Annotated in this window: 70 protein-coding genes and 2 pseudogenes (2 of these 72 cut by a window edge); 28 read left to right on the forward strand and 44 right to left on the reverse strand. The window is 38.7% G+C overall.

Features of this window, described 5'->3' with window-relative positions:
* From F580_RS0116550 to F580_RS0116560, 3 genes are all read right to left on the reverse strand, one after another.
* On the reverse strand, positions 1–95 hold the 5' end (the start) of the coding sequence (locus F580_RS0116550; RefSeq protein ID WP_019028867.1) for a sodium/sugar symporter. 1,480 nt of this gene lie to the left of the window's left edge; 95 of the gene's 1,575 nt are visible here — the first part of the coding sequence; its start codon is at positions 93–95; the stop codon falls past the left edge of the window.
* 117 nt (positions 96–212) lie between these two features.
* Positions 213–1,385, reverse strand: a complete 1,173-nt coding sequence (gene galK / locus F580_RS0116555; protein WP_019028868.1) for a galactokinase — start codon at positions 1,383–1,385, stop codon at positions 213–215.
* Positions 1,385–2,428 carry a UDP-glucose--hexose-1-phosphate uridylyltransferase gene (locus F580_RS0116560; protein ID WP_019028869.1) on the reverse strand — a complete coding sequence of 348 codons (1,044 nt, stop codon included), beginning with the start codon at positions 2,426–2,428 and terminating at the stop codon, positions 1,385–1,387. Before F580_RS0116560 ends, galK begins: the two co-directional genes overlap by 1 nt.
* A 163-nt stretch (positions 2,429–2,591) precedes the next feature.
* Here F580_RS0116560 and F580_RS0116565 point away from each other — a divergent pair, with 163 nt between their 5' ends.
* The 9 genes and pseudogenes from F580_RS0116565 to F580_RS24760 all read left to right on the forward strand — a co-directional run bounded on the left by F580_RS0116565 (position 2,592) and on the right by F580_RS24760 (position 16,190).
* Complete coding sequence (locus F580_RS0116565) at positions 2,592–3,602, forward strand: LacI family DNA-binding transcriptional regulator (protein WP_019028870.1); 1,011 nt, start codon at positions 2,592–2,594, stop codon at positions 3,600–3,602.
* Between the two features lie 649 nt (positions 3,603–4,251).
* Complete coding sequence (locus F580_RS0116575; RefSeq protein ID WP_019028872.1) at positions 4,252–5,829, forward strand: sulfatase; 1,578 nt, start codon at positions 4,252–4,254, stop codon at positions 5,827–5,829.
* Between the two features lie 41 nt (positions 5,830–5,870).
* Positions 5,871–8,138, forward strand: a complete 2,268-nt coding sequence (locus F580_RS25605) for an alpha/beta hydrolase fold domain-containing protein (RefSeq protein WP_019028873.1) — start codon at positions 5,871–5,873, stop codon at positions 8,136–8,138.
* A complete protein-coding gene (gene lacZ / locus F580_RS24755; protein ID WP_019028874.1) occupies positions 8,131–11,415 on the forward strand; it encodes a beta-galactosidase, LacZ type in 3,285 nt (1,094 codons plus the stop codon). Before F580_RS25605 ends, lacZ begins: the two co-directional genes overlap by 8 nt.
* A 65-nt stretch (positions 11,416–11,480) precedes the next feature.
* On the forward strand, positions 11,481–12,029 hold the full coding sequence (locus tag F580_RS0116595) for a CC0125/CC1285 family lipoprotein (protein WP_019028875.1): 549 nt from the start codon (positions 11,481–11,483) through the stop codon (positions 12,027–12,029).
* A 37-nt stretch (positions 12,030–12,066) separates the two neighbouring features.
* Entirely contained in the window at positions 12,067–13,260 is a 1,194-nt protein-coding gene (locus F580_RS0116600; protein ID WP_019028876.1) for a DUF418 domain-containing protein, read from the forward strand.
* Positions 13,247–13,423, forward strand: a complete 177-nt coding sequence (locus F580_RS26430) for a hypothetical protein (RefSeq protein WP_157443151.1) — start codon at positions 13,247–13,249, stop codon at positions 13,421–13,423. Before F580_RS0116600 ends, F580_RS26430 begins: the two co-directional genes overlap by 14 nt.
* 24 nt (positions 13,424–13,447) lie before the next feature.
* Positions 13,448–14,536 carry a lactonase family protein gene (locus tag F580_RS0116605; protein WP_019028877.1) on the forward strand — a complete coding sequence of 363 codons (1,089 nt, stop codon included), beginning with the start codon at positions 13,448–13,450 and terminating at the stop codon, positions 14,534–14,536.
* Between the two features lie 398 nt (positions 14,537–14,934).
* Positions 14,935–16,190, forward strand: a pseudogene (locus F580_RS24760) (IS110 family RNA-guided transposase).
* Between the two features lie 205 nt (positions 16,191–16,395).
* Here the strand turns inward: F580_RS24760 and F580_RS0116615 are convergent.
* The 23 genes and pseudogenes from F580_RS0116615 to F580_RS25610 form a co-directional block, all read right to left on the reverse strand.
* Positions 16,396–16,614, reverse strand: a complete 219-nt coding sequence (locus tag F580_RS0116615) for a TIGR02922 family protein (RefSeq protein ID WP_019028878.1) — start codon at positions 16,612–16,614, stop codon at positions 16,396–16,398.
* Positions 16,615–17,014: 400 nt separating this feature from the next.
* Complete coding sequence (locus tag F580_RS0116620; protein WP_211215633.1) at positions 17,015–18,787, reverse strand: right-handed parallel beta-helix repeat-containing protein; 1,773 nt, start codon at positions 18,785–18,787, stop codon at positions 17,015–17,017.
* Between the two features lie 28 nt (positions 18,788–18,815).
* Positions 18,816–20,363: a sulfatase family protein gene (locus F580_RS0116625; protein WP_019028880.1), complete on the reverse strand. Its 1,548-nt coding sequence runs from the start codon at positions 20,361–20,363 to the stop codon at positions 18,816–18,818.
* Between the two features lie 151 nt (positions 20,364–20,514).
* Positions 20,515–21,216: a substrate-binding periplasmic protein gene (locus F580_RS0116630; RefSeq protein WP_019028881.1), complete on the reverse strand. Its 702-nt coding sequence runs from the start codon at positions 21,214–21,216 to the stop codon at positions 20,515–20,517.
* A 5-nt stretch (positions 21,217–21,221) separates the two neighbouring features.
* Positions 21,222–22,202, reverse strand: a complete 981-nt coding sequence (locus tag F580_RS0116635) for a family 43 glycosylhydrolase (RefSeq protein ID WP_019028882.1) — start codon at positions 22,200–22,202, stop codon at positions 21,222–21,224.
* Positions 22,199–24,082 carry a right-handed parallel beta-helix repeat-containing protein gene (locus F580_RS24765; protein ID WP_169338319.1) on the reverse strand — a complete coding sequence of 628 codons (1,884 nt, stop codon included), beginning with the start codon at positions 24,080–24,082 and terminating at the stop codon, positions 22,199–22,201. The genes F580_RS0116635 and F580_RS24765 overlap by 4 nt, the downstream gene beginning before the upstream one ends.
* 34 nt (positions 24,083–24,116) lie before the next feature.
* A complete protein-coding gene (locus F580_RS0116645; RefSeq protein WP_019028884.1) occupies positions 24,117–24,359 on the reverse strand; it encodes a hypothetical protein in 243 nt (80 codons plus the stop codon).
* A gap of 1 nt (position 24,360) precedes the next feature.
* Entirely contained in the window at positions 24,361–25,080 is a 720-nt protein-coding gene (locus F580_RS0116650; protein ID WP_019028885.1) for a GDSL-type esterase/lipase family protein, read from the reverse strand.
* A 58-nt stretch (positions 25,081–25,138) separates the two neighbouring features.
* A complete protein-coding gene (locus tag F580_RS0116655; RefSeq protein ID WP_019028886.1) occupies positions 25,139–26,653 on the reverse strand; it encodes a sulfatase in 1,515 nt (504 codons plus the stop codon).
* 63 nt (positions 26,654–26,716) lie between these two features.
* The gene (locus F580_RS0116660; RefSeq protein WP_211215634.1) at positions 26,717–28,138 is read right to left on the reverse strand and encodes a sulfatase; all 1,422 of its coding nucleotides are present in this window, start codon (positions 28,136–28,138) and stop codon (positions 26,717–26,719) included.
* Positions 28,139–28,144: 6 nt separating this feature from the next.
* Positions 28,145–29,698, reverse strand: a complete 1,554-nt coding sequence (locus F580_RS0116665; RefSeq protein WP_019028888.1) for a sulfatase family protein — start codon at positions 29,696–29,698, stop codon at positions 28,145–28,147.
* On the reverse strand, positions 29,695–31,143 hold the full coding sequence (locus F580_RS0116670; RefSeq protein ID WP_019028889.1) for a sulfatase: 1,449 nt from the start codon (positions 31,141–31,143) through the stop codon (positions 29,695–29,697). Before F580_RS0116670 ends, F580_RS0116665 begins: the two co-directional genes overlap by 4 nt.
* A 534-nt stretch (positions 31,144–31,677) precedes the next feature.
* Complete coding sequence (locus tag F580_RS26435) at positions 31,678–31,815, reverse strand: hypothetical protein (RefSeq protein WP_019028890.1); 138 nt, start codon at positions 31,813–31,815, stop codon at positions 31,678–31,680.
* A gap of 132 nt (positions 31,816–31,947) precedes the next feature.
* Positions 31,948–32,094 (reverse strand): annotated as a pseudogene (locus F580_RS26035) (UxaA family hydrolase); the annotation flags it as partial.
* A 27-nt stretch (positions 32,095–32,121) separates the two neighbouring features.
* Entirely contained in the window at positions 32,122–33,570 is a 1,449-nt protein-coding gene (locus F580_RS0116685) for a sulfatase (protein ID WP_019028892.1), read from the reverse strand.
* A 3-nt stretch (positions 33,571–33,573) separates the two neighbouring features.
* On the reverse strand, positions 33,574–35,070 hold the full coding sequence (locus tag F580_RS0116690; RefSeq protein ID WP_019028893.1) for a tetratricopeptide repeat protein: 1,497 nt from the start codon (positions 35,068–35,070) through the stop codon (positions 33,574–33,576).
* A 385-nt stretch (positions 35,071–35,455) separates the two neighbouring features.
* Positions 35,456–37,918, reverse strand: coding sequence for a PKD domain-containing protein (locus tag F580_RS0116695; RefSeq protein WP_019028894.1), 2,463 nt, complete (start codon positions 37,916–37,918; stop codon positions 35,456–35,458).
* A 491-nt stretch (positions 37,919–38,409) separates the two neighbouring features.
* The gene (locus tag F580_RS24770; RefSeq protein ID WP_019028895.1) at positions 38,410–41,661 is read right to left on the reverse strand and encodes a glycoside hydrolase family 2 TIM barrel-domain containing protein; all 3,252 of its coding nucleotides are present in this window, start codon (positions 41,659–41,661) and stop codon (positions 38,410–38,412) included.
* Between the two features lie 507 nt (positions 41,662–42,168).
* A complete protein-coding gene (locus tag F580_RS0116705; RefSeq protein ID WP_019028896.1) occupies positions 42,169–43,173 on the reverse strand; it encodes a LacI family DNA-binding transcriptional regulator in 1,005 nt (334 codons plus the stop codon).
* A 175-nt stretch (positions 43,174–43,348) separates the two neighbouring features.
* Complete coding sequence (locus F580_RS0116710; RefSeq protein ID WP_019028897.1) at positions 43,349–45,727, reverse strand: glycoside hydrolase family 2 protein; 2,379 nt, start codon at positions 45,725–45,727, stop codon at positions 43,349–43,351.
* 239 nt (positions 45,728–45,966) lie between these two features.
* Positions 45,967–47,514, reverse strand: a complete 1,548-nt coding sequence (locus F580_RS0116715; protein WP_019028898.1) for a tryptophan halogenase family protein — start codon at positions 47,512–47,514, stop codon at positions 45,967–45,969.
* Between the two features lie 99 nt (positions 47,515–47,613).
* Positions 47,614–50,517, reverse strand: coding sequence for a TonB-dependent receptor (locus tag F580_RS0116720; RefSeq protein WP_019028899.1), 2,904 nt, complete (start codon positions 50,515–50,517; stop codon positions 47,614–47,616).
* A gap of 528 nt (positions 50,518–51,045) precedes the next feature.
* A complete protein-coding gene (locus tag F580_RS25610; protein WP_019028900.1) occupies positions 51,046–53,475 on the reverse strand; it encodes a carbohydrate binding domain-containing protein in 2,430 nt (809 codons plus the stop codon).
* A 382-nt stretch (positions 53,476–53,857) separates the two neighbouring features.
* On the opposite strand from F580_RS25610, the gene F580_RS0116730 reads away from it, so the two are divergent.
* From F580_RS0116730 to F580_RS0116780, 11 genes are all read left to right on the forward strand, one after another.
* On the forward strand, positions 53,858–55,303 hold the full coding sequence (locus F580_RS0116730; protein ID WP_040357569.1) for a sulfatase-like hydrolase/transferase: 1,446 nt from the start codon (positions 53,858–53,860) through the stop codon (positions 55,301–55,303).
* Between the two features lie 12 nt (positions 55,304–55,315).
* A complete protein-coding gene (locus tag F580_RS25615; protein ID WP_019028902.1) occupies positions 55,316–58,120 on the forward strand; it encodes a GH116 family glycosyl-hydrolase in 2,805 nt (934 codons plus the stop codon).
* A 26-nt stretch (positions 58,121–58,146) separates the two neighbouring features.
* The gene (locus F580_RS25620; RefSeq protein WP_019028903.1) at positions 58,147–60,909 is read left to right on the forward strand and encodes a GH116 family glycosyl-hydrolase; all 2,763 of its coding nucleotides are present in this window, start codon (positions 58,147–58,149) and stop codon (positions 60,907–60,909) included.
* Positions 60,910–60,919: 10 nt separating this feature from the next.
* On the forward strand, positions 60,920–62,788 hold the full coding sequence (locus F580_RS0116745) for a LamG domain-containing protein (protein WP_019028904.1): 1,869 nt from the start codon (positions 60,920–60,922) through the stop codon (positions 62,786–62,788).
* A 91-nt stretch (positions 62,789–62,879) separates the two neighbouring features.
* Positions 62,880–63,452 carry an RbsD/FucU domain-containing protein gene (locus F580_RS0116750; RefSeq protein ID WP_026301503.1) on the forward strand — a complete coding sequence of 191 codons (573 nt, stop codon included), beginning with the start codon at positions 62,880–62,882 and terminating at the stop codon, positions 63,450–63,452.
* A 66-nt stretch (positions 63,453–63,518) separates the two neighbouring features.
* The gene (locus F580_RS0116755; protein WP_019028906.1) at positions 63,519–65,501 is read left to right on the forward strand and encodes an alpha/beta hydrolase family protein; all 1,983 of its coding nucleotides are present in this window, start codon (positions 63,519–63,521) and stop codon (positions 65,499–65,501) included.
* Between the two features lie 123 nt (positions 65,502–65,624).
* Positions 65,625–67,475, forward strand: a complete 1,851-nt coding sequence (locus F580_RS0116760) for a hypothetical protein (RefSeq protein ID WP_019028907.1) — start codon at positions 65,625–65,627, stop codon at positions 67,473–67,475.
* A gap of 55 nt (positions 67,476–67,530) precedes the next feature.
* Positions 67,531–68,241 carry a sialate O-acetylesterase gene (locus tag F580_RS0116765; protein WP_019028908.1) on the forward strand — a complete coding sequence of 237 codons (711 nt, stop codon included), beginning with the start codon at positions 67,531–67,533 and terminating at the stop codon, positions 68,239–68,241.
* 210 nt (positions 68,242–68,451) lie between these two features.
* Positions 68,452–68,628: a hypothetical protein gene (locus tag F580_RS26440; RefSeq protein WP_019028909.1), complete on the forward strand. Its 177-nt coding sequence runs from the start codon at positions 68,452–68,454 to the stop codon at positions 68,626–68,628.
* Between the two features lie 170 nt (positions 68,629–68,798).
* A complete protein-coding gene (locus F580_RS0116775; RefSeq protein ID WP_019028910.1) occupies positions 68,799–68,999 on the forward strand; it encodes a hypothetical protein in 201 nt (66 codons plus the stop codon).
* Positions 69,000–69,088: 89 nt separating this feature from the next.
* Positions 69,089–69,559 (forward strand): nucleoside deaminase, encoded by a 471-nt coding sequence (locus F580_RS0116780; protein ID WP_019028911.1) that lies wholly within the window; start codon positions 69,089–69,091, stop codon positions 69,557–69,559.
* 283 nt (positions 69,560–69,842) lie between these two features.
* Here the strand turns inward: F580_RS0116780 and F580_RS0116785 are convergent, their stop codons facing one another.
* The 8 genes from F580_RS0116785 to F580_RS0116820 all read right to left on the reverse strand — a co-directional run bounded on the left by F580_RS0116785 (position 69,843) and on the right by F580_RS0116820 (position 83,365).
* A complete protein-coding gene (locus tag F580_RS0116785) occupies positions 69,843–70,823 on the reverse strand; it encodes a hypothetical protein (RefSeq protein WP_019028912.1) in 981 nt (326 codons plus the stop codon).
* Positions 70,824–70,924: 101 nt separating this feature from the next.
* Positions 70,925–71,989, reverse strand: a complete 1,065-nt coding sequence (locus F580_RS0116790) for a prolyl oligopeptidase family serine peptidase (RefSeq protein WP_019028913.1) — start codon at positions 71,987–71,989, stop codon at positions 70,925–70,927.
* A gap of 21 nt (positions 71,990–72,010) precedes the next feature.
* Complete coding sequence (locus F580_RS0116795) at positions 72,011–73,483, reverse strand: sulfatase (protein WP_019028914.1); 1,473 nt, start codon at positions 73,481–73,483, stop codon at positions 72,011–72,013.
* A gap of 60 nt (positions 73,484–73,543) precedes the next feature.
* Positions 73,544–76,645, reverse strand: a complete 3,102-nt coding sequence (locus F580_RS0116800) for an immunoglobulin-like domain-containing protein (RefSeq protein ID WP_019028915.1) — start codon at positions 76,643–76,645, stop codon at positions 73,544–73,546.
* Between the two features lie 86 nt (positions 76,646–76,731).
* Positions 76,732–79,236: a glycoside hydrolase family 2 TIM barrel-domain containing protein gene (locus tag F580_RS0116805; protein WP_019028916.1), complete on the reverse strand. Its 2,505-nt coding sequence runs from the start codon at positions 79,234–79,236 to the stop codon at positions 76,732–76,734.
* Complete coding sequence (locus tag F580_RS0116810) at positions 79,233–80,744, reverse strand: arylsulfatase (RefSeq protein ID WP_019028917.1); 1,512 nt, start codon at positions 80,742–80,744, stop codon at positions 79,233–79,235. The genes F580_RS0116805 and F580_RS0116810 overlap by 4 nt, the downstream gene beginning before the upstream one ends.
* A gap of 232 nt (positions 80,745–80,976) precedes the next feature.
* Positions 80,977–82,347, reverse strand: coding sequence for an MFS transporter (locus F580_RS0116815; RefSeq protein WP_051092102.1), 1,371 nt, complete (start codon positions 82,345–82,347; stop codon positions 80,977–80,979).
* A gap of 7 nt (positions 82,348–82,354) precedes the next feature.
* Complete coding sequence (locus F580_RS0116820) at positions 82,355–83,365, reverse strand: LacI family DNA-binding transcriptional regulator (RefSeq protein WP_019028919.1); 1,011 nt, start codon at positions 83,363–83,365, stop codon at positions 82,355–82,357.
* Between the two features lie 256 nt (positions 83,366–83,621).
* Between F580_RS0116820 and F580_RS26445 the strand changes: the two genes are divergently transcribed.
* A complete protein-coding gene (locus F580_RS26445; protein WP_019028920.1) occupies positions 83,622–83,780 on the forward strand; it encodes a hypothetical protein in 159 nt (52 codons plus the stop codon).
* Between the two features lie 266 nt (positions 83,781–84,046).
* Here F580_RS26445 and F580_RS0116830 read toward each other — a convergent pair whose 3' ends face one another.
* The 4 genes from F580_RS0116830 to F580_RS0116845 form a co-directional block, all read right to left on the reverse strand.
* Complete coding sequence (locus F580_RS0116830) at positions 84,047–84,880, reverse strand: redoxin domain-containing protein (protein WP_169338320.1); 834 nt, start codon at positions 84,878–84,880, stop codon at positions 84,047–84,049.
* A gap of 52 nt (positions 84,881–84,932) precedes the next feature.
* Positions 84,933–86,522, reverse strand: a complete 1,590-nt coding sequence (locus F580_RS0116835; protein ID WP_019028922.1) for an arylsulfatase — start codon at positions 86,520–86,522, stop codon at positions 84,933–84,935.
* Between the two features lie 69 nt (positions 86,523–86,591).
* Positions 86,592–89,120 carry a glycoside hydrolase family 2 TIM barrel-domain containing protein gene (locus tag F580_RS0116840; protein WP_019028923.1) on the reverse strand — a complete coding sequence of 843 codons (2,529 nt, stop codon included), beginning with the start codon at positions 89,118–89,120 and terminating at the stop codon, positions 86,592–86,594.
* 146 nt (positions 89,121–89,266) lie between these two features.
* Entirely contained in the window at positions 89,267–92,308 is a 3,042-nt protein-coding gene (locus tag F580_RS0116845) for a TonB-dependent receptor (protein ID WP_019028924.1), read from the reverse strand.
* A 549-nt stretch (positions 92,309–92,857) separates the two neighbouring features.
* Between F580_RS0116845 and F580_RS0116850 the strand changes: the two genes are divergently transcribed.
* From F580_RS0116850 to F580_RS0116880, 7 genes are all read left to right on the forward strand, one after another.
* Positions 92,858–94,684: a sulfatase family protein gene (locus F580_RS0116850; protein ID WP_019028925.1), complete on the forward strand. Its 1,827-nt coding sequence runs from the start codon at positions 92,858–92,860 to the stop codon at positions 94,682–94,684.
* 250 nt (positions 94,685–94,934) lie between these two features.
* Entirely contained in the window at positions 94,935–96,617 is a 1,683-nt protein-coding gene (locus tag F580_RS0116855) for a right-handed parallel beta-helix repeat-containing protein (RefSeq protein ID WP_019028926.1), read from the forward strand.
* A gap of 98 nt (positions 96,618–96,715) precedes the next feature.
* Positions 96,716–98,344 carry a sulfatase-like hydrolase/transferase gene (locus F580_RS24790; protein ID WP_019028927.1) on the forward strand — a complete coding sequence of 543 codons (1,629 nt, stop codon included), beginning with the start codon at positions 96,716–96,718 and terminating at the stop codon, positions 98,342–98,344.
* 10 nt (positions 98,345–98,354) lie between these two features.
* Entirely contained in the window at positions 98,355–100,061 is a 1,707-nt protein-coding gene (locus tag F580_RS24795) for a sulfatase (RefSeq protein WP_019028928.1), read from the forward strand.
* Between the two features lie 202 nt (positions 100,062–100,263).
* The gene (locus tag F580_RS0116870) at positions 100,264–100,890 is read left to right on the forward strand and encodes an RNA polymerase sigma factor (protein WP_019028929.1); all 627 of its coding nucleotides are present in this window, start codon (positions 100,264–100,266) and stop codon (positions 100,888–100,890) included.
* Entirely contained in the window at positions 100,890–102,065 is a 1,176-nt protein-coding gene (locus tag F580_RS0116875) for a FecR family protein (RefSeq protein ID WP_019028930.1), read from the forward strand. Before F580_RS0116870 ends, F580_RS0116875 begins: the two co-directional genes overlap by 1 nt.
* Positions 102,066–102,532: 467 nt before the next feature.
* Positions 102,533–105,613, forward strand: coding sequence for a TonB-dependent receptor (locus tag F580_RS0116880; RefSeq protein WP_019028931.1), 3,081 nt, complete (start codon positions 102,533–102,535; stop codon positions 105,611–105,613).
* 805 nt (positions 105,614–106,418) lie between these two features.
* On the opposite strand, the gene F580_RS25625 is transcribed toward F580_RS0116880, so the two are convergent.
* The 6 genes from F580_RS25625 to F580_RS0116910 form a co-directional block, all read right to left on the reverse strand.
* The gene (locus tag F580_RS25625; RefSeq protein ID WP_019028932.1) at positions 106,419–109,076 is read right to left on the reverse strand and encodes a DUF1800 family protein; all 2,658 of its coding nucleotides are present in this window, start codon (positions 109,074–109,076) and stop codon (positions 106,419–106,421) included.
* Positions 109,073–110,545 (reverse strand): DUF1501 domain-containing protein, encoded by a 1,473-nt coding sequence (locus F580_RS25630; RefSeq protein WP_019028933.1) that lies wholly within the window; start codon positions 110,543–110,545, stop codon positions 109,073–109,075. Before F580_RS25630 ends, F580_RS25625 begins: the two co-directional genes overlap by 4 nt.
* A 207-nt stretch (positions 110,546–110,752) precedes the next feature.
* Positions 110,753–111,742 (reverse strand): ThuA domain-containing protein, encoded by a 990-nt coding sequence (locus F580_RS24810; RefSeq protein WP_019028934.1) that lies wholly within the window; start codon positions 111,740–111,742, stop codon positions 110,753–110,755.
* 74 nt (positions 111,743–111,816) lie between these two features.
* Positions 111,817–112,707: an alpha/beta hydrolase gene (locus tag F580_RS0116900; RefSeq protein ID WP_019028935.1), complete on the reverse strand. Its 891-nt coding sequence runs from the start codon at positions 112,705–112,707 to the stop codon at positions 111,817–111,819.
* Positions 112,708–112,754: 47 nt separating this feature from the next.
* Positions 112,755–114,353, reverse strand: coding sequence for an arylsulfatase (locus F580_RS0116905; protein ID WP_019028936.1), 1,599 nt, complete (start codon positions 114,351–114,353; stop codon positions 112,755–112,757).
* An 11-nt stretch (positions 114,354–114,364) separates the two neighbouring features.
* Positions 114,365–115,343: the end of an alpha/beta hydrolase fold domain-containing protein gene (locus tag F580_RS0116910; protein ID WP_019028937.1), read on the reverse strand. Its footprint extends 2,243 nt past the window's final position; the window shows 979 of its 3,222 coding nt (coding positions 2,244–3,222); its start codon lies off the right edge, out of view; the stop codon is at positions 114,365–114,367.

Below are 115,343 nucleotides of genomic sequence, written 5' to 3' on the forward strand. Positions count from 1 at the left end.
TTTCGAGAAACCCACAAGGCAAGACAAAGCAGCCCTATGACATAGACAATAAAAATTGTGCTATCTATGGTCCCCAATTTATTTGTAAATTCCATCGTTTGTAACCCTTACTTTTTAGTTATTGTTTTAGTTATAATAATTTTTTACGCTAGTTTTATTTTTATTCATTTAAATTTTATTTGATTCACTTTAGCCAATTACACCTCAGCTAGTTATCTAAATGCACCTTGTGATGCAGTACAATGATAAATACTTGCTGTTAAGCCAAATTCTTGCTCATATTTACGGTTGACAATATCCGTTACCTCGGTCACTAAGTTATTAGGCACTAGAGCGACGACACAACCACCAAAACCACCGCCGGTCATGCGAACGCCGCCTTTTGTACCCAAGACACTATCAATCATTTCGACTAAGCCATCCATTTCCTTGGTAGTCACTTCAAAGTCATCACGCAAAGAAATATGAGACGCCTTCATCTCGGCACTAATGGTTGCCATATCATTGGCTTTTAACGCCTTTAAGGTATTCACGGCACGAGTATTTTCACTCACAACGTGACGGGCGCGTTTGAACAGCTCTGGCTCAATTTCCTTTTCGGCAGCATTAAGCTGTGCCATGGTCACATCCCGCAGAGCAGAAACACCAAAGTACTTGGCCACCGCTTCACATTGTTGACGTCTTAAGTTATAGGCACTATCAACCAAGCCACGTTTTACATTGGAATTAACAATAAACAGCGTTAAGTCATCTGGAATAGGCGCATCTTCAAAAGATAAGTCTTTGCAATCAAGTAACATAGCATGACCTTGCTGCCCCATGGCCGAGATAAGTTGGTCCATAATGCCGCAGTTACAACCAACAAAATCATTCTCGGCTTGCTGTCCAATAAGCGCGGCATTAATACCATTTAACTCTAATTGATAAAGCTGAGTAAAGGTTTTTAAGATAGCTATTTCAAAACTGGCCGATGAACTTAAACCGGCACCTTGTGGTACATTACCGGTAACCACTAAGTTTGCACCGTTAATTTCAGGATGCTTTTTCAGCAATGCTTGTAATGTTCCTCTAACATAATTACTCCACATCATCTGTTGATCAAACACTATCTCAGTCAAACTAAATTCATTAGTTTGTTGGTCACAATCGTGGGCATAAACTTTAATGATCTTATCGTCGCGCACAGAGGCTGCAATAGTAGTACCGTAATTAATCGCTGCCGGCAGGACAAAACCGTCATTGTAATCAGTATGGTCACCAATGATATTAACTCTGCCAGGTGCATGACAAACGAGCTCAGCCGAGTGTTGAAATTGTTGCTCAAATAAAATTTGCACAAGTGCTTGTTGTTCAAGTTCTTTTTGTTCCAGTGCTACTGAAATCATTAACTTTTTTCCTTATAGTGAGTAGCAGGTAAATCATGCAGTCTTTTTGCTGCTTGCTCTGCAGTAAGATCTCGTTGCGCTTCAGCCATCATTTCATATCCGACCATAAATTTACGCACCGTGGCCGATCTTAATAGTGGCGGGAAGAAGCTGGCATGCAGAGTCCATTCATCATGTTGTTGGCCATCAAAAGGCGCACCGTGCCAACCCATGGAATAAGGGAAAGAACACTCAAATAAATTGTCATACTTGATGGTAATTTGTTTAAGAATATCTGCGAGGGATAATTTTTGCGCTGCATTCAGCTCAGTTATACGTGACACGGTAAAGCGTGGTAGTAATAAAGTTTCAAACGGCCATGCTGCCCAGTAAGGTACTACAACTAACCAATCATCATTTAGCACCACAATGCGTTCTCTATTATCGACTTCTCTATTTACATAGTCTTCTAATAAATTGCTGCCATGTTGCTTAAGGTAAGCCAACTGAGCTTTTTGTTTTTTCATCACCAAGGTTGGTAATTGCTGTTGCGCCCAAATTTGTCCATGAGGATGTGGGTTAGAGCAACCCATAATACTGCCTTTATTTTCAAAGACCTGTACGCTGGTATAGGTTTTACCTAATTCTTCACATTGACTTTGCCATGTATCAACAAGTCGAGAAATCTCCTTTACTGATAGCTCTGGTAAGGTTTTACTATGATCCGCTGAAAAACAGATTACACGACTCTCACCCTGCTCTGTGGCCATTTTAAAAAGTGGATCATCACTGCTCACAATAGGAGTATCTTGTTTTATTGCGGCAAAATCATTGGTAAAAACAAAGGTATCTTTATAATCATCGTTAACTTCACCATTTATACGAGTATTGCCCGCACATAAAAAACATTCTTTGTCGTAGGCCGGTCTTTGCTGTTCATCAAGCTTTTCTACCTGCCCTTGCCATGGCCTTTTTGCTCGGTGAGGAGAAACCAACACCCACTCATCAATCAGTGGGTTATATCTTCTGTGAGGGTGTTCCGTGGGATCAAAATCTACAGTCATAATATTTTAAATAGTTATAATTGAAAGCATGAAACAAAGGGTAATCGTTTACCCTTTGTTGTGCAAGTACTAATTTAAAGTTTCAGGTATCTTGATGTATCACCTATATTTAGTGTATATTCAACCAACTCAATAAGAAATAAACAATGTAAACATTTACCCTATGGCAACAATAAAAGACGTAGCTCGTATTGCTGGTGTATCCGTGGCATCCGTATCACGGGTATTAAATAATGGCCCTAAAGTCAGTCAAAAAACCATTGCGAATGTCACAAAGGTAATGAAAGACTTGAACTATACCCCTAATGCCAATGCTCGTGCCTTAGTCACACAAAAAAGTACCACCCTAGGTGTTGTTATTCCTGATCTAGTTGATCCATTCTTTGCATCATTAGCTCATGGTGTTGAGCAAGTGGCCCGCAAAAAGAAAATGCAACTACTATTAAGTACGGGGTTGGTGAGCGCAGAAACAGAAATGCAAGCCATCACTTTACTTATTGAAAGGCAATGCGATGTGATGGTGGTACATAGTAAAAAACTATCCGATCAAGTATTAATTGAATTAGCGGGTAAAGTCCCTGGCCTAGTGTTGATTGATCGCTATATTGAAGAAATAGCACACCGTTGTGTTTGGTTAGATAACCTTGAGGGTGGAAAAATTGCCGCTCGCCATTTATTGGCATTAAATCATCAAAGTTTTGCCTGTATCTCGAGTAAACATCAAATAGATGATCCTCGTTTAAGAATTGAAGGTTTTCAGCAAGAGTTAAAGTCTGCCAACGTAAATCTTGCTTCAGAATTAATTGAGTTTGGAGAACCAACGCTTCAAGGGGGAGAAATTGCTACTCAGAACCTGTTAGCATCTGGTAAAAAATTTACAGCTATATTTGTCTACAACGATGCCATGGCTATTGGCGCCATTTCTACCCTTGAAGATAACGGTTTTAAAGTACCTTCAGATATCTCTGTTCTAGGCTTCGATGATGTTCTACTGTCAAGGTATTCTAGACCAAAGTTAAGTACCCTCAATTACCCTGTAGAAGAAATGGCCATGCAAGCAGCTAACATCGCACTAGAGCTAACCGCTAAGCATGCAGAAATTAATGAAAGCAAAAACTATAAACACATTCCTAGGCTTGTTAAACGAGAATCTACAAGTTTCAAACCAAGTTAATCACGGACTTTGATCTATCTTTGTTTTAATCGATTGTTTAAACAAACCCTTCTGTAAAATAATTTTGAGACGTTTTAAAAACTATCAAAACCTTAGTAGTAAACTAAGGTTTTCTATCTAAGGCTATTGAAGCTTAAAAGTCCCAACTAAGATATTTTACCAGTGAGCTTACTCAAAATACCTGCCCTTATGTCCAAAAAACCCAAAACAGGACAACGTTACCATTAATACCAAAAAAAAATGAGATAATGCTTGCGAAGTATCGCTTAAATAGCATACCTTATACTAAGTTTGTGATTGGGCAACGTTCCCACGCATGGTGTATTATCGTTTTGTAAGGTTAAAAATAACAATGCTTTTTTATCCACACTTATTATTGCCGCTTGCCAGTCAACACAAAACAATAATAAAAATCAATCAAATTTAAATAGGACTGATTGGCAACAACTTCGTTTTTCTCAAGATGATATTGATAAAAGTAGTTAGTTGAATTTGTATGAATTTCGCCTGACGGCTGACAATTAGATGTCCAAATCAGGCTATGTTCAGCATAAATAATTGAGTATTTGGCAAACTAACAAGGCTCGTCAAATTTCGATTGAAGAGTTTGCAGCAGGTCGAGAAAATTAAAACAATACAAAGGTCAGCAATGAAAACAATTCTACTATTAATTACACTAGCAGTATCAAGCCTACAAATAAGCTTGGCTCAAGGCACTGTCGCAAAAGCGACCCAGCCTAATATCGTTGTGTTTCTAGTTGATGATATGGGGTTAATGGATACTTCAGTGCCCTTTATAACGGACGGAAAGGGTCAGCCGATAAGTCAGCCTTTAAATAACTGGTACCATACACCAAATATGGAAAACCTTGCCACTAAAGGGATTCGCTTTAGTCAATTTTATGCGCAAAGTGTTTGCTCCCCAACGAGAGCGTCTTTACTTACTGGACAAAATGCTACACGACACCATACCACTACGTGGATCAAGCCTGACGAAAATAATGGCGGAAAATTTGGACCAAAACAATGGAATTGGCAAGGGCTAACAAGCTCATCAGTAACCTTCCCTCAGCTGCTAAAAAATGCAGGCTACAAAACTATTCACATTGGTAAGGGACATTTTGGTCCATTAAAAAGTGAAGGCGCTGATCCTAAAAATATCGGCTTTGATGTTAATATCGCTGGCGCGCCATGGGGACGTCCAAAAAGTTACTATAGTCACAATCACTATGGTAATCACCCAAAATATAAACAAAAAAACAAACCGTTAACGCATAATATTCCTCATTTAGAGGCTTACTATGACAAAGATATCTTCTTAACTGAAGCGCTGACGCTTGAGGCTAATAAACAAATAGCTCAAGCCACATCCGAGAATAAACCTTTTCTGCTTTATATGTCGCACTATGCAGTTCATGCGCCATTTGATAGTGACCCTAGATTTGCCAAGCGTTATCAAAATAGAGGGAAATCTAAGCAAGCTCAAGCGTATGCCACCTTGATGGAAGGAATGGACAAATCTTTAGGAGATATAACCAGTAAACTCGAACAATTAGGTATCGCAGAAAATACCTTAATACTCTTTTTAGGTGATAACGGCTCGGATGCTCCGTTAGGGAAAAATGATGCCATTGCTAGCTCAGCGCCACTTAAAGGAAGAAAAGGCACCAGTTGGGAAGGCGGCATGCGCGCACCATTTATTGCGGCTTGGGCTAAACCAAATAAAAATATGGCGATACAAAAACGCTTCCCTATTGCTCAAAATAAGATAAATACGCAAATTGCCACGGTATTAGATATATACCCAACAATACTCTCTGTGGCCTCTGTGCAAAATCCATCATCACAAGTAATTGATGGGATTAATTTAACCAAACAACTGTCTGGTCAAATAAACACCAATCGTAAAAATAGCTTTTTGATGCATTTTCCTCATGAACATAGGCATTCTTATTTTACTAGTTATCGTTTAGATAACTGGAAAGTTATCTATAACTATTTACCAGAAGTGAAAACCAAGCATAGAAAAAAACAAGTAAAGCGCTATCAACTTTATAACTTAAAAAATGATCCTACAGAATCTAATGATCTCGCCTCATCTCAGCCAAAAAAACTCAAAGAAATAATGACATCAATGATTACTGAATTGAGAAGACAAAATGCACAATATCCTATAGATAAACAAGGTAAAACGATCAAGCCGATACTCCCTAAATCGAGTATTTAACTAAAGTCCAAATAAAAGAACTAAGAGAGCAAAAAATCACTATGAGATACTGCTTAAAATTAATAATACTCTTTATTCTAGCCTGCAATTTAATTGCTTGCTCTAACAATACTGATAAGCAGAATAGCGCTTCAATTACAGAAAGTAAGTCTATTGATGATGCAACGCCAAGTAAGCTTATTCAATACAAGAAAATTGATGGTATCTCACTGTCTTTACATATTTTCAATCCTAAAGACCACAAAGCAAGTGATAACCGCCCAGCGATTGTTTTCTTTCATGGTGGTGGCTGGAATGGCGGCTCACCTCATCATTTTTATCGTCACAGTCAACACTTAGCTAATAAAGGCATGGTTGCCATTAGTGCTCAATATCGTGTATTAAAACAACATGGCACCGAGCCTAAAATGAGTGTTATGGATGGTAAATCTGCGATGCGATGGGTTCGCTCTCACGCTAAAGAGCTCGGTATAAATCCTAACATGATCGCCGCAGGCGGTGGTTCAGCTGGCGGACAAGTTGCAGCGGCTACAGGAACAGCAACAACCATTGAAGATCCTAATGATGATTCATCTGTCAGTTATCGACCTAACGCATTAGTGTTATTTAATCCTGTATTTGATAATGGTCCTGGCGGCTACGGCCATGGACGAGTGAAAACCTACTGGCAACAGTTCTCTCCTCTGCACAATATTACTGAAAATACGCCTCCTACTATTGGTTTTTTTGGTGAGTTAGATACTGCCATTAAAGTTCCTTCTGTGCTGAAATTCAAAAAACGTATGAAGGAAGTTGGTGTTCCTTTTGAAATGCATATGTATAAAAATCAACCTCACGGTTTTTTTAACGAGGTTAAATTCGAAGAAACCTTATTAGAAATGGAAGTCTTTCTGACTAAGTTAGGCTTCATCTCTCCCGTTAAGTCAACGAACAGCAACACTTATTACATTGATAGTAAAAATGGCAACGATCAAAATTCAGCGCTAACGCCAAATAAACCATGGAAAAGCCTTACAAAAGTCAATCAGCAAACTTTTCAACCGGGTGACCGACTCTTATTTAAGGCTGGTTCTCGCTATAATGGCGTACTAGAACCAAAAGGTAGTGGCACAAAAGGTAAGTCAATTGTCATAAGCTCCTACGGTGTTGGCAATAAACCACTCATTAATGGTTGGGGACAAAAGCTTCATACCTTGTTATTACACAATGTCGAATATTGGGAGGTTAACAACCTTTCTATAACCAATAAAGGTAAAAGACCTCAAGCCAGACGTCGCGGTGTCATTATTAGCGCTAAAGACATTGGAGAACTACACCATATTGTTTTAAACAACCTAGAAGTTCATCAAGTAAATGGCAATTTAAAGAAAAAAGAAGGGGCTGGTGGTGGTATTGTAGTTATAAACCGTGGCAACAAAATACCTACTAGATTCATTGATTTACAAATTTTAAACTCTCACATTCATCATGTAACACGCAATGGCATAAATTTTCATGGTAACTCACGAAGAGATAAATGGTTTCCCAACTTAGGTGTACTCGTTAAGGGTAACTTAATTGAACAAGTTCCAGGTGATGGCATTGTTATCATTGCTAGTGATGGCGCCATTATTGAACATAATATTCTACGAGATTTTCCCGATACTTTACCTAAAGGTGATGCGGCAGCAGGTATTTGGCCTTGGAGTGCCGACAATACCATCATTCAATTTAATGAAGTAAGCGGTCATAAAGCTAAATGGGATGGTCAAGGCTTCGATTCTGATTTCAACTCATTTGGCACTGTCATTCAATATAACTATAGCCACGATAATTATGGTGGTTTTTTATTAGTGTGTAATAAAGGCCAATCACTTGGTCAAAACAATAATAAAGGTACTGTTGATACCATCATTAGAGGCAATGTCAGTATTAATGATGGCATACGTCCCTACCCGACCCATGCAGGCATTTTTTCACCCACATTTCACATCACAGGGCCTGTAGAAAACACCCAAATTTACGACAACATTATCATAGTACCGAAAAAGCCAAAGCATGTTGATAATACCTTAATCGATATGGATAACTGGGGTGGCCCTTGGCCAGTTAATACCCTGTTTGAAAACAACCAATTCTATTTTGAAGATGAAATAGCGATAAAACACAAAGATGTTAAAAGCTTTGTGTTCAAGAAAAACCATTTATCTAAAGCGATTCACGGCATAGCAAATAACGAGAACTACATCTCAACAGATAATCAATTTAACTTGAAAGAATTAAAGCGCATGGCGTTAAATACACTTAAAGAGTATAAAGATAATGAATAAAAATAAACTTACCCTTGCTATTTTAACCGGCTTATTGACATTATCCGGATGTAACAGCAATCAAGATAGCGCAAAAACAACAAATACAGCTCAAGCAAAAAATGTGACCGAAAAAGCTGATTATTGGCAGGATTTAAGTATTTTTAAAGTAAATACCGAAGCGCCTAGAGCTACTTTTGTTGCTTATGATTCTGCAGAGAAATTATCTGCTGACGACTATGCAAGCTCACCTTTTTACAAATTACTCAACGGTAACTGGAAATTTAATTGGTCAGCTAACCCATCATCAGTACCAATAGATTTTTTCAAACCTGAATATGATGTTTCAACGTGGGATGAACTACCTGTACCTGCTAACTGGCAAATGCACGGTTACGACTACCCTATTTATACCAATATCACTTATCCCTTTCCATTAAACCCTCCGTTTATGCCTGAAGATGACAACCCAACGGGTGCTTATCGTACTAATTTTACCATACCTAGCGATTGGGATGGTCAGCAAGTTTTCATCCACTTTGGTGGGGTAAACTCTGGGTTTTACCTATACATCAATGGCGAAGAAGTGGGTTACAGCGAAGGCTCTAAAACTGCTGCTGAATTTAACATCACTCAATATCTAAAAGCAGGTGACAATGTATTAGGGGCTAAAGTTATTCGTCATACCGATGGAAGTTACTTAGAAGATCAAGATTTTTGGCGTGTGTCAGGTATTGAACGTGATGTTTACTTACATACTGCCCCTAATGCCCATGTAAGAGATTTTTTCGCTAAAACGTCTCTTAAAAATAACTACAAAGACGGTATATTAAACCTAGCCATAGACGTAGCAAACAAAGACGATGCAGCACAGTCGGTAAAAGTGAAAGTTACCTTAAGTGATGCTAATGGTAAAGTGGTCGCTTCACAAAATAGCTCAGTGATTGTTATGGCCGGTAAAGAACAAACAATTAATCAAGAATTCAATGTTAAAGATGTATCTGCTTGGTCTGCAGAACTACCAAGCCTCTATCAATTAACGATTGAAACTCAATATAGTGATGATACACCAACACAATATATCGGTGAGCAAATAGGCTTTAAATCAGTTGAGCTTAAAGGCGGCCAATTCCTTGTTAACGGCAAAGCGATATTACTAAAAGGTGTTAATCGTCATGAACATGATGAGCGTACCGGCCATGTTGTTAGCCGTGAATCGATGTTAGCCGATGTTAAATTATTAAAAGAAAATAATTTCAATGCAGTTCGCACCTCACACTACCCTAACGACCCATACTTTTATCACTTAGCCGATAAATACGGTTTATATATCGTTGATGAAGCAAATATCGAATCTCATGGTTTCTATTATGAACCTAAAAATACGCCAGCGAACAAACCTGAATTTGAAGGTATGCATTTAGATCGCATTGAACGTATGGTTGAACGTGACAAAAACCACCCTTCAATTACCTTCTGGTCTATGGGTAATGAAGCAGGTGATGGCGTTAACTATTTAAAAGCTTACGACTGGATTAAACAACGTGACGATTCACGTTTGACCATCTATGAAAGAGCTAATCACGTAGACAACAAAAAACAATACCGTAACCATCAAGATGCAGAAACATGGATGTACGCAAAGGTTGATAAACTCAAAAAGAAATACATAGGTAAATACCCTGACCGACCGTTTTTTTGGGTTGAGTATGCTCATGCCATGGGGAACTCTAGCGGTAACTTTAAAGAGTATTGGGACTTTGTTCGAAGTGAAGACCAGGTGCAAGGTGGCTTTATCTGGGACTGGATGGATCAAGGTTTAATCAAAAAAGATAAAAATGGCAACGAGTATTGGGGTTACGGAGGCGACTTTGAGCCTGAAGGTGTATTTAACGATAATAACTTTGTCTTAAATGGCTTAATTAACCCAGATAGAACTCCACATCCTGGGTTAATTGAAGTTAAAAAAGTCTACCAAAACTTACACTTCTCTAAAGTAGGTAATACGCAATACGAGCTTTATAATGAAAACTTCTTTGTTGATTCTTCAAGCAACGATATCGCTTGGCGTTTAATTGAAGATGGCATTGTAGTAGAAACAGGAGAAGTTAACGTTGTTGCTCAGCCACAAAGTAAAGCTTCTTTTGATTTAGCAAAACCGCTGCCAAGCTTAACAGCAGGTAAAGAATACTTTATTAACTTTTACGCAACAGCAAAAGGCCAACATCCTTTAGTTGATAAAGGCCACTTACTTGCCAGTGAGCAAATATTATTACAAAAAGGTGCTGTAACTAAATTTGATAAACAAGCTGCTGGAGAAGTGACTGTTGTTCAAAACGCCGATAGTACTGTTGTTAACGCTGGTTCGGCAAGCCTTCGCTTTGATAAAGCGGGCTACTTAACTTCTTATCAATTTAATCAAACAGAGTTATTAAAAGAACCGCTTAAATTTAACTTATGGCGCGCCCCAACAGATAACGATTTTGGCGGTGACAAGAAAGCTTACGTTATACAAGCAAAACTGTGGAAAGACGCAACATTGAACCAAGTGAGTAAAGGCATAAAGATTGTTTCTGAGCAACCTAATTCAATAGTGCTTGAACAAACAGTAACACTTGCTGAAGCGGAGTCTACAGTGACTTACCAGTACTCCATTAATGGCCAAGGTAAAGTGAAAGTGGATGTGGCGTTCCATTTTTCCGGCAATAATAAGGCTAAAGTAAAAATCAAAGACGTAAAAGGCAAGGTCAACAAGTTTAGTGCAATCCCACGCATTGGTTCAAATTTCCAAATGCCAGTGGATTTTGATCAAGTCACTTATTACGGTCGTGGTCCACATGAAAACTACTGGGATCGTAAAACCTCTGCTTTTGTTGGTATATATCAAGGTGAAGTAAAAGATATCGCTTTCGACTACATTCGTCCGCAAGAAAATGGCAACCGCTCAGATTTACGTTGGGTAACGTTAACTAATAAAGCAGGCGTTGGCTTAAAAATATCTGGTTCACCTTCATTTGATTTTAGTGCGCACCACCAACCTATGAGTGACTTTGATCCAGGCTTTGAAAAAGCGCAACGTCACTATACTGACATCGTTAAACAAGACTTGGTGAGTGTAAATGTCGACTTTAAACAAACAGGTATAGCTGGCGATAACAGTTGGGGCGCACATGCATGGGATAAGTATCAGTTAAAAGCGAAAGACTATAGTTACTCTTTCACCTTAACACCTATTGATTCTGCTCCTTCGTATACGACTAAGCAGACGATAAAAATAGGTACACATAACGACTTATAAAAAATATAAAGCCCAATTGATTAAATTGGGCTTTATATCACACTAATAAAAATAGGAAAATAGAAATGGATTTAAAGAAAGTCATAATACTGATTTGCATAATGTTTTTGTCAGGATGTGCTTATCAACCTACTCCTTATAAAGTTGTTCAATCTGTAGAATATGTCAAAGGAGGGCTAGCAGGCCAATATAAACTCGGCGTAACCGAGCAACGTATATCAGATAATAGATATGTGCTCACCGTTAAATTAGATAGTGGTAGCTCTGTAGTAAGAGCGCAAAAAATGTTAATGCTACATGCTGCAACTATGGCAATCAATAATGGTTACGATTCGTTCACCGGAGGTAAAAATAAAACAGGAAAATGGTGTCAAGGCAGCTCGAATAGATCCACGGGTCAAAGGTCTATCAATGACGGTGGACCAACTGTAACAGTAACGGTAACTTTTGTTGACTCTAAAGGTCAAACGAATAAAAAGAAAAAGCGAAAAATTAAGAATGCTGCAAAAGTAATTGAAAAATTTAGCTCAGAAGTTAATCAAATTATCTCTTCTGAACAAGCAAATTCAAATACTGACACTATGTTGAAATCATGTTGGGATAGTCGATATTAATTTTAGTGGGACCGGTTAACTAACTTCGGTAGTTTTAATGACTATAAAAGTAAATGAAAAAGAAAACAATCGCATAGTGATGATTGATGCCCTCAGGGGCTTTGCCCTAGCCGGCATTTTTTTATTGCACCATATTCAGCATTTTAATTTTTTTGTAAAACCAGAGTTTTCACCTGATTGGTTAATGCCGATAGATTTATGGCTCAAAGATACCATGTACTTTTTCATCGCCGGAAAAGCCTTTGCCTTATTTAGTTTACTGTTTGGTTTTAGTTATTGGCTTATTTATGAAAATGGGGTAAAACGAGGTGAGCAATATCTCTTTCGCCACTTTTGGCGCATGACACTGTTAATTGGCTTTGGTTTATTTCACCTGATGTTTTTTGCCGGCGATATCTTGATCATGTATGCGGTACTGGGCTTACCCTTAGTTTTAACTCGTTACATGAGTAGTAAAATGATTTTGTTGACAGCAATAGTGTTGATAATTAACCCTATCAGTGTTTATACCATTGGCAGCTACTTTTTTACTGACACTATTTATAACTCTCACCTTGCCTATCCAGTTAGCAATTTAAAACCATTATTGATGGAAAATTCGTTTTGGCAATTGCTGCAAGGCCATTTTGAATTCTCTTATTTTAGCTCTGTTATCTGGAGTTGGAATGTAGGTAGAATCATGGCGATTTCAGGTTTGTTTTTTCTTGGGGTCTATTTGGCTAAAAGCAAAAGTATGACCGAACGCCCACTCCAATTTTGGTATTATTTATTACTATTTAGCTTGGGTTCATGGCTATGCCTAGATTTATTAAATGATGCAGGCTTGAAGGCGATTGAAGACAAATCTGCACGTAAATTACTGTGGCAAATAACACAACGTTATATGAAAATTTCTATGCTGCTCAGTATCTTATCAAGCTTCATTCTGGTTTGGCGCCACAACCAAGGTAGTGTATTTGTCGCAAAGTTTATCAACTTTGGCCGTATGGGACTAAGTAATTATTTATTGATGTCCATTACTGGAACTTTTATCTATTACGGTTGGGGGCTTGCTTTATACAAGTATTGCGGAACAAGCATCTCATTATTTATTGGCATAACCTTATTGATGTTGCAAATGAAGTTATCAACATATTGGTTAAGGCGATATGGGCAAGGACCATTGGAAAAACTGTGGCGCAAACTAACGTGGATCCCCATCAAAAAAAACACAGCTATTGCTCAAAATTAATAAAATAAAAATACGATTTGATACCGTATTAAACAATCAGGTAACGGTTTTTCATGACAGTATAAAAACACCTAAATATGTGCGTTATGCGTGGGAAAACAATCCCGAGAACGCGAGTTTATATAACGACCAAGGCTTACCTGCAACGCCATTTCCCGTTTAACTACCTAATTAAAGGAGAAGTTTCATGATTTCAAGAGTATTAACTGCTTTATTTTTCTTACTTAACTCTTCGTCATTAGTAGCACAAGAGTTTTTATATCTGTCGTCGGGAGAAGCTTTATCCGTTAAGAAAATTAACGAAAAAACAGGTAAGTTGATTGATTTTCAAAGAATTGAACACAAAGGAATGTCAGTTTTTACTTTTTCACGAAACAAAAGATTCCTTTATATTGTGGCAACTGTAGATAATGACAAAAAAAAATTATCAATAGCTACCTATAAAATATTAACGGATGGTAAATTGGTTTTAATTAACAACGCGCCAATAAGTGGTAGAACCACGGAGCTTAAAACAGATCATTCTGACAAGTTTCTAGCGGGGGCTAATTACGGTAAAGGCACAGCGTCTATTTGGAAACTTGAAAATGGCGTATACAAGGGAGAACTTGTTCAAGAAATAATATTGGATAAAAAGGCACATGCGGTTCGTTTTTCTCCAGATAATAAAACCCTGTTTATTCCCGCCACAGGCCCTAATAAAATTTTTCAATTAGCTTTTGATGAAAATACCGGAAAAGTAACAAAAACTAAATCGGCCATAGGTCCAACCGAAGGAGCCGCTCAACCTAGACATTTGGTATTTCATCCTAAGTTTAACATCGCCTACTCCACCCAAGAAAGGGTTAAACCTGGCGTAGCTGTATGGCAATGGCATCCTGAAATAGGTACGTTGGGATTAACACAAACATTGACTAACTCTGATGATAGCCGCGGGCGGATTACCAACGCCGATTTGCACATTTCACCAGATCAAAAATTCCTCTATATCTCTAGTCGAGATAATCAAAAAGAACTAGACCAGATCATTTCATATAAAATCAACGCGATAGATGGCAGCCTGACCTTAGTTAATAAATTTCCTACTGAGCACTTTCCACGGTCGTTCACTCTAAATAAAACCGGCGAATTTGCTTATGTCGCCGGGCAAAGAGACAATAAACTTGGTGTTTATAAAATTAATAAAAAAACCGGTGATTTAGTCAAAGTAATGCAATATGAAACAGGAAACAATCCTATTTGGGTGGAAACCTTGCTACTTAACGTAGAGCACTAGGAAACAAAAATAAGGCTCTATTAGCGTTAACTGTTGGTAACTGAGTTTTTAGTCACCTCAATAAAAGAATTGGCTTACTTTGCAGCAAACCCATTGTTCTTCATCCGTCTATAATGTGCCATGAACCGTCATTCTCTGATAGATATGAAACGATCACTTTTACCACTTTATAGTCTTTTACTCCTGATTCAGACCATACTTAATTGGTTCAGGTTAGTGCTATTAGTTTACGAATAATTACCACATAACATTTAATGTTTACCGCATTGCTTTCGAGACTAATGGTACGCTCAAGCTCACTAACGAATACTCAGGGCTCGTATTTAACACTACTGTCTATATTGCTTTCGAAGAGCTTAGCATTCTAACTGAATACATATAAGTTTTGGAGGTGATTGATGGTTTCTCAAGTGACTAAATATAGTGCTCATATCGGAATTGATTGGGCTGACAAAAAGCATGACTATTGTATTCAAGGTGGAAAACAATCAAATCGAGAGTTCGGTATTTTAACCCATTCTCCTGATAAAATTAATGATTGGGTTCAATCGTTACACAAGCGATTTGGTGGTCAATTAGCGATTTCAATTGAGTTAACTAAAGGCCCAATTGTTTATGCTTTACAAAAATATAACTTCATAACATTGTTTCCGATTAATCCGTTGATGCTTGCTAGGTATCGAGAGGCCTTTACTCCGAGTAAGGCCAAGGATGATCCTACGGATGCCGAGTTAGCGTTAGATTTAATGCTCAACTACCCTAACAAGATTAAACCACTTTCTATGCAGGGTGAGAAGATCCGTAAACTTATGTATCTGGTTGAGCAACGCCGAAGGTTAGTTGAAGATAGAAGAAGGTTTAGTAATCGATTAATCTACACCCTAAAGCAGTACTTCCCTCAACTATTAGAGTGGTTTAGCCATAGAGATTCAGAACTGTTTTGTCAGTTCATTAATCGTTGGCCTAGCTTACAAAAGCTAAAGCGAGCAAGAGCAGATACGATAAGGAATTTTTTTAAAAAAGCTAGTGCGCGCTCTGTCCCTCTTATTGAACAACGCATTACTGCGATTAAAGATGCTCAATATATCACCGAAGATCCTGCCATTATTGAGTCACATCAATTATTTGCCACTTCCGTTACAGCACAAATAATCACTACAGTGGAGCTATTAAGGTCTTTGATGATGAAATAAGTAAATTGTTTCATACACTACCTGACGCCAACCTTTTTGAATCTTTGCCAAGTGCAGGGCCTTGTATGGCACCCAGGTTACTTGTTGCCTTTGGTGAAAATAGAGACCGATTTGATAATGCGTCTCAAGTTCAAATGTATGCAGGTGTTGCTCCAGTTACTGTTAGAAGTGGTCAAAAGGAGTGGGTTCACTGGCGATGGCAGTGCTCTAAATTCCTTCGCCAGTCTTTCATTGAATGGACATCAAAAACTGTTTACTCATCGTATTGGGCTGGGTTGTATTACGCGCAACAACGTAAAAAAGGAAACACGCATCAATCAACAATTAGATCCTTAGCCTTTAAATGGATCAGAATACTGTTTCGATGCTGGAAGACAAGAAAGCCCTATAGTGAAGCTAAATATCTGAAGTCACTGAGAGATAGAAAATCACCATTATTATTGCTAAAAACTGTTGACTAAAAGACTCAGGGCGTGATGCGGACATTAGTTATTACAGATATTGAACAGGTTGGATTAGATTTTGTATCGACGCCCCAGCCAGAGACCTTTAATCGTTAGGCATACCTTAACCCAAAACACACCTATTTCCTTTAAATTGGATATTAAGTTGATTAGTAAGGATGGTTGCCTGATGAGCCTTTAAGGTTCAGACTATATAAATTTTTTAAGCTAGTTTTCCTACAGACAAAATACGATCGCCCACTTTATTTAAAATTTTAATTTCACCTTCGCATACCGCAATAATAGATTTACCTTTTTTAAACAATTCAGGTATGACTACTCTCCCTTGTTGATTCTTTGGAAAGGACTTTACTTCATGTAGTAATTCAAGCGATTCATCATGATAATAAATGATAGTGATTTGGGTCAAATTTAACTGCATATTAGACTCTTTTATATTGTTCTACATTGGTTTTTTATCGATAACATCACATTAAACGGCTAAGTAATGTCTCATAGTAGCTACAGCCTTACCTTAGTTATTTCAAATAAAAGGTATGCATAGAATATTTCAAGCTGATTCATTGATGTATCACAGGTACCTAACTAAAATAATTCATTAGAAAATATATAGCAAATATTTTAAGGCTAACGTCCGGAATGCGCACTAAGTGAGCCTTCTTTATCAACGTTTGAGCGGCTATTTCGCTCAAAGCGGAAGTTCCCATCCGCTGACTTATGCTTATCCTACTGATATTCATGCCGTTGTTAATTAAACAGGAGAAGGAGGAGTCAGCACAGATGGAGATCCACACTTCACGCTAATATAACGTTTATCACTGTTATTCTTTCGCTTTAGGTACTATAGCGCCCAAATGAACTTTCCCATTGAGCTTATTGCCCAAAATATCTTTTGTTACGGTTAAACCACCACTGCGACTGTTTCCTTGCAAACCGTTACTATTCGGTAATGGGAGTACAAGCACACCTTTATTGGCGATTAAAGCATTATTAGTGGGCCGGTAATCGGCAATAGTATCGCCACCGTTTTCAACAAATAACGGGTCGCCGATAATAGCTGCATTGTTTTTCATCACCCCTACCTCTGGCCAATCTTTAGCGGTTAAAAATAGGTTATTGGTCATAATTAGGTTTTTGCTTGGATTTTTCCCCTTAACTAACTGATACCTTTTTTGAGGTAAATAATAACTACCCTGCTTAAAATAAAAGATATTGTTGGCTATAACGGCCCCATTAGTTTCTTGATGTACGGCAAGTTGCGCAACATGATCGACATAGACGGTATTGTTGTAGATGTAGTTGTTTACTGGCGCTATATTAGGATTAACCTTCCTACCTTTCATGCCAACAAAACCACTCAGCCATAAGGTTTTACCATCGTGAGTCGCTTTGCCGTAAGCACGATTTTTATCACCTTTAACACGATAACCATCGTTTATACTGACATTGTAGCGGTAGCTGTTATTTCGGTTATTACCCAAAATCTCAATAAACGCTCCCTCATTATTCAAACTTAAGTTGTACTGAATAATGATATTTGAGCAATGAAAGTCTATATGAAAACCAGCTGAATCTGCGGGGCCTACTGCATTTTTAAACTCATTATATTCAACCAGCACATCGTTAGTATTCCATGTCCACATACCACTACCACGCCCCCATTTACGGGCATCGTACTTACCCGTATCAAAATCTAGACTACTACCCGTGCGATCGATTTTATTATGGCTAACTAAACTGCCATCAACGCCGCCAAACATAATGCCGGGGCCGCCAATATCATGCAGAAGGTTATTTTCTAGTGTTATGTTTTTAATAAGTTTCTTTAAAATAGGATAAGGAGTACTCTGAATTCTAGGGTTATTCGCCGTTGCTTTGATGCCAGTATGGGCAATGTCATATATTTCACTGTTAGTAATACTAATGTCAGTTAAAAGAGTGTTCGCGCCACTACTGCGGTTAAACAGATGAATACCATAACCATAAGCTTGTGTACCATTTTGTGTATTGACATCGCCAGCACGGTCAATATCACCAAAACTATAATGAAAAATGTCATGGATTTTTAAATTATCTAATGAAATATGACCATATGTTTGGTTATATTTTTTATCGATATAAATTAAAACCCCAACTCTTATTGCTTGAGCTGCTTTTCTATCAGTTATTTGCTGCGGTTTTCCACCATCTGCTTCAATATCGATATTACTGACATTAATATAACGACTGTTTTTAATTTCAATACCAGCGAGCTCTCCTGCGGCATTGATATATGCTCGCTGATTATTGTCTTCTAACTTGCCACCAAACGTTGAGATAGTAATGGGCTGTAACGCACTACCTGATTTATTCAATAGTCGTAAACTACCGTTAAATTTATCCCCAGCCTTCAAGAAGATATTATCTCCAGGTTTAAGAGCAAGGGTGTTTATCTTACTAAGAGAGGCGAATGGTTTCGCCTCTGTGCCCTTATTTTCATCTGATCCAAAATGACTAGCAACATAATAATCTTGTGCTAAGACCACAGGTGAAAAAATGAGAATACTTAAAAGTGGTAATTTAACCATTTTGCGCCAATCTTTTAAGTACATCATTTTATTCATTTATTTAAGGCTCTATTACTTAATGCATTTTTTTGATTGTTTCAATACGCTGTTGTAAGCGCTCGACAACTTCGGGGTATTCAGCAGCCAAATTCACTTGCTCCTGCCTATCAGTGCTTATATCAAACAACTGAGGACTAGTTTTTAAGCCATTTTCAATCGCAGTTTTATTGGCTAGCCAATTAGGTGTTGTCCCTGTAAACGGAGCAATATATTTCCATTTGCCGCTGCGTAAAGACAGTGTAAAAGACTCCTCTAACATGTCTTGCCTGCCCTTAGCTTTTGCATCCAATAAGGCTGGCAGCATATTCTCGCTGTCTATCGCTTCGCCTTGAGCAAGCTCTACTCCGATAAACTGAGCCAACGACTTGTACAAGTCAATATGGCTAATTAGCGCCGAACTATCGCCCTTGTTTTTTATACCGTTTGGATAAGTGACAATCATAGGTACACGAGTTCCGGCTTCATAGGCACTGTATTTTCCGCCGCGATATCCACCCGCGGGATCATGATCACCACGCATTTCTTCTGCCATATCAGCGTAACCATCGTCCATTACCGGGCCATTATCACTAGAAAATATAATCAGGGTATTTTCATATAGACCTTGTTTTTTCAACTCATCAACAATGCGACCTGTCATCCAATCCATCTGTAAAATGGCATCACCTCTTGGTCCCATACCAGATTTTCCAGCAAACAATTTGTGTGGTACTCGTGGTACATGAATGTCATGGAATGGAAAAAACAGCATGAATGGTTGACCTTTTACAGACTGAATAAAATCAATGGCTTTGTTAGTAAATACAAAGGGGAAATCTTCGTCTTTCCACTCAGCCTTTTTACCGCCAGCCATCCAACCAATACGGCTAATACCATTTACTATGGTGGCACTATGCTGTAAATCGGCCTTTTGCTTTAATAACTCTGGGCTTTCAGTGCCTACAGGTCGCTCTCCAATACGCTTTTCATAACTAATAGTTATGGGATCATTTGGATTTAAATTAACCACATGATGATTTTCCAAATAAACCGTTGGCACCCTATCGCCAGTTGCAGGCATTAGGAAGCTGTAATCAAAGCCTAATTCCAGCGGCCCAGGTTTTACGGCTTTATTCCAATCAACAAAACCATCACCTAAACCTAAATGCCATTTACCAACCACAGCAGTTTTATAGCCCGCTCGTTTAAACATTTTTGGCAAGGTTGGTTTAGTGTGGTCAATGATTAAAGGTGCATCTCCCGGTAAAATTGCGGCATTATTTCTAAAGGCATATTGCCCTGTTAATAAAGAATAACGTGATGGTGTACAGGTTGCTGCTGAACTATGCGCATCAGTGAAGCGTATTCCTTCTTTTGCCAAAGCATCAACATTAGGGGTTTTAGCTGCAGTCATGCCATAACTGCTTAAATCGCCATAACCCAGATCATCAACGTAGAATATAACCACGTTAGGCTTTTTTTCTTTAAGTGCGGTGTCTTGAATATTGACTTGATTAGTCTTTTCTACGCCACATGCGCTCAACAGCATAGTGATCAAGCCACTAATTAGTAGTTTATTAGTCATTGTTATTTCCTTTATTCTTTTATTTTTATTTTTATTTTTATTTTGTCGAACAATTTGCAGCTTCCTATGCCAAAGAAGAATGGCTCATTATCAAAGTGAGGCAAACTAAAGAAATTTGTTTAATTTATTCATCTATTGATTCTTCTTCTCCCTAATCTATTAAAAGCGTTCTTATCGCACTTTTCCTAATAACAGCAATTCGACCTTCGGCCTCCATTTCTTTAAGTACATTGGTTATCTCCGGAATAAGGTAGGCATTTTTTTTATGTACATAATGAAATAAATTTACCTGAGTAATTGCAGGCTCGTGCACCTTTATACCTTTTATGCCAAGTATTTTAAGTTGACTTAATCCTGTAACTTTAGCTAATACCACAACATCAGTACGTTCTTTAATTAACATTTTAAATAGTTGATTACTATCAGCAACTGGTACAACTTGCATGCCTTTGGTGCCCTTTTCGATAAAAATATCGCCACGCTTAATTCCGATGATATACGCTTTTAAGGCTTGCCAATTGGGAAAGTAATTAATGTCGTTTTTCGAAAAGACCATGCCTTCAACAACATTAATAGCAACAGGTATTCTTATTAAATTAGGGTAGACACTTTCAATCCCTGCAATGCGGCCCACTTCACCATCAACTGTACCTTTATTTGCCATTGCAAGAGACCGTGCAGACGGAAATTGTTCAATTTTAGCTTCAATACCAATACGTTTATAAGCTTCAATTATTACCTTGCTAGAAATGTCTGTAACCGGATCTTTTGCGCCTGAAAACAGCAGCAATTGTTGAGCGTATACCGGTGATACAAGCAAAAGTAGTATTAACATAAATGAAATTCTGTTCATAAAAATCAACGCCTGTATTGCAACGGTATAATTTTTCCATCTTTACCAAAATAGATTTCATCAAAATGTACGGAACGTTGTTTACCCTGCTCTGATAGCACTTTGCTGTGATAAAACACGTACCATTTATCATTAAACTCAGTAATAGAACCATGACTGGTGCCAGCTCCAACCGGAGTCATCACTTCACCGACATAGTCAAAAGGCCCCATTGGGTTAGTCGCCATGGCGTAAACAAGTGTTGTGTCTTTTTCCCAACCATTTGAATACATGTAATAGTAATAATCACCACGTTTAAATACCCAGGGACCTTCACCATACCAACCACCGCCACTTTTCTCTGTGTACTGTTCAATGCCATTAATTTTAACTGGTTGAATATCACCATCGAGTTCAATCATATTTTCTTTGAGCTTAACGACTCTAGCGTCACGACAACCAAAATACATATAAGCTTGTCCGTCGTCATCAATCAATAAAGCGGGGTCTATCGGCTCTGTGCCAACGACTTGTTCATTCCCCGTTTTATCAATGAGTGGTTTACCTAAAGGGTCGACAAAGCCAGAGGTTGGAGAATCACTTACCGCAACACCAATTTTTGTTTGTTCCACCGGGTAATAAAAATAATACTTACCGTTACGTGTTACTGCATCGGGTGCCCACGCTTGTTTTGTCGCCCATGAAATATCATCAAGACCAAAAAACGCCCCGTGATCTGTCCAATTATTTAAATCTTTTGTTGAAAACACATGCCAATCGGTCATATCAAAGTGAGCATCTAGATCACTGTCATCCCTGTCATGCGAGGTATATAAATAGAGCTTGTCGCCAAATACTCGTGCTGAAGGATCTGCGGTATAGATGTGACGAATGAGCGGATTCCCTTGGTTTTCAAACGCTATCGTTGGGTTTGCTGAGCAAGCAGATATCGTTGTCATAGCAGCACCGAGTAAAATTAGTTTTGCTAATTTACCAGTATGATTCATCTATCATCCTTGCTCATTTTTTGACGTTTAAATGCTAATAACAAAATTAGAAAGGCAAAGCCAAATAATGACATTGAACCACCATTACTTGATTCAACTGGCTCTGGCTTTGATTCTGCCACCGGTTGTGCCTCTGATACAGGCTCAGATTCCTCTTCAGCCTCAGGTTCCTGTTCTGGTTCTGGTTCTGGCTCTAGTTGTGGTTCTGCAGGTTGTACTTCTTCAGTTTCATAAAACACTGCGCCGATATGGGCATGGTTACCTATGGTGTTTCCTAATATATCTTTTTCCAGTTGCATACCGCCTGTTAAGCCATAACTGTCATTTGGCAAGCGGGTGATATCTATACCACTAGCTAAAATGGTGTGATCACTTGTTATTTGATAATCTGCTATGGAGTTACCCCCTTTATTAGCAAAAGTAACTGCTTCATATATTGGATTTGAATCAGTAACGAACATTTCATCAGGCCAAATTTGATCATGTATGAAAAGGTTATTGGTGATGATTAAATCTTTGTAACTATCAGTTCCACTTGAGTCTGCTATATATTCTGAGCCAGGGGCGATTTCAGCTTGCCCTTCAATCGCAAAAATATTGTTGGCTATTACAACACCTTGAGTTTCATTGTGAATGCCAAAATGAATAGTTTGCTCTGATTTTACAAAAATGGTGTTGTTATAAATGTAGTTATTTTTTGGCGCAACTTTAGGCCTGTCCTTGCCGACAAAACCACTTAGCCAAATAACTTTGCCATCTTGAGCGCCATCGATTCCCTTTTGGCGATAACCATCATTAATACTGATATTATATCGATAGGTATTGTTTTCGTTGTTGCCAAGGATCTCAATAAACCCTCCTGCATTGTTACGACTTAAATTGTACTGGACAATAACGTTGGTACAGTTGAAATCAATATGAAAACCTGCTGAATCGGCCGGTCCACTTGCATCAGTAAATTCATTATGTTCAATTAATAAATCTCGTGCACCCCAAGGCCACATACCACTGCCTCGTGCCCACATACGTTCATCAATTTGGCTGCCAGTCCTGTGAACTCTGTTATGAGCAACATAGCCGCCATTGATGCCGCCAAACTGTATGCCCGGTCCGCCAATATCATGAAAATAATTGTCAATTAACTCAACATTATAGATATTACCCCAGCGACGTTCTTCCGGTTTTCGGTTGGTGTTTGAGGTGGTTTTAAATGCCGTATGGCCAATGTGGTGAATTTCTGAATTTTTAAAAGAAACATCTGTTAATACGGTATTGTCGTGGTTGTTACTGTTATACAACCTAACACCATAGCCGTACGCTTGAGTTCCATTGGCAGTCGCCACATCATCACCTCGGTCTACCCCCGGATTTTCACTAAAGATATGGTGAATGAAGATGTTATCAAAATTAAGGTAACCATAGGTATTTCCGATAGCGTCATTAATGTCGACTAAAACACCTAGCCTCATAGCGTTTTTCGCACGGTATTTTTGTTTTGTCCCCCCGTCAGCAGTGATTTCGATGTTACTTACATTGATGTACTTTGGGTTTACTAACTCAATAGCCGCTAACATGTTTTTTGCATCGATAATCGCTTTACTGCCGCCATCGCCATAGGAGGAAATAGTTATTGGACTTTCCTCACTTCCCGATGCCCCTGCCAGCTTTAATGAACCATAAAACGTTTCACCTGCTGCTAAATAAATATTATCTCCTGGCTCTAAACTTAAACTAGACAGACTTTGTAATGTTTTAAGTGCACTGTTTTTGTTAGTTCCTACCGCATTATCATCACCATTTGGGTGGACATAATAATCAGTAGCAAAAGTAACCTTACATACCAGTAACAGTAATACTGTTGATAACTTTGCTATTTTCATTGTTATTTTTAAACTCGACTCATTAGTAAATAGTTTAATGTTCATTGTTTTTTAACAAGTAACTAAAGGGGAATAGCGGTAGGTTATTACTATTGTAAACAGAAAATTTATCCAAAGGCGCCGACCAACCCCACAGTTTTATCGGTTCAAGCCGTTGCAATACCATATTATCCGCAAATATTTTTGGCATACTGATTGCGGCATAAACTGACCTTTGCCACAATATTGCGAGTAAGGCTATGACATGACGAAGTAGTGTTGGTTTAATAGACTTCATGTTATTGCATCAACGCTACTATTTGGGGTTCGATGGCCTCTGCCCAAGACTTGTATTGGTCTTTATTCGGATGTAATAAGTCCTTCATCACTGTCTTACTCAATGCGCCATTGTCATCAAGAAAAATATGATTAATATCTAAGTAGTGAATACGCTCACCATCGCCATAGCTCTTGATGATATTGTTAATATCGTCGTTTATTTTTCTAAGTGGATCATCTTTTGTCGCTGCTCTTGGGAAAATAGCTAACAGTAATACTTTGGTATTCGGCAATTTATCTTCTAGCACTGATAATATAGTTTTTATTCCTAGCGCCGTTTCTTCAGGTTTATCTTGTCGATGACCAGTATTATTAGTACCGATCATCATTACCAATAACTTAGGGTTGATATCGTCTACTGCGCCATGCTCTAGACGCCATAAAACATTTTCCGTACGATCGCCACTAAAGCCGATGTTCAAGGCATTACGTGGGGCATAATACTGTTGCCAAATCGCTTTGCCCTTGTTGTCAAAAGCATGAGTGATAGAGTCACCCAGAAAAACTAAATCAACCGATGACATCTGCTCTTTTATCGCCAGTTTTTCTTTATGTCTTGGCATCCACCAGTTTTTAGACCACTCGGCGGTTTGCACGTTGGCTTGTACAGACAAGGGCTGCTCTTTAATAACTGCACAGCTAGTAAACAGCAGTGTCAAACATAACATTAAGTATTTCATTTTCAATCCCAAATTAAGTAATTTTTGAATAGATAATCCACTAATTGTTTAGCTATTATTAATGATTTTGTTTGTTATTTTTCTTAGCTTTCTTGTCCTTTTCATTCGATTTTGGTTTTACTTTTTTTAAGCGTTTGGTATCGGCACCAAAAATACTCCATGGTGAAATATACTCTTCCACCGTAGGCGCTTCATTTTTTGGTAATAAAGCCGATAATTCTTCAACCTTGCTTTTATACTCAGGATGGTTTGCAAGGTTATGCCATTCGTTATTATCTTTTTGATGATTATAAAGCTCTTGTTCACCATCGAAATATTGAATAAATCGCCAGTTTTCAGTACGAACGGCATAGTTGCCACGCCCCCAACTAGCAATAGCTGGCGCTAAAACAGGCGCTGATTGATCTAACAACTGAGGCACTAAACTATTGCCATCCACATAGTCAGGCGCTTTTATGCCGGCCATTTCTGCTAAAGTTCTATAAACATTTATTAGCGTTACTGCTTGGGTAACCTTACGCCCTTTTTTAGTTTCTTTTTCTCTTCTATCGTGAATGATAAAAGGCACTCGATTTGCTTCTTCCCATAAGGTGAACTTTTTGAATGATTTCTTTTCACCTAAATGATAACCATGATCAGACCATAAGATAACGATGGTATTGTCTGCTTCAGGGCTTTGTTCAACTGCAGCTAATATTCTACCGACATTATAATCAGCCCAAGCAATGCAGGATAAATAGGCTTTTCTCACATCGCCCCACTGGTTGTTAGCTTTAAATTTTTTATCATCGCCTGCGCGGCGCATGCTATTACCTTCTTTACCTATATCATTTAGATCACTTTCTAATAACGCTGGTGGAGTAATATTTTCAGGTAAAGCATCATAAAATTCTACCGGACAATCAAAAGGTAAATGGGGTTTTACCAAGCCAATCGCAGCAAAGTATGGCTTATCATTTTTTTGTTTATTTTTAATGACATCAATACCGTATGACGCAACTTGATGATCAAACATCTCTTTGTATGGGTTAGTTGTTGGCCTGAATGAATTTTTTTTGTTGGTAGAAAAACCTTTATCTTTGGCAAACGCTCTAGGTTGGTGGTCAGCATCTAAATAATCAGTCCATTCAACCTCACCATATTCTTTTCCATGGTGAATCTTACCTGAACCATAAGTGTTATAGCCGTTGTTCTTTAATAACGTCGGTAAACTGGTGTACTTTTGTTTAAGCTGTTTATGTATTGCATGTTCATAAAAAGGATATAAGCCAGAGTTGTATGGCTCTACCCCATAAAGTAAGGCATTACGACTTGGTGAACAACCTGGTGCAACACTGTGAGCATTCATAAATGCTACACCTTCATTTGCCAACTTATCCATATTAGGTGTCATCGCTTGAGGATGCCCGCCCATATAACCGACCCAGTCGTTCATGTCGTCAATGGCGATAAAGACGATATTGGGTTTTTTAGCTTTCTCATCACCCATCGGCTCAGCAAACAGGTGTGCAGAAAAAGCCATAGCAATAAATACACCTACCAGTTTTGCTTTTAATAATGTTGATTTATTCACTTTTATACTCTTCTTTAATTATTCTTTTATTTATAGCAAACGGGTTAATGAGTCCGATTGGTATTAGTGAGCTATTGGTTGTGTTATACGATATTGAGCGTCATAACTTTTTAGCTGTATTTTTTTATATTTAGCGCCTTCCATATACAGGTGTTGAGGCGTTGATACATCCCACTGACCAAGTGTTTTTAACATTTTAACAACACGTTCGGGGTGTTCATCTGCAACATTATTTAGTTCAGCGACATCTTCTATCACGTTATAAAGTAATGGTAGGCGATCTGGCAGACGGATTAACTTCCAATCACCATCGCGAATTGATGCACTAACGGTAAAGCGCCACTTCATCTCTTGGTTTGGATTTCCCACTTTTTTGCCGGTAATGTAAGGCAAGATGTTATGACCATCAATTTTGTCTTTCTTGGTTATTTTGCCACCCGCTAAGTCAACAAACGTAGGGGTTAAATCCAACGTTGTCACTGGCTTTGCATAACGAGTATTTGATTTAATAACGTTTGGCCAAGACATAATAAAGGGCACGTGAATACCCCCTTCTAATAAAATCCCCTTTGAACCACGAAAAGGTGCATTAACTGTTCTAGAATTTTTCCCTGTGCCGGGTCCGCCATTATCACTTAAAAAAACCACCACTGTATTTTCATAAAGGTTATTGGCTTTTAATTCAGCAATAATTTTACCGACATTAATATCTAAGCGATGGATCATAGCCGCGTAGATACGGCGATTTTCGTTTTTGATATGTTTATATAGGTCAATATCTTCTTGCGGAGCTTGTAATGGTGCATGTGGAGCATTAAACGATGCATATAAAAAGAACGGTTTATCTTTATGACGACGAATAAAGTCAACACTCTCATTTCCTGTATCGTCAGTGATATAGGTAATTGGCTCAGGGGTTTTATAATTACTGATTAATGGCTGTAAATATTTTTCATTGCTACTAAGATCAACTCGAAAATAATCGTGGCCACCATGTGGGTAAGTCCAAACATCATCAAAACCGCGTTTTTGAGCTTGAAAATGGCTCTCATCACCTAAGTGCCACTTACCCACTAAACCATTAACGTAACCTTGCTCGGCTAAACGATCGGCAATGGTTTTTTCGGTAATAGGTAAGCCAAAATACTCACGGTTAAACTGAGGACCAGGATTGACATTATTGTTATCAAAACCAAAGTTAACCTGATTACGGCCGGTGATTAAACCGGCACGTGAAGGGCCACAAACAGGTGCTGAGACATAACCTTGCTCAAAAATAACACCACTTTTTGCCAAAGCATCAATATGGGGTGTTTTTATTTCAGTACTGCCAGTAAAACCAACATCACCATAACCTAGATCATCAGCTAAGATAATAACGAAGTTTGGCTTTTGATGCTCTGCAGCAAATACTGAAGTTAAGCCTAGAGTCACAGAAAGCAGGCTGAAAACAGCCCCTTTAACAAGTGGTTTTAATATCATCATATGACCCTAGTATCTGCCTGCAACAATTTCTTTAGTGCGCGCTTTAAGCTGCTTAACTAAATCAGGATTTTGCTTGGCAATATTCTTGTTTTCACCCGGATCTGTTGATAAATCGTAAAGTTGATCGAAACTTTGATAACCACCACGAATTCCCTTAGATTTTATAAAATTCGGCTTGTTCTTACTTTTAGCAATAAATTTATAATTATTATGGCGTAATGCAACATTACCTAAAGACTCTTCAAGTAAATCAACTCGGCCTTGGTCCGTTTCACCTAACCAAACAGATAACTGTTCAAGACTATCAACCGCTTCATTCTCGCTAACTTCAACACCAATCAACTTAGCAAGTGACTTATAAATATCCATTTGAGAAACAAGGGCATCATTGACTTGAGGTTTAATAGTACCAGGCCAATAAGCAATAGTGGGTACACGAGTACCGGCTTCTAAACGACTGTATTTTCCACCACTAAATGGACCACCGGGTTTATGCTCACCCAGTAATTCAACAGCACTATCGAAATAACCATCAAATAATACTGGGCCATTATCACTAGTGAAGATAATCAGAGTATTTTCAGCTAAACCAAGCTTTTCAATTTCTTTAATTATACGTCCGGTCATCCAATCCATTTGGGCGATAGCTTGTCCACGAACGCCCATAGTGCTTTTATCTTTAAATCTATCGTTAGGCAATCTAGGTACATGAATATCGTGGTAAGACTTAAATAAGAAAAATGGCTTGTTTTGGTTTTCTCTTATAAAATCAATTGCTTTATCAGAAAACACTTGAGCAAAATCTTCATCAACCCAATGAGCTGCTTTACCACCTGACATATGACCAATACGGCTAACACCGTTGACTATGGTTTCATTGTGTTGTTTGTCTGCAACAACGCGTAATAATTCTGGGTTTTCATAACCCGTTGGCATATTGCCAATTTTACCTTTGTAACTGACGGTGATAGGGTCGTTTTTATCTAAGTTAACAATGTTGTGGTTTTCAACATAAACCGTTGGCACACGATCGCCGGTGGCTGGTAATAAAAAACTGTAATCAAAACCTATTTCTAAAGGGCCTGGTTTAATATCGGCATTCCAGTCTACATTGCCATTACCTAACCCTAAATGCCATTTACCGACAACACCTGTGGTGTAGCCGGCTTTTTTAAACATAGACGCAAGTGTCGGTTTACCTGGTTGTATTAACGCGGGTGCATCACCCTTCAAAATTTTGGCATTATTTCTAAAACCGTGCTCTCCGGTTAATAGCGAATAACGCGAAGGCGTACACGTTGCTGCGGAAGAATGTCCATCGGTAAAACGAATACCATTATTGGCAATACGGTCTATTTCAGGGGTTTCAACACCTGTTGCACCATAACTACCTAGGTCACCATAACCAAGATCATCAATATAAAAAATAACGACATTAGGTGTCGTAGAACGATTAACCTCACCGATTTGACTTTCATTTTCTGTAACAGACGATTGACCACAAGCAGAAAGTGCGGAGACTAACGCTATGGAAGTTACTAGTTTTTTTGTTTTAATCATTTATCTACACCTTTTGATTTATTCTTTTTTTTGGCTTTCTTGTTGCTATTTGGCCTATTCTTTTTCCAACTACCAAGATAAGGAAATGCTTGATCTTGTAATTCAGATTCCCATTGCTGGTAAGCCTTCTGCATGACGGCGTCTTTCTCTGCATGTTTTTCTACAATGTTGTTATTTTCTTGGTGATCATCATCAAGGTTAAACAACATAGTTTCTTGTTTAACTTGTACTAATTTATCTGCCCCACTACGTACCGCATGAGACTTAGCTTTTACATGACGCCAGAATAAAATATCATGCGGACTGCCAGTTTTTTCATTGGTGATATATGGAATTAAATCAACACCATCAAGTGGTTTGTTTTTACTGATATCCACATTCGCTTGACTTACGATCGTTGCCAAAATATCCAATGAACTAACAGGTTGGTGATAATCTACACCTGCAGGTATTTTTTTAGGCCAACGAGCAGCAAAAGGAACACGAACACCGCCTTCAAACAGGTTGTTTTTATAGCCTCTTAAGTCACCATTATCAGAGGCGTTGTTTCTTGCGCCGCCATTATCTGATAAGAAAACCACAAGCGTGTTATCGTCAATCCCTTGTTCTTTCAAGGTCGCTAATATTTGACCAACGCCATCATCTACTGCGGTTATCATCGCTGCATAGGTTCTACGTTTACCTTTAGGAATGTGTTTATTACGATCTAAGTATTCTTTACTTGCCTGTAATGGTGTATGTGGGGCGTTATAAGCGACATATAAGAAGAAAGGTTTATCACTTTCTCTTTTGATAAACTCGACCGCTTCATGTGATAACTCATCGGTTAAGTATTCGTCGGTATCAACGCGTTGTTCATTGCGTAATAAACGCGTGCGGTACCAATCATATTTATATTTAACATCATCTAAACTGTTTAGCGTTAAATCTTTGGCAAAATATTGATGTCCACCAGATAAGAAGCCATAAAAATAATCAAAACCACGTTTATTTGGACGCAATTCAGGATGTGTTCCCATATGCCATTTACCAATAATGCCACTGGTATATCCGGCGGGTTTTAATACTTCAGCAATATTTTTTTCAGAGGTGGGTATACCATTTTGTTTGACCGTTGGATCCATGGTTGGATTAGAAGTAAAACCAAATCTATCTTGATATCTACCCGTTAAAAGCCCTGCTCGGCTTGGACCACAAACAGGATACGAGACATAACCATTGGTAAATCGAGTACCTTCGCTGGCAATTCGATCGATATTTGGCGTTTTTATATCGGTACTGCCATTAAAGCCGACATCTTTATAGCCTTGATCATCGGTTAGGATAATAATCAAATTTGGCTTTTGTTCAGATTTATTATTGGCCTCACTAAGAGCGGTAGCTTTGGTATTTGTGCTAGTTATAATCAGCAAAGAGAGAGCGATTTTTAATAGTGGAGATTGCATTATCTAAAATTCTAAATATATATCGTATTAACATACTAATATTTTTCATCGACCAAAACAACAAATAAATGAAAACGTTCTCCCTTTTATTGTAGGCCATAAATAAACCTAAACAGACAGATAAAAAAGATAAGAAGATAAAGGTTAGCTGTTGATAATAAACCACAAAGACTAGATCAAAGAGAATATGTTTACGAGCTAAGGTAGCTGTGAAAAAAAGGGAAATATAGAAATCACCCTGTGTTTTCATACTCGACAGGCTTTGTTTCGCCAGATAATTTATTGTGTTTATTGAAATGAGTTATATTATTTTCTGATTGGGCTTGTAGCAACAAATCGTTTATGAATAGTCGCCTATTCATCTACATTGTATAGCTGAGACCTGGGTAATGGGTAATGGGTAATGGGGGATATTAAGCAAGTGCCGCTTATCCAGAGCCCCAGTTATCTATCTAGCTTTGGATAAAATTACTGATAACACCATTACCCAAATGAAAATAATTAAATGAAAATAATTAAATGAAAAACTATTAATTAATTTGTTAAGTATTGAGTGAAGGAAAGGATTAACAGAGTAGCTATAACCCAAGGAACTGCTAACTCACGTTCATTTTGTATTCTAACATCCTTGTTTAATTGATTTTTATTTTTATTTTTATTTTTATTTAACATATATTCCTACCAATTAAAATAGTTAGTAGGCAAACGTTACCCTACTAGATGAGGACTTACAAGCCCAAACTAAAAGAAATTAATTTATCACTGTAAAAGTGGCTATTAACAAGCTCATAAGCTCATAATCTGCTAGATTTCGTCACCAATATTTTTTTCGGTCGCTTCACCACAGATCACCTTACCGGCATTCATATCCATATAATCCGAGATATTTCGGTAGGTTTCAAAGGTTGAAAAAATGTTAATCACAGGAGCTATCGCTGAGTCGACAACAGCGCCACGACCAGATAAAGCGTTTAACTATCACTTGTTCCCCCTCCTTGATTGCTCAAGTTGCTGTCTCATGTCTTGTAATAATTTATCACTTGCCCATTGAATTAAATTTTTTCTTTCTAAGGGATCTTTTTCACTGTGATACAACTCTTCAGCGATTACTTGCTTATTTTTTATGTTCTCCCAGCGGGTATATCGGTATTGATTTGTTCTAATGGTATATGCCATATTTTTTATTGGTTTATTACTAGGCCAAGGCCGAGCGGTTTGTGATAGCGCTGCTCTTTTGTGTCTATAATTAGGTTCATTAAATATCTGATTAAAACTACGACCATCAATATTCAATGGCACCGGTAAATTAGCGAGCTCAGCGAGTGTTGGATAAATATCGATGTATTCTGTTATTGCACTGGTGGTAAATGGCTTTTGACCCGGAATACGAAAAATTAACGGCACGCGAGTATCTAGCTCTCTCACGGTTGCTTTAGTCCAATGACTATTTTCCCCTAAGTGATAGCCATGATCAGACCAGAAAACAATAATGGTGTTATCGTAAAGCCCATTATCTTTAAGTGCGTTAATTATCCGTCCAACGTTATCATCAACATAGCTAGTGGCGGCATAATAGCCATGGCGCAGTTTTTGTGCTGTTTCTTTGGTGAATTGTCCTTTTTTAGGTAAATCAGTAAGGCTTCTTATTTCCTTGAAATTAAACCAATTCAAATCAGAAATGTTACTAGGTCTACTTTCTAAGCCTAGTGCTTGCATATCTTCACGCTGATAAAGATCCCAGTATTTTTTCGGTGCGTTATAAGGTGCATGAGGTTTCATAAACCCGACAGCTAGAAAGAAAGGGCTTTTACTGTTTTTTAATCTTTTAATCGTTTGAACAGCATCAACCGTAATGTGGTCATCAACATACTTGTTGCCAATATATTCTGCGGATTCAGTAGCAACACCTTTTTTAGCTCCCTTTTTGATACTCGATTCAAGTACATAATCATCAAAGTGTGGCTCTTGCGCTAAACGAGCAGGCACAGACCAAGATTTAGCATCTCGGATATTGGCATAATTATGATAAATCTTACCTATAGACTCAGTATGGTAGCCATTATTTTTGAAATGTTGCGGTAAAGTCACCACATCAGGGGCTGTTTTTCTAAAATGTGTATTGAGCCGCCAAACTTTTATTGAATCTGGGTACATACCCGTTAGCATAGATGCACGAGAAGCATTACAACTAGCAAATTGCACATAAGCCTTAGTGAAGTTAACACCTTCTGCAGCAAGCGTATCGATATTTGGCGTAACCGCTTTATTTTCACCATAAATACCGATATTCATCCTTAGATCATCAGCGCCAATAAACAATATATTGAACTTTTTTTGCCCTACCTCCTCTTCAATAGCCCCCCTTGTTTCAGCAAAGAATAAAAACAATAACAAGCTGGGCACCAACCAAAGTAAGCTTTTCTTCATCGGTTAAAGCTCCTGAATAGTCACATTGCCACCCGAAGTCCATGTTTTCAATTGTGCTTGCCATGCCGTCACGTCCCAATTTAAGCCGCTCCCTGATTTAATCGCTGAGCGAATATACTTTACTGCTGTCGCAAGCTCTCTATTTTTCTTTTTAGCATGAGCTATTGCTTGTAAGTATTGGTACTCAGGGTTTTCACTTTGTTGCTCAGCAATTTCAGACAAATACCGCATGGCGCCTTCCACATCTTGTAAATCGTCATCGTTGGTCAGTAACTTAACCTCGGCTGATTTAAGTTTCGCAGTAATATGGTCTTGCTTTGCCGCTTGTTCTAACCAAAACAATGCCTTTTTTTCATCGCTAATCGTCCACGGACTATCAAGAAGTAAACTAGCTACACGATATTGTGCTTGGCTAAGCTCTCCTTTTGCCGCTTCAAAAAGCCAATAAATAGCTTGTTCAATATTCTTTTGCTCTCGATATAATTTCAAACCATATTCATACTTTGCCAACATAAAGCCATTTTCTGCTGCGTTTTTAAGTAATTTTTCAACTTCATCATCTTCTTGTTTTAACCAGGGGAAATTCATCAAAGTCATACCATAACCGTATTGATCTTTCGCGGTATTACTAGCACTTAACGTTGCAGCTAAACGCTTAATACTTTTGTAAAAAGAGCTATAGTTTCTTCTCATTCGTAGTTTGTTATAGCTAGCAATACCCAGATAGCTTCGATTAATAAAAGCAACCTGTTGTTCATTAAAGGTCGGCTTTGGTAAGTTATTTAAAGACAAGCCATAGTTTGCCGATTCAACAATGCCACTGGTTTTAACATGAATAATATTTCTAATAGAGCCGTCTGGAGCTATATCGTAATCCGCTATCAAAAAATAGGCCGTGGCATTAGAGAATTCGTCCGGTCCAGTTAGTGTATCCTGCTCCACAAACCCTTCCTCATTAGGCATATTCGATGACATCGTCATGAACATGGAAAGGGAATCTTCAATGCCCGAATCTGAATAAATTTCAACATCGCTAATATCGTCAAACTCGTCGAATGTTACTCTTTTAGTTAAGTTGTTTTTATTTACCAAAGGTTGGTACTTTCGATACAGAATTTCTTTTCTAAACGCCGCTTGTGACGTTTTAATTAGCGCTGCAACTTGCTGTGTACTCTCATCAAGTTGAACATTGGCAATTAATTTATCAACAATAGCTTGAGAGTTATCATAGTTATGTTCAGCTGCCATCGAAAACCAAATCAATGCTTTAAAGCTATCAGAGGTTGTGCCTAAGCCTTTATAATACATCATACCTAGCTGGTAAAAAGCTTTAGGGTTTTTAGTATCTGCTGCTGATAAGTACTCATCGATTGCTGATGGGTACTGGTGATTGAGGAAATATTTATCTGCTTGGTCGGTATTGTTTGCAAACACTAAACAAGGACAAATAAACAACAAAAATAATACCATAATACATATGCGGTTTTTTATGGTTTCCATGGACAAATCCTATAATTATTTGAAAGAACTCTCTTGTTGCTAATAAATTTTTGAGTATGTTTTATATTTTTTTATACATGTTCAACTACTAGCTGTTTTCTAGCCGTTGTTTGTTATACCAGTTTGATTAAGTTTGTGATCTTGTTGTGCTGTGGAAAAATACATCAGGGCAAGGCGCTCGATTGAGTAATATCTGGCTATTGGGATTGAGAGCAACGCTGACATGGAGTATTTTAACCCGCACAAGTTAGTAATAATTTAATCAAATTGGTATTAATGATGTTTTACCGAAAGAGCTTATAAAAAAAGGCTTCTCATCCTTGAGAAGCCTTTTCAGGGGAGTTCACCGTTAATGCTAGTTACTACTGCTAGCAATTAACGTTACTTACTTTTTCAAAAACCGTCTGAACCCTGCTAAACCACCTAGCAATATCATACCGATGAAACCAAATGAACCACTATCAGGTTTTTCTTGTTCATGCTTTTTAACCATTGCTGTAATGGTGAAAGTAGAAACAGAAGTTTCAAATTGCTCATCGCTGTCTGGCTTAGTTTCATCATTCTTCACCTTAACTGTAAAAGTCATCAGTGTGTCAATGTTAAACTCAGGCACAATCATGGTTGCTGCAGCGGTAGTAGTATCAGATAAAGTGTACCAGCTTGCATTTACTGATTTACCGTTCGAAGTGTTTACCCCTGAACTGTTCCAAGAGTATGTTAGTGGACGACCTTCATTATCCATTGAAGCACTTGCATCAAATACAATGGTTTCTCCTGAAGCCATGTATGGATACTCTACACCGTCAAATACGGCATAACCATTTGCTTCGTTTCTGCCAAGCATTTCTGCGCTAGCGGTTACTATAGCGGGAGTTTTAAACACAGTGATAGTGTAAGGTAAACTTTGAGTTTCGCCTGAACCCTCTATCATTAGTTCAATTACGATATCTTCAGCTTCAGTCATATCTGGCGCTGTAAAGGAAGCTGTTTGGCCATCTGCAGTTAAGGTTACGGTTGGTCCTGAAAGTTGGCTCCAACTATAGGTGCCAACTTCAGCGTTTGGTAAAGATGCAGTCGCATCAATAGTTACTTCATCTGCAGGATAAGCTTCTGCGCTATCATCGGAAAACATAATACTTACATTTTTAGTATTATCTAAAGGATGACCATCGTTAACATCTAAAACGCTATCACCGTCATCATCATTATCTAACAATAAGCCAGAATTATCCTGACAGGTTTGGTCACACGTCGCTAAGAAATCATCAGGCATGCCATCACTATCGGTATCAGTAACTGCTGCCGCATTATTTGGAAAATCATCAGCATCATTAATTACGCCATCGCCATCAGTGTCGCCACCAATAGGTTGTTCAATTAATGAGAAGTCATCTGCCCATATTTGAGATAAAGCCGTATCCTTAACAATATCGGTTTCTTCACCTACAGTTCTTATAAATATTTTAAAGGCTTCAGTAACATCAATATCTGTTGGCGCAGTAAAGGTATCTTCAACCAGTACCCAAGCGCCATCAGATGGAACTTCATTTGTTAAGGCTATGGAAGTAACGACAAGTTCTCCGGTAGCAACACCATCGTCATCTACTTTTTCTTCACCTGCTTTGTCATGACCATCAGGATAAACTGCAAGCGGTGCGTCGATTTTGGTATAACTATATCCCCAAAGTAACGGACTTATTGCGGCAGCATTAGCTGATACATTATATAAACCACCTGGGTTAATACTGGCAATTTGGCGAGAAAGGCCTGATTCATGACTATTACGAGCATGGTTCATGTAAAGATAAATACCGTCATACCCTTCTGGGGCAAGGGTACTTAAATTCTTCTCTATATTGGTTCGAGTATGATCCATATACCTTACCCAACCGTCTATGTGGTTGCCATATGTTTCTACAGTAGCAACAACGTTACCATCGGCATCAGTTCGGTCGGTGTAAAGTCCGTCGTAAGCTCCAGTATTTTTATTTGGTGTAGTACTAATTGCACCAAGCGTCCAACCACTGGTACCAAAATCCGTTAGCGTATCGATTTCACCTGCTGGAATATTTGGAAGCGGTTCGGTAATGCCGGTATCATCTTCAACTGGGTCAACAGTGTCACCCGGGGCATCAACCATAGTCATAGCTAAATTATCAACCCACATCGGTGCACGGGCATCATTTTTAAAAATATCATCGCCAGTTAATGGGAAGGCTTCACTTGGAGGTGTTTGAATAAAGACACGAAATGGTTGTGTTAGATCAATATCCATTGGTGCGACAAAGGTATCGGTAACGGGTTGCCATGTGTAGTCAGATAAAACAATATTAGTAAGAGGAACAGTGGTAACTTCTGAAATACCATCCGTTACTGGTGCGCCTGTCTTGATATATGAATATGCCCAACGTAAGCTACCTTTATTAGCACCATCTCCAGACAAATTATAAGTTTTGCCGCCCTCAATATTATCAACTTGTCTACCTAAGCCATCAGCATCATTTTTACGCTTTTTATTATTACCTAATATATTTGTGTCATTACCTGCAGGAGGGAGCATCACTCCGCTAGCAACAATAGAATTTTGAAAACGTCCCCAACCGCTTGTATTAAAATACGCTCTCATATTTTTAGCTACGCCGTCAGTCAGGATTTCATTCCAAGCTAAAATAGGATCAGGCATAGGCGCTGAATCAGCGTGCATATCAAGAAATCCCGTGTCAGAAAAACCAGTTAAGCCTTCTAAGTCATCAGAAAAAATAACGGTATCGGCGAATGCCGAAACGCTGGTAAAAAGTAGTGTTGCTGCAACAGCTGCTGCGACTTTATTTTTTGAATATATTGTCATAGTGTCTCTCTTTATTCAGTTCTTATGTTGAATTCAACTCGCTGATATTTTTATTATGTAGATACTTTATTATTATTTTGCATCCCTAACATTTACACCCTCAAAAAACTAGGGAAAACGTTTTACCTAATCTACACGGAAACAAACATTTGTAAATGGTTTTATGAAAATATTGCTAAAAAAACGACAACTCATATCAAGCGTTGATATGCTACAGCGTACACACATACTCTAAAGCCCTTAATTAAAGGGGGTTTAGATATGATTTACTACTTATATTTAGGTTGGTCATATTTTCTTAAAACCAATGAACAATACAGAACAACGTTATCCCTTTCAAAGGATTGGTTGAATAATTTCATTCATTTGAAGAGGCAAAAGACCTGCTGTTGTGGCTTAGTAGATAAGGGGATTAATTCAATAAGTATAGGGTCAACAATTGATTAAGAAGTAGTGTCTATCGCCACTACTTCTTATTGAAAACTAACGCTTTAGTTAACTGATTTGGCTTTTAGAATAAAAGCAAAACTAAGCGGTTTATCAGCACGTACAAAGTATTTCTTCATTGTTTTACCTCCCCAGCTATTATCTCCGCCAACGCCATGAATTTTCAAGTCTAAATTAACGTTGATATAGCCACGCTCTGGTAAGTCATAATAATGCTTTCTACGTATTCTATCTGTCTCATCATTTTTTACTGTTGATTGGCTGGTAGAATATAAATCTGACTCATTGTAAGGCCATGCTCTAAAATTAAAGGGTTGTAGGCCTTGAATGTTTAATTTAACTTTATCATTTGAAAAGCTGACGTTTCTCACATCACTGCGATTGGTACTGTCTGTTGCAGAAACATAAGCAACTTGAAATGTTGCCAAGGTCTTTTGATAATTGCCAACTTTGGCGGCGGTTTTTCTGTCAGGATAATTCTCAAATGGTCCTCTACCGTACCAATTAATATTTGATAGTGATTTATCAAGCGCCAACCGCATACCAAATTTTGGCATAAATTTATGCTGAATGCGCGCTGGATCAGGTGTGTAATTACCCGTCACTTGCACTTCTCCTTCACCATTTATACGGTAAGTTAATTGATAAAGCGCATTATTTACCACCAAACGCGCAAGTACGTTAACTTCAACCAAGCTTGAACTTATCTGCTTTACCTTTACTGAGCTAACTTGACGATAAGCAGCTGCATTTAGCCATGGAGCCATGCGCTCAATAAATTTATTACGTGCTTGGTTATTGTTTACCGGTTTCCAGAAATAAGGCGCAAGTGGCTCAACCAACAACTCCTGCCCGGCAACTTGATAGCTGGTTAACTCACCCGTAATGCTATCAATACTTAAGGTAGTATTATTTGTTGTTATGGCTATAGCATCGTCGGTTTGCTTTACCTTAACCTTTTTTCCTGTTGAAGCGACAGACACAGGATATTGATACGCAGCAAGTACAAATTGCTCAAAAGCGAGTTCAAAACCTTTGTTAGACCACACGTTATCTTCTTTAGTATGAGCTGATAATTCTAATAACAATTCATTGGCTGAAGTGTTGCCACCATAAGTAAACGGCACCTTAACAAGTGTTGACTTCCCAGGCGCTAACGAAAAAGTTAACTTTCCTTTCGCGATTACTTTTGATTGGCCTTTTTCTTGACTTTTAACCTGCCATACATAGTCATAAACATTGAGATCAGTAAAGTCAAAACGGTTAGATACTTTAATGATTAACGGATCACTAGTTTGTTCAAACCAAACATTTTGATGAACTTTTTTTGCTTCATAGTAACTTGGAAAAGGCTTTCTGTCGGAAGAGACAATGCCATTTAGCAAAAACTCTGCATCAGTTGGACTATCGCCAAAATCTCCACCATAAGACCATACTTCACGTTTAGGATTTAAGCTAAGTTTTGTTGGATCTTTACCATAGCTAACCATCGCGGTATTTTTCAGCCGAGCTAGCCCTTGATCTACCCAATCCCAAATTGCACCACCAACATAATTATCATGAGCATAAATTTTATCCCAATGCTCCTGAAAATTACCTAATGAATTGCCCATTGCATGGGCATATTCACGTTGAATGAAAGGTTTTTGTGTTTTATCCGATATTTTAATAAATTCATCAACGCTATTTTTTCCTTCCAGGGTACGATAGCTTCTTTCGACAAAATCAGAAGCAGATGGATCCGTATCTGAAAGGATAGGCCTTGTTTTATCAATAGCTAAAATGGCATCTCGCATCGCGGTGAAATTACGCCCTGCGCCACCTTCATTACCCAGAGACCAAATAACAATAGCGGAGTAGTTTTTATTGGTGTGCACCATCGAAGTGGCCCTATCAACATGGGCAATAGTCCAGTCTGGGTTATCACCTAATATTTTATTACGCGTTTTATAACCATGACTTTCCTGGTTAGCATCATCAAGAACATATAACCCGTACTCATTCGCTAATTGATACCAACGATGATCATTAGGATAGTGACTGGTTCGAACAAGGTTAAAGTTACCTTGTTTCATCAACTTTATATCAAGTTCCATGGTTTTTAAGTCAACAGTACGCCCCATTCTAGGGTGATGTTCGTGACGATTAACGCCTTTAATTTTAATTGATTTGCCATTGACCCAAAACTGATTATCTTCAACTTTGCTTTCTTTAAAGCCAAATGACCAAGGAATATATTCTAGCGTTTTGCCATTCTCATCTAACACGGCCAACATCATTGAATACAAAACAGGTGACTCTGCGCTCCAAAGACTGACATCTTTCAATGCTAAAGATAGTTTACCGAGTTGTTTATTATTCGAGACTTTACTATTAGCTTTCTGCTTAGCGAGCAACTTACCCTCAGGAGAAAACAAGCTCATTTGCAGTGTATAACCTTTGAAATCTGTGTTTGTAACTGCGCTATCAAGTTCAAAATCAACTGTTAATTGTGCGTCTTGGTAATCATTTTTTAGATCGGTTGTGATCAAAAAGTCCTGCAAATAAACCTGTGGACGCGCAATTAAACTAACCCCTCTAAATATGCCACTAAAGCGCCACATATCTTGCCCTTCAAGGTAACTACCATCTGACCATCGATAGACTTCAACTGCTAAATCATTTTCACCATTGACTAAGTATTTTGTAATATCAAACTCAGCTGGAGTCATACTGCCTTGGCTGTAGCCTACTTTCTTACCGTTAACCCAAAGATAGAATGCTGATTTTACCCCCTGGAACTCTATAAAAACTTGTTTATCTAGTAGCCCATTTTCAACTATAAACTTACGCTTGTAACTGCCGACAGGGTTGCGATCATAAAAGTTAGTATAATTAGCAGGAGGCTCAGTCATTACCCTTGGTTGATCTTTAGCAAAAGGGTAAGGATGGTTAGTGTAAATTGGCCGACCATAACCTTGAGTTTGCCAATTACCTGGTACATCGATTTTAGCCCATTGGCTAACATCATAATCGCTTTTGTAAAAATCAGTTGGACGCTTATCTGGATGCCCTACCCAATTAAACTGCCATTTACCATTAAGGGATTGAATTCGGTTAGATGAATTTTTATTGGTAGCATTTGCTTTATTTGCAAAAGGACGAATAAAAGCATGGCCATCAACTTTGTTGCGACTAATAATTTGAGGATTTTCCCAATCGGGTACTGTTGAATTATTATCTGATGCCAGACTGTTTTCTACACTGCTTACTATCAGTAAAACAGTTATCAAGCACCTAACTTTAATACCTATCATTTATATCTATCCTGTCATTACTACTGCTGATTTCTAAATAGAGTACTTAAAAAACAAAGAAAGGACAACGTTTTCCTTCTTCTACAGATATAAATAATATTGTCTGAATTAATTATGCTTACAGAGTTCAATGGGAGTTACTATTCAAGAGCCAACCCGTTGATATAGCCGTGCCTGGCTATCTGAATTGCAAGAAATTAAGTTATTAGAAATATGATAGGTGAATAAATACTGGTAATACCATTTTGATTAAGTTTGTGATCTTGTTGTACGAAGGAAAAATAAATCATGGTAAGGCGCTTGATTGAGCAATAGCTGGCTATTGGGATTGAGAGCAACGCAATCTTGGATTATTTTAACCAGTACAAGTGAGCAGTAATTTAATTAAATTGGTATAAGTATTTAAGAGAAAGCCTAACTTATGCAATGGTTAGGCTTGAGAAAAATTGAATATGTATTTTAAAACGATGTTCGAGCAATATTGAAAACCTTAACAACAAAGCTTCATCATGATTTATCTTTTACTGAATCACGTATGACTAAATCAGCAATAAATAAATGAGTTTGTTTACTTGGTATTGCATCGGGTTCACTGAGCTTAATGGCTAAATTGGTCGCATAAATCGCCATTTCTTCAATGGGGTAATGCATAGTCGTTAAACGAGGTCGACAGGCAATACCAATAGACAAATCATCAAATCCAATCACCGATACATCTTCTGGCACACGTAAACCCGCATCAAACAAAGCATGTATAGCGCCTATAGCCATCAGGTCATTGTATGCTAACAAGGCATCAAACTTACACCCTTTAGCCAGTAATGCTTTAACAGCCTGCTCACCACCGTCCATATTAGAACTCGCTTCTTCAATATTGTTTTCTAGTAGCTTAATTCCATTTTTATCTAGAGTGCTCTTAATACCGTCAACCCGGTGACTAGGGTCTCTATTTTGATAAATACTCGTTATTACGGCAAAGTTTTTATGCCCTGAATCAAGCAAATACTTGGTCGCAATTTGTGAACCAGATGTATTATCTAACCAGACACAACGATTAGCTATTTCAGGAATAAAACGATTAATTAATACTAAGCCCGGTATTTCACCGGCCAATTTTATTAGTATTTTCTCGTCTGAGTATTCACTGTGTAAAATAATGGCTTTGCAGTTGTTATCTCGAAGTGAGTCGATAGCTCTTAATTCAGACTCAGTCTCATATAAAGAATTTGCCATCAGTAACTTTAAGTTATTTTCTCGGGCTCCTTTTTCAACACCACTCGCTAAAGAGCCAAAAAATGACATCGATATTGACGGGGTAACCACGCCAATAGTATTTGAGGTATTGCCCGCTAAGGAACTCGCATTATTATTAGGTCGATAACCCAATTCTTCAATGATCTTTTTAACACGAGCTCGACACGCATCTCCGACTTTTCCCTTGTTATGGATCACTCTGGAAACCGTCGCAATAGAAACACCGGAAACTTTTGCAACATCATTGATTGTAGTCATAGTAAAATATCTGTTCTTGTTCAGTCGAGTGTAGAAATGTTGAATAACATTCAGATAAAAATAGTATATCTGACAAATAAGCTACAAGCATCAAGAATATATGGGTATATAGTAATAATCATAGGTTAACCCAAATATCTTAAATGTATCTGGGTTAATTTATTAACATAGTTTATTAATTACCTGCCATTGCCATAGAAGATATACTCAAAGTTTTACTTTCAAATTTCAATCCTGAGGCTGTTGCTTTGATTGTTGCACCACTTAATGACTGGCCGATACGGATAAGTACTGCCGCTTTACCTTGCTCAGTTAATGAAGCACTAGTATGTAAAATTTCAATATCGCCCTGCACTTCAAAATCAATATTTACACCATTGACTGGTACGCTATTACCTTGAGCATCAAGTAACTCAGCATAAACAAAGACTACATCATTAACCCCAGCAGCAGGCTCTTTACCACTTTCATCAAGTGTTAACTTTATGCTGGTAGCACTTTGAGGTGTTGTCACTTGATGCATTGCAACGAGATCTCCATTAATATAGGCCTTGGCCACTAACTGGCCCGGTTTAAACGATTTCATATCAAACTCAAAAGGTGCATGGGATAAATGGCTAGAAAATTTATCTTGGCTTGGTTTGTTTTTCGAAATCAACTGACCATTTAGCCATAATTCAACTTCATCAGCATTACTAAATACCCGTACTAAAGCAGATGACTTTGCTTGCCATTCACTGGCTATAAATACCATAGGCCCTGAATCAAACTGAGGTGAATATTCACTGGCATCACGCTGGCTCTGATAAAAATAATAGCTGTACTTAGGTAAACGATGAATACTCATAATGCCTGAAGCTTCAAGGTCGTCACTATAACCACGGTTATAATCAAACATTACCCAATAACTATCGGAAAATGCAGGGGTTTTAAAATTGTCATTGTGGGCTTCTTGCAAGTTGCGCGCTTGTTGTAACAAACGTGCTTCACCTGAGTTCAACAATTGACGACTGGTGCGCTCTTCTTCTTTCAGGTCGCTCCATGCATCTTGATTTAAACCGGCATTTTGCGCGTAATATTCCCAATCACCATATTCTGAAACGCTATAAGGTTTAGTCGGCGTTTCATAGTGTTTTTGTCTATGCTGACGCGCTTGTAAATAAATATCATACTCTGGTAACCAACCTGCTGACAAACGTGTAGAGTCTTCTTGATGAACAATAGTTTTTAACTGCTCAACAAAAGCTGCTGGCATTGCAGATTCATTTAATGAGCACTCCCATGCAAGCACACTGGCGTGATTTCGATCTCGTCGAATAAGATCGCGACAAGTCTGTTGTATTTGTGCTTGAAACTCTGGCGTATCAGCATAATATTGCCAGCCTAATATTGCATCTAACAGTACTAGACCTAACTCATCTGCAGCGTCCATAAAGGCTTTTGAATGGGGATAGTGAGATAACCTAACATAATCAAATCCCGCTGATTTTATTTTTACCGCATCACGATAATCCGCTTGATGCGATGTTGCATAACCGACGTGAGGGTATTCTTGATGACGATTAACACCACGTAATAAAGTGACTTCGCCGTTTATCAATAACTGATGCTGCTCATTGAACGCAAACTGTCGTAAACCAATGCGCGTTTTCTTTTGTTCAATGAGTTCATTATCTAAGTAAACTTCACTAACCAGTTGGTATAAGTTAGGGCTTTTAGGGCTCCATAACTGCGCGTCATTAACCGTTAATTGTTGGCTGTATTGTTTATCGGACCCAGCAGTTAAAGTGATGAGTTCATCGTCAGTTTGAGCAACTAAGACACCTTCAAAGAGTAATTTTTGTTTTAACATAAAGTCTTTATTGTCAGCATACTCATTGCTGATGTGGGTTTTAACCTCAACAACAGATTTGGCTACATTTATTTGTGGAAAAGTAACAAACACCCCGCCACTGGCAACTTTATCGGCGTGAATTTCATCGGTGATATGTAATGGATTTTTGATGATTAAATTAACATCGCGATATAAACCGCCGTAAGTATTAAAATCTAATGTTGCTAGCGGCTTTGGCCCGATAGTAGGATTGTCAATATTAGCGAGCTTTACCTTAAGCAGGTTTTCACCTTCAAAATTTATATCATCGGTTAAATCAATAGTAAAAGGTAAGTAACCGCCTAAATGCTCAGCCACTTTTTTGTCGTTTAGCCACACTTCTGCATGATTCATAGCCCCTTCAAAGCGAATGAAAACTTTATTGTTTTTCCATTTTTGATCAAGCATTAATTCTTTTTGATACCAAGCGGCTCCTTGCCATTGTTCATTCACCACTAGCGGTTCAATTTTTGGCGTGTGCGGCAAATTAACTAATTGCCATGGAGCATCAACTTGTTCGGCGTCAAGACGCTTAAATTGCCAGCCTTTATTAATATTAACAGTAGTTGATATTTGTGTCGTTCCTAACGGACTAACTGCAACCTGACTGCAAGCTAATAGCGAAGTTAATAGCACCGTTAACAACACAATACTAACTATATTTGAAAATGATTTTAACACTAGGAATCCTTATTATTTTACTTTAAGTTCTTTTATAACTTACTTATTACTTTGTAACACTAATGGGAACGTTATACTAGAAGTTAGGCTATTAAAAATAACCAACTAATCAGTCGAAAACACCAAAAATAGGAACGTTGGACCAATAAGGCATGTAACTAAATTACTATAAAGCTATTATATTTATATACGGCCTATTAACAGGAGATTGTTCTTAATATATGAAACATCACCGCTATTTAAAGTTTTAGCCGTTCAAGATATTCACTATGAGTTAATAATTGATTAACCGAATAAATAAGTGATGCACGAACACCCTTAATATACTTGTGGCTTTCAGCTACGATAGTGGCATCTACAACAGGATCATAAGCCTCTGGAAAAACCCCCATACCCGACAACACTGAATGCCAACTGATAGGACCAAACAAATCAAGATCATTTCGAATTAAACGGCCTTGGCTTTTATAAAATGCCAATTTATTTTGTAAGCTCGGAGGGATATCTCTTTTCTGCCAGTCTTGCCAAAAAGCAGTATCTGTTCGTCGGCTAGTACAATAATGAGTTACGATAAAATCACGCAGATTTTCGTATTCACTATCCATTAAACGATTATATTCACTCTCAGTCTCTTTTGCTAAACTCATATTCGGTAACATGGTTATAAACAACATAGCAGCACGGCTAACAAGGTAAATACTGGTTGATTCTAAGGGCTCTAAAAAGCCTGATGATAAGCCGATAGCAACACAGTTTTTATGCCACATCTTTTTACGTTTACCGGTAGTAAAACGAATAGTACGTGGCTCTGTTATCGGTTTACCCTGTATATTCTTAAGCAATAGTTCTGTGGCCTCTTCCTCACTGCAATAATCACTGGCATAAACATAACCATTACCGATGCGATTTTGTAGTGGAATTTGCCAACGCCAACCATGTTCATGAGCAAAGGCTTCAGTATAAGGCGGTAAAGAACCCTGAACTTTTGATTGAGCTGTTTTTGATTTTTTTGTTTCTGATGGAGCTATTTCTGATTGAACTACCACAGCGCGATTAACAGGTAAGTAATGACTCCAATCTTCATATTCAACATCTAAGGCTTCGCCAATTAACAAAGCACGTTGGCCAGTACAGTCAATAAAAAAATCACCTTTAACGCTACTACCGTCTTTCATGACTAGGCTTTTTAATCGTCCATCTTCATGCTTGCTAACTGTCTCTACATGGCCTTGCTTGTGCACAACACCTCGAGATTGAGCATAGTTTGATAAATAGGCAGCAGCTAGACTGGCATCAAAATGTAATGCATAACCCATAGTAGATAAATTATTTGGTTTTTTGGGATTTGGAATGTAAAACTTTCCGGCGTCAGCCATAACTGCGCAGGGTGAAAAGTCAGTATAATTACTGGTGTCACCATTAAAGTTTGCTTTTAACCAGTGTTGATAAAATTCCCAACCATTAATTTTTGAACCGACATCACCAAATGGATGCCAATAAGATTCACCAGGGTTTTGCCAATCGGTGAGTTTAATGCCTAATTTGAAGGTGGCATTGGTTTTGAGTATAAAATCTGTTTCTGGAATATCTAAAAATTTTAGGTTATCAATTAAAAATGGAACTGTAGCTTCACCTACTCCTACGGTACTAACCTCAGGTGATTCTATAAGCGTTATTGTTGCATTAGTATTCTCTAAAACACGTATCAGTATTGCAGCAGTTAACCAACCCGCGGTACCACCACCAACAATAACATAAGAATTTATAGGCAAGGTTGAACTGTTCATTAAATGCTCCACTAAAAAAGACAAGGTCAAGGGTGTCCATCTTAAAATACTGAAGGTTCAAATGAACCTCCAGTATTTGAAGTTAACACGAGTAATAACTTAGAAAGTGGCGTGCACTCCTAAATTATAACGAACACCTGACAACTCAACTAAACCAACTCGTTCACGTATACCATGATATTTAACAATTGTTTCGTCTGTTAAGTTAGTAGCCTCGAACATTATCTTTATATTTTCATTAATGTCATAAGACGTACTTAAGTCGAGTTGCCCATAAGCAACATTATATCGAGGGCCATCACCGTCATAGCGACTCTCTAAGAACTCATCACGATAATTGTAGGCAAGTCGCACCTGAACACCATCTTTGTCGTAAAAGCCAACAACATTATAACTTGTATCGGCAAAGCCTTCTAAGCCACTACTTGGCTCAGGAACACCAGGACGAACCACAGAGACCGTATCTTCATCTTCACTGTCTGCAAGCGTAATATTTGCCTGTACACCAAAACCACTCCAAAAGCCGGACATATAATCAAAAGTATGCATAAACGCTAGTTCGACACCTTTAACAGTACCACCTGTGCGGTTAGTCGGACGACTCGATGAGTAGCTGACACCACCTGAATAGCCTTCAGAATCCCAGGCATCTTGTAAGTCCTGATCAACGGGGACGTCAAATGGTCCTGTGGTGGTAAATACAGAGATAAAACTCGTGATATCTTTATAATAAAAACCAGCAGAGTAAGAAGTGTGCTCACCATAATGTTCATAAGATAAGTCAAACTGAGTGACTTCATAAGGCTTCAAATTAGGATCGCCACCACCTATATAAACAACATTTCCGCTCCAACTACTCTCAGTAAAATTAGCAGACTTGTCTCTCATGTTTGGACGGGTGATGGTTTTTGCTGAACCAAAGCGAACATAATTTTCGTCACTCAACTCTAACGTCAAGTTTATACTGGGTAAAAAGTAATCATCGCTGCTAGAGAAAGTGGTATATTCTGTTGTTAATACAGGAGCATTTTGACTTGGGATTGCACCTCCTGCTTTAAGGCTTAATCTGTCTATCGTGGTTGATGTGCCAGATGCATCAGTATCAGTTTTTATATAACGGCCACCAACATTACCTCGCCAATAATAATCCCCTATCTCGCCTTCTAGATTTACTTGTAAATAAAGCGATGTTGATGTTTCATCAGTGTTAACTGCGCCAGCTGTACCTTCATACAAGGTATTCCAACCTGCAACAACTTTAGGATGATCTTTGACGTCATCCAAAGTATCCAGATAGTCTTGAGAAGCATCAACATAAGCTTGATAACTTGATACGGATAACCATTGACGCGGGAAATCACCACTTACCCCTTCCATGTAATTACCTTCACCTGGAACAAAGATTGAAGTATCTATTGCACCCGCATTAATATCACTGTGCCAGCCACTGCCTGTAGAACCACTGCCCATCCACATTGCTGGGTGACTCCAATCTGCCGCACCAGTCGTAGGATCATTAATCATGTGTAATGGTGTTGTGGCTAGTTCACGGTTAGAGTAACTAACCCCGGTTTCTATTGAAGTAATAACGCCGATCTCGATTTCGTATTTAGCGTCTAATCTCACTTCTGTAACCGTATCTTGAGCTTCAGAACCAGAATAATCTTGCCAAGATGCAAGCACTGTTGAAGGATCATTAAGATCCATACCGGTGTAAGACAAAGCAGGAATATCACCCTGACTAAAGTCAAGTGTTGTGGTACTGGCGTGATCAGTTCCATCTGCGTTAAACCTTGTCCAGTGCATAACTGTGTTGTTATCACCCTTAAAGCTTTCTTTTGCTGTAGAATAAGATAAATCTGCGCTTAACGTCAGCCTATCCCCTGTATATACAAAGTTGTAACCATAAGCTTCCGTTGTGCTTTCATTCATGCCATTTGTTAACATAAATTCTAAATCGGTGTTTTTTAGTGTCGCTGTTCTTATGGTTCCACTATCAGTAACTGAGGCAGCAGTATATTCATTAGTTTGCATGGCCACCTGTATACCAGTACCTAACTGATCGCGATCTAATTGACTATAAAGCGCATCAAAAGTGGAAATCATGTTGTCGTTATGTGCCCATTGAACAGATAAGTTACCGCCGATACGTTTACGATTTTCGTTATTCATTATATAACGAGCTCGCCCAGGACCACGGCTGCCTTCCAAAGTAGTCGGTTGACCGTCTTCACCTAAAACCTGTTCTTTGGCTAGTGGAAAACCATAACCTTTTTCTTCTGGATCAGTAAGATTGTATTCGCTGTATGCACCCCACAAATTTCCTTTGTAGGTATCAATGCGAGATTCAGTTTCTTTATATGAGAAGCCTGCCAATACACCAATGGTATCATTAGCAAAGGTATTACTGATAATCCCTGAAAATTCCGGAGTAACCTCACCAGCTAAATCTTGATACTTTGCTTTAACGGAACCTGCCGCATGAAAGCCCACGTTATCAAAAGGACGAGCAGAATGTAGATTAACAAAACCACCAATACTACCAGCGTCTAAATTTGCAGTTGGTGACTTAATAACATCGGCACCTGAGATTAATTCTGCGGGCAACACTTGAAAGTCAAAATCTCGACTTGTACCTGTAGTCGCAAGCGTTCGGTTATTCATTTTAACCACGTTAAACTGTGGTCCAAATCCACGAATAGTAAGCTTAGACCCCTCACCATTTGAACGAGAGATTGTAACACCGGTAATACGCTGCAATGACTCGGCAACGTTTTGGTCTGGCATTTTCCCCATATCTTCGGCGACAATGCTGTCTTGAATACTGTCAGCAAACTGTTTCGTTTGTAAAGCTCTTGCTAAACTACTGGCAAGCCCTGTAACTTTAATAACTTCGATTTCCTGTCTTTCTGTTTTTTCTGCTGCAAAAGCACTGGTACTGATAAGTGCTGTGGATGATAGCGCGGCAATAATTGCCAATGTTAGTTTGTTTTTTTTAATCATGATATTTCCCTTTTAACTACATGTTTTGTTTTTATAAAATATGAGAAAACTTATGCATTTTTATTATTCTTTATTCTCAAAAGCATAAAGGTTGCAGATACTGACCAACGCCAGCTTTTAGGAAATACACTGTTAATAATCAGTATATTTCTAAAAGAAAGTTCAAGATAACTAACTATTGAACATTAAATCCACATCACAAAGGGTAAGCGCTTTCCCTTAAAAGATCAATACAATTAGACAGATAAGATCATACAGATATAAGACCTTGTTTTACAAGTAGAATACTCAGCGAATAAAAAGTTAAACGCTTTACCGATTAAGTAGGGTTTAATCATATTTTATTTTAAATGGGATAACGAATTTAAAGAGAAGGGATTCATTGGTACTTGTGTAGAATATCTACTTTGCACTTCTTTCAAAGGTAGGAATTGAAGTTGCTCATCAATGAAAAATACTCCGGCCTGTTAAGAGCAAGAGTATTTTTATTAATTTAACGTGTTGTTTAATTTAAACAATTACTTTTCATTAGTCTTCTACGAGTACGGCATTGTCCATATAAGCGTTATTTACACCATTATTTGGACGCCATAGAAATACTTTTACCGATGTTGTATTAGCACTGGTGGTAAAGCTGATCTCATGATAGGTGTATTGCGTATCATATATCTGAACGCCGCCTATACTCGAATTACCGTTACTCATGTCATTAACGCCCATGACAACACGCTCGTTTTGCGGATCTTCCACTTTAACATAAGCAGAATAGGTATAACTTGTATTGGGCTGTACTGTTATTGTCTGGTTGACCGATGCTTTTCCGCTCAACGCGACAGCCGCAGCACCATCATAGGCATTGCTGTTGGTATTAACCGTATTCCAAGTACTCCAACCGTTTAAGCTATTTTCAAAGTCGCCATTAGTAACAAGCGAGTTAATTGGCGCTGCTACTTCAGCAATGGTGATATCATCGACTCGCACCCAAGTATCTGAATTGCTGGGGCTGCTCATGTAAATATCAGCACTGGTATTGCTTGCGCCTGTGGTGAAGCTCAGTTCAACCAGTGTCCAGTCGGTGTAACCAAAAGACTGGCTGACCCATACGCCGCCACTGTTGTCTACGCCCACTGTGCCTGAGCCGCCATCTGAGTTCCAGTTATAGACGTAAGCAGAAACGTCATAAGTGGTACTTGGTTGTAAATTAGTGATGGTTTGTCTGAGCTCGGCACTACCGCCGCCTGCCCAGCCAGAAAAAGTGCCCGAGTGTTTACCGTCAGAGGTTACACCCGCCCAGCCAGAGGTTTCAGTTGATTGCCAACCATCAAGCGCGCCGGTTTCAAATCCAGGGTTAGTGATAATTGGCACGGTAATAACGTCGACGGTAATTTCCGCCGTATCCGTATAACCGCCATCAATTGTGCTTACTGTGATGGTTGCATTACCTGGCGCTTCGCCTGTTACTACACCACTAGCGTTAACAACAGCAATACTGCTATTGCTACTGGCCCAGGTCATTGTTTGATTGGTCGCATTATATGGGCTAGTACTCGCATGAAGGGCTTTCACTGCACCTAAGTTAATTGTGCTAGTCGCTGGAGAGACACTGACACCGGTCACGGCAACGTTGACCACTTTGAGTGAAATAACGGTAATAGAGGTGGGTGGAAGCGAGGTACTAATTGCACCTGATGATACATTAACACTAGCAGCGCTGCCCAAGGTTGGGTTTTCGTCCCATTCATTTGATCCTTTAAAACGAGTGACCGCTGCAGTCGACTCATAATTGTTAGGAGAAGTGATGGCAATACTTGTACTGTGTGTGCTGCTGCCTTTATTGACGAGGAACAGGTTTAGATCGCCGTTAGCGTCGTCATAGGCTGCATAAGTCACTACGTCTGATTCGTTGCTGGTTATCTGCACAAGATCATCTTTAATAAAATCAGCCCAAAGTCTCATTGGTTGAGCAACCGGCAGCAGATTATTGGAATTGTCCATCGCATCAAACATGTAACCACTTAAATCATACCAATGGGTATTCCAAAAGCTGGCGTATAAGGTATTGGGACTTTTCAGGTATTGACCGATTTGATCAAAATTGATGATGCCTTTACCCGCTGAGTTGGCAAAATCATCTGCGTCGCCAGCCCAAGTGGTAGGGGCAAATTCTGACACGACTATTTTCTTGGAAGCCGACTCGTCAACGCCAACCAGGTCAACATTGTTACCATTTTTATAACCAGTGTATGACCCCGTGTAGGTGGTATAGTCACTAATGGCGACAAAATCGATGGCACTGCCGCAGGTATTAATAACATCCTGAACCTGGCCTCGCTTCCAGCTTATACCAATTTGAATACTCGGATCTTCCGCTTTCATTGCAGCAGAATATGAACTGGCAACGGCGCAAAGAGAGGAGATAGTTAAGCCTAAATTGCTTTGCCACATTTCATTGCCTATTTCCCAATACTTGACGTTATGGTTATTGGTGACATTGGCATATTTTACCCATTTAGCGGCAAGGGCTTCGCCCAAGCCCTTATTCGGATTATAGGCGACATTAACATGTGGCTGGGCACCTACTTGGCTAGTGAGAGTCATAAACTCATCAAAATCCATGGTGTTTGAAGCAAGATCGGCATAGGCGCCGGGTACCCAATAATTGGTGCTAGGGTCAGTATAAGGAGCTGAAGCCCAAGAAAAATATTGGGATTTCGCGCCACCGGGGTAGCGTAAATATTTAGCGCCCGTTGCGATAAGTGCATCAGCCAATGGAGTATAACCAGCATCTCTGTTCAGATCACTGTCAACGCCGGCATTAAGGTTCATGCCGTATTTGCCACTAACGTCACTGGCCACAACATTGGAGGTATCTACGGTGATATTTACTTGTGCCTGAGCACTAAAAGCGATATTTGCACTACTTATAATAAGTAGTAGTTTAATTATTTTTTTATTCATAAGTTTGGCTTAATAGCATCGTTTAAATTTATTTTTATTAAGGGAAATATCTATCCCCCCATAACAACTTATGTCTCCCTACTTTCTAAGGTCTTCCCTTAGAATCACACCTGCATCAAAACAAGTATTGTAAAACACAAGGTAAGCGCTTACCCTAATATTACATTAGCCAATAGCGTACATAATGTAAACAGTTTCAATTAAAAAATGATCATTGCCATTAAAACGTTAAATAAAGTCAAAGAACAGCATTTAGGATGAAATCCTATAACTGAGTTACCTTTATCAAGCCAAAAAATAATACTGGGAACGTTCCCAGTATTTGGTTATAGTAAAAAATAGATCTCAATTTTGAATGAAACCTATAGAGTCACTAAAAAAAATGAAGATAATTAATAAATTATTGCTAGCAAGTTTGTTACTTGCTAATGGACAGCTACTCGCCGCGGATAAACCCAACTTCATCGTTATATTAACCGATGACCAAGGTTATGCTGACGTAGGTTTTAATGGTAGTAAAGACATTAGAACCCCTCACATTGATCGCATCGCCAATGAAGGCACTAAGTTTAACAATGGTTATGTTAGTTATGCTGTTTGTGGTCCTAGTCGAGCAGGATTACTCACGGGCAGATATCAAGGCCGATTTGGTTTTGACCGTAATCCTCATATGGACCCAACTGATATAACCTCAGGCATGCCTTTAGATGAAAAAATGATTTCTGAAGTATTAAAACCTGTTGGTTATACCTCTAGCATTATTGGCAAGTGGCATATGGGCTCACACCCCGAGCTTGTCCCTAATAAACGTGGCTTTGATCACTTTTATGGCTTCCTTGCTGGTGGTCATCGATATTTCCCTGAAGATTTAATTTATAAAGACATTAGCGAAGGCTTAAACCAGAAAAACCCTAAAAAAATATGGACGTCTTGGTATTACACCAAACTATTAGAAAATGATAAACGTATAGAAACCACCGAATACCTTACTGATGAGTTATCAAATGCGGCAGTTGAGTTTATTAAACGAGAAAAGGACAACCCTTTCTTCTTATACCTTTCTTATAACGCGCCACACACGCCGTTACAGGCTAGTAAAGAATATTTAGATCGCAATTTACATATTCCAAAAGGAAAACGTAGAACCTATGCTGCGATGATAACCGCGGTAGATGATGGAGTTGGTCGTGTACTGGCAACATTAGATGAATTAGGCATTGATGATAATACCTTAGTATTTTTCCTTTCAGATAACGGTGGTCCCGAAAGTAAAAACGCATCAGATAATGGTGAGTTAAGAGGTCATAAAGGTGATTATTTTGAAGGTGGTATTCATGTACCGTTTGCCATGCGCTGGCCGGGAAAAGTGCCTGCCGGGCAAGTGTATAATAATTCAGTAAGTTCACTTGATATCTTAGCGACATTTGCCGGTTTAACTAATGCGCCAATAGCAAAAGAACGTCCATTAGATGGCGTTAATTTAATGCCCTATGTTACCGGTGAAAATAAAGAACAACCGCATGAAATATTATTTTGGCGTAATTTTGATAAAGGTATAGTCGCAGCACGCCGCGGTGATAACAAAACCATTCTATTTAAGAAAAATCAGCAAAAACATTTATATAACTTAGACAAAGATCTTTCTGAAACGTCTAACCTATATAAAACCAAAACTGAAACCTTTAATAAACAACAAGCTGAAATGGCATCTTGGGAAAGTGAGTTAGCTGATAAGCCAGCTTTTAAAGGCTTAATTATGGCTAAAAAAGCCCATGCAAAGAAGCTAAAAGAATATAAAAATCAAAACAAAAAACAAATAGAATCCTAAGGATTAATCTCAATGTCTGAAGTCGAAGAACCTAGTAAATCTTCATGCTGTAGTAGCAGTACAAGTTGTGCTCCTAATGTCAATCGCCGCCAGTTATTGAAAGGTATTGGTGCTGGTATGGCTACCATGACCGGCGCTTTATCTCTGCCGACTTTTAGCATGCCGAGAATGGCTGGACCTTTCGCATTCGATGATAAAAATAAAAGTGTTGACCCAAGTAATGGACCCATTCCTGTCGATAAAAAACTCGATGAAAACTGGGTTAAATCACTTTATGAACGCGGTAGTGCAACAACCTATCAAGGTTGGCAACAACTTCAATACATAGGAATGCCAATTGGTGGCATAGGCACAGGTACTGTTTATATTGGCGGTGACGGAAAATTATGGGTGTGGGATATTTTTAATGAGAACCATGAAGGGGTAGTACCACAAGTTTTCGAACACCCGACACTCACTAGTTTATTTGGCGAAAAAGGCTTAAACGAACGACATGGCTCAAACTATATTAATCCACCGGCACAAATTAGCCCTTGGCATTTTGAGCAAGGCTTTGCCGTTATTATTGAACAAAACAATAAAAAAATTCGTCGCACTTTAGACCATCATGGTTTTAATGACATCACTTTTAAGGGACAAATGCCTATTGCGGATATTAGTTACCGTGATGCTGCAACACAGTTAAACGTCGAACTTGAAGCGATGACCCCTTATATTCCATTAGATACAGACCGTTCTAGCTACCCAGCCACTATTATGCGTTATAGCTTTACCAATAACAGTGATAGCGAAATGCAGATCACAGCAGAAGCTTGGTCGGAAAACCCAGTACTTCAAGGCAAAGCTAAAGAGCATAATTCCCGTTTGTTAACAACAGAGTATGCAAACAACAACGGTGTTGGCTTTATTTCTACGGGTAAAGGTAACGATTCTTCGGCTGAAAAATTAATACAAGGCTTACCCGATTTTGGTTCGTTTTCAATGATGTGCCTTAGCGATAATAGTAATGATAACAGCAGTAAAAGCAAGGTTACTATCAACTCAACATTATCAATTTTAACAAAAGATTTAACCCTTAACCCTGGTGAAACAAAAGCAGTCACTTTTGTTGTCTCTTGGTTTTTCCCCAATCAAAAAGCGCTTACAAAAGATGAACATCAACACATCAAACGTTGGTATGCCAGCAAATATCATGATGCACAAGCAGTTGCCTTAGATATAGCAAATTCTGTTGATCAATTAACGCAACTCACCCGATTATGGCGAGATACTTGGTATGACTCCACCCTCCCCCATTGGCTGCTTGAACGCGCTATTATCCCCACTAACGCACTACAAACGAATACCGCTTACCGGCTAGACAATGGGCGTTTTTGGGCATGGGAAGGTGTGGGTTGTTGTGCGGGTACTTGTACCCATGTTTGGCATTATGCGCAATCAGTCGGTCGGCTGTTTCCTGACTTAGAACGAGATTTACGCGAACGTACCGATTACGGTATTGGCTTTAAAGATAATGGCGCTATTTTATATCGTGGCGAATACAACGATAAAGACGCAATAGATGGTCAAGCGGGTGTTATTTTACGTACCCTTCGCGAACATCAAATGAGCCCAGATAGCGATTTTTTGAAGCGTGTTTGGCCCAAGACAAAAAAAGCCATGCAATATCTTATCTTAGTTGATGCGGGTGATGGCATGCCTGATGGTATTCCACAGGGTGAGCAACGTAATACGCTTGATGCAGGCTGGTTTGGAAAAATCCCTGTGATAAGTTCACTTTATATCGCTGCGCTGCATGCTGGTGAAGAAATGGCCATGGTGATGGGAGATAAAGCGTTCGCCAACATCTGTCGTGAAATTTATCAACAGGGTGAAAAAAACATCTTGTCTTTATTTAATACTGAACATGGCTTTTTTACTCAAGAGATAGATCCCGCCCATGCCGATGCTATCGCTATTGGTGAAGGTTGTTACATTGACCAAGTATTGGGTCAATGGTGGGCTAGCCAGCTTGGTTTAGGTCGACTTTATAACGGCACAATTATCCGCCAATCATTATCTAGCTTATGGGATTACAATTTCTGCCCTGACATGGGTGTATTAAGAGATTCAATTGAAACCCTGACAGCTAAAGGTCGTCCTTATGCCTTAGCTGGTGAAGCAGGTTTAGTCATGTGTACTTGGCCCAAAGGTGGCCGTGATGATGACTGGCAGCAACATTGGCAATATGGTTATTTTAATGAATGTATGACGGGTTTTGAGTACCAAGCTGCAGGTCATATGATTTGGGAAAGTGATCAACAGCCTGACTTGCTGACCAAAGGGCTCGCTATAACCCGCTCTGTGCATGACAGATATCACGCCAGTAAACGTAATCCATACAATGAAGTTGAATGTTCAGATCATTATGCTAGAGCCATGTCCTCATATGGCGTGTTTTTGGCGGCTTGCGGATTTGAATACGATGGGCCAAAACAACATATCGGCTTTAAACCACGTTTAACGGATAAGGATAACTTTAAGGCAGCCTTTACCTGTGCACAAGGTTGGGGAAGTTTTGCCCTTACTGTGCTTAATGGTAAAGGTGTTGTTGATGATAAAGGCAAAAACGCGGCTATAACCCTTAACTATGGCAAGTTGAGTCTGTCGACTGTATCTCTGCGCTTAGGCCGACGTTTCCAAATGAATTCAACAACAAAAACAATTAACACCAATTATGGACACGCCAGTATCAAACATCATGGAAAAGACACGCTTATAAGCTTTAAGCAGCCAGTAATGTTAACCGCAGGCGACACATTAACCATGGTTATATAAGTCTCAAATATAATGGTAACTAAATAATGACTAATTCTAAAAAAACGACTGAAAAAAAATCATCGTGTTGTGCACCAAATACGAGTTGTAAGCCAACAGTTGAAAGACGACAAGTATTAAAAGGCATAGGTGCTGGCATGGCAACGATGACGGGGGCATTTTCTATGCCGGCTTTTTCTATGCCAAGAATGGCAGGTCCCTTTTCAAATCAACCTACAGCTAACGTCGATGGACCAATACCTTTAGATAAAAAATTAGATAAGGATTGGGTTAAATCACTCTATGCTAGAGGCGCAGCCACCACTTATACAGGTTGGCAACAACTTCAATACATCGGCATGCCCATTAGCGGTATCGGCACAGGTACTGTGTATATTGGCGGTGACGGAAAGCTTTGGGTATGGGATGTTTTTAATGAAAACCATGAAGGTGTCATACCTCAAGTTTATAAACACCCTACGCTTGTTAATGAGCATGGTAGCAGCGAAATAAAAGAACGCAATGGTGCGAATTATATTAGTCCTCCAGCACAAACTAGCCCGTGGCATTTTGAGCAAGGTTTTGCGGTTACGGTTAATAATGATCGTCGCACGCTAGATCATCAAGGCTTTGATGACATTACCTTTAAAGGTCAAATGCCGATTGCCGATATTAGTTATCGTGACTCTGCAACGCAATTAAGCGTTGAACTTGAAGCAATGACACCATACATTCCTCTCGACACTGACAGGTCAAGTTATCCAGCCACTATCATGCGCTATGTATTTACCAATAACAGTGATGAAGCAATGCACTTGTCGGTAGAAGGCTGGTCGGAAAACCCCACTCTACAGAGGAAAGCTAAAGATCATAATGCAAGTTTGTTAACAACGAAGTATTCCGTAAAAAGCGGGATGGGTTTTATTTCAACTGCCCAAGGCAATGACTCTGCAGCCAAAAAAGCAATTCAAGGTTTAGCAGACTTTGGTTCTTTTTCAATGATGTGTCTTGATGCTAACAGCTCCGTTACTATTGACTCAGAAGTTGCAACATTAACAATAGACTTAACCCTCAAGCCAGGTGAATCAAAGGCAGTTGCTTTTGTGGTCTCTTGGTTTTTTCCGAATCAAAAAGCACTTTTCAAAAAAGAGCACCAAAACATAAAACGCTGGTACGCCACTAAATATGATGATGCAAAAGAAGTCGCTTTAGATATTGCCAATTCAATTGATGAGCTAACCTCTCTTACTCGATTATGGCGAGATACCTGGTATGACAGCACCCTGCCTCATTGGTTATTAGAGCGTTCTATCATTCCTACCAATGCACTGCAAACCAATACCTCTTATCGACTTGATAATGGCCGTTTTTGGGCATGGGAAGGTGTGGGTTGTTGTGGCGGAACTTGTACTCACGTTTGGCACTATGCACAATCAGTTGGTCGCTTGTTTCCTGACTTAGAAAGAGATTTACGCGAACGCACCGATTACGGCATAGGTTTTCAAGATAATGGCGCAATTCACTTTCGTGGCGAATACAACGATAAAGACGCAACCGATGGCCAAGCGGGCGTTATTTTAAGAACCTATCGCGAACATCAAATGAGTCCTGATAGTGCATTTTTAAAGCGCGTTTGGCCCAATGCAAAAAAAGCACTGCAATATCTTATTTTAGCTGATGCCCAAGGCGGTATGCCTGATGGTATTACCGAGGGAGAACAACATAATACCCTTGATGCAGAATGGTACGGGAAAATCCCCGTATTAAGTTCGCTTTATATTGCCGCTTTACGCGCAGGTGAAGAAATGGCCAAAGTGGTTGGTGATAAAGCATTTGAAAAAATGTGTAATGAGATATACCAACAAGGTGAAAAAAACATTTTAAAATTGTTTAACCCTGAACATGGATTTTTCACTCAAGAAATTGACCCTGCACATGCCGACGCCATTGCCATTGGCGAAGGCTGTTATATCGACCAAGTGATGGGTCAATGGTGGGCTAGTCAATTAAACCTTGGTCGTCTTTATGATGGGAAAATAATCCGCTCTGCCCTATCAAGCCTTTGGGATTATAACTTCTGTCCAGATATGGGGCCATTTAGAGACTCTATCGAAACACCAAGCGCCAAAGGACGTACCTACGCCTTAGCCGGTGAAGCTGGCTTAGTGATGTGCACATGGCCAAAAGGCGGTCGTCAAGGAGATTGGGAAAAGTACTGGCAATATGGCTATTTTCAAGAATGTATGACCGGATTTGAACATCAAGTTGCCGGCCACATGGTTTGGGAAAGTGACGAAGAGCCTGAATTACTCACCAAAGGCTTGGCAATTATTCGCTCAGTGCACGATCGTTATCACGGTAGTAAACGTAACCCGTATAACGAAATAGAATGCTCAGATCATTACGCCCGAGCAATGGCTTCTTATGGTGTTTATCTCGCGGCAGCAGGTTTTGAAAATGACGGCTCTAAAGGACATTTAGGATTCAAACCAAGAATGACAGACAAAGGCAACTTTAAATCAGCCTTTACTAGTGCCGAAGGTTGGGGCTCCTTTGAAATAAATAACCAACGAAAAGGTAACGATATTACGCTTAAAGTTCAATATGGAGAATTAGCGCTCAATACACTTTCGCTTAGATTAGAGCCCAAAGGACTAACATCAAAGGCTCTTTATTCTAAGAACACCGCTAAAACTGTGAATTCGTCTCATGGTAAAGCGTCAATATTACGAAAAGGTAAAGATATAACCTTAACCTTTGAACAGCCAATAATGCTCTCTGCTGGCGAGTCATTAACTTTTAAGGTTTAGAAACATAACAATGAAATTATCAAGATTAGTAAAATCCGTCATAGTTGTACTGACTATTGCTTTGCCCTCTGTATTACATCAGACATTTGCACAGGAGGGCAATATTGCAATTCAAAAAACTAAGCCATGGCGTTTTATTAGTCTTGCCGATTGGCATTGGGCTGAAAAATACATTATGGGCGATCGGTATGAAGAACATAAAACCGCTGTTGATGAAAATATTGCCACCTTAAAATGGATGAAACAAAAACACGGTGGCGATCTTATCATCCTACCCGGTGACAGCAATGGTGGTCATTGGGATACACCTAAATTCATTAAAAAATTCAATAAAAAATTAACCGCCAAACAGTCAATATTACAAGCAGGAGAACTCTGCTATGCAGGCATGATTGATACCTTTGAACGAGGCGGTTATTCCAACTTACTTATGGCCGTTGGCGACCATGAAGTAGGTGATAACCCTTGGCCTGTCGGCTCAGATGTATCAAAATATCAGGCTGAATTTAGAGAAAGCTTTGCTAAAGCTTTTAACTATTCTACAAACGGCTCTACATTTAAATATACCCAGAAGATTGGTAGCGCAAACGCTAGACCTTTAGGCACAATATACGAAGACACCTCATATGCCTATCAGCATAAAAATGTGCTGTTCGTCACCATGGATGTATTTCATCAAGAAGATTATAAAACTTCATTAGGTGAGCAAGGCACAGTAACAGGTACGGTTGTTGGGCCACATTTGACATGGTTTGAATCAGTATTAGTAGAAGCTAGAAAAGACTCGTCAATAAAACATATCTTTGTGCAGTCTCATTTGCCGGTGATCTACCCCGTACGAAAAGTCAGTAGCAGTGGCATGCTCATTGACAATGGTGTGAATAACCCGTTTTGGCAATTAATGAGAAAATATCAGGTCGATATTTATTTTGCCGGTGAAGTACATGCCAATACCGTTACTAAAGATCCACAGTCCAATTTACTGCAAGTTGTTACCCGAGGAAATTTCTTTACTAACTTTCAAACCATAGATATTACCGACGATAAAATTGAAATGACCTTGTATCGCCATTTTGGTGAAAAAGTAACGGATGGTGATTACCGCGCTACTGGCACATTAAGCATTGATAAATCGAAAAAAGTAACAAGTATCAAAGCGAGTGGTGGCCTTGCACTACTTGAACCAAAATCTAAGTTATTACATTTCGACTTTGAACAAGACTTTGCTCAAGTAGATCGCCCTATTAACGGGTTGCGCGAAAAGAAAAAGAGCTCTGTTATTGATGGTAAACGCTGCGACAGAACACTTGCGAATTCTGGCAGCTTTGGCGATCAATACGATGCCTTACATTGTGACGTTGATATAGTGCCAGGAAAAAATGGCAATGCAGGACAATTTTCTCACGATTCACGAATGGCTGTTTTTGCTATGGGACCGTTACAAGGCAAACACGCTGTTGCTTATGAACTCTCTTTCAAAACAACCTCTAAAGCGAATCAAATACTTATCAATACAGCGACTATTTGGGGCAATAGACCAAAAGATTTTCTAAATTTATATTTAGATGATGGCATAGCAACGGTTGCTATTTCAGATAGGGAAATGCTGAAAGCCGAATATAAAAAACTCAATGATGGTAAATGGCACACCGTTAAGGTGAGCATGCCCCATGATAATTCTAAACTTTCACAACTGATTATTGAAATAGATGGCAAGGTTGTAAATGCAAATTCAACAAATGGAGATGCGCAGATTAAATTAAACCAAAGTATGCGCTTTACCGTTGGTGGCAAAGGTTATAGCAGCAATGCTTTGAAAACAGTACCAGTGAAAAACTTCATTGGATTAATTGACGATGTGTCTCTTTGGACCTTATAAACCAATACCAATGCTAATAAATATACATCAATGAATAAAACTTTATAAACATATTCCTTAAACAAAATCTATAAAAATGGAGCTTATAAAAATGAAAAAAACAAGCCTGTTAATTACTACCTTTATTTTAGCGGTAACTGCGATTATCTCTCCTCTCACCTTAGCTTTTGAAGCAAATATTAATGAAACACAACAACAAAATTGGCGCACTGAATTAGCTAAAAGCTTACCCGTGCTTGGTCATCGTAATTTTATTGTTATTGCCGATTCTGCCTACCCATTACAAAGTAATCCTGGTATTAAAACAATTTATACCGGTGAGCAACAAATTGTAGTAGTGAAAGCAGTTCTTGCTGCCGTAGAAAATGCTGCTCATGTAAATGGCACCATATATGTTGATAAAGAATTAAGCTACGTGCCAGAAAAAAATGCCAAAGGTATTGAGGCTTACCGTAAAGCGCTCGATAAAGTGTTAATCGGTAGAGATATACAACGCTTGCCACATATGGATATCATCAAAAAACTCGATGCCAGCGGCGAGTTATTTAACGTGGTTATTTTAAAAACCGACTTAACCCTGCCCTACACTTCAGTATTTATTGAACTTGGTGCAGGTTACTGGAATGAAGCATCAGAGACTGAGCTTAGAGAAAGTATGAAGTAACCGTTTTTATACCGAGTAGAATCAAAAAACGGTAACTCTTTATAGTTCGATATGCAAGGAATAGTCATGAGAAGTTATTACAGACAAATTTTAAAATTATCTAACAAATACCCAGACATTTTTGTTTGTATTATCTTGCTGTTGTTCGCATTTTTAATGGCTAGTGTGGCAATTGCTAGCGAGGATAAATTAGTCCCCTTACCTATTAGTGCCTATGGCAGTTTACCTGATACTAGCCAAGTTAAACTTTCGCCTAGTGGTGACTCCATCGCTATGATTAAAAATAGTAAGGGTACGTTAGTTTTAATGACGTACAGCTTTAAAAGCGGTAAAAAACGTTCTTTATTTCAAGCAGACAATAAAGAGGCAATCTTAAAGTGGTTTAAATGGGCAAATGATGACATTTTGCTGGTTAGCGCGAGTTATCCAACAAAATCAGCTCGCTCCATAAAATACTCCTTAACGCGCCTATACAAATACGATTTATCAACACCTAAAGGCCTAGAATTACTGGTGAAATCGAGTGGTCAAAATGAAGAACACAATGCTCAAATTCAAGACAGGATTATTAGTTTACTACCAGAAAGACCTGATCATATTTTGATGTCAATCGATTACGATATACCAGGAAAACCCTCTATTTATGATATTAATATTCGAACAAATAAAAGAAAACGCGTTAAAAAACCAAAACGTTTTGCTTCTAGCTGGTATGCAGATCAACAAGGCCACCCTCGCATAAGTGTTGGTAGAGATGAAACCAAAGTTATTTATAAACTCTATGATATTAAGGGCAAGAAAATTCGCGATTTATGGTCATATAAGGTATTTGAGAAAAACAAAGTAAATATTATGGGTTTTGATATAAACCCCAATATTTTGTACATCCGGGCTCTACACAATGGGCGTGATGCCATTTTCAAAGTCGATCTTAGCGATAAATCACTTAAACGTGAACTCGTATTAGCCAAGAAAAAACGAGATGTTAAAGGCTCTTTAATATACTCCCCAAAAACACACGCTGTAGTAGGCATAAGTCAAGGTAGTGGCGATGATAATAAAACCTATTGGGACCCTGAGTACCTAGCCCTTAAAAAGTCGATAAATAAGGCACTTCCTAAGGCAAATAACTCAATCATTAGCATGTCAAAAGATCTTAATAAGTACGTATTATATTCAAGTTCAAAAACATCAGCCGGAGACTATTACCTAGGGGATAGAGCATCAAAGCAATTATTACACCTAGCCAGCCGTTATCCACAAATAAATGAAGGTAATTATGCCCGCCAGAAAAAAGTAAAATTTAAAGCCCGTGATGGGTTAACAATTCATGGCTATCTCACCGTTCCTGTTGGCGATCATAAAGGCAAGCAACTACCTGCCATAGTACTGCCTCATGGCGGTCCGATGTCACAAACTAGAGCAGGTTTTCATTATTGGGCGCAGTTATTCGCCAACCGAGGTTATGTCGTTTTTCAGCCCAACTTTCGAGGCTCTTCAGGTTATGGCTATGATTTTGAAATGGCTGCAATTCAAGCTTGGGGTGAAGCCATGCAAGATGACTTGCAAGATGCGGCAAATTGGTTAATGAAAAGAAAGTTTGTCGATTCAGAAAGGATTTGTATCGGTGGCGGTAGTTATGGTGGCTACGCTGCATTAATGGCAGCGGTGAAACACGGAGATACGTTTAAGTGTGCTGCCAGTTTTGCTGGTGTTTCAGACCTAGAGCTTATTATTTCTAGAGCTCAAAAATTTTCTAACAGAGCAGTTATAGAGAAGCAAATAGGCACGGACAGTGACAAGCTAGAAGCTGCATCACCCGTTAATTTTGCTGAAAATATAAATATTCCTATTTTATTAATCCATGGCACAGAAGACCGTGTTGTTGACGTTGAACATAGCCGAGATATGGCAGAAGAGCTTGAAGATTATGATAAAGAGTTTAGATACGTCGAGATTGAAGGCGCGAACCATTACTTAAGTGTACAAAAACATAGAATTCAAACCTTAGAAGAAATGCTTACGTTTTTTGATAAGCATTTAAAATAAAAGTATTAAAACGCAGATAAACAACGTTCTAACTAAAAAATCAACTAAAACATCAACTAAAACAGGGCTTAGTAAAGCTGATGTGTGGCCGTGGAAGTAATGAAAAATCAATGGAGAATAAACATGGTTAAGTCAGGTCTTACAGCCCTTATGGTATTGTGTTCAATCTGCACATTTGCAGCAGAAAACAGCCCTTATGTGCATATAACGGGGGCCAATGATGCCGAAGTAATCCTCACTGATTTTACTAAGGATATACTAAAATTTAAGAGCATTAATGCTAACGTAAAAACTTTTAATGGTGTGAATATTACTTTTTCACAAGAAGATGGCAGCGTTGAGGTTACTGCACCTCAGTCAGGTTGGGATCTTAAAGATTATTCAGCTTTTGTTGCTGATATCCGTAATAACAGTGATAAACCACTTTCACTTGAAGGTCATATAGCTAAAAAATCCAATATTAGAGGTTACCTACACTTACAACCTGGTGAAACAGGTGCAATGATCATTTACCTGATGCGTGGACGCAAGACTTTCAGCGACTCTCGCAAACAAGACTTTCCGCATATGGCAGGCAAACCTGGCGGTCTAATGGAACACTATAAATCCTACAAATGGGACAAAATTAAGTTCTTTTTACTTAAAGATTTAGATGGAACCGCTGTTAATAAAAGTATCACCTTATTAAATCTTAGAGGTTTTGGCTCTAATGCCGTTTTATCTCAAAAAGAGATGAAAAACTATTCGCCATTTATTGACCCGTATGGCCAGTTCAAGCATGAAGATTGGGCTCTTAAGGTTAAATCTACCGAAGATATGAAACGCTCTTTGGCATTAGAAAAAACTAAAATAAGCCAAAATCCACGCCCTAAAGAATGGAATGAATATGGCGGTTGGAAAAATGGTCCTGTACTTGAAGCAACGGGTCATTTTCGCACTCAAAAAATTGATGGCAAGTGGTGGCTAGTTGACCCAAAAGGACAACTATTCTGGTCAAATGGTATCTGCGGTATTAGTTATAATTCCAACAGCGACTTGTCAAATGGCAAGAAGGCGTTTTACCAACAACTGCCACAAAAGTATTCGACTAAGTATGGTGCTAACTTTTATGTTGAAAACCTGAAATTAAAATATGGCAAAAACTGGCAACAAAAAGCAAAACAACATGTGCTCAGCAGAATGCCAAGTTGGGGAATAAACTCCTTTGGTAACTGGAGTAAACCGTCTCTATACCAAAATGCCAACATTGCTTATACGGTTCCAATTCACACCGCTAGCGCACGTACAAGTGAAAAAGCCTTACGAAATTATCTGAGAAAAGTACTTGCTAAAGATACCGTAACAAAAGCCGCTAATGATCCTTGGTTAATTGGTTACTTCGTTGATAATGAAATTCAATGGAAGCGGGAAACGATGGCTCCCGAGCTGTATTACAAAATTGTTAGAGAAGAAATAAAACGAGTCGCCCCAAATAAACTCTACCTTGGCAGCCGTTCAGCTGGCCATATTGGCGTCTATGGCGGCCATGGTAATAAATTAGATAAGCGGGCCCAGGCTGCCGCAGTAAAATATGTCGATGTGCTTAGTATTAACCGTTACCGTTTCTCACCATCCGATCTCATTATGCCTGAAGGCGCTGATGTGCCAATTATTATTGGCGAATATCATTTTGGTGCTGCAGACAGAGGCATGTTACATCCAGCTTATAATGGCTCTGTAGGCTCTCAAAAACAACGCTATCATGCATCTAAACATTACGTTAACGAAGCATTGCTTCACCCTAATATTGTCGGCATTCACTGGTGGACATACATAGATACCCCCCTAGCAGGTACAAGTAAACAAGGAGCAAACTTTCAAGTGGGATTTATTGATATTACTGACACCCCCTACCCTGATGTAATAAACGCCTTTAAAGAAGTGGGCTTCAACTTATATGAAACCAGAGCAAAAACAATAAAATCACAAAATTGATATTGTGCTGATAAAGTCCAAAAATTCAATCTAAAATTTCAAATTAGGAACCAAAATGAAAGCCTTAATTACCCTATTAATACTTGTCTCTTTGTTGAGTTCCTGTGCAAGTGCGGTTAACAACGAGCAGCATCTTTTTATTCTATCAGGGCAATCAAATATGGTTCGCATGGATGCTGATATAACATTCAGACCCAAATTAGAATCTACATTTGGCAAAAACAATGTCACCATAGTGAAAGACGCCAAAGGAGCACAACCTATTAGTCGCTGGGTTAAAAACTGGCAAGCACAAGATGGCTCATCTCCTGAGATTAGCGGCGACCTGTACGATCGCTTAATAACTAAGGTACAAGCCGCGTTAAAACATAAGAGCTATGACACGGTGACGTTTATCTGGATGCAAGGTGAACGTGACGCCAGAAAAGAGCATGGTGGGGTATACGCAAGCAGTCTAAACAAACTATACCAACAGTTATCCAGTGATCTTCATCGCACAGATATCAACTTTATTATTGGCCGTCTCAGTGATTTTGGCTTTCAAAAGCAGGGTTACCCTGACTGGGAAAAAGTGCGTCAAGCTCAGGTACACGTTGCGACTCAACATCCTCGTGGTGCTTGGGTTAATACCGATGATCTTAATGACGGTATCAGTAGTAAGGGAAAAAAAATCAACAATGATCTGCATATGTCTGTTGAAGGCTATAAAATACTAGGTAACAGGTACGCCGAACAGGCAATAAAATTAATAGAGAGCAACCGTTAATACAATAAATCAGCAATCCCTTTTATGCATTAGTGTGATTAACAAGGGATTATGCATTAGTTCAATCCTGAATTGACACTTTTGGTAAATAGATTTTATCAAGTCTGACAGTCGCAAAAGAACTTTAAAAAGGCACAATAAAATACACCTTTGTTGCTTACAAAAATTAAAGCTAATTTAGCGTTATAGCTACAAGACGGGAGAGATATTATGGATATGTTTGGGATGATGGGGTTTATATTTGGGATGATGGGCTTTATATTTGGAATGATGGGCATGGGTGCTTCGGGTCAAGTTACTCAGCTTAAAAAGGAACATGAAGCCTTAAAGGACGAATTAAGAAAGTCCGGTATCTTGAAAGAAGAATCGGAGCCAGAGAAGGACTAGGTTTCATCTATGCCAGAAACTGTACGAACATTATTAGCTATAACAAAGCAATCAAAAACGACGCAAAAAACGCGCGTTTTATTGCGTCGTTATAAGTTCCTTAATAGTGGCACTCTGAATTTCAGAATTGATACTAGTTTTAACTTTGTAAATTACAGAACGGAGTTTATATGTTATTAGGTAAAAAGTTAGGGATACTCTCTTCAATTGTAGGTATTTCAATAAGTTTATATTTTGCTGTATCACCAGTTCTTTTTAATTTATCACCGAGTCATGATGCAGGTTTACAATCAGCAATAATTGCCACATTTGTCGGTCTAAGCTTTGCAGTGATTGGTATTATTTCAAATAACCAGCGTAAAAACACATAAGGCATTAAAGCAGGACAAAAAACAGTTGGCTTTTGCTCCTGCGTCGCATATTTTAGCCAACAATTATTTTCCTCTTAATGAAGTGTTATATGGCTCAAATTATGTCTAATGATAACGAAAAATATATCCGTGAATGTTACACTCTAGCGAGACGATCCGTAAAGAAAGGTAACCATCCTTTTGGTGCATTGCTTGTCCATGACAATAAAGTCATACTTACAGCAGAAAACACGGTATTGACAGATAATGATAAAACTAGGCACGCCGAAACGAATTTGGTCAGTCGTGCCAACAAAGAAATTGACCCAAAGATCTTGGAGAAATGCACTCTCTATACAAGCACCGAACCTTGTATCATGTGTTGTGGCGCTATTTATTGGTCTGGAATTTCTAAAGTCGTCTTTGGCTGTTCCGCTCAAATATTGGACAAAATAGCTGGTAAAACTATTGATATCGATAGCAAATATGTTTTCAGCCATACAGTCATTCCAGTTGAAATTGAAGGCCATATACTTGAAGCAGAAGGCAAAGAAATCCACGAAAGTTATTGGAAACAGTAATTCAAACTATGCCACCCATGATAATTTCAGACAACATTGTCACACTGATTAAAGGTTTTCTGGTTAAGAATTCAAACTATGCCACCCATGATAATTTCAGACAACATTGTCACACTGATTAAAGGTTTTCTGGTTAAGTAAAGTGCGTATTTATAACTCGAATAAGTGCTAACCAAGCTTTTTGTCACTCAGAACCCCCATAGGATTGAATTTAGCTTAATTTTTATTTAGCTACGCCGGAGATCTTAAGATAACATTAATTTTTCAGCTGATAATAGAAGTGTTATGCGCTATTCAAGCAGGCTTGAGCGTTGGCTAAGCCGTGTGCGCGTCGCAAGCCAACATGCTCAGTAAATTCAGTTAGATGCTCTGCTGTGCCTACCGCGCCTGTGAAGATACATTCAAAATCAGTGGTGAGTTTTAACCAGCTTTCATCACTGATGTGTAACCTTGCTAGGATATTTGCAGTTTCATCATTGATAGTACCCTGTTTATCATCACGCAGGATACGTCCTGTTTCATCTACAAGTGTTAAGTAATCTTGTAAGCTAAAGCGAATACCCGTTGTTTTATCTTGGTGTTCACTACCAGTAAAAGGTAATAACGTTGGTGGTTGCTCGCCTTTTATTGAGGCTTTGATGCGTAGTTGAATACTGGTGAAGTCTGACTGCTCAGGCGTAGGTGCAATGCCTGAGCGTACAGGGTTTAAATCTACATAAGCCATGCACGATAATAAAGCTCCCTCATCAAGCAACGCCTGTGATTTAAAGCGGCCTTCCCAGAAGTGTCCGGTACATTGGTCTTCTCTATTAGCTTGCCGCGCTATTGGCTCGTTCAATGCGCGCATAAACCAGCTGATATCCATTAATCTCTGTTTGTAAATGTCCGCCGTGCTTTCAACCATTGCCAGTTGGAACTTATCAAGCGCTTGTTTCTTTGTGTATTTTTGCGTTAATAATGTGCCCTTGAATAACTTATGCCAGCGTTCAAGCACCTCGTCAGTCGTCCACTTTTTCACTTGCTCTACATCTACGTGTAACACCAGATGTAAGTGATTATGCATCACGGCATGGGCACAAATATCGATAGCAAACACATGAGATAATTTAAAAATACGCTTTTCAATCCATGTGCGCCTGTGCTCAAAACTAACGCCAGTCTCCTTATCTACGCCACATAAAAACGCCTTTCGAACCGTGCGGCTGCAAATATGATAAAAAGGCGTATCGAGTAAACTAATTTGTTGTGAACGAGGCTTAGGCATAACAATCACCAAATTTTGCAAAGGTAAATTAAGTTTAGTTTATTGATTTATATATGTACAAGTTATCATGGGTGGCAGAGTTAATTCTCTGGTTTAAGCGATTATAAATAGCGTTTAAACCAGCTCACAACTTCTTCTTTAGCTTTGACACTATTCTTCCTAAGCCCATGATTATCACCAGGATAAATAATTAATTTATGAGGATACCCCAATCGTTCAAACTCTGAGGCTAATTTAACCGAATGCTCAACATTTACACGACGGTCAGCATCTCCGTGTAATAACAGTACCGGCGCTTTAGGCAGTTTATCAACCCATTTCAACACAGAGCGTTTATTGAGCTCTAGCTGTTTATTTTCCGCATATTTAGGAATACGTTTAAAATAAACCTTTTCCATCTCTGGTCTGATTTCCAAGCCTCGTGCTAAGTCAGAATTACCAGCCCAAGAAACCACTGCTTTAACCTTATCGCCATTTCGTCCTTTTAAGGTTAAGAACGTTTGCATACTACCTCTGCTGACTCCAAACATGCCAATACGATGCTGATCTGCTCCTATAATATTCGGTATAATATCTAACAAGCTCGATACATCTTCTACATCAGCACCGCCAAATTCATCGTCATTATGCTGGTTAATTTTACTCTTTAATCGATACTGACTACCAATAAACACAAACCCCTGCTCAGCGATAGGAAAATGATTTAAATAAAGATAACCAAATAGTTGGTAACCAAAAAAACCATTACCGCCCCTGTTATAAACAACAACAGGTAATTTCTCATTTTTGGCTTTGTTAGGTTTAATAACAAATCCTTGAACAGCAACACCATCAACATCATAAATGAAAGTTCGACACGTTAAACTCTGCTTGTATTCATTAAATTTATTCTCTCCCCCATAAGTGAGGTCAATTCGCTGTGCCGCTTTTTCGATTTCACTTTCTGGTAGATTTTTTTTACGACGTTTCTCTAATAACATTTCTTTAAATGAATGATAATTTTCAAATGTCCCCCTAAAGCAATCCTTCTCTTTTGTCACTGATTGGTTAGATATAATATTATCGAGTTTCTCTTTAGAAACTTGTGTTTCTGAATATGCATTATTCACAATAAATAGCCCAATAATTGTTACACCGAGCATCAAAAAAGAATTCAATATGTTCATCGTTAATCCTTTCATTTATAGCTAGGGTTTATTCCAAACAACCTGACTCATTTTACTTTCTAAGCCTTGTATCAATTTCTTATATTTCGATTCATTAGCTAAATTATTCCATTCACCTGGATCTTGTTCTAAGTCGTACAATTCTCGGCTGCCATCAGCCATAACCGTAAATCGGTATTTATCGGTTACAACACCATGACTTCCTTTAGCAGAAGTATGGGCGATGTTTTCCCACTCAACCTCTTCTCCATGCTTTGTATTTTTATGAAGAAGTGGAACTAAGCTTTTACCGTGCAATTTTATGCCTTTAGGTATATCAATACCTGCCAAGTCTAGTAACGTTGGATAAATATCAATATTTTGCACTAACTCACTAATCACTGTGCCACCTTTGCTGTTTGGCGTTTTAATCATTAGTGGGCTGCGTAGGGAAATATGAAATGGTGTGTTTTTGCGCCATAAACCATGATCTGTTAAGTGATAACCGTGATCACCCCAAACAATGATAATCGTATTGTCGTATAACCCTTCATCTTTTAATGCTTGGATCACTTTACCCATTTGCGCATCGGCGTAAGTGGTACTCGCCATGTAACCTCGGATCAGTTTTTTAGCAGTTTTGTCATCAACACCTTCATTCCAACCATGATCGCGAGTTTTGCTTTTGTACTTTGCCATATCAAACGCTTCTTTTGCTCCTTTTGGAAAATCAGCAATAGTGCCAGCATCTTCGGGATACATGTCAAAATACTTTTTAGGTGCAACCCAAGGCATATGAGGCTTTGAAAAGCCGCTAACAATCATAAAAGGTTTAGTTTTATCGCGTTTATTCTTGATGTAATCGATGACACTTTCAGCGACTTGCCCATCTTTTAAGAAGTTGTCCGGTGCATCAATTGAGGCGTACATGAGAGAGCCTGGCCCCGCGCCTTTATCTTTGTATATTTGTATTTGATCTGCGCGGCCACCAATCTCAACAATTCTTTTTAGAACTTTAGCTTCGCCATCTTTGGTTTTACCGCCTCCTCCAGCAATATCCCAAGATGACTTATCACCCTTGGGTACTTTTCCGTGATACAACTTGCCCTTAGTTGCTGTCCAATAGCCGTTATCTTTAAAGACTCCCGGCCAAGTATCTTGTTTAGCAATCAATTTCGGGTGTTTATTATCTTTCCAGTTATCCCCTTGTAAATCAAAGCGAACCCCAGTTAACATCGATGCTCTTGAAGGGTTACACAAAGGGTAAGTCACATAAGAGCGGTCAAATCGAACGGCCTCATTAGCAAAGGCATCCAAGTTAGGCGTAATGGGATCGGGCTCGCCATATGCACCAATCAACGGTCTTAAGTCATCAAAGGCGATGAACAAAATGTTTGGTTTATCTTTAGGGGTAGCTAAAGGGTTTTCTCTAGCCTGATCTTCGGCATTAGCACCTAAACAAACTAATAATGTTAATAAAGCTAGTGTGGCTTTACTGTTAAACAAATACTTCATACGATTCTCTTTATATTTATCATTGTTTTTATTTTTGGATAGAGCTCAACCACACAACCTTCACTGAATTTGTCTGTTCCGTAAGGTGATTAAAAGTAATAAACTTAAAATGGTCATGCTTCCGCCAGAGCCTTTTGTCTGTTTATCCTGTGTAGGGGGATTGTTCGGAGTAGCCTGTTTAGCGTTAACCTTGACGGTACGAGTAGCACTACCTTCATTTCCTGCAGCATCAGAAACAGTGTAGCTAATAACATAAGTATCTGGCACTGAGCTATCAACAGAGCCCGATACTTGCAAGTTAGCTGTAATGTCACCATCAATGTCATCAAAAGCAGCTGCACCATCATCAATATAGACTTCATCTTGGTTGATAGTTATTGTGCTATTACCGGTTAAAGTGATCACTGGTGCTGTTGTATCAGCACTCAAATTGGTCTCAATAATTGCGGCTAATTCAGGGAAGTAGTATCCAGTCCAGTAAGTATTATTCCAATCGCCGTTGCTGTCTTGAAAGTCGCCCCACATGTCTTCATAAAGTGTAAATCGATGACTAATGCCCAATGCCGCATAAGCGGATTCTACAGGAACAACATTATCCGGTGCATGAGTGTCTGAAGAGCCCCACTCTGGCCCATAAACAAGGTAGGTAAGCGGTGATTTTGTCGTAACGGCATCAGTCCAAATATTACTTGGCCAAACGCCTTTGGGAAGCGCATTATACATATAGATACCAACAATGGCCGGATGCCCACTATGCGCCAGCTTCCAACTTACAATGGAGCCACGAGATCTTCCCATAATAATAGTTTTATCAGGATCCATATTCCAGGTCGCAGCATTTTCCCGTACATAGTCAAAAACAACCTGTGCATCTGCCCAACCGGTTTCAACATCTTCGTCACTTTGCAGTTTACCTACCGAGCCCCAGCTGACCACAGCATAGCCGTTATCAAGTATGGCATTAACCACCTCTTGAGTCATACCATAAGGGCTGCCACCATTGGCATGTGCCCAGAATAGAATTCCAGACGGCTCTGCAGTGTTAGGCACAACAATATTCATCCATTGACGCTCTTCAGGTCCGTACGATATTTCAGTAAAATCCCACTTGGCTTCATAAGTATTCATGCGAGTTTCATACAGTTGATAACCAATTTTCCTTACCGCTTCTATCGTTTCCGGATAAGGGGTGTCGGTGATATCAACGAGGCCTATTTGGTAGTTTTCACCATCACCTCGGCCTGTTATGGCTTGCGCGCGATATTGAAACCAATGGGTGCCGATGAATAATGGGTTGTTTAAGGCACTTTTTACATATTCATAGTAATGTTGAGCGCGTTCTTTTTGATTCGATACGCCTTGTAAGCCGGTGTGAAAAACGCCGCGGTCTAACGCACCAAAGTGGAATTCTGTCGCCATTAACGGTTTGCTTAAACCTTTAAGCCTTGAGGTGAAGTCTTTAAGATTTCGATGGTAGAGGTTATAAGAAATCACATCAGCATATTTTTCAGCTGCTCTTAAAACAGTTTCATTGGTATTGCCATGAACTCGACTACCAAGGTATAAATGATTGGGGAATATACTTTTTACGCTATCACGACAAATTCGATAATACTGTTCAACCATTTGTTGATAGAACCACTTACCATCTTCACCGATATTTTCATGAGTTAATTCTTTTCTGTTTGCTAACAAGGCATTAAAAGAGTTAAATGTTGTTTTCCACGTCGAGTTTAATTGATTGATATCACCATATTTGGTTTTTAAATAATCGACAAAAAACAACTTGGCTGGCTGGTTTTCCTTGGCGCTGGTAATGATTTTTGCATAAGACCAGTCTTGATAAAAATGTAATTCATTATCGACAAAAAAGCCGATATTCCATGGTGAGTCAGCATTTTCATCACGCTTTTTATCCATTAGGGCTTGCTTTATATTGTAGCCAAAATCTTTATGCCAAGGGTCGGGGAATTTTTGGTCCAACATATTGCTTTTATAATGAACGGCAACGGTAAAAGGGGTTTTATCTTCACCATTATTTTCTGGTTGTGACCAATTGCCATAGGTATTCATTCCCCAGCTTTTAAGTCGTTGATGATTGCGTTTTATCGATAGTTCTTGCCAATCATCGCCATATTTTCGGTATAAATTTGCCATGGTAAAGTCGAAACTATCATTAGCGTAAAACTCACTATAATTTCCCCATTTACTGGGTAAGTCTTTAAAATAATGGCTTCGATCTTTAATCGAGGTATTTGCGCCTTTATGACCAACACCGGTAACGCCATGCGACCAAAATAAATAACCTTCAGGGTCAACAAACCACCACTTTCCCTCAAGTTGTTTAGTGTAAAAATAACCTGTTGCGGCTTGTTTCGGACCTGTTAGCCAACCGCCCCACTTTGAACGATTTTTAGGTGCAGGATGTGCTTTCAGATCAGCAAGCTCTTGTTGCTCTCTAGTTTGCCATTCTTTAGCATCTTGTAACTTACCTGGGTACTGTCCTTGCAGATATTGTCCATATTGATCGACAAAGGGAAATGATGTTTGCTTAGGGTAGTCAAAGAGTTGGTCATTGGTGAAAGGAATAATGTCCTTTATAAGGTATGAGCCTTTATTAGGTATGGGGTTATTTTTGTTTAATACCGCAAAGCTAATTTTATCAATACTACTTATATCGATGCCCTTCCAGTTCGACATTACACCGTTTGGTCCAGCATTCATTTTTTTTATTAGAGGATAATTAGCTTCAAACACTTCGCTCGTTATATAGAAATACACTAATAGTTCTTTAGTTTCTCCCGGTTCAAGGTAAATTGAACTATCGGTAAATTGCCATTTTTCACTGTTTTTCGAAAAGAGTTTAACTTCAGGCATAACTCTTTCGTCACTGGTATTTTGTAATACAACTTTTAAACCATGGTATTGAGAAAAATCCCAAGTATCAGCTTTTGCAGGAACTAAGTTAACCACACTGCCCTTTTCAGCTTTTAAATGAATTTCTATTTGTGAATTGCTTGTTAATTTTGCTTCAGCTTTAACACTGCTAACTTGAATGTTTTTCGCTGCTAGTAATGATTCTGCTTGCACTGAAAAAGCGGCTAATAAACAAACAATAAACAGTGATGTTATTGTAGAAAACTGACGGATAAAAACTTTCAAAACGGCACTCCAGACTAATTATTCTAAATCATAATTTACAAATAAAAAACGTTCTACAATGGAACGTTTTTTATGCTTTAATAAAATTATTTAGCCGTTAACTTAATTGGCTTGATATTAAGTTCCTTGCTATATGCACTCACAGTAATACTACCGATTTGTCCTTTTTTACTGCGGATAACAACTAACGCTTTACCATTAAAGGCACGACGATAATCAGCAACAAACGGCTCTATTGTTGCGGAGTCGCCATTACCTACAGCTATTATTTCTGCTGGACCTTCGACCTTAAAGTGAATTAAGTTATCGGCATCCGGAACAAAATGCCCCTCTTTATCCAATACATCTGCGGTGATAAAAGACAAATCATAACCATCAGCATCAATAATGCTTCTATCGGCGGTTAACTGTACTTGTGCAGGAATACCGGCGGTGTAAATTTGCTTTTCTGCAACCACTTTACCATCGTTATAGGCAACAACTTTAATATCACCTGCTTGATATTTAACATCCCACTGAAGTCGATACGGCGAGTCAAAGTGTTTCATTTGTTTCTTATATCTAAGCGCAACGGGAATGCGAACCTTATCAACGCCCATTACTTTTATGCCATGAGATTTGCCATTAACAAATAACTCAACTTCTTCGGCATTGGAATAGGCAACAACAGGTATCGTTTGACCAACTCGATTTGGCCAATTCCAATGTGGCAAAACATGCACCATAGGCTCGGTTGTCCAGCGACTTTGATACATATAAAAGCGGTCTTTAGGGAAACCGGCTAAATCTACCGCGCCAAATGACGAGCTACGCGCTGGCCAATCTGCATTCCAATAAAATTTATTGCCGTGATCACGCCCACCATAAGGCGTAGGCTCACCTAAATAATCAAAGCCTGTCCAGATATATTCGCCCATCACGCTTGGGTTTTTATCTAATTCATCCCATTCAATATCAGGGATATAAGCCCAGTAAGGTGCATAGTTGTCATAGCTGCTAACATACTTAGATGGGTGTTTTTCGAGTGGTTTAACCGGAAAATGATATTCGCCACGGGTACTAACAACAGACGAGGTTTCTGAACCTAATATAGGTTTTTCTGGATATCTTTTGATAATGTCAGCATATTCGGTGGCTTTGTAATTAAGGCCGATAATATCTATTTCATCAGCTATTTTACTTTTGACAAAGGCTGGATAATCACTTAGTCCAGCAGTGACTAACCGAGTAGGATCGGCTTTTTTCACTATACTGGTTAAGCGTTTTGCGTATTTCCAACCGTCCTTTTTCTTCTGCTCATAGATTTCGTTACCAATACTCCACATAATCACTGAAGGATTGTTACGGTGAATCTTAATCATGTCGGTTAAGTCACGCTCAGACCATTCGTCATAGTATTTGTGATAGCCGTTTACTACGGTATGTTTTGCTTTTTTCCAGGTATCAAAAGCTTCAAGTTGCAGTAGAATGCCCATTTTATCAGCCAGCTCAACTAACTCAGGTGATGGTGGATTATGAGCAGTGCGTACTGAATTAACGCCCATGGCTTTCATAATCTCTAATTTTCGCTCAATTGCTCGCATGTTAGCAACTGCACCCAATGGTCCGTTATCATGGTGTAAACATACCCCTTGAATTTCAACTCTACGACCATTTAACCAGAAACCATCATCAACTTTATATTCTATGGTTCTTATACCAAGAGGCTGTGTTTCAGTGTCGATGACTTGCCCGTTTAGAATGATGTTACTGATCACTTGGTAACGATACGGATCGCTTGTATCCCATCGTCTTGGATTATTTAGCGTCAACTGGGCAGTAACCTGAGTCGTTTTTTTCGCCTTGCTCGTTACTTGTTGAGTCGTTTTAGCAACTTCTTTGCCATCAGCATCCGTAATAACAAACTCAATTTTTAAGTCGTGATTATTTCCTTGGTTGCTTCCTTGGTTAAGTATATTTGTCTTAATTGAAACAGTCGCACTATTGTCATCTATTGTTGGAGTACTAATTTGTGTTGACCAAGCCTCAATATGGATTGGGTTATTAAACTCTATCCAGGTATTGCGATAAATACCTGAGCCAGAGTACCAACGGGCTGCATAGTTTTCAGGTGCAACTTTTACCGCTATAACATTTTTCTCACCCGCAGCTTTTAAATATTGACTAATATCATATTGAAACCCTATGTAACCAAAGGGTCTTTCTCCAACCAAATGACCATTTACATAAACTTGGCTATTGGCCATTACCCCATCAAATCGAACTGAGACAACTTTGTTGCCACTCTCTTCGGGTATTACAAAGTGTTTACGATACCAAGCAGTGCCAAATACCGGTAAGCCACCGTTTCGGGCGCTATATTTTTTTGAAAATGGCCCTTCAATTGCCCAATCGTGAGGCAAGCTTAATTGACGCCATTTTTTATCATTGAAGTTTGCTTGTTCAGCACCCGGTAACTCACCTTTGGCAAAACGCCAATCATCATTAAAACTTTGTTTTTCCTGACTAATAGTAAATTCATTAGCATTAGCCAATATACTGCCAGCAAAGGTTAAAATGGCCAATATTTTATGGACAAAATTTATTTTCATTTTTTATTACTCTTATTTTTATACGGGTTAGGTAATTTTTTTAAGGTGAATTCTGGGTGATAAGTTCGAGCCGAAGCCATTTTTTCAAATAAGTCCCCAACAATTTTTGGATTCGCTTCGGCAATATTGTTGGCTTCAGATAGATCTTTGGATAAGTCGTAAAGTTCAATCGGTTTTTTAAAGCGTTTAACCAACTTCCAATCGCCCTGTCGAACAGCCTGCAATGGACCTCTTTTCTCATTGAATTCCCAATACAGAAACTCATGTTTCGCTTGTTCTTTATCCCCTAACAAAGCTTTGGTCATTGAAATACCATCAGTTGGTGGGCATTGTTTACCCCCGGCTAAATCACAAAATGTTGGCATCATGTCCCAAAAAGCAGAAATGTGATCTGAAGTACTATTCGCTTTTATTTTATTTGGCCATTTAGCAATAAAGGGAATACGAATTCCACCTTCATATAAATCTCTTTTACTGCCACGAAGCTCGCCATTACTATTGAAGAAACCTCTATCATACTCATGACCATTATCACTGGTGAAAATCACCAAGGTGTTATCTTCAAGCCCTTGCATTTTGAGAGTTTTAAGCAACTGGCCAATATCTCTATCGAGTCGAGAAACCATACCTGCATAAGTTGTATTTCCCTCAGTATCATTACGATAATGCCCTTGAGTATCCATCTTACGGGTTGGCCAGCCTAAATCTAAATATTGCTGCTTAGAGTCATTAGGAACAGTTAACGCTAAGTGTGGAATGGTATAGGCTAGATAAAGAAAAAATGGCTGTTCATCAGTTTGCTGTTCAACGTATTCAATGGCTTTACTGGTGAATAAATCATGGGTATAAATTCCCTTATTATTCATATAATCATTGTCTTTTAGCTCAAAGGCTTGGTTGTTTTCAAACAATCTGTGCCAGTAATAATAATGGGCATCTAAGTGCCCTTTTAAGCCATAAAAATAATCAAAACCTTGTTGGTTTGGCATAGCGGGTAAGTGTTTGCCATTTTCCTCTTTACTTTCTGATAGCCCCCATTTACCGATAGCCGCTGTTTTGTAACCATTGGCTTTTAACATTTCTGCTATAGTGACATCCTCTGGTTTTAAATCGACCGGTTTGCCACTATTGGTCCACACAGGGTTGCCTCGAATAGGACTATGACCGCTGTGTAAACCAGTCAATAAACTTGCTCTTGATGGGCCACAAACTGTTGAGCCTGCATAATGCTGAGTAAAGCGCATGCCTTGTGTTGCTAACTTATCAATATTTGGCGTCTTAATTTTCGTTTGACCGTAAGCACCTAAATCACCATAGCCCATATCATCTGCCATGATATAAATAATGTTTGGTCGAAGTGCCGCAATATTAGCTGGTTCAACTTGCAGTGATTCATGTTTAATAGAACCATCAGGCTCAATCATTGGGGAATTACAACCGGTAAATAAACTAACAAAACTTAATCCTAAAGTGAGTTTCAATAACGATGTAGATTTTAATTGAGTCATGCTGCTATTTTCCCTGCTAAGTTTTACACTAAGAATTCAGCCGTATCCCTGTTGAAACAACATAAAGTATGGCTTAGGCTCAAAATTATTTTGGCAAATTTAATTTTATTGTATTGATAATACTTGATAGTAAAGAAAAAGGAAAACGTTACCACTTATATTTACAGTTCTTTACGATGACCCCAATAACTATGGGAGAGGTATCGTTATCAAGTATTTAGGTGAAAGGGGGTTACAATGTGGGATGTTTTTTCTGGTAATTGGTTAAGATGAACACGGCAATAACACTGGGTATGATGGTGCCAAAAGTTAATATGAGTTTCATCCATATTAAAGAATCAAGAGATTGGCTACTACCGAGATTAGCATCGAAACCAATGATATTTAAAGTGAGACCGCTGATTAGAAGTGCAAACATAATGCTCAGGGCAACGATCCAATGATGTAGCGCAGCAAACCCCCCTGCCCGACAAACCTTGTTTTTTTCACGATCTTTATCACTAGCCTCAGCAACTATTGCTGGAATGATAATAGTCATTGATGTCCAAATAGCAGAGCAAAAAATAGGGTCAAGTAATAACAACCACTGCACACCTGGAGTATATATAAACCATTTACCGATTCCACCAACAGCAGTCATCATAAAAATTAGCTTAAGTGCCTTTAGCTTGCCAAGCTTTCTTGATAACCAGGATACAATGGGAATATAGATAGCTGCTATGATGGCGTATCCCATAGAAAGCACAGCTTTCCATACCGCCCCCTCTTTAATATCACCATCAAACATATAATAAACTAAGACATAATAATCCATTTTTGCAGCATAGGCAGCCAAACCAACTTGAATAAAGACAGTAACAAATACTAAGCGCATTAAAGGTTCGCTAATAATGGTACGAATATTTTCTTTAATAGACAGTTTATTTATCGACCTTTGTCTCAATTCAGTTGATTGGTCTTTTATCAGTATGGCCGGCAACATGCCAATAAAACCGATGATGACAATAGCAATAAACCAACCAACGACTTTGATGCCGAAAAAGATGCTAGTGAATATCGACAATGTTGCTAATGGATATAGCCATTGAATACTCAAGGAAGCTAATTTGATGAAATACGAATTCATTTCCATCACTTTTATTCTCTTATGACTATCAAAGGTGATCTCATAAGATAAAGAAGTCAACGGAACCGTATAAAATGTAGAAACGGTGTAAAATAGTAATGAAAAAATGAAAAAATACAGCAACTGTGCATTCGTTGACCAATGCTCAGGAACCATCCACATTAAGCCAAAAATTAACGCACTCAACCAAGCAGAAATAAAAATAAAGGGACGTCGTCGACCGAATTTACTTGAAAAATTATCGGATAAGTGACCTACCCAAGGAGCTAAAAAAGCAGAAAAAATAATAGGTATGGTTAAAGCGATACTGAAGAGGAAAGGATCGACACCAAGTGTCATTTGATAAAATGGAATCGCGAGGGCTTCACTTACCTTGTCTAGAAATACGATACAAAAGAAGCCAGCTCCTAAGGCAAGTTTATTAACAAACGTAGGATTATTACTGGCTATTGCCTTTTCACTGTTAAGGTGTGACATGTTAATTTTATAGGGTTGAAACGTTACTAACAGAGTCTCTTTCAATAAGGTGTGGCATAAATAAATGCGTTTTCCCTGATGAGCTTTCATTATCTGACAATTCAATGGCTAAATTAGCGGCATAATGCGCCATCTCCCTTACAGGATAATGCATCGTGGTCAGTTCAGGAATACAAGCAACAGAAATAAGTAAATCATCAAATCCTACTACTGAAATATCTTGTGGTACACGTATTCCGCGCGAGTGAAGTTCATGGACAATACCTACAGCCATATTGTCGTTATAAGCTAATATCGCAGTAAATTTTTTACCTGCATCTAATAACGCACTAACCCCTTCTTTACCACCGGCCAAATCGGCGGTAGTGCCATAGCCAATAAGTGTGTTGTCTAATTGCAAGCCAGCATTACTTATTGCCGTTCGAACACCATCCAACCGCACTTGAGCATCAGGGTTGATGTTTTTACGACTAACAATTGCAATATTAGTATGACCATTACTAACAAGATGTTTTGTTGCTTCTTGTGCCCCCATATTATTATCAAGCCAAACACAGCGATGGGCAATTTTTGCTATTAAACGATTAACAAACACTAAGCCAGGTATTTTTTCGGCAAGATCACACAAGGTATCATCACTGCAATGCATACTATGAAAAACAATGGCACCACATCGATGTTGTACCAAAGAATCTATTGCATCAAGCTCAGCTTTTTCACTACCATAAGCATTACTAATTAATACGCGATAGTGATTTTCTTTGGTTGCTTCTTCAGCCCCACAAGCAAGTGTGCCGAAAAAAGGCATTGAAACAAGAGGAATAACAACACCGAGTGAATTAGATTTTTTACTTACCAGTGCCTGAGCATTAATGTTAGGGCGATAACCTAACTCATCAATCACTTTTTGCACTTTGGCTCGGCAAACTTTTCCGACCTTACCTTGCTTGCGAACAACACGAGATACCGTTGAGGTAGAGACACCTGCAACACGCGCAACATCTTTAATTGTGACCATATTTCATTCCATTGCTTCGAGCATTCCAATCAATATAAAACCGATTATTAAACTTAATGCACCTTTACAATACATTAACTTTTTGCTCACATTTAATTTACGAGGGAGAATATTAAGGTGAACGTTACCACATTAACATGAATATTACTATTTATGTCTTAATTTAAAGGCATAAATAGTATGTATATCCAAGTAATACCAAGTACATTAATTAATTGACCACTTAGCGAGAATTAAAAGGCATAGAGGCAAGGCATTGATTGAAGAGAATGGTTATTCAGGAGAATATGCTCCTGCATTCTCTAACAAGCTGCATCCATGCAGCGACCTTGTCGAAATCAATAACGACGCACGTAAGCCTTTTAAACTCGCCCTTTGGGAGTTTATTAGCAAACTAATAACGGCACAAAATTAAAGAAATATAGAATAACTATGTTTAAGTAACTTTACTTGTTCTAAGCTCGCTAATATAACTCTAAGTTGATCAATATATTAGTGTAATTGGTATAACATGAAGATGCAGAATTCAGCTAGGATGAAATGATAACAGGGTTGCAATAGTATAAATATTAGTCTCTTATTGGACATTATGTATAACCCTATTACGTCATATTAAGTTTTAATGACAATGGTAAGGGCTTATGATTTAACAATGTCCGATAAGGATTTCTCAAGATATTCTTATGTTGATAGTTCCTTTTTCAACACGTCAATAATGGCATTTATCGGGGTTTTATTATACTTACTATCGATAAATAGCACTTTACCCGTCTTACCAATGATAAATAAATTGGGTGCCTTTTCAACACCATATTTTTTACCTATCTTGCCACGTTTATCATGGGTTAACGTCAAATTCAATTCAGCTAACTGTGCTTTTAACTTATTGTATGAACGATGACTTTCTTTATAATTAATTGCTACAACCTCTAATAAGTCGTTGCCCACTTTATTCTGTAGGTTTTGTAAAGTAGATAACTCATTTTTACAGGGCTTACACCATGAAACCCAAAATGAAACAACAACAATTTTTCCTTTAAGCTCATCAATATTAACTTCGTCGCCATTTGTATCCGTACCCAAATAATTAGGTGCGACATCACCAATAGTCAATACAGAATTAGACGTCTTATACGCAGGCGGGTTATTTTTAGGCGTTTTCGCAACAGGTGTATCACTTGCAGGAGATGTATTTAACGCGGCACTTTTTTTAACAGCGGCACTCTTTTGCATCGCAGTAACAAATTCTTCTAAGCTAACTATATTGTCATGATTGCTATCATAACTTCTGAATTTTTTGTTAGTGTTTTTTCTCTGTTTCTCTTCACTGTAACCGGCTTTTGTCATCCAATCTCTAGTCGTGTCGCGAAACTCAATATTATCTAAACCCTGGTCATTATTAGCATCTATCTCATTGAACCGAGCTTGCTCCCACTCTTGGATTACCAAGTCAGCAGCTTGAACATAATGACTTGCCGCTAATAATACTAGGGTGAATGCTAGTAATTTATTCATCTTAATAATCATATGATTATATCTAACCTCTTTTCATTTAAGTCTATTAGAATTAATTAGCCTTCGGCCAATAATCAAAGTTCCAAGCATCAATATCAGCCTGAGTACGAGAGCCTTTCATAAGCTCATCCATTTTTTCAATCATTTTTGGATGTAAATTAGCTATGTTAGTCTGCTCTTCTTTGTCAACAGCTAAGTTATAAAGCTCAATGGGCGGGTTGCTTCGGTTGTTTTTGTTGTATAAACGAACTGCCTTCCAGTGACCTTTATCATCATCTAATCGAATCGCTTGAGCATGCTCACCATTATTATTGTGAAACTCCCAATATAAATGATGATGTTTTTCTTGTTTACCTGTTGCCAGTAAAGTCGGTAATAATGAAATGCCATCGGTATCTGAGGGAGATTTAACTTCAGCTAAATCAGCCAATGTTGGCATAATATCCCAAAAGGCAGAAACATGTGCAGAGCTTGAGTTTTCAGCTATTTTCCCTGGCCACCAAGCTATTGTTGGCATACGTATGCCTCCTTCGTATAAATCTCGTTTGTAACCGCGATTATCACCATTACTATTAAAGAATTCTAAATCGGCACCACCTTCCCAAGAAGGGCCATTATCACTACTAAACATTACTAAGGTATTTTTGTCTAAACCTAATGATTTAAGTTTTGCAAACAGTTTACCAATGCTTGTATCTATGTGCGTAATCATCGCAGCTCTAGTTGCTTTAGGCTTTAACACCGGCAAATATCCACCTGCGGTAGGTGTTTCTTCAAACTGTTTTTTATCGTAAGCCTTAACGTCTTCAGCTGGCGCTTGCAGTGCTGCATGCGGCGCGGCAAAAGACAGGTATAAGAAAAACGGCTTGTTTTTATTCTCTTCTACATACCGAAGTGCTTCATCTGCGATGCGTTGTTGGGCAAAATCTTCACGTTTATAGGGTAAGTAACTTTTCGGATCACTGGCATCCACACCTTCTGGCAATGCTTGATGTACATCTAGATATTCATTGTTTAATGGGAAACGTTGTTCATTTTTCCATAGGTGAGTAGGATAATGGTTGTGTGCTTGTTTTTGATCTAAGTAGCCAAAAAAGTAATCAAAGCCTTGTTTATTTGGCGTTCCATAAGAGCCAGGACCACCTAAGCCCCACTTGCCAATTAATGCGGTTTCATAACCAGCCTTTTGCATTAAAGTGCCAATGGTTTGGGTACCCGGACGAAGTGGCATTTGCCCCCATTCTTCTTCATCTAAGAAACTACCTAGCTCGAAGTTACCTCTAATTTGCACAGTACCTGGTTGTTTACCCGTTACTAATGACGCTCGAGACGGCGCACATACCGTACTACCGGCATAATGTTGGGTTAAACGCATGCCTTGTTGCGCCATTTTATCTAAGCTGGGAGTGTCAATATGTTGTTGACCGAATGCTCCAATGTCGCCATAACCTAGATCATCCGCCAAGATATATATAATATTCGGACGGGTATCTGTGCGAGTAAGCACTGAATTTGTTTGTTTTTCAACGGTAGTCACTTGTTTGTTATTTTCACTACAGCCAGATGTCATCAGTGACATGGTACCAATGGCTATCAAAGCCGCTAATTTATTCTTATTATATTTATTCATAATTTTTCTCATTGATTAATTAAATCCAACGGGTTATTTGGTTCTTTATTCAACTTTAGATTCTATTTTTTATACGTGTTTTTATTCGGCTCTTGATTCGGCTTTTGATTCGATAAGTATTTGCTGTGTCACTAAGCCTTCACCACTAACCGTAACGGTTATCGTACCGGCATGTTCTGTGGTTTGAATTAACGCTAATGCTTTACCCATAAATGCTTTACGTGTAGGTACTTTATGAGGTTCAAGGTCAAGAATATCGCCATTTTCAACACCAATAAGCTTTGCCGGCCCATCAATACTGATATTCAATCGATTATTTGCTTCTGGCACTATATGACCATCTTTATCAATAACATCGAGTGTTAGATGCACTACATCTGTTTGATTAGCATGTACCGTTACCTTATCGGCACCAATGCTGATGGAGTGCGGCGCGTCTGCGCTATAAAGTATTTTGCTGACAATTTCTTTGCCCTTACTTTTCGCCACAACCTTTAATTCACCGGCTTGATAAGGTACTAGCCAAACTAATTGCATATCATCAGCCCCACTTTCAGCAAAGGTCTTTTCCCCTAACGATTTACCATTAAGAAAAAGTTCTGCCGACGTTTGATTGGTATAAACCACGACAGGAATTTCCACACCTTCTTTACCGGGGTGAGTCCAATGGGGATCAAGGTGAACCATAGGTTTACTAGTCCATTGGCTCTGATAGAGATAATATGGTCCTTTAGCAAAGCCCGCTAAATCAATGACACCAAAATTCGCGGTTCTAGCTGGCCAGCCGAAAGATTCTCCTAAATAGTCAAAAGCCGTCCAACGAAATGTTCCTAATAAATACGGTAAATCACGCGCTAATCTAATTTCATCGCGTATTGGCATACGCACAACGGAATTATCAAAGGAAGAACCATAGGCACCGGTAATACCGGGAAATACCTCTTCTTCAGTTAAATCGGGTATGTCATAAACTTTATGTTTAATTTTATGCCATTTTTTCATCGGGTCTTGATTGTTAGCGGTTTCCCACGGCGCGGGAAAGTCCCTTACTCGATAAGCTGTTTTACTACGATAAATACCACGGGTGTGAATAGTGTGCGTTAATTCAGTACCAATAGTAGGTACATCAGGATTTTTCTTATGAAAGGCTTCTATTGCCCCTTTAAACTCACCATGGCCGTTAAAACCAGCAATGGTTAAGTGACCTCCTTCATAACCACGTCCTTGGGTGATAGGTCTGGTATCATCGAGGTTTTTCGCGAAATCCACCATGATTTTTTGCTGTTCAGGGGTGTAATTTGGCACTTCGTTACCAACACTCCACATAATTACACTGGGGTGGTTACGGTCTCGTCGCATAAAGTCAGTTAGATCTTGTTGCCACCACTTATCAAAATAAAGGCCATAGTCATGTTTTGCTTTTGCTTGCCACCAACCGTCAAAAGCTTCATTCATTAACATAAAACCCATTTCATCCGCCATTTGATAAAATTCAGGAGCGAAGGGGTTATGCGTAGTGCGGATGGCGTTTACGCCCATGTCTTTTAACATTTCTAAACGGCGACGTAATACATCATTAGGTACCGCAGCCCCCACTGGCCCGGCGTCATGATGCATACTTACGCCTTGTAAAATGACTGACTTTCCGTTTAAGAGAAAACCTTTATCTGCGGTAAATTCAATAGAACGAAAGCCTGTTGAGGTATATTTGACATCAACAATAGTGTCACCATTTAAAATGGTGCTTTTTAAGCGATACAAGTTAGGCTCATCAGTAGACCACAAACTCGGCTTAACAATAGTTAATGCTTGCTCTACTGGCACAGTTTGCTTGGCCTCAAGGGTAATAGAGCTGCTTGTTCCAGCAACAATTTCACCTGAAGCATCAACTATCTGACTAACAAGCGTTAGCTGCTGCACATTTGAGTCACTATTTTTAATTTCTGTGGTGATTTTTATATCGGCTTGTTTACTGGTGACCTTGTCACTGCGAACAAAAATACCGCTATAAGGAATATGTTGTTTATTTACGGTAGTTAACCAAACATGACGATATATACCAGAGCCGGTATACCAACGACCGCTGGGGGATTTACTATTATCTACTCGAACGGCGATAACGTTATTTTCTTTGTTTAAATAGTCAGTGATATCATAGCTAAAGCTAATATATCCGTAGGGACGTTTGCCTAACGAGTGACCATTCACCCAGACTTCACTGTTCATATAAACGCCATCAAATTCAAGCATGACTTGTTTATTTTGCCAACTTTCATGCCAAGGTAACTGTTTTCTATACCATCCTGTACCCGTTGGTAAAAAGCCTCCAGCAATGCCTGCTGGGTTATTTTTATTATACTGCCCTTCAATACTCCAATCGTGAGGCACATTTAAGGTGCGCCATTGGCTATCAGAAAAGGAAGGGGTTTTCGCTTTTGGTTCATCACCTAAATAAAACTGCCAGTTAAAATCTAAGCTAGTACGTGTTCTTGGGGAATCACCCTGCGTTTGTGCTTGAGTGTACGCTGCAGATAATGACAACAATAATGCCAACGATACTAAAAATGCAATATTGCACAACAGTTGCTTTTTTCGTTTGAGCATAGTCATGGGAAGTTTCCTTGAGATATAACTTACGAGTACTTTTAAGGGGCTCTTAAAAGCTTGGAGAATAGAAAGGTGTAGTAGAGAAAAATACCGCTCTTTGGCTGTTTTGAAGATAAGACAAAGAGCGGGTAATGCTTAGTGGTTAATGGCTAGAAATTAACGCGAATACCGGCGTAATAAGTAACGCCACGAGCCGTTTCTTGTGCAGTAAAAGATGGGTCAGCAAAGCCTATTTTGTCACCTGATAAGAAACTTTTTGTTTGCACTTCATTGGTTAAGTTAGCCGCTTGAGCATTAAACACGATCTGTTTAGAAGCTCGATACCTAATGCTGAAACTGAGGTTTTTATTCGGTAATTGGGTAAAATGATCACCTCCATCTCTGGTATTGTGGGCGGACTGTTGATTTAAATTCAGTCTTGCAGAAAAATCATTACCTTTATCGTAAGTTAACGCGACATTATAGGTACTATCTAACCAACCATGCGGTGATGAATAAATTTCTGTTGGCACGTTCAGCGCGTTATCCCCCGGATTACGCTGGTTATAATCTTGAGTAGCGTCATTGAAAATTTTCATGTAGTTACCTGACACAGAAAAGCCATCTAAGTAGTCAGTTATATCAGACAAGTCTTGTCTAAATGAAGTTTCCCAACCGTTAATAGAACCGCCTTTTGCTTTAACATCGGTGGTTACCGGCATGGTAATTTGATTTCCAGCGTCATCAAATGACCCTTCGATTGGAATATACTCAGCACCTTGCTCATAAATACCATCTAGATCTTTATAAAAGCTCGCGATAGAATAATAATTGTTACTGTTATTGCTCGGATAGTATTCAAATGAGATATCAAATTGTGTAGAAGTAATTGGCATTAAATACGGATTACCTGCATCGCCCAATGTTTTACCTGGCTGACCATTAGCCGGATCAAATCCGTCAACATTACTCTTTAACTCTAAAGCATTATTAATATCCCCTAAGCTCGGGCGAATCATGGCTTTACCAATACCTACTCGAATAACAAATTCATCAGAGGGTCTGAAGTTTACATTTAACGTTGGTAAAAAATCTGAGTAATCATTGGTGTTTGTTACATAACCTGGGTCACCAAGGATATTTATTACATAATTATCTGTTGGTGTTTCCTCTCCAGTATCAACATCAACATCAACTACTTGTGTTACAGAAAAATTACTCTGCCAACTGGTTGCCTCTAATTTAGTTTCATAATAGCGAACACCAAAAACGCCGTCGTACCAATCACCCGCAAAACTAGCTTGTATGTAGGCAGCGTTAGTTATTTCTCTTAACTCATAGCTGGCAAATTTATCTAAATCGTTACGTGGTTCACGATCGTTAAAAAACTCAGGCATTAAATTGATGATATCACCGGCATCGATATAGAAAACATCATCAAAACCTTTAAGGTTGGTCAGTTGTTGAAAAGGTTTATTCGATACGATTTTAGCTATCTCATTCATATCAAGATGACCAAAGGTAGCATCAAAACTCCCTGCTTCTTTAGCATCCATTTCATCCCGATCGTATTTCAAAGAATCGTCAATAAAATCTTTGGTGTTTTCAGAATGTCTCATACCAAACTTAAGTTTGTGTACCAAGCCGTAGTCAACATCAAGGGTGAAGTCTAGTTTGATTGCTGACACCGCGCTTTCCATAAAACTTTGGTTATTAGAGAGCGTATTGAACGTGTATGTGCTGGTATCAGCAACCGCGGCAGTTGATAGTTTACTGCGGTCTAATTCACCCGTTGCTTCGTTATAAGCTGTACCCGTGCCATCGTATACAGTGCCTGAGTCAGCACCTAGGTATTCTAGGCCGTAGCCGTCTAACCTATCAGAAAAGGCATAATAATGATCGACATCTTGACCATACTTGCCTGATGCGGTACGCCAGCTATAAAAGCGCGAGGCACTAGAATGTGAAATATCAAGTTCCGCAACCAGATTGTCAGAAACAAAGTACTCAAAATTAACACCAAAAACTTCAGTTTGGTCTTCGTTTAAAACACTGGCATCCCACTTTGAAAATCCGCCGCCATCATATGTATTTCTCTTGTCATTAAATGAGGGTGCTTTTCTTACTAAACCACTCATCAAATAGTTGTTATCCGCGCCAATATCAATTGCATCAGGTGCGACTAAAATGTCACCGCCAGATATAGCCTCAGAGCCGTCAGGTTTCAATAATCTGTCTACCCCCCAAAATACTGGGTTTGATAAAGTTAAACCCTGTTGTTGGTAATCATATGAAGAGTGTAGGTAGTCACCACTGATTAACAAATCATCTGAGAGCTGCCACTGTGCCGAGACAAATACTGAATCTTGCTGAATATCCATGAGCTTAGAGTTTAATACGGCTCCTGAACTCGCATAATTGGTAACACCGTCGCCATTAAAATCACTGGTAACGACTTTGCTACCCAATTTAAACCCTTCAAGATAACGCATGTCGTCTCGAGTACTTCCGCCGACTGAAAAGGCGAAATCATCACCGATATGCTGGCTAAACATGGCATCAAACGTTGTACCAAGATGATTAGTATCGGGAATATCCATATACATACTGTTGCCGTTAATAGTGGCTGAAACCATACGTATATTTCGGTCAACTTCTAGTGGTTTAAAGGTTTCCATATTGATATGGCCCGAAATACCACCTTCTAGACCATCAGCTCTTGCAGTTTTATACACCTGCGCTCTTCGAATACTGGCTGAAGGAAACAAACTTAAATTAATTGAACGAGAACCGAACGAACTAACAATTTCACGATTATTTAATGTGGTTAAAGTATAAGCACCGCCCATACCACGAACAGAAATGGTATTACTACGACCATTATCTTGGTTACCCGTTACAGCAGATAATCGCTCTAACGATTCAGCAATACTTAGATCGGGTAATGCACCAACATCTTCTGCAGAAAGGTTATCAGAGATAGTGTCAGAGAATTTTTTCATATTGATAGCGGCCACTTCACTTGCACGCATACCACCGACGGTTATAACTTCAATATCTGATAGTTTCTTTTGTTCTTTTTTTGCTGCGGCTTTTTCTTTGGCTGATTGTACTTCGACTTCAGCTCCCGTAGCCTCTGCTGCAAAAGCATAAGTTGGTAATTGCACGGCTATAGCAGCCAGTAATGCTAAACTTAATTTGGACTTTTTCATTATTTCCCCACCTTGAATGTCTCAAGTTATCGTTAATTCGTTTTTATTGTCTATTTATTATTTATCTTATTAACTCTATCTATGCCGTGCATTCTGATTGATGCCTCACATAAAATGCATTCGCTTACTATGTAGGGATAACGTTACCACAATATGTTTTTACCGACAACTACAAATATATAATAATGTATTAATCCTATGAGAAAATGTAATCCACATTGCCCGCAACTTAATAACAAAAAATAAAATCCCATAAATAACAGCGACATATACACTTATATCTTATATCTATTTATCATTAAATATATATATAACTAAAGATACGTAGGGAAAACGATTTCATTTACCTTGTACAACTAAGCCTGTACATGGTAAAAATGAATTCTTTAAAATTATAAAGATTATTTTTTGGCTATGCCAAAAATTTACCATAGCGAGAGAGTATCAATGAGAAAATTCATATCAGTTATAAGACTCAAGGTGGTATTTTTAATAGTACTGAGTTTTAGCATAGTAAGTTACTGTAATGCTGAATCTTCTAGCAGTAAAATGCCTGCAAAACTTGAAAAGAAACCCAATATTGTTTGGTTGATCACTGAAGATAATTCAAAACATTACTTGAAGTTATATGATGAAAATGGCGCCAAGATGCCCACTATTGAAAAGTTGGCTAAAAATGGCTTAGTGTTTGACAATGCCTTTTCAAATACTCCGGTATGTTCTACCGCAAGAACAACCTTAGCAACGGGTTTGTACGGTACAAGTATCGGCACGATGAACCACCGTAGTTACCACAAAGTGACACTGCCTGATAACGTAAAGCCGTTTAGTCAATTGTTAAAACAAGCGGGCTACTACACCACGAATAACGTAAAAACAGATTATAATTTTGCCCCCATTCCTGAGGTTTGGAGTGAATCATCGAAGAAAGCAAACTGGAGAAATAGACAAGAAGGCCAGCCATTCTTTCATATGCAAACGTTTGCCATTACCCATGAAGGTAAATTGCATTTCAAAAAAGGGCAAATACAAAACGTTGTAACTAAACATGATCCTAAAAAAGTTAAATTGGCCCCTATATACCCGGATACGCCAACCTTTAGATATACCCATGCACGCACATTAGATAACCATCAAAAAGCTGACAGTCAGATGGCTAATGTTATCAAGCAGCTTGAACAGGATGGCGAATTAGAAAATACCTTTATATTCTATTTTGGTGACCATGGTGGTGTTTTACCTGGCAGTAAAGGTTATCTTTTTGAGCACGGACTCAGTGTGCCTTTAGTTATCCGAGTGCCAGAAAACTTCAAACATTTAGTAGGAGATGGACTTAAAACAGCTAATACGCGAGTTTCAGGACTGGTAAGTTTTATTGATTTTGCCCCAACTGTACTAGAACTTGCCGGGGTGGCTAGCCCAAAGGAATACCACGGCAAATCTTTCTTATCAGCTAACACAAGCTTAGAAAAACTTAATAAGCGGGATGAAGTTTACGCGCAAGCCGATCGCTTTGACGAGAAGTCAGATTTAGTGCGTAGTTTAAGAAAAGGAAATTTTAAATACATCCGTAACTACCAACCTTATTACCCTGACGGTTTAGAGAATTTCTACCGATATAAGCAAGCAGCATTTCAAGAATGGCGCAATTTATTTCTCCAAGGTAAGTTAACACCACAGCAAGCCGCTTTTTTCGAACCAAAATCAGCTGAGGGTTTATATGATTTAGCCAATGACCCTTGGGAAATGACTAATTTAGCAAATAATCCTGCATTTCATGAAAAGTTACTGCAACTTAGAAAGTTAGTACAGCAGCATCAAGCTCAAATCCCTGATCTTGGTTTTATCGCTGAATCAAAGTTAGTGCAAACCTCAACCGATAAAAGTTTTTATGAATTAGGTTATCAACAACAAGACCGTATTCAAGCGTTAATACAAGTTGCAGATCTACAGTTGCAGCCGTTTAGTAAAGTGAAAAATCAACTAAGCCTTGCACTAGACAATAAAGATGACGATATGGTTTATCGCGCATTAATTGTAGCGACTAGTTTTGATCAACAAGCACTAAAGTTTGCCCCACAAATTAAAGCGTTATTAGACCATTCTAAAAGTATTCAGGTTCAATCTCGTGCGCTTGAGTTTTTAACCATGGTCGATGGTTTTGATCCCAGCAAAACATTTACCCGTTTGTATCAAAGCGCTCAACATGACCTAGAAAGAGTAGAACTACTTAATATTGCAACGTTATTAAAAGAGCAAAGAGGTTTTATCTTTAATCAACCGAGTGATGCAACGACACCACTAACAGAAAACGACAAGTTGGCCAAAATGGTAAAAGTTTGGCTTAAAAATCGTTGGGGATTTATTAGCAAATAACTTTGTTTAACAATAAATTCAAAAACACTATGAGGGATACCAGTTCCATTAATTAGATGATCTATTTTATACGTAGAAAAAATTACAAAATACAAGGCATTTACTTTTATAACTAGTTGTTCTAATTATCAAATAAATAACGAAGTAGTTTGTGGTTTTAGCAAGTAGAAATGATCACATAGTTAGTGGGACTGGTATGATATAACGCTCGTAAAATAAACTTAGCAAATTATTAAAAAGTCGGGAAATAATGAAACGTTTACTTAGTATTTTTTTATTATCAGTTTTTTCAATCCCTATATTGGCACAAAGCTATTATATAAACCCTCAATTAGGCAAAGACAGCAATGATGGTAAAAGCCCTGATGCTGCCTATAAGTCGTTAAACCAAGTACAAAAAATACATCTCGAACCTGGAGATAAGTTACTGTTAGCCGCAGGAGTTAGCCACTGGGGAGAGCTTAAATTACACAACATTGCTGGTACAGAAAAAAAACCAATTATTGTCAGTTCCTACCAAGCCGGTGAGAATGCAAGTAAGAAGGCCAATGATAAAGTCACGTCTTCTCATGCAACAATCAATGCCAGAGGATTTTACCATGGCATTAGCATTATCAATTCAAAGCACCTACAGGTAAGCAATTTTAATGTCACCGCGCCTGAAGGATTTATTTACGATTGGGTAAAAAAACAAAGAAACAAAAAAAACAAAGCAATGCGCATTGGCGTTAAGTTAGAGGCCAGTAAAAAGGGAACTTTTTCTGGGATAAAATTAGATAATATTATTGTTAATAATGTCTATTTTAACAAAGTAGGCTTAACACGCTCTATAAAAGAAACTCATACTGCAAATGGTACCGAAAGTTACAGTTTTGGCATTCGAGCCTTTGCAAAAAAAGGCGGTAAATTTGATAATTTGGTTATCCAAAACTCGAGAATTTCTAATGTTTCTCATACCGGTATAAAACTTAACGGTAAAAAAGGCAGCTTTACTAATGCCACCTTAAGTAACAATAAAGTCTTTGATATTGGCGGCCCTGGCATGCAAATGAGCGGCGCCTTAAATGTCCATGTGGTTGGCAATATCATCAAAAATCCAGGTAGCACTAAAGACAGCCGCAATTGGGGCCGTGGTAGTGGTATGTGGACATGGGGCAGCTCTCATGTGCTGGTAGAATACAATAAATTTCTAAACGCTAATGGCCCTGCTGATTCGGCCGGTTTCCATATCGATTTCAACTGCGACAATATAATAATCCAATACAATATCAGCGCAAACAATGCCGGTGGTTTTATTGAAATTTTAGGTAACAACTATAACAATGCTTATCGTTACAATGTCAGTATCAATGATGGCTACCGTATTAAGAAAAAAGGCGTCGCCGCTCAAGAAGGCAAAACTTTCTGGTTTAGTGGCTTTGTTGGTAAAGGTAAAAAACGTCATGGTCCTTATAATAGTTATATCTATAACAATACTATCTATGTCAAAAAAGACATCCTCAGCAAAATAGCCGTCACTAGAGTGTCAAAGGGCGCATTAATTGCAAATAATATCTTCCATATCGTCGGTGATAGTAAGGCTGTTAAAGGTGACCAATATAGTCCCGAAACAAATGGCATCAGTCATATCTCAGATGTTCATTTCACCAACAACATATTCTTAAAAGCAAGCAACTGGCCTGAGTCTATTTTAATTCAAGATAGTGCACCCATTTTTGGCGACGTTCAGTTTGCTAACGCCGGCGGAGACAAGTTAACCGATTATATTCCGTCAAATAAAACACTTGTTGAAAACAAAGGCATTGAGATACCGCTAATAGTTAATGATAGGAAAGGTTTATTTAAAGGTCTTAAAGTCAAACATGACATTTTAGGCAACCCTATTATTGGTAGACCTGATATGGGCGCTATTGAAATTAGCAAAGCACTATAAGTAAGCTGAACTCGGTTTAAGATCTAACTTAATCACTTAAAATATAGTTATAAAAACAAAGAGCTCTGGTTAAATAGAAATTAGGATTTATAAAGGTTATGAGTAAAAAGTTATTAGTAAGCCTTAGTTTAATCATGTTGGCCAGCCTACAGGCAACTGCCAACGACAGTGACTTAGTCAAGCATTCAGAGAAGCCGCAGAATGTTCTACTTATCATGGTTGATGATTTAAATGATTATCAAGGTGTTTTTGGTGGTCATCCACAAGTTAAAACCCCTAATATAGATAAGTTAGCCAGCCAAAGCATTCGCTTTACTAATATGCAAACCAATACCCCTGTTTGTCAGCCATCGCGTAATAGTTTATTTACCGGGGTTTACCCACATGACTCAGCTGATTTTGGTTGGACAGCTAAATATAAACAACCGGTGTTAAAACACAACAAAACCATAATGGAACTATTCAATGAAAATGGTTATTTCACCTTAGGTACTGGCAAGTTAATGCACGGCAACAAGACACCTGAATGGCAAGAATGGGGTAACGAGGTAAGGCATAATTATGGCCCGACCCTATTCGATGGTAAAAAGTTAACCGCAACTAAAAATGTTCCTGCCCCTTTTAGAGATATAGGTGCTATTGACGGCTCCTTTGGCCGACTTTCAGAAGGTGGTGTTTCTGTTGGTAAAAAAGGTGAAGCGGGTTGGGTTATGGGCTGGACAAAAGCCCCCTTTCGTTACCTTAATGAAAATGATCGTGATTTACTGCCCGATGAGGCACATGCTAAATGGGCCAGTGAAAAATTTGCCGAGCTAGCGAATAAAAAGGCCAAACAACCATTTTTTATGGGCGTTGGTTTTGTTAGACCCCATACGCCACTTTACGCCCCAGATCGCTTCTTTGACATGTACCCACTTGAATCAATCACCCTAGCACCTTGGATGAAAAACGATGTCGATGACACCCATTTCAATGAAAACTTTCCAGAAAATGGTAAAGGATTAAAATATTATCGTACATTAGTTGCCTCATATGATGGTGACCGAGAAAAAGCGATGAAAGTATTTTTGCAAGCCTATCTAGCGTGTATCACGTTTATGGACGAACAAGTGGGTAAAGTAATTGATGCTTTAGCGTCTCATCCGTCATTAAATAACAATACCATGATTGTTTTCACCAGTGATCATGGTTGGCAAATGGGTGAGAAAAACTATCTATTTAAAAACTCTCCTTGGGAAGAGAGTGCTCGTATTCCTTTGCTTATCAGACCGGCTATTGGACCAGTTATTAGCTCTGCTAATGACAAAGTCACCAATACAACGGTTGAGCATCCGGTATCACTGATTGATATATTCCCTACGCTTGTTGATTACGCTAACTTAAAGGGTGATCACCGTAAAAATAAAAAAGGCGGGAAATTAGGTGGTTTTAGTTTACGGCCATTTATTGAAGATCCAACAACACAAAATTGGCCAGGGCCAAATGGTGCACTCACTGTGGTTGGTAATTACGCCAACAGTGGTAAAGAAAAACATGTCGCTAAGCAAAATTACTCATATCGAACCAAACAATGGCGATACATTCACTACTCCAATGGTGCGCAAGAATTATATAATCATGATGACGACCCACATGAGTGGAATAATATTGCAGCACACAAACAAAACCAGCTAATCGTTAAACAATTGAAAAACGAAATCAGTGCCATTATTGGACAAGATTTATAAAAGGGAAAACATGAAGTCATTAGTCAGTCTGGCAGTATTATTGCTACTGTTTGTTAGTCAAAATACTGTGCACGCAAGTTCAGCAACAAAAGAACAACCCAATGTGCTTTTCATCATAGTTGACGATCTTAACGACTACTTGGGGACATTTGGTGGTCATCCACAAAGTAAAACCCCCAATATAGACCAACTGGCTGCTCAGTCGGTGCAATTTACCAATGCACAAACCAATGCACCTGTGTGCCAATCATCACGTAATAGCTTGTTTACCGGTGTCTATCCTCATGTATCTAAAGACTTTGGTTGGACACCTCTCACTAAACAACATGTATTGAAGCACAATAAAACCTTTTTACAGCTGTTTCGTGAAAATGGTTATCAAATGTATGGCACAGGAAAATTACTGCATAAAAACCAAAAGAAACTTTGGCATGAATGGGGCGTACCTGAACGAATCAATTACGGTCCTCATGCTTTTAATGGTAACAAAATTGTTGGTCACCCCTCTGTTCCTGAGCCTTTTAGAAGTATCAATATTGTTGATGGCTCATTCGCGCCATTATCCGATGTGCCTAAATTTGCTAATTTCGATAAAAAATCAGCTCCTAAGGCGACAGATAAATTCAAACATGCTCCAGGCTGGGGTTATCCTTTTGCTACTTTTAATTATGTAAATGAAGATAACCGCGACCGATTACCCGATGAGCAACATGCTATTTGGGCAAGTAATAAATTAAAGGCACTAGCCAAAAGTAACAGTAAACAACCCTTCTTTATGGGTATTGGTTTTGTTCGTCCTCATACACCTTTATATGCACCTAAACGCTTCTTCGACATGTTTCCATTAGAAACAATACAACTACCTACCATCAAAGCGAATGATATCAACGACACACCTTTTAAAGATAATTACCCGATGACGCAAATGGGCTTGTCTTACTTTAAGGCGTTACAAGACTCCTATAAAGATGACGATGAAGGTTTGAAAAAAGTGATTCAAGCCTACCTTGCCTGTATCGCTTTTATGGATGAACAAGTCGGTGTTGTTTTAGATACCTTAAATAATTCAAGCTTAAAAGATAATACCATTGTGGTATTTACTAGCGATCATGGTTGGCAATTTGGCGAGAAAGATTACCTTTATAAAAACTCGCCTTGGGAAGAAAGTGCAAAAATCCCAATGTTGTTCAAAGTACCGGGTAAAAGTACCGTTGGTTTAAAAGTTCAGCAACCGGTATCGCTAATTGACCTCTACCCTACTTTCATCGAGCTCGCTAATTTACAAGGTACAAATATTAAATCAAAAGGGGCAGCTGCTTTAGGAGGTCACTCAATAGTGCCCTTACTTACAGCTAAGTTGGCATCAAAGCTAAGCACTAACACCGTTGAACAATGGCAAGGTCCAAAAGGTGCGTTAACTGTTATGGGTGTAGGTATAGACAAACCTATTGAAGGGCTAGCGGTTGGTACTAACAAACACGCTTTGTGGCATATAAAAGTGATTAAAGATTTGCCTGATGAATATATCTGGCAACAAACCTATTCTTACCGCACCCAAGACTGGCGTTATATCAGATACAAAGATGGCCAAGAAGAATTATATGACCACCGAAATGATCCCTATGAATGGCATAATTTAGCGTTATATGAGAAATATCAAAATGTGAAAACTGATTTGCTTGAGCAAATATCACAAATTATAAATGGATCTGAATAACTAAGCCAAAGACTGTATATACAAGTAAATTAGTCCTGAGATTGTGAAAAACGAAGTAATTAAAATAAAAATATTTATTGAATGTTGTACATATTTGTTAGTAATACGTCCTATGACTAACACTAATAAATTTTCGAGGAATTGTGCTCTTTACATGTGAATAATATAATTATCACTTGCTAAGGGTAATAAACCATTTATCATGATCGAAATGAATAGTGAGGTTATCTTGAAAAAAGAGAATAATAATAATAATAGTTCCATACTAGATACTTTTAGACATCATGAAGGCGCTTTAAAAAAATACATCTCGAGATTTTTATTACCCTCACATGAAATTGAGGATATTTGCCAAGAAACGTTTTTACGTTCATTTGAGTCAAATATTAAAAATGAAATTGAGCGACCAAAGTCTTTTATGTATAGAGTTGCAAAAAACCTTATAATGTCTAAATATCGACGTTCAAGTTATAAGCTTACCGATTATATTGATGATGTAACTGAAGAAGCAATCCCGATTAATACCGCCGACATTGAGAGTGACATTGATGCTCAAAGAAAATTAGGCATTTTTTGTGAGTCTATTGCATCGCTGCCAGAGCAAAGTCGAAAGGTATTGATGCTGAGAAAGGTTTATGGTTATTCAATCAAGGAAATATCGAGCCGTTTAAATATGCCAACAAGTACAATTAATTATAATATCGCCAAAGCAATGATCTGTTGTGATAATGCTATTGAGCGTTACGAAGAAAATGGTCTAGCCAATGAGGAAGTTGAGGTGAGTGATAACTCAACTTGGTCTCAAAAGTTAAAAGGAAACATTAAATAATGAGTAATGTTAAAGGATTCACCAATACTCAAAAGATTAAAGAAGAAGCCGCTAATTGGTTACTTAAAATTGATGATAAGGCCCGCCTTTCTACTGATGAAACAAATGAATTGAGAGCATGGATAGCAACGAGCGATATTCACCGTGCTGTTATGATCCGTATGTCGAAAACCTGGGAGAATATGGATGTATTGGCTGCGCTGAGAGTAGCTCCGGAGAGAAGTTCCCTATTTTCACTAGACAAGCTCAAAACAATGTTAGGCATCAACATGTTAACTTCATTGTTCAAAAACAATGAAAAGCCATCTGGCTCTTCATTATTTTTCAAGTTAACCACTGTATCAGCATGTTTATTAGTTGGCCTAATATTCATAAACTCAATGATTAACAACCCAATGGAGTCTGATTCTCAATATTATGCTACCAATATTGGTGAGTATAAAAAACAGATATTAGCAGACGGTTCAACACTTTGGTTAAACTCTAACTCTAAAGTAAGAGTCGATTATAGTGAAAACTTTCGACGTATTGCGTTGATTACTGGTGAAGCACATTTTGAAGTACAAAAGGATGCTACCAGACCCTTTGAAGTATATGCCATGAATAGACTAGTTCGTGCATTAGGTACCGCATTTTCAGTGCATAAATTAAAGGGGAGAGTTGAAGTATTAGTATCAGAAGGCACAGTAGAATTAGCAATAGTTGATGATGTTTTACTGCTTAAACCGAATGATTTATTACCCTCGACAAATATTCAACTGAAGCAGAAAGAACAGACAATTACTCGGTTCAATGAGCCAGTGAAAGTATCTAAATATTTAGGGAAATTATCCGCAGGACAAAGCATGTCGATCTCTGCGATATCTACAGCTGAGGATAATCATATTGTGCATCTTGATAAAAGTGAATTAGGTCGCAAGTTATCTTGGTTGAATGGTCAATTGGTTTTTGCCGGTGAAACCTTAGAAGAAGTCGTTACCGAAATAAGTAGGCATACCGAAATTAAAATAGATATACCGGATCCTGAATTGAGAAAATTACGCATTGGTGGACATTTTGACACAGGAGAAACTGATAAGTTATTTTATCTGCTTGATTCAGGTTTTGGTATTGTAGTAAATAAAATTGATGAGAATCATGTTGAACTATTGAAAGAAGAAACCAGTAGTAACTAAATGTAAAAAGTCACATATACCCGTTACCATTCAAAGTGCTCGATTTCAGTGGGAGTTAAAAACGATTTAGGCAAGGCGTTAATTTTAGAGAATGGTTGTTCCATTGTTCAAATTAATAACGCGGAATAAATCGTTTTTAAACCCATCAACGAAGCGCTTGAGCAACATCACTTCATCGTTGCTATGACTTATAATGGAACAACCATTATTTCATAACAGCGCCTTGAATTGAAATAGCTCAAGCACTCTGAAACAAGCATCTTGAATGGTAATGGGTATAGATGTAATAGGAAATTTAAAAATTGAGTTGTACCTTTTTCACCTTCCTACAAAGTAGAGTCAGACGAGTTAATTGTGACTTATTTTCAAGGCGTCTGGTTACATACGCCTTAATTTCTGCATTTTCAAATAGAACGGGGTTGAGTTGTAGACCTGTAGTTTTTCTGCTTATACAAGCAAGCCTCCTAATGGTCTACACTCAAGCACATGCCGCTAATACCGATAGTATTGAAAAATTTTATCGCTTTGATATTCCTTCCCAATCGTTATTTGAATCGCTAGGATCTCTCTCCAAGATCACAGCGCGAACCTCTCTATTCCCTTACGACCTCGTTGAAACAAAAAAAGGTAAACGTCTAAAAGGCTTCTACACCACACAGCAAGCACTTAATATATTACTCAAGGGCACAGGCTTGCAAGGTGAACTTTTAGATAATGACACCTTTATGATCAAGGCTTTGCCTGCATCAGATGATACTGCTAAAAAGAATGATAAGTCAGAGAGTAAACTTACTGCAGAAGAAATAGCACTAACAAAAGAAACAGCAGAAACAGCTATAGAAATAATAAACGTTGAAAGTGGTTACTCAGCAAGCGAAGTTGAAGCCATCAATATGAAAAAATTTACCAATACAATATCTGCTAATTTATCCGCCGAAGATATCGGTGTTTTACCCGGTCAAAGTATCGCCGAGTCTTTGCAACGATTAACAGGTGTAACCGGTAATCAAACTGACGGCCGAAGTAATAGCATTAACGTACGAGGCTTGGGTAGTGCTTTCACATTAACAACATTGAATGGACGTGAAATTGTCAGTTCATTCGGTGCACGTTCTATCAATTTAAGTTTATTTCCCAGTGAGGCAATTCATAAAGCACAAGTATTTAAAACCGCTATGGCTGACTCCTTAGAAGGCGGGATAGCTGGTGTTGTAAATATGGAAACCATTAGACCGCTGGAGTTGAATAAAGATATTCATACTTTCTCTGCAACGGTTAATGGCAATACAAATCTTGATGACGTTAATATTGGAGACACATACGGTAAAAAATTTAGTGGCATGTACAGTCACCATTTTTCAAATGATCTTGCCGTAGTCCTTGGTGTTTCCCATAGAGAGGAGGCTTTACTGTTAGAAAGTTATAAACAAAGTCAACTTCAGCCATGGATTAATTTTGATGATAGTGTTGAAGATGAACTAGGACCAGGCAGCCATGACTTTAAAACTAAAAAGCAAGATATCACCCACTCATCATTATTTTTCACAGGGCAATGGCAGGTAACCCAAAACTTATTAATATCAGCAGATGTATTAACTTCTGATTACATCTATGAAGAGTATATGAGTAATACTCTTTTTGTATTATGGAACGATTTTCAAGTGATATCTGATAGTACACTCTTTGACGGTCAAAATAATGTAATGGCAAGTACCGGTACTATAAATGAGATCACTGCCGCACCAACCTATTTAACCAACGAAGACTCTACTGAAGTATATGGGCTTAATTTTGTTTACAATATAAATGAATATACGCAATTAGACCTTGATATTTCTCGGTCGACCTCCGATAAACGCTATAACTGGCATGGTTCATACGATACATTTGGAGCGGATATTAAACACCATATTTCTTGGGATAATACTACCACTAGTCCTCAATTCACCTATCATGGCTCTGATGTAAATGATGATGGTATTCTGATTAATATTTTAAATGATGGGCAATACCATGACTTTACCAATATTGAAATCGGCTCTCACAACGTCATCAGTGCGAATACAGCGATAAGAGTTGATCTAACATTTGATACTAATCTAAATTTTTTCCAGCAATTAAAAGTCGGTTTTAGAGCATCTCAAAATGAAAAAGAACTCATAAAAAATGCTCAATATTTAACACTTGACGATATGGCAGGGGTAGAACCTAGCAATTATCAACAAACCATCATTGATTCGGGACATTCATCTTTTGATGATATCAAAGGGTTGGACCAACCCTACTTTTTTAATATTAGGGATATTTTAGCTGATTACGCTGGCACAATTCCTGAAAATATCCAAGATGCTAGAGATAGAGCAGAAAGCTACGATTTAACAGAAGATACATTGAGTCTTTATGCGCAAACAAGTTTTGTCAGCCATTGGTTCGATGGCTCCTTAGGCGTTCGGTATTATAAAACCGCGGTAGAAACAACCAGTGAACAAGTTCAGATAATCATTGAAAAACAGGACTATCTGAATCAAGGTCAACCTGTCTATGAAATGTTCTGGCCTGAAGAAGGGGAAATAATAGGTATTCCAACAGTAGCAACTAATGAATACAGTGACATTTTACCTGCATTAAATGTTAATTTTAGAATGATTGATGATGTAGTTATCCGTATAGGTGTAGGAAAAGCTATGATACGGCCTACTATTAGCGCCCTTAACAATGGCTTGGCCATTAAAAGATCTATAGATGACGTCCAGTCATTTGGACCAGCATGGGATGCAAGCGATAGTAATTCTAGTTTAGGCAGTATTGGTAATGTTAACCTTAAACCTATTACCTCGAAACAAGCTGATATTTCATTTGAATATTACCCGAACACAACCGACTTTTACGCCTTAGCACTTTTCTACAAAGATCTAGATGCACTGTATGTCGGCGGTGCTGACCACTTCGTTGTGGAAGGCTCTGTTGATGAAAATGGTAACCCCGTTGCACTTCCGTTAGATAAACTGGTAATGGGCGAAGGTGGCTCTGTAAATGGCATTGAAGTTTCATTTAGACAAAATATGGAATTTATCTCAGAATTTTTTTCCGGGTTAAATATTTCAGGGAACTATATGAAATTTAACGATGGCGCGGAGCAAGATTACAACCCTAGAGGGGATGATCCATGGGAGCCTGAAGATGATCGAATCCAAGAGCTCATGTACCGGCCCGCAGGTTGGATAGATTCTACCTGGAACCTCACTTTCACCTATGATATCACTCAGAAATTATCGGCAAGGTACAATATAAATCAACAAAGCGAGATGGTGCTAGGTGATTATCGTGAATACCGTGTGCGCTTACCAAGCGCAATGCACAGTATGTCTTTACGATATAAGCACAATAAGAATCTAACACTATTTGGCCAAGTCGGTAATTTGACTGACGAATACGTAAGAAGCGGTCAAATCCACTTGAAGTTTCATGATGAGCCACAAAAACATGTGCTTCATCAACAACAGTTTCAAGGTGTTTCCTATTACTTTGGTGCATCGGCCTCATTCTAATAAATGTAGTTATATACTGCCCTAGTGATTTAATTGAATAACCTTCACAAAATGAATGAACGTGTCTATGCACATGGCTCAGGGACGTCATCCCCGTGGTGTCTTAATCGGACGTGTCATGGATGGCACTTATTAGACAATGCAGACGGTACAGGAAGTACCTTATTAGCAAATCAGCGGCTACGCCTCAACCATCTACCAGAAACATTTTTATTCGCAAGTACACCAAACCTTTGTTCGTCACTCCCGTAGGCGGGAATTTATTCGCACTTGTGCCTTATGTCATGGGTGGCACTTATTAGATAATGCAGACGGTACAGGAAGTACCTTATTAGATAATGCAGACGGTACAGGACGTACCTTATGAAGATAATGCAGGAGCAATTATCTTGACGCATATTATCTTGACGCATATTATCCTGACGCACATTCTCCTGAATCTAGCAATGTTCGCGGCTAAAGCCAGCTCCTACAGGCACACACTGTAGGAGGGTGTTTACGCCCGAACGTTTGCTAAGTTAGAATGTGTAACGGAGACAATGGATCTTCGATCAGAGACTTCGAAGATGACGGTGTTTATACTTTTATGTTTGCTTATAAATCAACAACTTAATTTCATGTTACTTAGAAGAGAATGCAGACGGTACAGGAAGTACCTTAATAGATAATGCAGGAGCAATTATCTTGACGCATATTATCCTGACGCACATTCTCCTGAATCTAGCAATGTTCGCGGCTAAAGCCAGTTCCTACAGGCACACACTGTAGGAGGGTGTTTACGCCCGAACATTTGCTATAAGAACCTTTATCTTTGTACTGCTAAGTCTGGAATCGACAAGAAGATAAAAAGCGTATCTTTAAACCGTTCATTGGCACTTAAATCCGCTATTCCGGCTATCAGTGTATTTCTTGTTGCTTGATTACTAGATTGTTTTAATTGACCGGCATTAAAATAAAAATCAAGATAATCCACCATGGCCGTTGCTTTATCAGTATTGGAGCCTGTCGTTGATTGCCAGAGGTTATTAAATAATGATTCGTTAAATCTAACGGTTAATTGGTCTGCGGTATATTGTGAATATTCTTCAGCCTTCCAGCGTTTAAAACCGCCATTGAGAAAACGATGATAGGTATTCAAATTAGTGAATAATTGAGATTCAGTTACAAGTTGTAATTCTGGGGATACTAAAGCGTTTTTTGCTAAATTCCCTGCGGGACTATAATCAGGTGAGAAAAAATTAAATACCGAAGGAGAGCCAAGCACTCTTTGACCTATATTTTGGTCACCCATTCGCAATAACGTCACCGCTGACGAAAAGTTGTTAGTTACGCTAGCCGGTAAATTTAAGCCATTCGTTTTATCGTCTAAGGGTATTTTTGAGCCGGCTTGAAATAAGCGCATCAATGAAGTCATTTGTAAAACTTGCTCTTTAATTTTACCAAAATATTTACTGTTAGCGGCATTAGGATTTCGTGCTTCGTCATCTAATAAAATGGCTTTAATGGTTGCGGTTAAATCCCCCGTTGAACCAAAGGCAGTGGCTACTCTTTCGATATATTCCGGGCTTGGATTTGAAGTGACAAAACGTTGAATTAATTGTTTAGCGATAAAGGGCGCTGCAGATTTATGAGCCACTAAAGCATTAATGACGGTTAATAATTCTTGTTGTGCACCCTGGGCATCACCACTGGCCATTTCTGGTATTATTAAAGTTCTGCCGTTATCAGTAAAAAGCGTTTTTTCATCAAATTCGTGTTGCTCAGTGAAATACTTCATGGGCTCAGTCCAACGATATTGGTAATCGTTGACCCAACTGTAAAGTTCAAAGTCATCATTAGCTACTTTGTTATTATAGTAATCTTTATGACTGAATGATAAGCCGGTAAAGACCTTTGCCATATTGGTTATGGTTTCGTTGTCGTAGGTTGGCATGGGTAAATTATCAGGACCTAATTTAATGGTGCCATTTATTTCCCTGTGTATTAAACCAAATGAAAACAGTTGCATAATTTCGCGGGCAAAATTCTCATCAGGAAAAAAACCTAATTCTGGGTTTGCTTTTTTATTTTGTAAATGGCTGAGCCAATACCCCATAACTGGGTGCACTGTAGCGTCGTACAAGGTCTCGTTATAGTGGCCAAAAGCATTTTTGCCGAGTAAATCCCAATAATGCGCCACGCCTCGGTGTGCACCGCGAATTTTTCCGTTGTCATCACCAATAACTAATATTTCACTTAAGGCAAAAGTCATACGTTGTCTGAGTTGATCTTTACCATAAACCGCGATTGGCCAAAAAGCATCTCGTCTAATTCTCCATTCCCAATCTACTTCTACTTCGCCTGGGAAATGTGCAATCGTAGCGTCAGTTAAGGCTAATAAACTGCTTTGCTCTACTTGTAATTGCTCTTCAATCCATGCTTGATAAACTTGCAGCCTATTACTGCCATCATTAGCTATTTGTGATCTTAATGCTTGATAATCTTCTGGTATCGCGCCAAAGGTTGCTTGAGTTAAAAAGCGAATGATATCTCTATCAATGTCATTTTCACTGAGTGTCAATTCTTCTGGTGGTTTTATATTTTCATCGAAAAGTAAAGCGGCACTTATTTCACCACCAGAAAAAGTTGCTGTGTGAATATTGATAAAGAACTCACCATTAAAGAGTGCATCTAACATTTGCTGCTCGGTAACAAAAATACCACCAGGCGCTAAATCCCATGGGTAATTGGTAATATTACCCTTGCTTTGAATATCTTTAATCATGTTTCCTGATGGCGATAAGTGAATATGTTGATCAGTTTGAACAGAATTTAAATTTGAAAAGGTATAACTAAGTAAGCCTTGTTCGTTATCACCTTGTAAAATAAAACTTAATACGCCAGTGCCATTGGTTGCAGCACCATTTTGAGGCGCAAAGAGCCCAATAAAGACTTTGGCATTATCTCGAGTATTATCAGCATCGATAATCGTTATTTGTGCAGATTTTTCATCTGCTAGAATATAACCTTCATTTTCAGATAAGTTAATCACTAAGGTTTCAGGTACTTCATGAAGTTCATCCAGAATAGGCTGCACTTCAATAACACGAGAATTCTGACCATTTTTTAATGTTAAAGTGTCTCCAACTTGCCCTCCATCACTATAGATCAGCTGATAATCTGTTGGTGAGGTAGAGCCTTTTGTTAACGCTGAATTTTCTGAAATATTAAATGTTATATCTATTGATGCTGTTGTTTCTTGACCAGTACGTTTGATTTCAAATTTTGCAAATTGATGGCTTTTTTCTATGGCTAATAAGGCGATAGCATTTATTGATATGGTGCTCTTATTAGGATCAGGAGTGGGTGTTGGAGTCGGTGTGGGCGTTGGCGTTGGCGTCGGAGTTGATGTGTCACCTCCTCCGCCACAAGCAGTTAAACCTAAGATGATTAAGGCTATTGAAAAACGGCTGATTATGCTCATACTAGATCACCTGATTTAATTAAATCTAAGTTTGCCTCAGGCTCGAATGAACTTGGGAAGTTTGCTAATGAAGGAAAGAGTTGCGTTAAGTTTTCTTTTTCGACGCCAAACCAATGGGCTATAACAGCATTACATTGCGTTGTTGCGGTTGTTGGTAGCCAGCGTCCTCGACCTTTGTCGACATCTAAACCTTGGTTAAGTTTTAAGTCGGGATGAGTACCAAATAATTGCCCACCATTAACCATACCGCCCATAACCATGGCATGACCACCCCAGGCGTGATCTGTTCCAGCGTCATCTTTGTCATCATTTGGGGTTAATGTTCTTGCAAATTCGGAGCCGATAAAAGTTAAGGCGTTATCAAAATCGCCTTGGGCGACTAAAGCGTCTCTAAAGCCTTTTAATGCCGCATTTAATTGTTGCATTTGATATTGATGATCAGTTAATAGGTTTTGGTGTTGATCAAAACCGCCTAACTTAACAAAGAATACCGGTCGATTATTGCCAGTTGATTCACGACCGGCAATCATTTTTGCAACCGTTTTTAATTGTCTTGATAGTTCACTATTATTATTGCCAGCATCCTCAAATATTTGGTCATAATCAACATTTTTAGCCTCGGCAAGATTAAATGCATTGCCAACAATTTGTTCAGCACTACGAGCTGAATTAAAAATATTTCGGTATTTTTGTACCATTAAATGATCATCGTCATTCACATTGTTGATTGCCTCTTCAACCACACTTTGTCTAATACCATCAAAGCCATATAATGGTGTTGCTCCATCCGGACTCATTACATAGGGGTTGATAACACTGTCTTTCGTCACTTGCCAAGTATTTAATCCCGAAACAGACATTAACGGAGAAACAACACTGTTGGTATTGTAAGTGTCTAACAATTCGACCATTCTTCCGCCCCAACCAAATTGAAAGGTTCCACTAGCACTACTTTGAAATTGTCGTTGTTGATCCGAATGAGAAAAGAGTTGCGGTGGTAAAACAGCGGTTTTATTTAAATATTGCTCACGTGTTACTGGAGTGGCCAAGTTACCGATATTACAGATGAAAGAGAGTTCTTTGGCATTAAACATATTGGCCATATCCGCACATTCAGGATGTAAACCAAAGTCCTGGTATTGTGTATCGCCATACACATTTGCAGCGGACACTAAGTTAATATCATGTAAAACGTCTTTATCGAGAGCAACGTTAGCACGACCAGTTTCATAACTGCTTCGGAGTTCTCCATCCCCTTTAGGTACTAACATATTAAAGGCATCATTACCGCCAGCTAAAAACACATAAACTAAGGCTTTATAATCAGATAATGGTGCGGCAATGGTTTTACTTGCACTAAACAAACTTAATACACCAAGTGATTTAGCTGCAATACCCGCTGAAACACTGAACAAAGAAGATTGACGCAGAAAACGGCGACGTGATTGATCATAGGTACTATCAGGCATTATAACTCTCACTACTTTTATTTATTAGTTTCAATAATAATAATTTGTCAAAGATAAGACGTTTCAGTAAATAAAATGTACAAGGTTATTTAAAAAATATTCAATGAGTTTATAAATTCGTTGTGATAACCATATCAAGGGGACATATCAAGTGTTCTGACCCCTTGTTTTTTTACATGGTTTATTTACATTGTTTTTAACAATTTTCTAATCTTCCAGTAAAACTGCATCACTTGCTGGAAATGCCTCCGGAACTGGATATGTTACCTGCTCGGTTGCTGTCCACTGTAAAGCACGAATCAATAGTACGCGAAAGCCGACACTGTGGAAGTTTAATCCTTCTTCCTGCATTAAATGTCCCAACATTGTTGTATATACGCGGCCATCACCATAGTTAACAATCCAGTCAATCGGTTCATTACGCTTGCTGTCTTTGGACCAGGCATAATGAAGCACAGTCATATTTTTTGCTGGTCCACGTTGACCATGAGAAAGTTGCTCCATGGCATGCATCCATTTTTCGGGAAATCCATCGGTAATTGGGTGATCTTGCTCGAAAACCGTCATAACAAAATCATGGTTTTCTTTATGCCCAGCTCCAAGTCCTTCGCCTTTAGGGATATAGGCTAGCCTGCCCGTTTCATCAATAATAACTCCTTGGCCAAAATTAGGACTCCGCCATCCCAGACCAATCATTTCATTATAAGCATCCCAGTTTAGAAAAGCGTTATTTGCCGCATGAAAATTAACCACGCCACCACCTTCTTTTACATACTTTTCAAATGATTTTTCAACTGCTTCGGGCCAGCGTTTGCCATTACTGCTATGCCCGCCGTTAAAGTTATTTAAAATAACATCGTAAGAGGAAAAGCTAGGATGCCATTTTGACCATGCTTCGGCTGTAGCCTCCCGTGGTGGTGTCGTGGAAACGGTGACATCGAAAAGCCCGCTTGGCTCCAGAATGGCTTTAATACGGGAAGTGGTATCTTTCCAGTTATGGTTATTCATGCCATCGATAATCAGCACCTTAATCAAATCATCTACCTTGCTTTGACTTGCTGCACTAGTTGGAACAGCTATTTTTGATGGGTCTTGGATAGTTGCAGGTGCTGGATTTTTTTTGTTTTGCTCATTTCCTGCACCACATGAGTATAAAAACGTGGTTAAAATAAGTACTAGAAGATATTTAAAACTCATAAAAATATACTCTTATTATATTAGTTAATTTATTAAAATGTTCAGATACGTTTTTTGATTTACCGAAGTCGCAATTACAATAGCTTTAGTCGGATCATCCATTCTTTCATACGTTCTGGCCAGCTTGCTACCGGTAGTCCTGTTTTACGGACACCGAATGCATGGCCGCCACTTTCATAGATGTGCAGCTCTGCGGAGGCACCTGCTTTTTTCAAGGCAATGTAGGTCTCGACCATGTTAAGCGGCATGTCTTTGTCATCATGAGCAACGACCATAAAAAAAGGCGGGGATTCTTTGGAGATGGTAGCGTTAGGAGGTATTCCACCCATATAAATAGGGGCAGCAAAATTGGCGGTAAAAGAGACTTCGTCGTATTGGTCGACCGGCTGATAAATACGTTCTTTAATAACGGTAGTGTATGCTACAGGTATGCCTCCAGCAGAAAATCCGATTATGCCGATTTTGTCTGCTTTAATGCCCAGCTCTGCTGCTCTGCCTCGAACTAGGCTGACAGCACGCTGGCCATCTTGTGCGGCGGCAAGCCATTTTTTGTCTTTGTTAAAGGCTATACCGGGTACGCGATATTTCAAGACGATGGCAGTGACACCAATCGAATTAAACCACTCAGCAACTTCTGTGCCTTCCAAATCGTAACCCAGGATCCAGTTGCCGCCACCGGGTGCAATGATGATTGCAGTGCCGGTATCTATTTCTTTGTTAGGTTTGAAAATCACCAGTGTCGGTTTAGTCACATTGGTTAAGCGTATTATAGGGCGACCCGCATATAATTTATCATCTGGTTTTGTTCTGTCATATTCCGGTGGTAGTTCAACATTGCCACCCGGTTTTTCACCAGGCCAGAGTTGCCAAATGATCGGTTCGGCGGCATGAACTTTAATGGCCAACAAATGGACTGCCATAGTGATACAGAGCACTATTAATGTATTTTTAACTAGATGTATCATGGTTGTAACCTATTTATCCTATCTAATAGTTTAATCATTTAATTTCATTATCTTAAAGTGGTCTTAAAACTAAAGTTGCGCCATGAAACAAAGCCATTGTTTAAATCACCGCTACAAGCTTCAATCAATAAATTTTTGAGTTGTTTAAGTTTGTTAGGCTGCAGTTTAGATAGGTCTTTTGTCTCTGCTTTATCATCCGGTAGGTAAAATAGTTCGAAAGCATTTTTCTTCATGTAACTACGAATTTTCCAGCCATCGTTGGTGATTAACATTGGCCCTTCAAAAGAGCCATAAACAATATAGTCATGCTCTTTTTGAGGCTCATCACCCGGCTCTTGACCTAGCTCTTTTCCCATTAAAGCTTGATAATACGACAGTCCATCAACCGCTAACTTTTCTTGATAATTAACCAACTCAGCAATAGTAGGCAACATATCATAAGAGGCGACAAGCCTATTGCTTACTGAGCCAGTCGGGATTTTACCTGGCCATCTTGCGATCAAAGGAACATTCACCCCTCCTTGCAAATTACTCTTTTTTAAGCCTGCGCGGCCGCCATTCCCATTGAAGACATCTTTTGCGCTTTCGCTATAAAATTTGTTTTTATAGTTATCAAAGAGTTGACCTGTGGTGATATTACGGTAAGGTTTTTCTGCTCTGCCTTTTTGCCCGTAATAAATCTCATGGCCGTTGTCTGAAGTAAAAATAACCAGGGTATTGTCGTCAATATTTTGTTTTTTCAATTCATCGAGTATGAGGCCAACGTCATCATCGAGTCTTTTTACCATCGAGGCATATTCTTTCTCGATTTGAGTTAACCGTTTATCGTTAACAAAGTCTGGATGAACCACAGGGATAGCGACTGGGCCATGTGGTAGTTGGGTAGGAAAATAGAGGAAGAAAGGTTGGTCACCAGCATTGCGAATATAGTTAAGTATGCCATTGATAAAAATATCTTGAGAATAAATAGCTTTGCCTTTTCTGTTCCAACGTTCTTGATAGGCTTGTGGATTTTCAGGTTCAAAAGATTTTCCGCCACCGATTAAGCTATTACCTTTAATGGATTTAAGCTTGCCGTTTTCAAATAAAAACGGCGGATAAAAACCATGGGCATTAACATGATCCATATATCCTAAATGATAACCCCAACCATGACGTTTTAATCGTTTAGGTGTGGTAGCAAAGCCCCAATCTAATTTACCGAACTGAGCGGTTTTATACCCGGATTCTTTGGCTATTTGTGCTATAAATACTTGTTCCTCCGGTGTTGGAGGAAAGGTGGCGTCTAATGCATTAGTGACTTGCTCAACCGACAACCCGTCAGTGCTGATACCTTGGTAAATTTTACCTTTGCTATAACTAAAACCGGGACTTCTTACATCGGTGAGTCCTGTCAATAACGACGCTCTTGCTGGCGCACATAACATGTTTGAATAGGCGTTTGTAAAGCGTATACCTTCACTTGCCAAACGGTCAATATTTGGCGTCTTAATAATTTTTTGCCCTTCGTGACCGAGTAAACCTATACCTAAATCATCAGCATAAATTAAGATGATGTTAGGCTGTTCATTGTCACTGGCATGAGTAGCCGGTAAACCAAACATAACCAGTAATATCAATATTTTATACATGACTATTTTATACATGATCAGGTAATCTATTCAATTAAATTTCGACGTCGGGCGAACATCATTAACCCTAATAAACCAATATAAGACATGCTACCACCGGAACTCTTTGAATCTTGTTCAGGTGTCTGAGGTGTTTCAGTCTCAGGTTCTGTTGGAGTTTCAGTCTCAGCTTCTGTTGGAGTTTCAGTCTCAGCTTCTGTTGGAGTTTCAGTCTCAGGTTCTGTTGGAGTTTCAGTCTCAGGTTCTGTTGGAGTTTCAGTCTCAGGTTCTGTTGGAGTTTCAATCACGGGTTCAGTGGTTACACCTTGCATAATACCGTTTGTCTTTAAGAATTTAGCCATTTCGTACAAAACATCTTCATATTGTGGAAAGTCATTATTGAAAAATGCGTGTGGTTCTCCTGGGTATATAATTGCTTGTGCATTACCTCCAGCTTGATTTATGGCATTTGCAAACAATGTGCTTTGGGTGTAATTGATGGTAGGGTCCGCATCACCGTGTAACAGCAAGGTTAGCGGTGGATTTGCTCTTATGTTATGAAAAGCAGAGTTTGCTGATTTCGAAGGGAGGTGATGATCATAATAAGTATTATTAGGCGGGAAGCTACTATTGGGGTTGTCAACTAAGTTAAAGACACCATTAAAGCCTACATAAGCTTTAATATCGGTATATTGCTGCGCTGCTAGTGATGATAATGGTGTACCCGCTGAGCCGCCACTAAAAAAGGAATTAGTTAAATCCAAATTATAAGTGTCTGCATTATCAACAGCCCATTGGTAAGCAGCGTCTATGTCTTCCATGGCCAAGGTAAATGAACCATTAGAACCGACATTACGGTACGCAATCTCTAGGGTTGCTATGCCTAATTCTTTGGCAAGGTACTCGCTGTGAGGGCTTGCATATGCCCATGAATCTGCGGCTGTGCCGCCGTTCCAGCCGCCACCATGAACCCAAAAATGAACTGGTACTTTGTTTTCTCTGTTGGTAGGCAATGCGACTTTAAGT

The organism is Colwellia piezophila ATCC BAA-637 (assembly GCF_000378625.1).
Lineage (GTDB): Bacteria > Pseudomonadota > Gammaproteobacteria > Enterobacterales > Alteromonadaceae > Colwellia > Colwellia piezophila.

Bases quoted from the DNA above. Each gene is read 5' to 3' on its own strand.
- F580_RS0116845 (WP_019028924.1), bottom strand. From the start codon at position 92,308: ATGAAAAAGTCCAAATTAAGTTTAGCATTACTGGCTGCTATAGCCGTG.
- F580_RS0116685 (WP_019028892.1), bottom strand. From the start codon at position 33,570: ATGAAGAAAAGCTTACTTTGGTTGGTGCCCAGCTTGTTATTGTTTTTA.
- F580_RS0116870 (WP_019028929.1), top strand. From the start codon at position 100,264: ATGATCGAAATGAATAGTGAGGTTATCTTGAAAAAAGAGAATAATAAT.
- F580_RS26435 (WP_019028890.1), bottom strand. From the start codon at position 31,815: ATGTTAAATAAAAATAAAAATAAAAATAAAAATCAATTAAACAAGGAT.
- F580_RS24795 (WP_019028928.1), top strand. From the start codon at position 98,355: ATGAAGTCATTAGTCAGTCTGGCAGTATTATTGCTACTGTTTGTTAGT.
- F580_RS0116900 (WP_019028935.1), bottom strand. From the start codon at position 112,707: ATGATACATCTAGTTAAAAATACATTAATAGTGCTCTGTATCACTATG.
- F580_RS0116665 (WP_019028888.1), bottom strand. From the start codon at position 29,698: ATGATTAAAACAAAAAAACTAGTAACTTCCATAGCGTTAGTCTCCGCA.
- F580_RS0116835 (WP_019028922.1), bottom strand. From the start codon at position 86,522: ATGAGAAAAATTATGAATAAATATAATAAGAATAAATTAGCGGCTTTG.
- F580_RS0116730 (WP_040357569.1), top strand. From the start codon at position 53,858: ATGAAGATAATTAATAAATTATTGCTAGCAAGTTTGTTACTTGCTAAT.
- F580_RS0116780 (WP_019028911.1), top strand. From the start codon at position 69,089: ATGGCTCAAATTATGTCTAATGATAACGAAAAATATATCCGTGAATGT.
- F580_RS0116560 (WP_019028869.1), bottom strand. From the start codon at position 2,428: ATGACTGTAGATTTTGATCCCACGGAACACCCTCACAGAAGATATAAC.
- F580_RS0116595 (WP_019028875.1), top strand. From the start codon at position 11,481: ATGGATTTAAAGAAAGTCATAATACTGATTTGCATAATGTTTTTGTCA.
- F580_RS25615 (WP_019028902.1), top strand. From the start codon at position 55,316: ATGTCTGAAGTCGAAGAACCTAGTAAATCTTCATGCTGTAGTAGCAGT.
- lacZ (WP_019028874.1), top strand. From the start codon at position 8,131: ATGAATAAAAATAAACTTACCCTTGCTATTTTAACCGGCTTATTGACA.
- F580_RS0116880 (WP_019028931.1), top strand. From the start codon at position 102,533: ATGGTCTACACTCAAGCACATGCCGCTAATACCGATAGTATTGAAAAA.
- F580_RS0116810 (WP_019028917.1), bottom strand. From the start codon at position 80,744: ATGACTCAATTAAAATCTACATCGTTATTGAAACTCACTTTAGGATTA.
- F580_RS0116630 (WP_019028881.1), bottom strand. From the start codon at position 21,216: ATGAACAGAATTTCATTTATGTTAATACTACTTTTGCTTGTATCACCG.
- F580_RS0116775 (WP_019028910.1), top strand. From the start codon at position 68,799: ATGTTATTAGGTAAAAAGTTAGGGATACTCTCTTCAATTGTAGGTATT.
- F580_RS25620 (WP_019028903.1), top strand. From the start codon at position 58,147: ATGACTAATTCTAAAAAAACGACTGAAAAAAAATCATCGTGTTGTGCA.
- F580_RS0116600 (WP_019028876.1), top strand. From the start codon at position 12,067: ATGACTATAAAAGTAAATGAAAAAGAAAACAATCGCATAGTGATGATT.
- F580_RS0116660 (WP_211215634.1), bottom strand. From the start codon at position 28,138: ATGATGATATTAAAACCACTTGTTAAAGGGGCTGTTTTCAGCCTGCTT.
- F580_RS24790 (WP_019028927.1), top strand. From the start codon at position 96,716: ATGAGTAAAAAGTTATTAGTAAGCCTTAGTTTAATCATGTTGGCCAGC.
- F580_RS25605 (WP_019028873.1), top strand. From the start codon at position 5,871: ATGAGATACTGCTTAAAATTAATAATACTCTTTATTCTAGCCTGCAAT.
- F580_RS0116645 (WP_019028884.1), bottom strand. From the start codon at position 24,359: ATGAAGTCTATTAAACCAACACTACTTCGTCATGTCATAGCCTTACTC.
- F580_RS0116805 (WP_019028916.1), bottom strand. From the start codon at position 79,236: ATGAAAATAAATTTTGTCCATAAAATATTGGCCATTTTAACCTTTGCT.
- F580_RS0116575 (WP_019028872.1), top strand. From the start codon at position 4,252: ATGAAAACAATTCTACTATTAATTACACTAGCAGTATCAAGCCTACAA.
- F580_RS0116635 (WP_019028882.1), bottom strand. From the start codon at position 22,202: ATGAATCATACTGGTAAATTAGCAAAACTAATTTTACTCGGTGCTGCT.
- F580_RS0116695 (WP_019028894.1), bottom strand. From the start codon at position 37,918: ATGACAATATATTCAAAAAATAAAGTCGCAGCAGCTGTTGCAGCAACA.
- F580_RS0116785 (WP_019028912.1), bottom strand. From the start codon at position 70,823: ATGCCTAAGCCTCGTTCACAACAAATTAGTTTACTCGATACGCCTTTT.
- F580_RS0116615 (WP_019028878.1), bottom strand. From the start codon at position 16,614: ATGCAGTTAAATTTGACCCAAATCACTATCATTTATTATCATGATGAA.
- F580_RS0116650 (WP_019028885.1), bottom strand. From the start codon at position 25,080: ATGAAATACTTAATGTTATGTTTGACACTGCTGTTTACTAGCTGTGCA.
- F580_RS0116605 (WP_019028877.1), top strand. From the start codon at position 13,448: ATGATTTCAAGAGTATTAACTGCTTTATTTTTCTTACTTAACTCTTCG.
- F580_RS0116750 (WP_026301503.1), top strand. From the start codon at position 62,880: ATGAAAAAAACAAGCCTGTTAATTACTACCTTTATTTTAGCGGTAACT.
- F580_RS0116565 (WP_019028870.1), top strand. From the start codon at position 2,592: ATGGCAACAATAAAAGACGTAGCTCGTATTGCTGGTGTATCCGTGGCA.
- F580_RS0116620 (WP_211215633.1), bottom strand. From the start codon at position 18,787: ATGATGTACTTAAAAGATTGGCGCAAAATGGTTAAATTACCACTTTTA.
- F580_RS0116715 (WP_019028898.1), bottom strand. From the start codon at position 47,514: ATGAACAGTTCAACCTTGCCTATAAATTCTTATGTTATTGTTGGTGGT.
- F580_RS0116690 (WP_019028893.1), bottom strand. From the start codon at position 35,070: ATGGAAACCATAAAAAACCGCATATGTATTATGGTATTATTTTTGTTG.
- F580_RS24765 (WP_169338319.1), bottom strand. From the start codon at position 24,082: ATGAAAATAGCAAAGTTATCAACAGTATTACTGTTACTGGTATGTAAG.
- F580_RS0116875 (WP_019028930.1), top strand. From the start codon at position 100,890: ATGAGTAATGTTAAAGGATTCACCAATACTCAAAAGATTAAAGAAGAA.
- F580_RS0116820 (WP_019028919.1), bottom strand. From the start codon at position 83,365: ATGGTCACAATTAAAGATGTTGCGCGTGTTGCAGGTGTCTCTACCTCA.
- F580_RS0116760 (WP_019028907.1), top strand. From the start codon at position 65,625: ATGGTTAAGTCAGGTCTTACAGCCCTTATGGTATTGTGTTCAATCTGC.
- F580_RS0116815 (WP_051092102.1), bottom strand. From the start codon at position 82,347: ATGTCACACCTTAACAGTGAAAAGGCAATAGCCAGTAATAATCCTACG.
- F580_RS0116790 (WP_019028913.1), bottom strand. From the start codon at position 71,989: ATGAACATATTGAATTCTTTTTTGATGCTCGGTGTAACAATTATTGGG.
- F580_RS0116720 (WP_019028899.1), bottom strand. From the start codon at position 50,517: ATGATTAAAAAAAACAAACTAACATTGGCAATTATTGCCGCGCTATCA.
- F580_RS24810 (WP_019028934.1), bottom strand. From the start codon at position 111,742: ATGAGTTTTAAATATCTTCTAGTACTTATTTTAACCACGTTTTTATAC.
- F580_RS0116850 (WP_019028925.1), top strand. From the start codon at position 92,858: ATGCCTGCAAAACTTGAAAAGAAACCCAATATTGTTTGGTTGATCACT.
- F580_RS24770 (WP_019028895.1), bottom strand. From the start codon at position 41,661: ATGATAGGTATTAAAGTTAGGTGCTTGATAACTGTTTTACTGATAGTA.
- F580_RS0116625 (WP_019028880.1), bottom strand. From the start codon at position 20,363: ATGACTAATAAACTACTAATTAGTGGCTTGATCACTATGCTGTTGAGC.
- F580_RS25630 (WP_019028933.1), bottom strand. From the start codon at position 110,545: ATGCCTGATAGTACCTATGATCAATCACGTCGCCGTTTTCTGCGTCAA.
- F580_RS25610 (WP_019028900.1), bottom strand. From the start codon at position 53,475: ATGAATAAAAAAATAATTAAACTACTACTTATTATAAGTAGTGCAAAT.
- F580_RS0116765 (WP_019028908.1), top strand. From the start codon at position 67,531: ATGAAAGCCTTAATTACCCTATTAATACTTGTCTCTTTGTTGAGTTCC.
- F580_RS25625 (WP_019028932.1), bottom strand. From the start codon at position 109,076: ATGAGCATAATCAGCCGTTTTTCAATAGCCTTAATCATCTTAGGTTTA.
- F580_RS0116840 (WP_019028923.1), bottom strand. From the start codon at position 89,120: ATGACTATGCTCAAACGAAAAAAGCAACTGTTGTGCAATATTGCATTT.
- F580_RS0116670 (WP_019028889.1), bottom strand. From the start codon at position 31,143: ATGCAATCTCCACTATTAAAAATCGCTCTCTCTTTGCTGATTATAACT.
- galK (WP_019028868.1), bottom strand. From the start codon at position 1,385: ATGATTTCAGTAGCACTGGAACAAAAAGAACTTGAACAACAAGCACTT.
- F580_RS0116795 (WP_019028914.1), bottom strand. From the start codon at position 73,483: ATGAAGTATTTGTTTAACAGTAAAGCCACACTAGCTTTATTAACATTA.
- F580_RS0116905 (WP_019028936.1), bottom strand. From the start codon at position 114,353: ATGTATAAAATAGTCATGTATAAAATATTGATATTACTGGTTATGTTT.
- F580_RS0116855 (WP_019028926.1), top strand. From the start codon at position 94,935: ATGAAACGTTTACTTAGTATTTTTTTATTATCAGTTTTTTCAATCCCT.
- F580_RS0116705 (WP_019028896.1), bottom strand. From the start codon at position 43,173: ATGACTACAATCAATGATGTTGCAAAAGTTTCCGGTGTTTCTATTGCG.
- F580_RS0116745 (WP_019028904.1), top strand. From the start codon at position 60,920: ATGAAATTATCAAGATTAGTAAAATCCGTCATAGTTGTACTGACTATT.
- F580_RS26440 (WP_019028909.1), top strand. From the start codon at position 68,452: ATGGATATGTTTGGGATGATGGGGTTTATATTTGGGATGATGGGCTTT.
- F580_RS0116830 (WP_169338320.1), bottom strand. From the start codon at position 84,880: ATGAATAAATTACTAGCATTCACCCTAGTATTATTAGCGGCAAGTCAT.
- F580_RS0116755 (WP_019028906.1), top strand. From the start codon at position 63,519: ATGAGAAGTTATTACAGACAAATTTTAAAATTATCTAACAAATACCCA.